Source organism: Arachnia sp., from assembly GCF_057238465.1.
In genome coordinates this window covers 57,672-173,014 of sequence record NZ_DBHHFZ010000006.1, presented here as the reverse complement: position 1 = coordinate 173,014, position 115,343 = coordinate 57,672, and the positions used below count along the sequence as shown (strand labels likewise).

Below are 115,343 nucleotides of genomic sequence, written 5' to 3'. Positions count from 1 at the left end.
TCTGGCGCATCGTTGGGCACGATCCAGCCTAGGTTCGGCCATATGTCCTGTCAATTGCCCGGGGGTACTAATTTTTGTGATGAAAGTGATTCTCAACACAGTTTTGCTGGCTCTAATCCTGTTTTGCTGGGCTTGTTCACGTTTGCCTGCGCTGTGAAGCCAGCAAACGTGAACAAGCCCAGCAAAACATCGGTAAGGCCAGCAAACCACCAGGACAACGGGTCGGCTCGGCCCACACTCTGTGAATCACAGTCTCTTGGAGTGCTCGACGAGCTGTGCATTGGAAAGGGCGACGGAGGGAGGAGGGTTGAGGAAGTCGTCGGCTGTCCGTCAGTACTTCACGACGGCCTTTCGGAATCCTGGGCTGGGTTTGGAGGAATCATGGGAGACAGATGCGGCACCGCCCACGGGAATCGCTACGACCCGACCGGGCCGGTTTTCATCTCGTATCGACAAAGCGACGGTACCGAGCACGCCAAGTTTTTGGACCGTTTCCTGCGTGCCGGCGGTCTCGTGCCCTGGCGTGACCTCGTTGATCTGCCTCCTGGCGAGACCGCCCGCCGCGTCCACGAGGCCTTCGAAGAAGGTATCGCGGCCGCCGTTCTCATCGTCACGCCCGAGATCCGGGACAGCCAGTTCGTCCCTGCTGAGGAGCTCCCGGAACTGCTCAAACTCGAACAGGAACCCCACGACTTCAGTCTTCTCGTCCTCAACACCATCCCCAAACAGGACGAGACGGCTTCCAACGACGGCCGGTCGCAAGGAGACGACGTGGATGCCGGGCAACCCTCACCCGACGATGCTCCTGCCGATCACCCGCTCGGCGGGTGCGGGCGATCGAAGAAGCCCATCGACTTGTCGGCTCCCGACCGGCTGCTGAAAACCACAGGTGAGCCGCTGAAGAATCTGAAGCAGTACGGTCTCGGCGAGTGCCGTCAGCTGTACCGGGACCTCCTCCACCGCAGGCTCGGGCATCTCATGAGACCGGCGGAGCGGTACTTGCCGATCGGCCTGCCCACGGGTGTCGTCGCGGCGATCTCCAGCGCCCTCGGGTGGTTGTTCGGTGACCGGGGGATCGGCGACGGCGAGGTCACCATCCAGACACAGACCCGCCCGATCCCTGATGCCCACACGCGTCGTTCCGGAACCACCCGTCTCGGTCGCGAGCACGACCTCGCCATCCGGCTGCGCCAGGACCCGGACACCGGCATCCCCGCCGTTGAGGACTACCGGCACCTGAAGGAGACACTGCCGATCATGGTCGATGCCCTCTACGCGCACGGCGTGAGTGGTGTGATGCTGACCGGTGGTGGTCACTTCAGCCTCGGCTGGGCGCTCGGCACCGCCCTGCCGATCACCCGGCAGGGCGGCCTGCGCGTCATCGACCTGCAGGGCAACGAGTGGACCGACGCCAGCCGCAGCGACGACCAGAAGACGTTCCACGCGGTCGCGGGGCCGTCCGCCGAGCACACACCCCAGGACCCCTCACTCCAGGAAGCTGACCGCTTGCACCGCGTCGCCGTCCTGATCCGCAACAGCAACGAGCAGAATCAGGCGCCCTTCGACGAACTCAAGGACTCTTGCGACGAAAGCTTCGAGATTGTCATTCAGAGTAAGGACAAGCAGAGTCAGGGTGGCCACTTCTACCCGTCCAATGAGGGCGCCCGCCTGGCCAAGGAGATCGCGGACAAGTTGCGCGAACGCGGCGCTGGCAGGGAATTGCACATCGCATGGTCGACTGCGACTTCACTCGCGCCCCTGGTCGCGCGTCGCACCAACACCCTCAACTGCGTGCTCTACGAGTTGACCCAGAATCCGCTCGTGCCCAGGCAGCGCTACCAGAAGGTGCTGCGTGTGGCTGCGGGCATGCCGCACGGCCCCATCATCGAGGTCTTCGACGACGCCACACCGACCCAATGACCGCCCCGGCAGAGCAACATCTGTGGAAGGAGAAACGCGTGACTGATTTCGTCAACCCCTACACGTTCGTGTCGTTACCCCGGAAGGTGGTACGCGGACAGCCACCCGGGCACGACCCCGGCCCCGACGAGGCGCGGGAACGCTACGTCGGCGCGCTGGAGGTTACGTGGCACATCCAATCGCCGATCGCCATCCCGACGGAGGAGTGGGGTGGCATCGGTGGCGATGTCCGCATCCCCGGCAGCTCCATCAAGGGTGCGGTCCGCAGCACCCACGAGATGTTGTTCGGCGGCTGTCTGCGTCAGGTCGACCTGGGTTACCGACCCACCTACCGGCAGCTGCCCAACATGGACGCGCTCAAAGACTGGCGGATGGCCGTCGTCCTCGATGACGACGAGGTCCTGCTGTGCGAGAAGGAGAAGAAGCGGTCGTCGGTCGACTCGGAGATGCTGCGCCAACGTCTTGGAGGAAAAGCTCGAACCGGTGACGTCATCGCCGTCAACTCCAAGAACGATTGGAGGGAGAAGCCGGAGCGGCGGGTGGCGGAGCGGTTCCAGGTCCGTGACCGTCCCGCCGACGCGAGCAGGTACGAGAACCTGGCCGGCTGCTATGTCGTGCTGATCACCAAGGAAGGTGCGCGTCACGAGACGGCCACGGTCAAGGGAAAGAAGGTGCGCACCAAGTGGTACTGGTCGTTGGGAAAGCTGACCCGGGAGCGCGCGACCATCTCGTCGCAGGCCAAACACGACTTCAGCTGGGCGATGATGGAGGCCCGCCCCGACGGTGAGCGGTGGATCGACGTGTTCCGCGGGAAGACGAAGCTTGGGCAGGCGCGCGGCAACAAGCATGCGCTCGAGCCCGGCAGCGTCATCTGGGTGAAGGTGCTTAACGGCAAGGTCACCGCCATCAAGCTGAGTCAGTTCTGGCGCGAGCGGTCCGAGGAGTGCTTGGGAGGCCGCATCTCGAAGGAGACCCATCCGTGTTCCGGTGAGAATCTTCTGCTGTGCCCGTCGTGTTCGGTGTTCGGGTCGGCCGACACCCTCAACGACAAGGCCATCACCGATGAGCGTCGCCGCGAGGGCGACCAGCGCTCCTACGCCGCGCACGTCCGTTTCGGGGCGGCGGTCGGCGTCGACCTGCAGGGCGACGAGGTGACCTTGGCCCCGCTCGGGCAGCCGCACCTGGGTGCCGGCCTGACCTACCTCGAACCCAAGTCGCCGGCGGCCGCCCCGGCCTCGCGCGATGAGCGCTGGAGCCGCTGGGACAGCGACGGCACGCAGAAGCGTCAGCTGCGGGGTCGCAAGTTCTACTGGCACTCCAACCCGGAACGCCAGCTGGAGCACCTGCGCCGAGATAAGGGCGTCGGGGAGGTCCCCGGCCGGCACCTCAAACGGGGCCATCACGGCGCCGACATGTGCACCAAGGCCCAGCTGGTCATGGGCGGCACGTTCCGGCAGCGCATCACGTTCGACGGTCTGGACAGGTTCGGCGTCGCATCGCTGCTCGCGGCGCTCCAGCCCGGACGCCTCCTCGGCGAAGGCGAGTTCGCCCTGCACCTCGGGCGCGGCAAACCGCTCGGCCTGGGGTCGGTGACCGCCGAGATCACCGCCGCGAGGATCACTACGGTGGCAGCCCGTTACGGCGACAAAGCGGAGACCCCGCTGGAGAAGTTCGCCATCGATCCCGAGGAGGTGAAGGCCCGCTGCGGCGACCTCGACGCCGTACACGAGGGCGCCCGGAAGGTGCTCCGTCTCGACGGGCTGGGTGAGAACTGGTGGAAGGTCACCTACCCGACCTGCGAGGCGTGGCAGCAGTTCGGCTCCAAGGAGTTCGACGAGTCCTTCAAGTTCTTCAAGGACTTCGGCGGCCCTGCTCAATCCGAGAAACGGAAGGTGAGCTGGAAGCCCGGAGCCTGGAGGCCGATGCCGGAGATCACCGACGACGACCAGAGCGATTGGAGCGCGAAGTGACAACCTACGTCGTGATCGGGGCGAAACGAATCCAGCAATGGATCGCCCGTACCCCGCGCCTGGCCCTGACCAAGGGCGCCTCCCACGCCCTCACCACCCGCACCTCCCGCGACCATCTCAGCGGCAGACTCCCCGAGGAACTTCGCCTGAGTGACGAGGTGCCCGACATCGCCGGTGTCGTCGTCCTGGAATCCGACGAACCGGTAGCCGATGACGTCGTCGACGCGGCCCTGATGGTGGTCGCCGAGGGCCTTCCCGGGCTGGAGTGGAACGCCTGGGTGCACGAGGCCGACAGTTACGTCGAGGCCTACCAGGCCACGGGTGGTGGGCAGCGCTGTACGCGGGTGCGGCACCGGGTGCCGTCGGCGCGCCGGCTGCCGATGCTCGCCGAATGCGACGGCTGCCACGAGGAATCCGCCGAGGTCTTGGTGGCCGTTCCCGAAGACAGGGACAGCTACGGCTCCGACTGCGTCGTGCGGCGGGAGGCCTTCAAGCAGTGGAAGGACACGCTGAAACCTCGCGAGGATGGCGTTGCGGAGCCGGAGATGTTCGAACACCTAACGAAGATCGAAGAGCCGGGAGAAAACGACCACCCCGTCCGCGCGATGGGTCGCCGCGACGCCGACAACCACCTTGCGCTGATCCTCGCCGACGGCAACCGCATGGGCGACTTCTTCAAGAAGGTCGCCCAGCTGAAGGATCCGCAGGCACACAAGGCCTTGTCAAAAGCCCTCGACGACGCCACCCGGAAGGCCGCCGAGCGGGCCCGCGAGGCCGTCATCGCCAAGATGGTGAACCCCAAATTCTGTCCCGATGTCCTGCACTACATCGGAGGCGACGACGTCATGGCCAGCGTCGCCGGCCGGTTCGCCTGGCTGTGGGCGGTAACTCTGGCCGAGGCCTTCGAAACCGAGTTCCAAAGCCGCGTCGACGAGGTGTGTGGCACCAACCAGAAGTTCAAGGAAGTCAAGGAGGCTGCGAAGCGGGCCAGCCTCGGCGTGGGCATCGTCTTCACCCACGTCAAGGCGCCGTTCGCGGGGGCCCGGGAGTTGGCCGAGGAGATGGAGAAGATCGCCAAGAAGACGGGCAAGGGCGAGAAATCGTACATCGCCTGGGCCGACACCACCGCCGACCACAAGGCGCTGGAACGCAACGTCATCGACACCGAGCGGGCCTCCCGAGAACTGCGCGAGGGCCACGTCCTGCGAGGCCTCGGCCCCAGCGCCCGCAGTGCCCTGAAGCAGGAACTCGATGCGGGGCGGGACGCCGTCGCCTGGGCCAGGCGCACCAAGCGGGACATCGTCGAATACCTGGAGGCCCGCTGCGGAGACAAGAACAAGATCCACGCCGACCTGGACCGCGCCCGCTGGTGGCCGGTGGTCGAGGAAACCAAGGAGGGCCAGAAATGAGCCTGAAATTCGAAGTGGAGTTCCTAACCCCGTTCGTGATCAGCTCCGGCAAGGCCCTCGACGGCCTGGACCACACGATCGACGAGGAAACCCCGTTCCCCAGCTCCGCGGTCAAGGGGCTGCTGCGCGCCCATGCGCTGCACTGGCTCGGCCTACCGAACCTCCTCGTGGGCGAGGTCTTCGGGACGGCCCAAAAGGGCAGCGACTGGATCTTCTCCGACGTCGCCGTGGAGCGCGTCGGAACCGGGGTGCTGAAGCACGGCGTCGAGCCGTCGCTGTGGAACCGGGTGCGCGTTGACGAGAACGGCCGCTCCGAGGAACGCGCCCTCGTTTCGGGCCAACAGTGCTGGGCCGCCAGGGGCGAGTTCACCATCGCCTGGGACGGCCGGGGCGAGCCCCTGAGGCGGCACGTCCTGGTGCTGCGGGCCGCGGCCCGCGATGTCGTGAGCATCGGGCTGAACCGGCGTCGCGGTTTCGGCTGGGTCACGATCTTCGACGCCGAGCCCTGGACCGACGACGACAGTCGCACTCTGCTGGCCATGAAGGAGGAGTCGTGAGATACCAGCTGACACTGCGCTTCGAGACGCCGTTCAGCGTCGGGATCGGCAATGAGGCGTTGTTCCACACCACCACCCAGCGGGTGATTCCCGGAGCCACGCTGCGGGGTGCCTTGGCTGCGCTGTGGTGGCGCAGGTTCGATTCCGCCGCCGACTTCGCTGCTCTGTTCGACGACGATCTCCTTGTCACCCAGGCCGTCCCCGAAGGAGCGGGACTGCGGACCACCTCCGAGGTCACCTGCAAGTACCGCGCCACGACCGAATGCGGGGAGGTCGTCTACGACCGTGCGCTGTTCGTCGCCTCGGGTGAGACCCCGGACGCCGGGGTGTGCCCGCGCTGCGAGGGCCCGCTGACAGCCAAGCCCGGCTGGGCGGACCTGCCCGATCCGGTGCGGCGCGGCCGCGTGCAGCTCTGCGCCGAAGAAACCGCCGAGGACGGGCGGCTCTACTCCCGCGACTACATCGGAAAGGGCACGTGCTACATCGCCGAGATCGAGACCAGTGCCGACCTCTCCTGGCTCCACGACGCCACCGTCCGGATCGGTCAGGGCCGGTCCCAGGACCGGGGCCGCGCCCTCGCCACCGTCGCGCCGCTGGAGGAGAAACCGTTGACGTGGCACGACCGCCCCGTCGCCATCCACCTGACCAGCCCCGCGATCATCACCGACGAGTGGGGTGCGCCGAGCCTGGACCTCGAAGACGTCGAGCGTGAGCTGCAGCGGGTCAGCGGCGACGAGAACCTGACTCTCAACCGTCGCCCCGAGTGGGTGCGCAGCGAACTGGTGACCGGCTGGCACGGGCGCAGCAACCTGCCGAAGGTGCCGGGCTGGGCATTCGCGCCAGGAACCAGTTTCGTCGTCGACGGCCTGACCGCCGACGGCTGGCTGCGGCTGCGGCGCGGCATCGGCTGGCGCCGCATCGACGGCTACGGCCAGCTTGCGCTCACCGGCTGGGAGCCGACCAACCGGCCCCCCTTTGAAGTCACGGCCGAGTGGTGGGACCAGGAGAGCGCCGAGCTGCGGAAACACAAACGATGGAGCGACGTCAAGGGGGCGCTGTGCGTGGCCTGCATCAACCTCTCGGACACCAGCGAGGTGTCTGAGGAAAAGACCCAGCGTAACCTCGACCTGGTGCTCGCCAAAGCCCCGCCCCAGTTCCACGACAAGCTCCGGGAGCTCCTGGCCCTGGAGCCGCGGCAGCTGGGGCAACTGGCCGAGTTGTTGCGGTCGGGCAGCAAAAAGAAGAGCAGGAACAAGAAAGGGAGGAGGAAGTGATGCCCCGCTACGCGACCTTGATGCGGTTCGACCTCACCATCGACACCCCCTGGGCGATCGGCGCGTTCACGCGCTCCGGGAGCACAGGCGAAGACGCGGTCCAGGCGCCCATCCAACGCCGACCCGACGGGTCGGTGTACCTGCCGGCGACCTCCCTCGTCGGCGGGCTGCGCGACCACCTCGGCGAGGCGGCCTCCCGCTATCTGGGGGCCGAGAAGAGCGGGGAGACGTCGCCGTCGCAGCTTCGGGTCCTGGGCGCGAACGTCGTCGAGGCGAAGGCGCCCGAAGAGGTCACGGGAGTCGCCATCGACGGCCACCGGCGCGCCGCCAAAGGGGGCCACCTGTTCACCCGCGAGGTGATTCCCGGCGGCACGCGGGTGCAGTGGTGGCTGCTGTGGGACCGCGACGACGCCGAGACCGCCACGCTGGGCGTCTTCCTGGACCTGGCGGCCACGTGGCGGCCGGTCGTCGGTCGGCGACGGACATCGAACCAGGGCTGGGGCACCCTCCACGCCATCCATCACCGCACCATCGACCGCCGCGATCCCGCCGGCCTGACCTGGTGGCTCCAGGAGCGACGCGCCTGCCTCGCACCCGATGCCGAACTGACCGGCTGGGAGACGCGGCAGGGCGAATCCCCGTCGCCGAAGCCCTCGATCGAGTACCGCTTCGAGGCGGTCGATCCGCTGCACATCGGCGACGGTCAACCTCTGGAGAACGCGGTTCCGGACAAGAACAACGTGCTGCGCACCAGGACCGAGATGCCCGCCGACTCGTGGCGCGGCATTTTCCGGCACCGCATCGCACACATCCTGAAGGTCACCGGCCGGGAGGTGAAGGGGATCGACGAGCGGCTGTTCGGGTCGGCGCGGACGGAGGGGGAATCCCTCGACGGCGGGACGCGCGGGATCCTGCGGTTCGAGTCGTCGCCGGTGCAGCTGCCCGACGGCACCACCCCCGAACCGAAGGGGCTGCCGTGCCTGACGCAGGTCGCGATCGACCGCATCTCCGGTGGCAGCCTGATGAACTCGCAGATGACGGCGGAGGCATCGCACGGGTCGCTGTACTCGGTGCAGTACCTGCCGCCCGGCTCCACCCTGAGCCTGCGCATCCACGAGCTGCAGCCGCTCACCGACGAGGAACGCGACCTCCTCGAGGCCGTCGCCCGTGACCTCGACGAGCAGATCATCGGAATCGGCGGCGGCACGACCCGCGGTTTCGGCTCCCTCAAGCGGAAGGACACCGACAATGGCTGACTGGTTTGCGCGCCCCCTCACGGCACGCCCGGAAGGGGAGTTCACCGCCTACGCCTGGGCCGATCACACCGGCTGGCATTTCGCGCCCGAACCGCCCGAACACGTCATCCCGACCGGCCACGTCTGGGCCTGGGGCGGGAACGACTGGGCGGCGTGGCGGGAGGAGACCGACCGGTGCGCCGGCCTGTGGCTGCGCCGCGCCGAGGTCACGCCCGGCGACGACTGGAAGCCGGCCACCGTCGATGTGCTCGGCTCGCCCGGGGAGGGAACCCTGCCGTCGCTGCACCGCGACAAGCGGTTCTTCCGCAGCGACGACGGCAACGCGAACTGGCACGGCCTGCCGGCGCGCATCCTGCGGGTGACGGCCCCGGCGCGCGTGGACCTGTTCGACTGCCCTGAGGCGATGAGGCGATGAGGTGACGTCATGGCCTGCCCCTCCTGCACCGCCGAGCGGTTGAGTGCCGCCCGGCAGGAGGGGCCGGTCGACGATCTCGATGACGGCACCCCGTCCGCCGGGTTGGTGCGGCTCAGATGTTCCTCGCCATGTAGCGCTGCATCTGCCTCACGGCCTTGCCCAGGTTTGAGTACTGGGCGGCAAACTCTCCGAAGGCCGGTTCGAGCTGGGAGGACAGTCGCTGGTTTACATCGCTGACGATGCTCACCACGTGGTCCGGCTCCAGGTCGCAGTCGACGGCCAGAGCGTTCCAGTCCTTCAAGGTGATGTTGCCGGTGTGTCGCCGCGACCCGATCGGCATGGTCAGCAGTTGGCTGTACTGAGGGTAGGCCCCCAGCGGAACCAGGTCGTACAAAGGCGACAAGCGGGGTTCGTTTTCAAGCATGATGCTGTAGTTCTTGGCGTGGGCATCAGCGTTTCCGATGGCGGTGTTGATGGCCAGTTGCTCGACGAAACAGTAGGCCAGTTCCGAGTCGTGGCGGCGCAGCAGGGCGATGGCGTCGGCGGGGCTCGTGAGGTACTTACCCTCGGGGGCACGGCCCAGGGCCTGTTGCAGGTCCTCGATGTGGAGGCGGCGGCTGAACCCTGAGGGCATGAGCTCGCGGTCGAAACGCTCGACCACATAGGCGCTCTGGTCTTCGAAGTGCGCAACGCGGGCTCGCGGGACTGCGAACCCGGCCCGTCGGACCAGGTCCATTGCCCGGGCCTCGAGTGCCTCGATGTGTTTGTTCCGGGCGGCACCGGGTTTGACGATGTGGGTGGACGGGGTTTGCGCGTCGGGCCGGTACCAGCTGCCGCCGATGCGGGCCAGGGCGAACTTGGCCTGGACGCCGGCCAGCGAGAACCGCAGGGGCCAGTCGCCGGCGAAGGCCGAGGCCGTGGGCCTGGCCTTGATTCCGGCGATCCGTGCTCCGATATCGGTCGGGGAGGCGATCAACGGTTCGTGGTCCGGATCGCTTCTGGGCTCGCTGCTTGGTGCGGTGAGCTGCACGGCCCCGGCGACGTCACCGCCGACCTGGCGCAACAACTCGAAGGTGTCGGTGCTGGTGGCGCCCGAGGCCCTCATCATGTCGCGCAGCGCCACCGGATCCTCGGGCAGCAGGCCACGCAGGTAGTGTTCGGCCGCGCCGTCCGGGGCCGGAGCGTTGATCGGCAATGACAGCGAGACGACCCGGGTGGCGTCGGCGTCGTAGACCAACCGGGCAGCGCGACCGGTCTGCCTTTCGAAGCGTCCGACGTGATCGCCGTGCAGCCAACACTCCAGGACCTCAGGCATCCCCACCTCCTTGCACCCGGCCCACGTCCATGTGTGCGGCTCTGAGGATGAAGGCCAGCTGTCCCGGCCGCAGGGGCGCCGCGCCCTCCAGTACCCGGTTCACACTGGCGGGTGTGATCCGGTTGCGTGTATCTGGTTGGTCGAACAGGTCATCATGATCCGCCACGCGCAGTCGCTCTGCCTCCTCGGCCAGGGCCGCCGCATCCAGGTCGAGGATCTCCATCATGTCGCGAAGCCGGCGGGCGACCTGAGGGCGGGTCAGGCTGGTGGCGGATCCCAGATGGCGCAGGCGGTCGCGGGCGTGTTCGTCGGCCACCCGGCCCCCGCGGGCGAAGGCACGCAGCAGGGTCGGCTTGTGGTCCCAGTGCTGTCCGAATCGTTCGGGACGGCTGCCGCGGATGAGGTGCTGGGCCACCACGCCCGGCTGGTCGCTGTTCAGCATCCGACGCAGCGCCGCGGTCACGGCCGGCCGGTGTTCGGCCGCCACCTGCTCCAATCCGTGGTCGAGCAGGCTGGTGAGCAGCGCGTCGACCTCGGCCTCGTCCAGGGACCGGGTTCGCGGTGTGATGACTTGGGTACTCAGCCCCAGCGCGCCCAGCAGGGTGAGCACCTTGCCGATCTCCGCCCTGGGGTGACCCTTTTCGATCTCGATGACGAACAACCTGCTCACCCCGGCCGCCTCGGCGAGCTGGGCCTGGGTGAGCCGGCGCCGCGTGCGGGTGGCACGCACGATGCGGGCCAGGGCGTCGGCGTCGTCGATCGTGGAGGTCACGCCATCCATCCTACCGGCGATGTCGGCGTACGCATACATCCACGTGGTGGTCGTTCGTCCTCGCCCGGTCGGCACGGGAACGAACGGGGGCGGGTGGCTTCCTGCTGTGGCCAGGGTTTGGATTTGGCAAGGGATCCGCAACAGGAGACCCTTGATATGTTCGGACATGTGGGTCGCCGTAGGGGCCGGCCCCCGGATGTCGGGAGAACAACATGAGCAAGCGGATCGGTGTGGGGGTCATCAGCCTCGGGTGGATGGGCAGGCTGCACGCGCGCAGCTACCGCGCCCTGGCGGAGCGCTATCAGGGGCTGGGGGCCGAGGTGCGTCTCGTCGCCGCCTGCGACCCCGTGGCGGCGGCCCGCGACGAGGCCGTCGCGGCCCTCGGGTTCGAGCGGGCCTACGCCGACTACCACGAGTTGCTGGCCGATCCCGAGGTCGACGTGGTGAGCATCTGCTCCCCGAACTTCCTCCACCACGAGATCGCCCTGGCCGCCGTCGCCGCCGGGAAACCGTTCTGGATCGAGAAACCCATGGGGGTCTCGGCGGCGCAGTCGCGCCAGATCGCCGAGGCGGCCGAGGCGGCCGGGCTGATCACCGCCGTCGGTTTCAACTACCGCCACACGCCCGCCATCGAACGCGCCCGGCAGCTCATCCGCGACGGCCGGATCGGGCGCGTCACCAACGTGCGCTGCTGGCTGATCGCCGACTACGGCAGCTCGCCCGAGGGGCCGCTGACCTGGCGTCACAGCCGCGACAAGGGCGGCTCCGGGGTCATCGGCGACCTCCTCAGCCACGGCGCCGACCTGGTGCAGTACCTCGCCGGGCGCATCGAGTCCGTGACCGCGACGTCGGCGCAGTTCATCCCCGAACGCCCCATCCCCACCAAGGCCGGTATCGGACACTCCGGCTGGGAGGTCTCCGACGAGCTCGGCCCCGTCGAGAACGAGGACTGGGTCGCGGTGCTTGCACGCCTCGAGGGCGGGGCCGTCGCGACCATGGAGGCCAGCCGGGTGGCGGTGGGGCCGCGAGCCGAGTACGTCGTCGAGGTCTACGGGACCAATGGGTCGCTTCGGTGGAACTTCGAGCACCTCAACGACCTGCTCGTCTGCGCGGGCCGCGACCAGGAGTTCCAGGGCTACACGCGCGTGATGGCCGGCCCCGACTTCCCGGCGTTCAGCATCTTCCAGCCCGGGGCGGGCACCTCCATGGGCTTCGACGACATGAAAACCGTCGAGGCGGCGCAGTTCATCGAGTCGGTGCTGACCGGCAAGCAGCTCGCCCCATCCGTGGCCGACGGCTGGGCGGCCGCCGAGATCGACGAGGCCGCCGTCGCATCGGCCGCCGACGGCCGCTGGCACGACGTCCCGGAGGTGACGGGCCGCACCACCTGGGGGTCATGACGGCCGGCTCGTCGTGTGACGACCACTCGCCCCGCGAGTCGCTGGTCCTGTCGTCGTCCGCCAGCCTTCCCGCCGGAAACGCCAGTCTTGTCGTCGTCCGCCAGCGCTACAGCGCAGGCGTTCGTCCACAAGACTGGCGTTTCGGTTTGGGCGGAGTGGGAGGCGCGAGTGGGCGAGATTTGGGTGGGGTGATTGGGCGAGATCTGGGTGGGATGGGGCTCTTGGTGCGGTTTGGTTGGGCAGGGGTGCATCTCATGCGTTCAGAGCGAACAAAACCCTGATTTGTCTAGACGTTTCTTGTTGGCGGGCGTAGCATCTTTCGAACCCCAGTCGGGAAGTAGCGAAGGAGCTGTGATCCCAATGACCCCAACCATCCCCGAGACGATGAGAGCTGCCGTCCTGCGAGACGTCGCCGACGGCATGAAGGTGGAAACCATCCGCACCCCGCGACCCAGGACCGGCGAGGTGCTGGTCAGGGTCTCCGCCTGCGGAATGTGTCACTCCGACCTGCACGTCATCAGCGGGGCAATCGCCTTCCCCACCCCCTGCGTCCTGGGCCACGAGGTGGCGGGTGAGGTGGTGGAGATCGGGCCCCACAACGAACACTCCGGGCTGACCGTCGGCGACCGGGTGGCCGGGGGCTTCCTGATGCCCTGCGGACAGTGCGAACCCTGCGCCGCCGGTCGCGACGACCTGTGCGAACCGTTCTTCTCCCTCAACCGGCTCAAGGGTCGCCTCTACGACGACACCACCCGCCTGTTCGACCTCGACGGCAACCCCATCTGGATGTACTCGATGGGAGGGCTGGCCGAGTACTGCGTCATCCCCTCGACCTCCGTCGCGAAGCTGCCCAACGGCGTCGAACCCGTCGCGGGGGCGATCCTGGGTTGCGCGGCCATGACCGCCTACGGCGCGGTGCGGCGCGGCGCCGACCTGCGCTACGGCGAGACCGTCGCCGTGGTCGCCACCGGCGGTGTCGGGTCGAACGTGATCCAGATCGCCAAGGCGTTCGGGGCCCGCCGGATCGTCGCGATCGACGTCGCCGACGACAAACTGGCGGCCGCGGTCGAACTGGGCGCCACCGACACGGTGAACTCGGCGAAGGTGAACGCCCGCGAGGCCGTGATGGAGCTGACGGGCGGCCGGGGCGTCGACGTCGCCTTCGAGGTGCTGGGGCGGCCGCAGACGTGGCTCACCGCCCTCGACGTGCTGCGCGACGGCGGCCGGATGGTGCCGATCGGGCTGGGGGCCGGGGTGCAGAAGGCGGAGGTGGAGATCAACCGCACGGTGCGCAGGTCGCAGTCGATCATCGGTTCCTACGGGGCCAGGACCCGCCGCGACCTGCCGGAGGTGGTGCGGATGGCCGCCTCCGGCGTCATCGACTACCGGCACATCGTGAGCCGTCGCTACGGGCTCGATGAGGTCGCCGCCGGCTACCAGCAGCTCCACGACGGCCAGATCACCGGCAGGGCGGTGGTCGACATGTCGCTGTGACGAGTGGTCGCGCGGGTTACGGGTGATCCGCGGCTCGGTGCACTCAGTGCAGCAGGTACAGCGACGAGACGATGGTCAGCGCGATGATGACGCGAGTGAACCACGTCTCGTCGATGCGGCGGATCACCACGCGACCCAGCCAGGTGCCCAGCAGCACGACGGGCGCCAGGACCAGCAGCGGCACCAGCATCTCGCCGCCCAGCAGCCCGAGACCGAGCGAGAACGGCAACTTCGCCACGTTGATGAGGAAGAAGAACCACGCCTGGGTGCCGAGGAAACGGATCATGTCGAAACGGGCCGCCAGGAAGTACAGCGTCATGACGGGGCCGCCGGCGTTCGCGGCCATCGTCGTGAAACCCCCGAGGGTGCCGTAGCCGATCCGCGCCGGCAAACCCTGCGCGGCGTCGTCGAGGCCGCGCCGCATGCTCCACAGGGTCAGGGCCGTCAACGCCAGCAGGATGACGCCGATGGTTCGTCGCATGGTGGTGTTGTCGGCCCAGGCCAGGAACGTAGCCCCCACTACCAGGCCGACGATCACCGGGGGCGCCAGGCGCAGCAGGGTCCTGAAATCGGCGTCCCTGCGGTAGACCCAGATCGCGACGAGGTCGCCGGTCATCAACAGCACCAGCAGCACCGCCGTCGACTCGCGGGCGGGCAGCACGGCGGCGAACATCGCGGCCACGAAGGTCGCGAGCCCGGGGAGTGCGGTCTTCGCGACCCCGACGAGCAACGCCCCGGTGATCAACACCCCCCAGGTCAGTGCCGTCAACTCGATCACCGGGCCAGCCTAGACACCTTCGTGCGGTGAAGGGTGGCGGCTGAACCCGGTTTTGCAGCACTCAAGCCGGTTAGGACCGCTCCAGGTGTGATTTGGGGAGTTGAGTGCTGCAAAACCGGGTGTTTCAGGGGATGACCCGGTCCCCGGTCGCCGGGTTTGGAGCGAATCAGACCCGGACCACCCTGACCCCGTCGGGAAGGGAAGCCAGACGGTCCTCCGGGGTGCCCCGGTCCAGGATGAGCACGTCGTAGTCGGTCAGCGGGGCCACCCGGTGGAGGGCCCGGCGATCGAACTTGCTGTGGTCGACGTAGAGCACCCGCAGCGACGACGAGGCCAACATGGCGCGTTTCACCTCGGCGGCCTCCTCCGTGGGGTGGTAAGCGGCGCCGTCGGTGATGGCCGAGGCCGACATGAACACCGCATCGGCCCGCATCTGCTGGATGGCGCGCACGGTCATGGGGCCGAACAGGGCATCCGCCCAGGCCAGGTACTCGCCGCCGGTCATCAACAGCCGGATGCCGGGGTTGTCCTCCAGTTCGCGGGCGACGGGCTGGTAGTTGGTGATCACCGTCAGCGGGGTGCGGCGCGACAGCAGCCGGGCCAGGGGCAGGCCCGTCGACGAGTCGTCGAGCATGATCGCCGACCCCGTCTCGACGAATTCCAGGGCCGCCTCGCCGAGCCGCTGCTTGACGTCGATGTCCTGGCCCACCCGGTGGCGTGACGAGGCCTCCTGCAGGTTCGAGGCGGCGGCCGTGACCACCCCCTTGACCCGTCGCAGCAACCCCAGGCGCTCCAGCTCCCCGAGGTCGCGGTAGACGGTCATGGTGGACACCGACGCGAAGCGGGCGATCTCCTCGACGGTGCGGCTCCCGGCCGCGCTTACGAACTCCTGGATGGCGCGCTGCCGCTGCCGCTGGCCGGCGGCGCTGCCGCGTCCTCGGCGCGTGGTTGCCATGGCTTCCTCCCTCGCCTCACGGTACCGCAGGAGTCGCGGAAACCATGGTCCGGGTCACATAATTCGTGATAGCATCCACACATATATGGTTGTGAATCACACAAAGGGGTTCTGATGAGCACCATCACGATTCTCGGCGCAGGGGCCATGGGATCGGCCATCGCCACTCCACTGATCGATGCCGGACACCGGGTCAGGCTGTGGGGCACCCACCTGGACGACCACCTCGTCGCCGCCGTCCGGGTCGGGGATCCGCACCCCCGCACCGGGGTGGTGGTGCCGCCCGAGGTCACCTCCTACTTCTCCTCCGACATCGACGTCGCCATGGCCGGCGCCGACGTCGTCGTGCTTGCCGTCTCCTCGCCCGGCGTGGTGGACATCACCCGCCTGGCAGCGCCCTTCCTCACGGACGTGCGTGCCGTCTGGCTCACGTCCAAGGGATTCGCCCCCGACGGGTCGGGACACGTCCAGCTGCTGCCGCAGGTGATGGAGGAGGTGCTCGCGCAGGAGAAGACCCGCGTCCCGCCGATCGTCGCGATAGGCGGCCCCTGCAAGGCCAACGAGGTGGCCTCCCGCCACCCCACCGCCCCGATCTTCGCCGCCGAGGCCCCCGAGCGCTGGGCCCGGATGGCCACCACCCGCCAGTACCGGGTCGCCCACACCACCGACCGCGACGGCGTCGAACTGTGCGCGGCCCTCAAGAACGTCTACGCCATCGCCCTCGGAATCGCGGACGGGATGAGCGAGCTGGGCGATCAGCCCTTCCATGACCTCAAGGCCGCCGCCTTCGCGCGGGCCCTGGCGGAGCTGCGGCTGCTCCTCGACGCCGAGGGGGCCGACCCGTGGACCGCCCTCGGGCTGGCGGGCGCGGGCGACCTGGAGGTCACCGGCCTGTCCGGGCGCAACAAGGTGTACGGGATGCGGATCGGTGGCGGCGAGCGTGCCGACGAGGCCCTCGCCGAGATGACCGCCGCCGAGCAGACCGTGGAGGGCGTGCCCGCCGTCGAGTTCGCCCTGCGATTCGTCCAGCAGCGTCACCCGCGGCTGGTCGACGACCTTCCGCTGCTGGTTGCCGTCCACGCCGTCGTGCACCAGGGGCGGACCGCCGACGAAATCAAGGAAGCCGCACTTTCCCTCTGAGACCTCGACCTCCCTTCGAGACCCCCCGACCCAGGCAGGTGCCACATGTCCGATTCCCCCGTCATACTCGCCCTCGACTCCTCCACCACCGCGACCAAGGCCATCGCCTTCGACCTGGACGGGCACGCCGTCGCCGAGGCCCGCCGCGACTACCTCCGCAACACCCCCAGGCCCGGCTGGCAGGAACAGGACGCCACCGACTGGTGGCGGGCCGCGGCCGAGGCCATCCGGGAGGTCACCGGGAAACTGGAGGGCAGCGGGCGGGAGATCCTGTCGCTGTGCATGACCCACCAGCGGGAGTCCTTCGTGCTGCTCGACGAGCACGACGCCCCGATCCGGCCCGCCGTGCTGTGGCTGGACACTCGCGCCGCCGACCAGATCGCGCGGTTCGGCAACGACCAGGTTCATGCGCTGTCCGGGAAACCCCCGTCCACGACCCCCAGTCTCTACAAGCTGATCTGGCTGGCCGAACACGAACCACAGGCGATGCGCGCGGCCCGGCGGGTGGTGGAGGTGCACGCCTACCTCACCCACGAACTGACCGGGAAGTGGGTGACCAGCTGGGCCACCGCCGACCCGATGGCGGTGCTGGACATGAGCTCCTTCGAGTACTCCGAGGAGCTGCTGGCCCTGGCCGGTCTCGGCCTCGACCAGATGGCCGAGCTGCGGCCGCCCGGCAGCGTCATGGCCACCGTCACCGACGACGTGGCCGACTCGCTGGGCCTGCCGCGCGACCTGCCCGTCGTCGCTGGAGCGGGGGACGGCCAGTCCGCCGGGCTGGGCGCCAACGTCACCACGGCGTCGCGGGCCTATCTCAGCCTCGGCACCTCCATGACCATGGGAATCCACTCGGAGCAGTACCTGTACTCGCGGGCCTTCCGCACCCTGTCGAGTCCCATCGCGGGCAGCTACACTCTGGAGGCGCTGCTCAGTTCCGGCGGGCTGTGCATCGCGTGGTTCCGGGACCGGCTCTCGGGGATGGATCCCGCCGACGGGCCGATCGAGCCGCGCCTGGAGGAACTCGCCGCCGGGGTTCCCGCCGGTGCGCGCGGGGTGCAGTTCCTGCCCTACCTGACCAGCGCGGAAACCCCCTACTGGGACGCTAACGCGCGCGGATCCTTCGTCGGTTTCTCCGACACCCACGGCGTCCCGGAGCTGTACCGGGCGCTGCTGGAGGGCCTGGCCCTGGAGGAACGGGTGTCGCTGAAACGGGTGGAGAAGGCGACGGGAACGCCGGTGGAGCGTCTCGTGGTGATGGGCGGCGGGACGAAATCGCCGCTGTTCAACCAGATCCTCGCCGACGCGCTGCAACGCCCCATCGACGTGTGCGCCGAGACGGAGACCACCTGCCTCGGGGCCGCGATCCTGGGGGCGGCCGCCGTCGGGGCGGGCGGGGTCACGGACGTGAAGGAAACGGCGGCGAGGATGAGCCGGGTATCGCACACCGTCGCCCCGCAACCCCACCTGAAGAAGCTCTACAAGAAGGCCGCGAAGGCCCACGCGGCCCTGTACCCGGCGCTGCGCAAGGTGTTCCCCGTCATCGCGGAACTGCGCGAAAAAGCGAGCTGAACCCCCGGTCGCTCAGGAAACGCCACCCGGGATGTCGGTGTGGGTGAAGTCGTTGCCCTTGAAGAGCAGCGGCTCGCCCGTCACCTTTGCAGCTGCGTAGCTGAAGCAGTCGCCGAAGTTGAGTTTCGCCGGCGAACCCGATCCGCGGCCGAATCGCTTGTGGGCGCGGATGGCCTCGTACAAGTGCTCGGCATTGATGTCGAGCACCTCGATGCCAGTTCTGGTGATGAACTTCTCAGCAAGCCCCGGGCGTTCTCTGAGCACGATCGCGAGTTCCAACACAGAAGCAGCCGACATCCTGATGTTGTCCGTTGTGGCGAGAATTCTCTTGAAGGTCTCCGCTCGGGCTCCTCTTTGAGGATTGCGACACCTACAGATGTGTCGACTATCACTTCGGTAGTCCGTTCTCGTCGTAGATGTCGTCGTCTGTCAGGAAAAGATGCCGGTACGGTGCGGCTTCGGCCTGGAGTTTCTCGATGGCGGCCAGCCGGTCGAGTCGTCGTTGTTCATCCTTGGTGAGCTGCTGCTCGACCGCGTCCCGGACCACCTCCGTGGCCGTGACGCCGCGTTGTTTCGCGAGATGGTCGACCATGGCCCGCACGCGGGGATCGTCGATGATGAGTGGCCTCATGAAACAAGTTTAAAAGGTCGCCAACGTGTGGAGGTTGGTGAACAGCTGGTGGGTCAGGTCGGGTTGAAGGTGGCGACCGGCTGGTTCGTGAAACGGGAGTAGTGGCCCTGGAAGAGGGCATCGATCTTGTCGAGCTGTGAGTCTCGTCGCGAACCAGCGCGTGCAAAAATAAAGGGCATGATTGACCCCGATCTCCTTCTCAACCGCACCGACGCTGTCGCGTCCGCCCTCGAAACGAAGGGCACCGCGCGCGAGTCCGTGATCGCGGCCCGTGATGCGCTCCTCGAACGGCGATCGGTACGGCAGAAGCTCGACGAATTGCGTGCGGAATTGAATCGGCACAGCAAAGTGGTGGGCGAAGCCATGAAAGCTCACGATTCGCAGGCGGAGACGCTTCGGGGACAGTTGTCAGAACTGAAATCCTCGATCCGCGACGCCGAACAGCGGGCACGAGACGCGGATGACGCCTACACCCGGCTCGCGCTCGTGCTGCCGAACCTGCCTGATCCTGCAGCACCGGTGGGACTCGATGAGAGCGACAACGTCATCCTGCGGCACGAGGGAACCCCGCGTGCGGATGAGGTTCCGCCGCACTGGGAGATCGCGGAGGCCCAGGGATGGTGGGAGCCCGAGAGGGCCGCGCGGATGAGCGGGTCCGGGTTCGCCATTCTTCGCGGTGACGGTGCGCGCCTGCTGCGGGCTCTTCCGCAGTACGCGCTCAACCTCCATCGGGACAAATACACCGAGTTCGTCGTGCCGCACATGATGCTTCGCGACACGATGGTGGGCACCGGACACCTTCCCAAGTTCGCGGACGACGCCTACGCCACGACAGATGACCGTTGGCTGATCCCCACGGGCGAGGTGCCGCTGACGGCGATGCACCGCGGTGAGATCCTCGACGCCGACTCCTTGCCGTTCCACTACACGACCTACACGGTCTGTTTCCGCAGGGAGGCCGGTGCAGCCGGAAAGGACACCCGGGGGATGCAACGGCTGCACGAGTTCCACAAGGTCGAATTCATGATCTACTGCCGGGCCGATCAGGTGGCGGCTGAGTTCGCGGGCTTGTTGCACGACGCAGAAACGAGCCTTCGAGGTCTCGGGTTGCCCTATCGCGTCGTCGACCTCGCCACGGGCGACCTGACCTTCTCCTCGGCGCGCATCCACGACCTCGAGGTTCACAGCCCCGGGGTCGGGCGGTGGCTCGAGGCTTCCTCGGTCGGCAATTTCTCCGATTTCCAGGCGCGGCGCAGCAACATCCGGGTGAGGGATGCGACCAGGAAAACGGTGCCGGTGCACACGCTCAACGGGTCCGCGTTGGCGACGCCGCGGGTGTGGGCTGCGCTTCTCGAGAATGGCTACCAGGCGGACGGTACCGTCCGGGTACCCGAGGCGCTGGTCCAGTACCTCGGAACCGACACGCTGGGTGTGCCGCGTGCGCACTGACAGGTGAGCCCAGCGGCCGTCGGCGTCGCGGGGTAGTGCTGACGTTGGTTGGCCCACTCCGCGCGATGACGAGAAGCGGATCTCATGTCCCCTTCGCACGCCCGGTCATCGACCTGACATCCACCGAGACCCGCGACGCTGTCCGGAGTGCTCCGCCACGCGCAGCACTTCAGGGTCAGGTCGGGTTGAAGGTGGCGACCGGCTGGTTCGTGAATCGGGAGTAGTGACCCTGGAAGAGGGCGTCGATCTTGTCGAGCTGGCCGTTGCGGTGCTTGAGGATGTGGAAGGCTGCCTGGCCGCGTTCCTCGTCGGTGGGGTTCTGGGTGTAGAGCTCGGGGCGGTGCAGCATGATCACGATGTCGGCGTCCTGTTCGAGGGACCCGGATTCGCGCAGGTCGGCGAGCTGCGGCACCCCGTCCTTGCGCTGCTCGGCGTTGCGGCTGAGCTGCGACAGCGCGATCACCGGCACCTCCAGCTCCTTGGCGAGAAGCTTGATCTGGCGCGAGAACTCCGAGACCTCCAGCTGCCGGGACTCCACCTTCTTGCCCGAGGTCATCAGCTGGATGTAATCGATGCAGATCAGCTGAAGGTTGTTGCGCTGTTTGAGGCGACGGGCCTTGGCGCGGATCTCCATCATCGTCAGGTTGGGGGAGTCGTCGATGAACAGCGGTTTCCCGGAGAGAGTGACGGAGCGGTCGGTGATGCGCTGCCAGTCGTTCTCGTCCATGCGCCCGCCGCGGATCTTCTGCAGCGGCACCGAGGCCTCCGCGCTCAGGATCTTCATCACGATCTCGGTGCGGCTCATCTCCAGGGAGAAGAACACCGTGGCCAGGTCGTGGTGGATGGCTGCGGCGCGGCAGACGTCGAGGGCGAAGGTGGACTTTCCCACGCCGGGGCGGGCGGCGACGATGACCATCTGGCCGGGGTGGAGGCCGTTGGTCAGGGAATCGAGCTCGTTGAAACCGGTTGGCACCCCGGACAGGGCGTCGCCGGAGTTCGCGATGGCCTCCATCTCGTCGAAGGTCGGTTCCATCAGGTCGTTGAGCGACCGGTAGTCCTCGCTGGCCCTGGCGCCCGTCACCTCGAACAGCGTCTGCTGGGCCTCGTCGACTATCTTGTCCACCTCGCCCTGCCCCTGGTAGCCGAGCTGCGCGATCCGGATCGAGGCGTTGACGAGGCGTCGCAGGATGGCCTTCTCGCGCACGATCTCCGCGTAGTAGGAGGCGTTGGCGGCGATGGAGATGGTGGCGAGGAGGTCGTGGAGGTAGACGGCCCCGCCGACGCGCTGGAGGTCGCCGGTGCGGCCCAGTTCGGCGGCGACGGTGATGGGGTCGGCGGGCTCGCCGCGGCCGTAGAGGCTGATGATCGACTCGAAGATGGTCTCGTGTTTCGGCTGGTAGAAGTCGCTGCCGCGCAGAACCTCGACCACGTCGGAGATGGCGTCCTTGCTCATCAGCATGGCCCCGAGGACGCTCTGCTCGGCCTGGAGATCCTGCGGGGGGGTGCGCCCCACCGTCTCCTCGGCGTATTCCTCCGACATGCTTTCCCTTCCTGGCCCCCGCCGACGCATCCCGGTCGGACTCATCAATGTAACCCCGCCCCGCGACGACCGCCGCCCGGGCTGTGGAAAACTCTGTGGACAGCTGTGGAAGACCGGTGGGGAAGCGACGGCAACGCTGGCCGGGGTCGGGGGAAAACCGCTCAGAATCGTTATGAAACCGTTACTATTGATGGTGGGGTCGTGCCCCGGGTGGGCTTCCGCGCGTTTCGCTTGCCCTGCCGTCGTGTGCTTGCGCTGTAGCGCTGGCGTTTGCCCACAAGGCTGGCGTTCCCGTCGGGAAGGCCAGCGGACGACGGGAAGGCTGGCGTTTGGCGGGTGGGCTGGCGAGTCGGGGCTGGTGCCGTGGGTGTGGTGTCTTTCTCCTGGTTCGCTTGCCTTGCCGTCGTGTGCTTGCGCTGTAGCGCTGGCGTTTGTCCATAAGGCTGGCGTTCCCGTCGGGAAGGCAGGCGAATGGCGGGAAGGCAAGCGGACCGGAGACGGGGAACGCTTGAAGCGGTTACCCCTGGGGGGTATGGTTGGCGGAGTGGAAAACGAACACGAGTGCTGCCACGCACAGCACGGTTACACCGCCGACAAGCAGGCCTACCTGCGGCGGCTCCGGCTGATCGAGGGCCAGGCGCGCGGGATCGCCCGCATGGTGGAGCAGGACGAGTACTGCATCGACATCATGACGCAGATCTCCGCCGTCACCAGCGCCCTCAAGGCGGTGTCCATGGCCCTGTTGAAGGACCACCTCGAACACTGCGTCGCGGCCGCCGTGCGTGAGGGCGGGGACGCCGCCCAGGAGAAGTTCGACGAGGCCATGACCGCCATCTCCCGGTTGGCCCGCTGAACGCGGAAACCCCTCCGGCAAGGGCCGGAGAAAACGTCAGACCCCCGGATCGCACCGGGGGTCGGAAAGGAAACAACCATGAAGACCGACTACGCCGTCGCAGGGATGACCTGCGGACACTGCGCCTCCCACGTCACCGAGGAGATCCAGACCATCAAGGGCGTCAAGAGCGTCAGCGTCGACTGGGAATCGGGCCGGATGGTCATCGAATCCGACGAGAAGATCCCCTTCGACGCGGTCGTCGAGGCCGTCGCCGAGGCCGGCGACTACACCGTCAAAGAGGCCTGAGACGTGGCAACGAACCACACAGGACACGCAGGAGGTGAGCAATAGATGACCAACACCGGTGTGGTGGAGCGGGGTTCCACCGGGGGCGCCAAGAACTCGGTGGCGATCTCCCTCGACCTGACGGGCATGACCTGCGCCTCCTGTGCCAACCGCATAGAGAAGAAACTCAACAAGGTCGACGGGGTGCAGGCCACCGTCAACTACGCCACCGAGAAGGCCAGCGTGCAGGCCCCGAAGGGCACCACCGTCCAGGATCTGATCGCCGTGGTGGAGGCCGCAGGCTACGGGGCCCGCGAGACCACCGTCGAGCCCCGGGAGGAACGCGCCGACGTGCTCCTGCCGCGGGTGCAGCTGGCATTCACGCTGGCGGTCCCCGTGATCGCGGTCTCGATGGTGCCCGCCCTGCAGTTCCCCGGCTGGCAGTGGCTGGCATTGCTGCTGACCACCATCGTCGTGTTCTGGTGCGGGCGCAGCTTCCACAGGGCCGCGCTCACCAACATCCGGCACGGCGCCACCACCATGGACACCCTGGTCAGTCTCGGCACCTCGGTGGCGTGGTTGTGGTCGGTGGTGGCCATGTTCTTCGGGCATGCCGGCGCCATCGGCATGACCCACGAGTTCACGCTGACCCTCGGTCGCGCCGACCCGATGGGCAGCGTCTACTTCGAGGCCGCCGCGGGCGTGGTCGCCTTCCTGCTGCTGGGCCGCTGGATCGAGGCCCGCTCCAAGCGGGAGGCCGGATCCGCGGTGCGGGCGCTGCTGGAGGTCGGCGCGAAGGAGGCGACGATCCTGCGCGACGGCGCGGAGGTCGCGATTCCAGCGGGTGAGCTGTCGCTCAACGACCTCATCGTGGTGCGTCCCGGAGAGAAGGTGGCCGCCGACGGTGTGGTGGTCGAGGGCAGTTCCGCCGTCGACGCCGCCGTCATCACGGGCGAGTCGCTGCCGGTGGAGGTCGGCCCGGGCTCGGCGGTGGTGGGCGGGTCGGTCAACGCCACGGGACGCCTGGTGGTCAAGGCGACGGCGGTCGGGTCGGCCACACAGGTGGCGCAGATCGCGCGGCTCGTCGAGGAAGCCCAGACCGGCAAGGCCCGGGCCCAGCGCCTGGCGGACCGGATCACGGAGTTCTTCGTGCCCGCCGTGCTGGCGCTGGCCATGCTCACCTTCATGGTGCAGCTGCTCGCAGGTGCGGGGTCCACCTTTGCGCTCACCGCGGGCATCGCGGTGCTCATCATCGCCTGCCCGTGCGCGCTCGGGCTCGCCACCCCGTCGGCGCTGCTGGTGGGCACCGGTCGCGGCGCCGAGCTGGGCGTGATCATCCGCGGCGCCCAGGCCCTGGAGAAGGCCCGTTCCGTGCAGGCGGTGGTGCTGGACAAGACCGGCACCCTCACCACGGGGAGGATGTCGGTGCTGGAGGTCGCGCCCGCCGAGGGCGTGGACGAGGCCGAGCTGCTGGCCGTCGCCGCGGCCGTGGAGGCCGGCTCCGAGCATCCCATCGCCCGCGCCGTCGTGGAGCGCGCCGAGGATGTACCCGCGGCGGAGCGGTTCGAGGCCCTGCCCGGTATCGGGGCGCGGGCCCTGCTCGACGGGGTTCCGGTGGCGGTGGGTTCCCGGCGTCTGCTGGCCGAGCAGGGCATCGAGCCCCCCGGCGAGGCCGGTCGGCTCGGCAGCGAGGTGTTCGTCGTCCGTGACGGCGCGCTGCTGGGGCGGATCGTGGTCGGCGACCAGCTCAAACCCGGGGCCGAGCAGGCCGTGGCCGGGTTGAGGGACCTGGGATTGCGACCGGTGCTGCTGACCGGTGACTCGTGGGCCGTGGCCCGGGAGGTGGCCTCGCAGGTGGGCATCGAGGACGTGCACGCCGAGGTCCTGCCGCAGGGCAAGGCCGAGGTGATCACCGGGCTGCAGGCCGATGGGATGCGGGTGGCGATGGTCGGCGACGGGGTGAACGACGCCGCGGCGCTTGCCACCTCCGACCTCGGCATCGCGATGGGCGCGGGCACCGACGCGGCCATGGCCGCCAGCGACCTCACCCTGATGCGCGACGACCTGATGGGCGTGGTGGACGCCATCCGGCTCTCCCGCGCCACGGAACGCACCATCCGTGGCAACCTGTTGTGGGCCTTCTTCTACAACGTCGCGGCCATCCCGGTGGCGGCCCTCGGGTTGCTGACCCCGATGATCGCAGGGGCGGCCATGGCCTGCTCCAGCGTGTTCGTGGTGCTGAACTCTCTCAGGTTGCGTAACTTCCGCTGAGGCCATCCGTCGCGGCTCCCCGGCCCCCACCAATTCCTCCCGGATATCGGGGGTCATTGTGAAACCCGTGGTCACGTGAGGATTCGCACCCCGGGATGCGGGTGCCGACGCGGGACTGTTACCAGTTGGGAGGGCCGAGGGTTGCAATCGAACTGCGCGGTCCTGAGAGATTCTCAGGTTTCGTTTGGAATTAAATCTGCGCTCGGCTAGGCTGACCCAGCCGGTAAGTTCCGGGAAGTCTCAGACCAGGAAGAGATCTATGGCCAAGAAACACGTGGTTATTGCCGCAGTGGCAGGTGGGGTGGCGCTGACGATCGCCGGTGGCGTCGCCGTCGCGATGGCACTGCACAAGAACGATGTGATCCTTTCCGTGGACGGGGAAACCCACAACGTCTCGGTTCGCGAGGACACCGTGCAGCAAGTACTCGAGAAGGACGGGATCACCGTCGGCGAGCACGACGTGGTCGCCCCGTCGCTGGACACCAAGATCACCAACGGCATGGAGATCACCGTCCTCTACGGACGTCAGCTCCAGCTGACCATCGACGGCGAGGCACGCACCGCATGGACCACCGCCCGCACCGTCGAAGATGCGCTGACGCAACTCAACCTCAACGATCCCGACTCCAAGCTGTCCGCTTCCCGGTCGGCCGCCATCGGCCGCGAAGGGCTCTCCTTCAACATCAGCACCCCCAAGAACGTGACCATCGACGCCGCGGGCACCCCGGTCGAACTGCGGGTCGCCGGGACCGTCGGCGACGCCCTGACCGCCGCCAAGGTGACCCCCGACGAGGACGATGTCGTCACCCCCGCCGCGGACACCTCCCTCACCGATGGCCTGGCCATCAGCTACACCAACGTCGAGCAGCGCACCACCAGCAAGGAGGAAGCGGTCCCCTTCGAGAAGAAGGAGGAGAAGTCCGACGAGCTGGAGGAGGGCAAGACCAAGGTCACCACCGAGGGTGTCAACGGCGTCAAGACCCAGAACTTCGTCGAGGTCTACCACAATGGCACGCTGGTTTCCTCCGAACTCCAGAACGAGCAGGTCACCAAGGAACCCGTCACCCAGGTGACCCAGGTCGGTACCAAGAAGAAGGCCAGCAAGTCGTCCGAGGGCGGCTCCGGCTCGGGTAGTGGCGGCGACGGTGACCTCAGCCCCGCCAACGGCAGCTCCTGCAAGGCCTCCTACTACTGGCAGGGACAGATGACGGCCTCCGGGGAGCGGTTCAACCCCAGCGATCTCACCGCCGCCCACAAGACCCTTCCCCTCGGCAGCAAGGTCAAGGTGACCAACCCGAGCAACGGCAAGACCGTCGTGGTTCGCATCAACGACCGCGGCCCCTACATCGCCGGACGCTGCCTGGACCTGTCCAAGGCCGCCATGGAAACCATCGGCGGCACCTCCTCCGGGGTGATCACCGTCAACTACGAGGTCCTCTGACAAATAAGAACGTGGCTTTCGAGCCCTTCCTCAATTCCCGCCGAACCCCTGCGCCCACCTCCGCGCAGGGGTTCGGTGGGTCCTGGGGGTCTGTTCCCCAAACTGGTTGAGCCGACCCTCACGAGCATCAGCGAGTGGGTCGTGTCGAAACCGTGCGGCGGGTGAATGGTGGTCGGGTCTGGCCGCCGGCTGCGGGGTGGTTTCGACACGGGTCGCTCCTTCGTCGCGCCCCGGCTCAACCAGCTTTGGGGTAGGGAGGTTCGTGCCCCGGTTCAACCGGCTTTGGGGTAGGGAGGTTCGCGTCCCGGTTCAATCAGCCTGGGGGAGGGGGCGACGCCGGGCGACCTGCTGGTAGATCCGAAGCATCTCCTGGGCCTGTGACTCAATCGTCCACTGGCCCGCCAGGCGACGCGAGGTCTCGGATGCGCGGGCCCGCCACTGGGCATCGGGCAGTTTCTCGATGATCCGCATGATGGCGGCCGCCAGGGAGGCGGGGGTGGGGCTGGCGAGTTCGGCGTTCACTCCCGGTTCCAGCACCAGTTGCAGCTCCGGATCCACCGAGACGATCGGCAGGCCAGCCAGTGCCGCCTCGTGCAGGACCAGGGCCTGGGTGTCGGTCTGGCTGGGGAAGGCGTACAGGTCCCCCATCTCGTAGAACGCCCCCAGCGACTCGCGTTTCTGCTCACCCGGCAGGATGATGTGGCCGCGTCGCCTGCCCGCGTCGAGGACCTTCGCGATCTTCGGGTAACGCTGCCAGTCGCCGACCACCATGAGCTGCGCATCCGGACGCTGAGCCACGACCAGCTCAAACGCCTCGCACAGCAGCGGCAATCCCTTCTCCGGGGCGATGCGACCCACGTAGATCACCAGCGGACCCGGGCCGCGCGGCACCGGCGGGGGACCCGACGGCAGCGGGTCGACGCCGTTCGGCACCACGATCAGGTTCGCATCCGGCGCCAGGGAAAGGCAGCGGGCGGCGGTCTTCGGCGACGGCGACGTCACCAGATCCGCCGAATCCAGCATCTTCTTGCACAACCCCAGCAGCGTCGCCGTGGAGCGGCCCCGGTCGGCGAACCGGACCGCCGCGTCGCGCAGGTCGGCTGAGTTGAGGATTTCCCCGTGGGTCAGCCTCGCGAATGCCCGCACCACCCCGTGCAGCAGCGGTAGGACCGCGGCGTAGTGGTCGGCGTAGGCGTCGAAGTCGGTGTGCCAGGTCATCAGCATCGGCTTGTTCAACCGTTTCGCGGCCCAGGTGCCGAGCACCCCGACGGTTCCCAGCCCGTGGACGTGGATCACGTCGGGATCGAGTTGGCCGATCCGCTCGATGGTTCGTTCGAAATGCCTGCCGTTGGCGACCCGCGTGGGCATGTTCGGCACCCGCACCGAAGGCAGTCGCAGTTCGACGCGGCCCTCCCGCCCCAGGTGCGGATTCGGCCCCTTGGCCTTCGGCGCGACGACCACGACCTCGTGTCCGGCGTCGAGCAGGTTGCCCTCCAGCTGTTGGACCGCGAACATCAGACCGTTGCTGCCGGGACCGTAGTTGTCGGTGAACTGCGCAACCTTCAGGCGACGTGATGAGTGCTCGGGGTCTTCGGTCACGCCCGACACTCTAGCCGAACCGCCCTCCACACGGTTTTCCGCGCCGAAAATGCCTGTGGATTCCCTGAACGGGATTGGAGACGGTGAAATTGTTTGAGCCGACCTGCGAGTGGCAGTCAGTGGGTAGTGTCGAAACCATGGTGGGGTGGCTTGGAGTGCTGCACGCTTTCGTGGGCGGTGATGAAAAACAGGTTTGAGGGACCGTGATGGCTGGTTCACCTCACGGCTGGTGCCCAACGGGCAACGCCGACTGGGTCATAGAAGCCGTCGCCGAGGAGGTCACGGTGTGGCAGAAACGGTCGAAGGTTTGCCACGAAAACGTTTGACCTTGACGTACCGTCAACGCCTTCACTGGACACAGAGCACGGTGACACCGGCCTGTGACTGGTTTGGAAGGGCGAAGGAGGAGCAGCTGACCACGGCTGCGATACGACGATGGCAAACAATACTTATCTCTTCTCCGGGCAGGGAGCCCAATACCCTGGGATGGGGAAAGAGCTGTGTCTCGACTCCCAGGTCGCGGCCCGCACCTTCGAGGAGGCGAGCGATGCGCTCGGCCTCGACATGCGTGCCCTGTGCTTCGACTCCAGCAACGCCGAGTTGGCGCTGACCGCCAACACTCAACCGGCGATCCTGACGCTCAGCATCGCCCAGTTCCGGACGATCGCGGAACGCGAGGTCATCCTGCCTGACGTTCTCGCTGGCCATTCGCTCGGCGAGATCAGTGCGCTGTGCGCGGCGGGCGCCATCGATTTCGCGGACGCCGTGCGCATCGCTCGGCTTCGGGGAACCCTCATGCAGCAGGCAGTTCCGCAGGGTGAGGGTCTCATGGTGGCCTTGCAAACGCGCGACCACCCCGCCGTCAAGCAGATGTGCGAGGAGATTGCCATGGAGACAGGCGAGGTCATCTCCATCTCGAACTACAACTCCAACACCCAGGTCGTCATCGCCGGCGCGAAGGCGTCCGTGTTGCGCCTCCAGGAGGTAGCCACCCAGCGCGACTGGCGAGCGGTCGTCCTAAATGTCTCGGTGCCCTTCCACTGCGCCCTCATGGAGCCGGTCGTCGAACCGCTCCGTGCGGCTCTCAACGACATCACGTTGCATCCCCTCCAGGTTCCAGTGCTCTCCAATGTCACCGCCGAGCCGTACAAATCCTTTGAGCAGATCACCGACCTGCTTCCCCGCCAAGTGGTCGAACCGGTCCGGTGGGTGGACATCATGACCTGGCTGCGGATGCACAACACCGTCTACGGCGTTGAGGTGGGCCCCGGGGAGGTCCTGACCAAGCTCATGCGGCACACCTACGGAATCGTCAAGATCTTCCCCTACGACCGGCCTGAGGGGGTCGCCGGGCTACGTCGTATGGTGCGTCGCACCACGATCCCCTTTGTCGCGCGCGCTCTCGGGGTCGCCGCCGCGACGCGCAACAACAACAGTGACAACGAAGCCTATGGCCGTGGCGTCGCCCGCCCCTATCAGGAGATGCGGAAGCTCAGCGCCACCATCCTTCGGGAGGAACGCGACGCCACTCCTGACGAGATGCGTCATGGCCTCAAACTGCTCACGGGAATCCTGACGACGAAGAAGGTTCCCGTCGAAGAGCAGGCGGACCGCATTCGACAGCTCTTCCATGACAGTGCCACTCAGGGCGAGTTCGCCGACTTCGACTACGCCTCGCTGCGGTAGGGGCCAGGATGTTAAATGTCAAGGCGCTCGAAGCGCTTCTCGTCGACGATGCTCCTCAGACCCCAGCGGAGACGACGAACCGCGGTGCGACCGAGTCCGACATCGCAGTGGTGGGGATGTCGGCGCGCATCGGCGAGGCGGAGTCCGCCGAGGCCTTCTGGCAGGCCCTCAGAGCCGGACGCGACATGGTACGAGAGTTCCCCGAGGAACGTCGTGACGACGCCAATCAGCTTCGTCTGGAGGCTGGGAGACTCCCCTTGAGTACCTCGCTCCTTGAACTCGGCTACCTCGACAGGGTTGACCAGTTCGATCCAGAGCGCTTCGGCATCGCCCCGCGTGAGGCGGAGCTCATGGACCCCGCCCAGCGCCTCTTCCTCACCGTTGCGATGAATGCACTTGAGGATGCGGGCTACGGCGGAACCTCGCTCGCGGGCACCCGTGCGGGGGTCTACGTCGGGTCGTACGGCATCGACGGCAGCTACCTGCCCGATGTCGACACGCTCAAACCCGCTAGTGCGGGTGTCGCCCTCGCAGGGAAGGTCAACTCCATCATCGCTTCACGGCTGAGCTATTGGCTCAACCTGCGCGGCCCCGCCGTAATGGTGGACACCGCGTGCTCGTCGTCGCTCGCAGCCACCATCCTGGCTTGCCGGGAGCTTCGCTCGCGGACTGTCGATCTCGCCGTGGTCGGCGGGTTGAGGCTTGGCCTGGTGCCTCCTGAGGCGGGTCCCCATCCGCTGGGTGTCGCCGCTGCCGGAGGGCGCACTTTCAGTTTCGACGCTCGTGCGGATGGCACCGGTGGTGGCGAGGGGGTCGTCGCCCTAGTTCTGAAGCGCGCCCGTCAGGCCCTTGACGACGGTGACCACATCCACGGCATCATCCGCGGGGTTGCCATGAACCAGGACGGCGCCTCCAACGGTCTCACGGCTCCCAACGCCGGCTCCCAGGCCGCGCTCATCCGCGAGGCGTGGCGCGACGCTGGCGTGAGCCCCGAGAGCGTGAGCTACGTCGAAGCGCACGGCACTGCAACCCCTCTGGGTGACCCTGCCGAAATCGCTGGCCTGACGGAGGCATTCTCCGCCTACGAGACCCGGCCACAGGCTTGCGGCATCGGCTCCGTCAAGAGCAACGTCGGCCATCTCGACGCGGCGGCCGGAATCGTTGGGCTGCTCAAGGTGCTGCTCATGATGAAACACAGGCAGATCCCGCCATCAATCCATTTCACCTCGCCGAACCCCGAGATCAACTTCAGTCAGTCTCCCGTCTATGTCAATGACCGCCTCACCGCGTGGGAAGGTCCGAGTCCCCTTCGGGCTGGTGTCAGCTCGTTCGGGATCAGTGGCACCAACTGCCATGTGGTCGTCGAGGAACCCCCTGCTGTGAAGGCGACCGACAGCTCGGCCGAAGCTCACCTGCTTGCCCTTGGAACTTGGAGCCGCGACTCGCTGATCGCCGCCGTTGACTCTCTGCGCGCCGTGCTCGTCGAGGACACCGGAGTCAACCTCGCCGACGCTGCCTACACGTGTGCGGTGGGACGTGGTCACGGCGAGCACCGAGTGGCGTTCTGCTTCCGCGACCGGGACGAGTTGCTCGCTGCGATGTCCGCCATGGTCGAGGCACCCCAGGACTTCGCCAATGCCCGATGGCACCGCGTTGTCAATGATCCTGACGGCTCCGGTCACCTTTCCATCCGGGACAAGGAGGACCTGACACGCCAGGCGAGAGACCTCACTCACGACCTATCCGGGGCCAACCGGCGTGCCACCTTGGAACGCTTGGCTGACCTCTACCTGGCCGGCGCGGACTTGCCCTGGGCCCACCTGTACCCAGGTCAGGACCGCCGCAGGATCCCCTTGCCTCCCTTGGATGACACGGCTCGACGGGTGTGGCGGGAGGCTGGCCGGCCTGGCCTGGCTTCGCAGACCGAGCGTCTCCACCCGCTGGTTCATCGGCACGTGATTGATGAGCGGGACTTCGACATCTATGAGTCCGTGCTCGAGGCCGAGGGCTGCTTCGAACTGGGCAATCACATCATCAACGACACCTACGTCCTGGTGGGGACGGCCTTTATCGAGATGGCTCGATTCGTCACCGAGCGTTCCCTTGGCGGTAGCGTCACATTCTCGAACTTCCACTACCGACAGCCGCTCAGCACCCGGGGCGACGAGGCCCGTCTTGTCCGGTGCGTGGCCACGAGGACTCCGAGTGGTGTGAGCTGTGAGTTCCGCAGCCGTCCGCTCGACGGCGAGGGCTGGACGGAACACTGCCGCGTCGACGCCGCTCTGCTCCACGCCGACCCCGCTGAGCCCGTCGACATCCGTCACCTCGTGGCCTCGTGGCCGGTCATGCAGAACCTCACCGCCAAGGACACCTATGAGTCCTTCGTCAGCATCCGCAGTGAGCTTTGGCGTTCCCCCCGGGCCATCTACTTCGGACCCGAGGGCGAGACCCTCATGTACTACCGAGTAAGTGCCGAGACGGCTGCGGTAAAAGCCGAGTACAGCTTGTTTCCGCCACTCGTCGACTCTGGTGTCAACATCGGCATGGTGCGGGAGGATGACAACCTTTACCTCCCCCTGGCGTTCGAACGGGCGCGATTCTTCCGGCCGCTGCCGGACGAGGGCTACTGGGTGTGCCGACCCACTGCCACCGAGGGGGAACAAGTGCGGGAGTTCGATGTCCTGTGCACCGACACCAGTGGCCAGGTCGTCGCGGCTTTCGAGCGATACGCCATCTCTCGCGTCAACGCCCCAGAGGAGTTCCTGCGTGATGTTGAACACGACTGTGTCCATGAGATCGCGTGGATCAGCGTCGATGAGCTGCTGGGTGCTCCCGCACCAGCTGGCAAGAGCCTCGTCGTCGCGAGCCATCCTGCGGACCGTGAACGCGCGGAGGCCGTGGTCTCTGCATCCCGGGGACACCTCGCGATGCTGTGCAGCCCCGATGAGTTTGGTGAGTCCAGTATGCGGCGTCTCGTCTACCAGGTTGGACTCGAGGAGATCGTCCAGGTCATCCACCTCATACCCGCCACCCCGGGTCTTGGCCTCCCGGCGGCCGAACTGGAGTACGAGGCCGAGCGGGCTCTGCGCCCGTTGGGCAGCCTCGTGAAGACTCTCGCGAAGTCCGGCATCCACCATCGGATCGACTACCTGGTGGTCACCCGGAGATCGCAGGCGATTGAGCCGGGGGAGCCGGGCAACGCCTACGGGAGAGCCGCCACCGCGATGGCACTCTCGCTGGCGGAGGAGTACTCCAACATCAACATCCGGATCCTCGACGCTGACGAGCACACCACCGGCGAGCAGATATTTGCCGCGGCTGGCGGAGACTCCCGGTGCCGAGTCAGCGCGCTGCGCGCCGGCCACCGCCTGGAGCCGTCGATGGTGCCCTGTGCTCAGTCCGCCCGGGAACGCTACTCCCCGGAGCCGATTGCGGGCGACGATGTCGTGCTCATCAGCGGTAGCGGCGGGATGGCCCTCGCCTTCGCCGAGGCCCTCACACGAACGCACGATGGGCTGCGGGTGGCGCTCATCAACCGTCACGTGGACGATCATGACGTGACCGCGCCCCTCGATGTGAAGGCTCGCCGCATCCTCAGTCGCGTTGACGCCCTCCGCGCCGCGGGGGCCTCCGTGTCGCTCTGGCGCGCCGATGTCACAGACGCGGTCGCCCTCGACTCGGCGATCTCGTCGATCCGTGAACATTACGGGCGCATCGACGCGGTGATCCACACCGCCGGGCTCCCGGGTGACGGGTTCCTGCTGACCAAGCCCTGGGAGGAGGTTGCGCGTGTCCTCGCCCCCAAAGTCATCGGCACCCAGCTGCTCACCCGGGCCACGATGGCCGACGACCTCAAGGTCTTCGCCATGTGCTCGTCCATGACGGGCGTGTTTGGCTCCGCAGGGCAGAGCGACTATGCCGCCGCCAACGCCTTCCTGGACGGATTCGCCACCGAGCTGCGCTCCGCCGGGATCCGAGCCGTGTCGCTCGACTGGACTGGCTGGTCCGAATCCGGCATGGCGGCTGCGCATGGAGTCGAATCCGCCGACTGCTTCGTGCAGTTCGTCGACGACGCTGAGGGAGCCGAGCTCCTTTCCCAAGGACTCAGGTCGAGCGCACCTCAGATCCTTCTCGGCCGGTTCATCCCCGAAGAGATCAGCACGCGAGTCGATGCCCTCTGCAGCGCGCTCGACATTCGAATGCTGCTCGAGAACGCTCCGACCACATCCGCGAACGAGCGGCGGGCGTTCAGCTTCGACGACCTCATCGTTCATGGCTGCGGCAGTACTCCGCTCAACGAGACAGGGCAGAAGGTCGCACTCGCCTGGGCCGGTGCCCTTGGCTCCCGCGAGTTCGGGGTCCGTGACAAGTTCTTCGAAAGCGGAGGCAACTCCCTGTTGGCCTCCGCGCTCCAGGTGGAGCTGGATCGCGCTTTCCCGGGGATAGTCAACATCGCTGACATCTTCATCTACTCGACCATCGCGGAGCTGACTGAGTACATCACCGCGAGAACCCAGATTCCGCGTCCGAAAGACTCCGCTTTCACCCCCATGGATGCCGATGAGTCCGGTCTGTCCGAACTGCTCGACCGCTTCCTCAAAGGGGATGTCGGCATCGAAGACATCGTAAACGAACAGCAAGAACCACCCGCCACTGTGCCGACTAACGCTGCACCCGAAGGAATGAACTGATGAGCAACATCAAGAGGGTCATCCTGGAACAACTCGCAAAGGGCAACCTCACGAAATCGGAATCCATGGAACTCTTGGGACTATTGACGCGCTCCGAAAGTCGCAAGCGTGAGGACATCGCGATTATCGGGATGGCTTGTGACCTGCCGATGTCGCCAAATGTGGAGGCCTTCTGGGACAATCTGATCAACAACCGCACATGCCTGGTAAACAAGCCGGCCAACCGCCTGCACCACGAGCAGGTGTTCAAGAATCCGTACTTCGCGGAGTTCGTCGGCCGTCCCGTGTTCACCCCCTCGGACGAGGATTTCGAGAGGTTCCTTGGCGGGTATGTCTCTGATATCGACCAGTTCGACTACGAGTTCTTCAACATCACGGAGTCCGAGGCCGCATCGATCGATCCGCAGCAGCGGCTGATGCTGCAGCAGATGTGGCGGGCCCTCGAGGACGCCGGCTACCCGGAGGATCAGATCACCGGGCGACGGATTGCGTCCTTCGTCGGCAGGGACGCCACGAACACCACGGATTACCGGCGTATGGTCGAGCTTCCTGACGAGCATCTGTCCGGTGTGTGGGAGGGCATCCTCGCCAGCCGAATCAGCTACCTGTTCGATCTGCGCGGCCCCGCGTACGTTGTGGACTCCGCCTGCTCCTCGGGCCTGTTGGCCATGCATCTCGCGGCCAATGCGCTCCGGTCTGGTGAGTGCGAGATGGCGCTGGCCGGTGGCGTGGCGATCTCCTGCGGCAATGTGGACGTCGAGGCCCCGGAGGATGACAGCGATCCTCGTTCCGGGCGGCCCGGCGATGTCGTCTCACGCGACTATCGCATCCACGCCTTCGACGGCAAGTCCTCCGGCTCAGTGTTCACCGAAGGCGTTGCGGTGCTCGTCCTCAAGACCCTCAGCGCAGCCGAGCGCGATGGCGACCACATCTACGGAGTCCTCGCCGCTACTGCGCTCAACTCCGATGGCACCTCAAACGGGTTGACCGCCCCGAACCCCCGTGCCCAGGAAGAGCTCCTGGTCGCCGCTTGGAAAGCCGCCGGCGTCAACCCGGAACAGGTGGAGTATGTCGAGTGTCACGGCACTGGAACCCCGCTCGGTGACCCAATCGAGGTGCTCGGCCTCAAGAACGCTTTCGAACGCACGACCGATCGCAAGCAGTTCTGTGGCATTGGTTCCGTAAAGACGAACATCGGACACACGGTGGGGGCCTCCGGTATCGCCGGCGTCATCAAAGTGCTTCACGCCATGGAGAGGGACGTCATCCCGGCCAGCCTGTACTTCGATGAGCCGAACCCGCACATCGACTTCTCGGACTCCCCACTGTACGTCACTGATCGGAACACTCCGTGGCCACGACGCGACACCCCCCGCTACGCGGGCGTCAGCTCCTTCGGGTTCAGCGGGACCAACGCCCACGTCGTCCTGCGCGACCACACCTCGGCCCGGCGCCCGGCACATGAGGTTCCCAAACCCCGGTTGTTCGTCCTGTCCGCGAAGTCACAAGCCGCCCTGGGGCGCTACGTCGATCAATACCGCACCTATCTGGCTGGCGACGTCGGGGCGAGCCTCGAGGACATCTGCTTCACCGCAGCACGAGGTCGCGGCCACTACACCCATCGGCTCGCGATCGTCGCGGATACTGTCGACGAGTTGGCCAACCGCATTGCCGAGCAGAACATCGGCTCGATCACGCCCTCGAACGGTACAGTCCACATTGGCCACCACCGCATCGTGCCGCAGCGAAAAACACACCGGGAACCCGGCGACGTCACCGAGGCCGAACTTGCCCGTCTCAGCAACCAGGCGCGAACGCTCGTCAGCGAACTCGCCCACACCGATCCGAGCCGCGAGCAGCTCAGCTTGTTGGCTGCTCTCTACGTCCGCGGTGCCGGCATCGACTTCGCCCAGCTGTTCGCCACAGGACACCGCGTCTGCTTGCCCACCTACCCATTCGAGCCCAGCCCCTGCTGGGGCCGCCCTCGCGTCTCGCACGTTGCCGACACCGTGCCGGCCGACGACTGGGGCGAGCTGCCGCACCCGCTCGTCGATCGCTGCCTCGTGACCTCGCTCGACCTCGGAATCTACGAGGCCAGGTTGTCGCCGAAGACGCACTGGCCGGTGGCAGACCACGTTCTCATGGACACGTTCGTCGTGGCGGGAACGGTGCAGCTTGAGATGATCACGGAGGCGCTGCGGCACCATTACGGGACGGCGGGGATCACCGTTGCTGACATGAACTACATCACGCCGGTGCTGGCCAGCCCCGACCGGGATGTGATCGTCCACATTCGGATCAGCCGGGACGGCGAGCGGGACCAGGTCGAGGTCGTCAGTCGCCTCGACGACGAGGGCGCCCAGTGGGTGCTCAACGCCCGCGGCCACGTGACCCCTCAGACCGGTCCAGAGCCGGCTCCCGAACCCACCTTGGCGCAACTGGCCGCCGACCCCGACCTCGAGAGGATCCCTGCCGAGGGGATCCCGAACTTCGGGCCGGGCTGGCAGCACACCGCCCTCGGCTATCGCTCCATCAGCGACCCGGACGTCACCTACAGCGTCATGGACTTCGGTGGCGACGCCACTCGTGAGGATCTCGGCCAGTACTGGCTCCATCCGGGCATGCTGGACTGCGCCTTCAGCCACATCCAGATCCTCGTGTTCATGGCCCCGAACTTCTTCCTGCCCCTGGGATATGAGGGCTTGGAGCTGCGCGGGCGCCTGAGCCGGCGCTTCTACGCCCGTTCCCGCCGTGTCCACGCCAATGACGACGTCATGGTCTTCGAGATCACGCTCGTCAACGAGGATGGCACCGTCATCGGTCGGGTCGAGCGCTACTCCATGAAACGGGTGCCAAAGTTCAACGAGTTCACTTCCTCTTCGTTCTATGGGCTGCAGTGGCACGAGACAACCGAGCCCGGTGCCCGGAAGCCCTGGCAGCGCCCAATTCTGCTGGTCTCCAGCGCCGAGGTGGATTCGTCCCCATGGCAGCGAGAGCTGGCCACCTGCGCGCCGGCCGTCCACGAGATCATCCTCGGTGAAGAGAACCACGTGCTCGCCCCGAACAGGGTCATGGCTTCCGTTGACGACTCGTCGATCGAATGGGCAGTCCGGCAACTGCCCACGGATCAGTTCGACGCGGCCGTCGTCGTGACCGGCTGGAATCCCGATCGCGCCGCCTGGGACGATGCCGACCTCGACCGTGGAATCAGTCAGGGTGTCGACGGCCTGGTCCACCTGACCAAGCTGCTCCAGACAAGGGCCAAAGGCGGGCTCGACCTCGTCGTGGTCGCGGACCACGCCCACCAGATCGATGGCGACGAGCCGTTCATCGATGCCTCCCACACTGCGCTGCTCGCCATGACAAAGTCCCTCAAACACGAGTGTGTCACCTTCTGTCACAAGGCCATCGACACCGATGGGCGTACCGAGATCGCCACGCTTGTGAACGAGGCCCTCAGCGCAGGGACTGGCCCGACCCTGGTGGGCTACCGGCGTGGCGTCCGTTATCAACCCGTCCTCGTCGAGTCGACGTCTCAGGACTTCCCGTCCGTGAGCAAGGCCGGTGACGCCAGTGGTATCTACCTGGTCACCGGCGGAGCTGGGGCTCTTGGGTCAGCCACAGGCATGGCCCTGGCCCAGTCCAAAGCGCCTGTGTGCCTAGTCAGCCGCCGTCCTCTGCCCGATCGTTCCCAGTGGGAAGCTCTGGCCTGCGTCGACGACAGGACCGGACGCATCGTCCGCAACCTGCTTGAGATCCAGGCCGCTGGGGCCCCACTTGAATTGGCGTGTGCGGATGTAACGGATGAGGCCCAGATGTCCCAGCTCATTGGCCGCCTGCGCGCCACCTACGGTCGGATCCGCGGGGTTGTCCACTGTGCCGGCACCGCAGGGGACGGGTTCCTGTTCTCCAAAGATCTGGAGACCTTCCACCAGGTGCTGGATCCGAAGGCGGCGGGGCTTCGGAACCTCTATCGCATCCTCGGCGATGAGCCCGACCTTTACCTCAGCTTCTCCTCCATGACGTCGCTGCTGGGCGGCGCCGGCCAGTCTGACTACACGGCGGCCAACAGCTTCCTTGATGGATTCACGACGGAGTTGCGCCGGCGCGGCATCAAAGCCCGGGTCATCAACTGGCCGGGCTGGAGCGAAATCGGCATGGCTGTCGATCACGGCGTCGACGACTCGCGCGCCCCGTTCGAGTCGCTGTCCACCCACTCGGCGCTCAACGTCGTCAACGAGGCCATGATGTTCCGGGACATCACCCACGTGATTCCCTCGAACCTCAACGCGCAGGTCTTCGCGGCCATTGAGCCTGGCTACTTCTGTTTCGCCAACTCTGACGCGATCAACCGCCGACTCGCCCGTGAGTCCGCCCGACTGGAGCGGGAAACCGCCGTCCAGGACCATGGTGCCGCTCCTGTTGCCATCGATCCCAACGACGTGGCAATCCTCGGCAAACCCGACTCTGAACTCGACGATGTCGAGCGGACCGTGGCCTGCGTCTACGCCGTGGTCATCGGGATCTCCGAGATCGACATCTACGACACGTTCACCGCGCTCGGAGGCAACTCGATCATGGCTACGGAGATGATGAAGGTGCTCAACGGTCACTTCGACGACGTGCTCAGCATCTCGGACATCTTCACCTACGCGACTCCCGCCGAGATGGCGGCGCACATCTCCGAGGTCCTAGGGATCGGCTCCGTCGTCGAGGAGGAGATGCCGGCCCAGGGCTCCTACAACGAGTTGATCGGCCAACTTGAGTCCGGAGAGATCGACGCAGATTCCCTACTGGCCTACATCGGTCAGAACTGAGAGGACCGGATCGTGAGGCTAGGCCTTCTCTTCCCCGACGTGGAGTCTTTCAGACCTGGCATGGCTGTCGAGACCTACGAGCACTACGCCGTTGTGCGCCGTGGCTACGAAGAGCTGGATTCGGTGGTCAGCCGCGGCCTGACCCGACGGGTGCTGTACCCCACTCGCAGGGACAGGGGCCTGGCCGCGCACGAGCGTCGGGCCGCGGTGCTGACGGCATCCGTGGGCCTGTACTGCCTGTACCGCCAGACCTTCCCCGTCCCGGGGAACGTGCTCGTGGGCAAGGGCGTCGGCGTCCTCGCTGCCCTCGTGGCGGCGGGTGCTGTCACCCTCCGGGAGGCCTTGAGACTCGCGACCCGGCGTGGTTCCGTCCGCCCCCGGCGTGTGGCACGTCCCGTGGTCTCAGTCGCCGATTACCGCCCCCGCAGGCACCCACGGGAGTTGGCCGAACTCATCCAGGCACTGGAGTTCGAGCAGGACTGGCCCCGTGCGGCGGCCGCTGAGCGGCTCGCCTCGATGCGCCTCGATGCGCTGCTCGAGATCGGCCCCGGGGACACCGGGATCACCGCCCTCGCATCGGCCCGGCCGGAGACGCTGCTGCTGGGCGCACTAGATCGTCACGGGAACCAGGCTCGCGTCACGGACATCCTAAACGAGCGCAAGTTGTTCAACCTTGATCACCTGGCCCATCGGGTTCTCGGCATCCTTGCCGGGACCCCCGACCGGCTTGACCAGCCTGACTCCCGGCAGCGTCTCAGGGAGCTGGTCACGGCCATCCGCAGGACCCGGGCGCACTTTGGCGGCCCGGTGAGCAACTGGCGGACGCCAGAGGTGTGGGCGGTGCTGCGTCGCCTCAGCGCCATGATCACTACATGTTTCGACCTCAAGGGCGTTCCCCAGGAGGAACGCGACCGCCTGCTTCACCACCTGGAGGGCGACACTCTCCTGCCGGTCAGGCGCCTGACAGGGCTGCGTCCCGAGACAGTGGATACGAGCGGCCGGGGTGCGGTGCGAGAGGAGAAGAAACATGCGTTCGCCTGAACTCGTCGCCTCCGTCCTCCAGGGCCTCAAGAGGGGTGATCTCAGCCGCGAGTTCGCCGTTGACCTGCTGCGGAAGATAAACCAGCGCACGGACGTGGCTGTCATCGGTATCGGCGTCGCCCACCCGGGCGGCGATGACTACGAGTCGCTTTGGACGACTTGGGCCAGCGGCGACTCCTACATCCGACGCTGCCCCCTGGACCGACTCGAGGACGTGGCCTGCCTGGTGCCTCCCGCAGTCACCAAAGACCCGTGGCTGGCAGCCAAGGGAGGCTACCTTGAGGACCTTGACCTGTTTGATCGCGGGGTTTTCGGGTTCGACCAGCACTCCGCCGAGCACCTCTCGCCCCGGACCCGCCTCAGCCTGGCGACCGCCTACCGGGCGCTCGAGGACGCGGGTATGGCGGGGGAAGCCATCGCGGACAATGACATGGCCGTCATCGTCGGCTACAACCACACGAAGGAGCAGCTCGGGTCTTTCCTTGAACTCGTCTACAAGAACACGTTCGCTGCCGACCCCCTAAACCAGCAACTCGGAAGCTGGACCAGTGGCATCGCCTCACGGATCTCGATGTTCTTTGACCTCCATGGCCCCTCCTATGTCGTCGATGCCAGCTGCCCCTCGTCACTGGTCCCGGTGGTCAACGCCTACCGCGGCATCGCGAACGGCGATTTCTCGACAGCTCTCGTCGGGGGACTCTACGTCGACTTCACCCCGGTTCACCAGTACACGCGGCTTGGGTTTTCCATGGCCCAGAGCGACGACACCGCCACCAAGCTGTTTGACCGCCATGACGCAGGCAGTTTCGGCGGCGAGTTCTGTGGCTTCGTGGTCCTCAAGAAGCTGGAGCGGGCCGTCGCCGACGGCGACGCCATTCATTGTGTTATCCGGGGTGTCGCCATGAACAACAACGGCGCCGAAGGTGAGTTCATGTCCAGTTCACCCAGGAGCATCGCCAAAGCGGTGCGGGATGCGGTCGAGAGCGCTGAGATCGACCCCGAGGACATTGGCCTGTTCCTGGGGGAGGGGTATTCCGGCGGCCTGGAGACGGCACTGGAGCTAGCCGGCCAGGCGGCGGGCTTCCGGCAGCTCACCAAACGCAACCAGTTTTGCGCCATGAATGCTCTTACCGGCACCCTCGGGTATGTCAATTCGGGCCTCGGCATCGCCAATCTCATTGGCTGCTCCTTGGCGATCGAACATCGCCACATCCCGGGACTGCCGCATTTCGACTCTCCCATGGAAGAGGCAGATCTGCTCGATTCCCCGTTCTACGTGCCGCCCGTGACCCAGCCGTGGGAGCCGCCCAAGAGCGGGTCTCGGGCCGCGATAGCCTACAGCTACGGTTTCGGGGGCTCCAATGTGCTCGCCGTCGTTCAGGAGGCCCCACTGCTGCCCCCAACGCCCGTCGCAGGTAAGGGGGAGGTCCTCTACTGCGTCTCAGCCGCTAGTCGGGCGTCCTTCGAACGGCACCTTGATGCAGAGATCCAGTTTCTCGCAGATTTGGACGAGGCGGACTTCCGGGCTTTCTGCTACACGGCGTGCTGCCGTACCCACCACCACGGCCACGAACGTCTGGCCGTCCTCGCCGTTGGTCGTGACGAGTTGCTCGCCCGACTTCGAGAGTTCCGACGGACGTGGAGCCCTGCAGCGGGCGTCGTCCACGCCACCCTCGGCCGAGGGGCGCTGCGCAAGCGGAGGCGCTCTCTTCAAGGCCGCGCGCTCATCGAGTGTGCCCAGGCTTTCGTTGACGGCGACAGCTTGGCCCTGTCAGAGCTGTTCGCCCCCGAGGACCAGAGGTTTGTCCGGGGACCCGCCTACCCGTTCGACATGGTCCGTTGTTGGCCGAAGCGCAAACAAGTCAACCGACTCAAGTTGGTAATCGCATCCTTGGTGGGCAAGCCCGCCGGGTTCGTGGAAAGGATCAATCGATGACCCGACTGCAGTTGTTCTGCATACCCCACGCAGGTGGCTCGTCTGCGCCCTACTATCGCTGGCGTCGCATCATGCCAGAGGACGTGCTCGTGACCCCGATTGAGCTCGCTGGGCACGGCCGCCGCCTATCCGAGGACCTCTTCGACGACGCCTATGCGGCCGCACGCGACGTGGCCCACCAGATTCAAGCGCACCGCGATCCGTCCGTGCCCTATGCCATCTGGGGACACTCGATGGGGTCCTTGCTCGCCTACGAGGCATATTTCGTGTTCCGCGAGTGGGGTGCCGTGCTGCCCCTGCACATCGTCTTCTCGGGGCGGGGAGCTCCCCAGAACACCGGTACCCGCACCAAGTACTCGGCAATCTTGGATGACGAGCAGTTCATTGCCGCGATCCAGGGTTATGGCGGATCCACTCGAGAAGCGCTCGCCGCCCCGGAGCTTCGGAAACTTTTCCTCCCCGTACTCCGTGCCGACTTCAAGCTCTGCGAGGGCTACACATGGCGGCCGCGCCACCATCGCATGGCCTGTGACATCACCGTGGTCAACGGACGGGATGACCCATCGGTAAATCCTGCTGCTGTGACCGAGTGGGCCCGCCTCTCCTCGGGGAGAACCAGATTCCTGGAAGCACCGGGGGATCACTTTTTCTGCTTCCAGGGCGATGAGGTGGTGCTTCAAACGGTCAGGGGCCTCCTGGCCCGCATCCCAGTTCCAACCCAGCCCTTGTGCTGTTCCGCGTTAGAAGGAGAACATCGATGACTATGTGTGAGAGTAACTACGACAGCATCCCGGTTGCCGAGTTCCGGCCCGAGCCCCATGCTGAACGTCATGGACCCGGGGCTGTCATCGAGACCCGGGGTCTGAGAAAGTCATTCAAGAAGACCGATGCTGTGAAGGGAGTGGATCTCGAGGTCTGCGAGGGTGACTTGTTTGGATTGCTTGGCCCGAACGGTGCCGGTAAGTCGACCACCATCAACCTCATCCTGGGACTCCTGAAGCCCGATGGTGGCTCGGTGCAGGTCTTGGGGTGCGACGCGCATCGCCTCACGGATGACGTCAAGCGTCAGATCGGCTATGTGCCGCAGGACATGGCCTTCTTCGAGGACCTTTCCGGTATCGACAATGTCACGTACTGGGGGAAGCTCAATGGGTTGCGTGGCGCGGCTCTTGCGGAGGCGGTACATGACGCCTTGAACTTCACAGGTTTGTGGGATCGCCGCAAGGACAAGGCCAAGAACTATTCGGGTGGGATGCAGCGTCGACTCAACATTTCGTGCGCGATCGTGCACAACCCGTCGGTGCTCATCATGGATGAGCCGACTGTTGGTGTTGATCCGCAGTCCCGTAACGCGATCCTCGAGTCGGTCAAGGCCTTGGCCGCTGGCGGGACGACGGTCGTGTACACATCGCACTACATGGAGGAGATCGAGGCCCTCTGCGACAAGGTGGCCATCATGGATCATGGCGAGATCATCGCCTCGGGTGGTCTCCAGGAGGTTGTTGACCGGCACACCAACGAGCGGGTAGTCGAGATCACCCTGGCTTCCACCCGGGATGCGGCCGAGGCTGCGGTGCGCCTTGAGGCTCCTGGCCTGACCAGTGACCGCATCGAGGTCGACGGCGTCAAGGTGCGGGCACATCTGGACAAGGGTGCCGACTTCGCCGAGTTTGCGCGATGCGTGCTTGCGACCAGTCCCAATGTCGCTGGTCTCAGCGAGGTACGGCTGTCGCTCGAGGCTGTGTTCCTGAGCCTGACCGGCAAGACCCTGCGCGATTGAGAATCATCGAGAGGATCTGACTGATGTACCTGTTGCTGACACAGTTTCTGTACTCGTTGAAATCGGTGTGGATGGACAAGAAACCTATTCTGTTCCGTCTCGGGGTTTTCGTCCTCATGACGTTCATCCTTGGCAGCGCATTCAATTCTTCTTTCAGCAAGAATGACATCGACCCGGTGAAGATCGGCTACTACTCCCAGGACGTCGGTGATGGAGGTCAGGAGTACTTCACCCAGCTCACGTCTATTCAGGGATTTGAAGGGATAGCCACCTTCACAAAACTCGAAAGCTTCGAGGCCGGACAGCAAAAGGTCGAGGACGGGGAACTCGGCGCGATGCTCTACATCGGCAAGGACTTCTCCGACAATCTCGCCGCCGACAATGGTCGAGGCACCGTAGAGGTGTACATGAAGAAGTACTCGGGGATCAACTATCCCGTGGTGAGCTCCGTCGTCGACAGCTTCAACAGCGGCGCCAACACCGCGTGGGCCGTCAAGTCCATCGGAACCGCTGGGGGCGACACCTCATCAGGGAGTGTTGGAACCAGTCAGGGTGTCGAACTGCACGATGTCACCTCGTCGCGGAACCTCACCGGGTTCAGCTACTACGCCGTGGGCATGCTGTTGTTCCTCTTGCTGTACGGCACGGAATACGGCAGCTTCGGCGGCATGCACGAGGACTTCCTTGGTGTCGTCGGCAAGCGCACCCGCCTGACCCTGGTCAAGCCGTGGCAGCAGTACCTCGGCAAACTTTTGGCCTTCAGCCTCGTCCCGTTCACGCAGGGCGCCATCTACATCGGCGTCACGAGCCAGTTCTTCGGCGTCGACTGGGGCCAGAATCTGCCCCTGACCTTGGCCTTCGTCTACATCTTCGGAGTCCTGGCCATCGCCCTCGGCATGACTGTCATGACGATGACGCGCAGCGAGCGAAAGACCAAAGGATTGTTGCAGGTCGCCATCCTCGGCTCCACGTTCCTGGCCGGTGGTTTCGTCGTGGCGAAGTTTGGTCCGTTGGAACTGATCTCCCCCAGCTACTACGCCCGTGAGGGTCTGTTCGGCCTGATGTTCGGGGAGACCACACGCAACGCCATCAACTACCTCGGCGTCCTCGGGGCGATCACCGTCGTCCTGGCGGCGCTGAGCATGGTCAGCGCGAGAAGGAGACTGGCATGACCATCATCCTGAACAACTTCAAGCGGCTTCTTGGGAAACGATCCAGTTGGGTCTTCCTGCTGCTGATTCCCGTGCTGCTCAACGTCTTCATCGTGAAGGTTACGACTCAACAACCAAAGTGGTCCATCGGCGTCCTCGACCAGGACCAGACTCAGCTGACGCAGCAGTTCATGGACAACTTCGCCGGTGATTCGAAGGTCGTCAAGATCGACGCCGGGAGCGATATTCAGCAGGGCATTGTCGGCTCGAACTATGATGTCGCCGTTGTATTCGACAAGGGCTACACGGAAAAGATCATCGCCGGCGAGCCTGCCCGGGCCCAGCTGTACGTTCAGAGCGGGACCAACCAGACTCAGTCCATCAAGGTCCGCATTGATACCTACCTGAGCAGCGTCCAGAGCATCGGTAACGCTGCTGCGGGCGATCAGAAGGCCTTCTACTCCGGCATGGACGCTTTCGTGAAGAACAAGTTCTCCAGCGACTACCGCAACTTTTCCAGCGCTGCGGCGGAGGATTCCAGCAAGACCATGACGACGCTCGGCTACTTGGCGTTCTCGATGCTTCTCATGATGACCGCAGGTGCGTCATTGCTGCTGCAGGACCGCGTTCGCGGCATCTACGATCGGGTCACGCTGTCTGGAACCTCGCGTCTGTCCTACTTCGGGCAGTACATTGCGTCCCTGTTCGCTATCACGATGATTCAGCTCATGGCGGTCATGGAGATGCTGCCGAAGATGGCGGGGGTCTCCTACGGCGACCACATCCAGGAGACCGCCATCGTCGGGTTGTCGGCAGCGTTCGGTCTGTTCTGCGTAGCCAAAGCCATGCTGGTGTTCCGGTTCGTGAAGAACGAACTCATGGGCAGTGCCATCAACACGCTCATCGACATCCCGATGGTGATGCTGGCTGGTGCCCTATGGCCACGCGAGCTGATGCCTGAGGCGCTTCAGAGGATTGGCGAGTTCCTACCCGTGTACTGGTATCTCGACGGGGCCGAGGCCGTCATGAGCACCGGCGCCATCGGCGCAGCGCTACCTGCGATCGGGTTCCTCGTAGGCATCTCCGCTGTCCTGTTCGGCGTGACGGTGGCCGTCAGGACCGAAAGGCACCGGTGACGGCATGGCCCTTTACGTCTGCCGGGACGGCGACGCGATTACTCAGGAGGATCTCCGCCGCATGGCGCGTCTGATGCCCCCGGATCGTCGCGTCCGTTGGAAGAAGTTCCGATCCGATCAGGATGCCCGGAATCTCGTAGTGGCCTACTGGTTGGCGATGTTCGGACTGCAGCAGGAGAGCCCAGAAGCTGCCGGTCTGCCGTGGCGATACTCCCGTTACGGCAAACCAGCGGTGGAGGGTACGGAGTTCAACATCTCCCATTCTGCTGAGCTCTGTGCCTGCGGGGTGTCCCGGAGCGAGATCGGGGTCGACGTTCAACAGATTGAACGGTCCCTGGACGTGGTGGAACTCGCCGAGGTGGTCATGGGAGCGCGCGAGATGGCTCGCATCACCCAAGCCCTCGACAGCCACAGTGCCTTCATCCGGCTGTGGGCAATGAAGGAGAGCTATGTCAAATGTCTTGGGGGCGGGCTGTACTACCAACTGCCGTCGATTGACCTTTCCGGGCTTTCCGAGGGCGGGGGCGAGTATCGGGGTCTCCAGCTCGAGACGTGGCGGCACGGCGACTATTGGTTCAGCGTGTGCACCCGGGAGGGAGGACAGTGGCCGTCCGATGTGCATCACGTTCCGGCCGAGACCTTGCTGAGCCTGGCGGAGCAGATGGGACCTTCGGTGAACCAGGAAGCGTCTGCGACCCCCAATAGGAGGTGAATCAAGCCCGACGAGACTCCTGCGCCTTGGATCGACGATTTGACATCGGTCCAAGGCGCTTCGTCATGCTCGAATCCAGGGCCTTCCGGGAACCGCCATCGAGTTCCCCTTGCCTGGGCTGGTTGGATGCGAGAATCGCAGGTTGTGCCTTGACTCTGACGTCACGTCAAAGGGTGAACTCATCGACATGACGTTGAGACGGTGCATTGTCATCGTTCGATCCGAGTCGAGGTACTGAGCATGCACAAGCTGAATCCCCAGGAGTCCGTCGGAACGGTTGCTGAGCGCGAGGGCAACGACGGTCCCGCATCCTCGGCTGAAGCGTCTGGTGACAGCTTCCCGCTGGCCCCGCTCCAGCGGGGCATGATCGTCGGATGCCTGGACGAGAACCGCGATGACGCATACACCTTCCAGCAGGTCTTCACGGCAAAAACCTCCTCCGGGCCGATGTCCCCGGCGCTGATAGCCGAGGCCTTGGAGGGACTGGCGATGCTTCACCCCGTGCTCCGCACCGCGATTCTCCTCGACGATCCAGCGGCCCCGCGCCAAGTGGTGATGCCCGACCGGCGCATCGAGTTTACCGAGCATGACCTTCGGGCTTCTGGGATGAACCTCGACGCGTGGCTCGAGGCAGACCTCGCCCGCGGCTTCGATCTCGCAACCGACTCTCTCGTGCGGGTCAGCGCGCTCTGGGTGGGGGAGCGACTCGATTTGGTCTGGACGTACCACCATGTCATTCTCGACGTCTGGTGCCTCGAAACGCTGTTCGGCGACTTTCTGGAACTCCACGATGCCCTCAGCGACGGCGAGACCCTCGGGGCCGCGGTCGCCCGCCTCAGCGCTGGCCGCGCCGAAGCCCCGTTCCGTACCTACGTCGAAGGCCTTCAGAACCGCGATAACGACGGTCTTGTCACCTACTGGCGCGACCTTCTCACCGATTACGAAGGCACCCCGGACCTCGTCGCCACGGGGCGGCCCGACGGCCAGCCCGGGCAGGTGGGGTCAGTTGTGTGCCGGGTCGGCCAACCACTCGCCGACGCAGTGCAGAGTCTCGCCGCCACCCACGATGCCACGGTGGGTGGCGTCCTCCAGGCCGCTTGGGCGCTCGTGCTGATGCGCGCCACCCGCACCGACGACCTCACCCTCGGAACGGTGGTCTCTGACCTTGACGAGCGGACCGGCGCCAAAGCCGTCGGTCTGTACATCAACGTGGTGCCGTCACGGATCACCGTCACATCAACGCTCACCGTCGCCGGTCTGATCCACCAGATCCGCGATCAGCATGCAGCCTCCGCACCTCACCGTCATGCCTCACTGGGGCAGATCCAGGGGATTTCCGGTCATTCCGAGGGTCTCGTCCGCGCGCTGTTCGCCCACGAGACCAAGGACTGGCAGGCCGCACTGACCAGCGAACGCGGCACCAGCCTGAGTCTTTGTCATGACCACCGCCGTACGAGCTTCCCGCTCAACCTCATCGGCCGGACAACCGCCGACGGGATCGTTCTCGAACTGATCCGAGATGGGGGCGTCTACGCCGAGGCGGAGGCGCAGCGTCTGCTCGGTCGCGTCCTGCGTGTCCTTGAGCAGTTCGTTGCGGATCCCAGCCGCCCCGTCACCGAGGTTTCCACCCTCACCCCTGAGGAGGAGCGGCTCGTCCTCGAGGACTTCAACGCCAACGCCCAGACCTTCAGTGGTGGCGGAACCGCTGCCGAACTCTTCCTGGCTGAAGCGGAGGCGCATCCCGAGCGGGCCGCGCTGGTGTGGGAGGACGGTTCGCTCACGTATGGCGACCTGCGGGCCTGGGCGCTGTCAGTGGCCGCTCGGCTGCGCCGCACGGGAATCCCCAGGAGGTCAGCCGTCGGTGTCATGGGGGAGCGCGGTCCCGCCCTGATAGTCGGGATGATGGCGGTCCTGCTCAGCGGCAATCATTTCGTCCCGTTTGACGTGGGGCACCCGCGCGAACGGATCGAAAACATGGCCGCCGACTGCGGGCTGCGGGCGATGCTCACCGCGGGTTGGGAGGCCGCTCAAACCGCCGCGCATCCGGGAACCCTTCCCGCTGGCTGCGTGAGCCTGTCCCTGGACGATGACACCCGTGTCGATGCAGCTCCGGAGCTGTATGAAGCCACGCTCCCGGAGCCCGACGACTTGGCCTATGTCATCTACACCTCCGGCACCACCGGGCAACCCAAAGGGGTTGCACTCCACCACCGCGGGCTGGTGAATCTGCGACACGTGCTGCTCCAGACCTACGGCGTCACCGCCACCGACCGGGTCCTGCAGTTCGCGGCTCCCACCTTCGACGCCTCCGTGTGGGAGCTCACACTGTCACTGCTGTGCGGGGCGGGGCTTGTCGTCGTTGACCAGGACACCATCCATGACGTGGAACGTCTTGAGCAGCTCGCCGAGCGGCTGGGCGTCACCCTGGCGGCGCTGCCTCCCCAGTACTTCCTAACCACCGGCAACCTGCGCCTGAGGGTGCTCACCACGGCCGGTTCCGCGTCGAGCGCCAATGTCGTGAACAAGGCGTTACGAACTTGTGAGCGTTACATCAACGCATACGGGCCGACCGAGAACACGGTCCAGATCAGCGTCTGGGAGGCGCCGGGTACTCCCATGGATCCCACTGAGCGGATCCCCATCGGTTGGCCCACTGCCAACTCACAGGTGTACGTGCTGAACGGCTCTCGCGTCTGCGGCATCGGTGAGCCGGGCGAACTGTGCGTGGCAGGAGTGGGTGTGGCTCGTGGCTATCTCAACCGCCCCGAACTCAACGCCGAAAAGTTCGTGCCCAATCCCTTTGGCGAGGGGATGATGTACCGCACAGGTGATGTCGCCCGTTGGCTCCCGGATGGAAGCCTCGACTTCTGCGGCCGACTCGACAACCAGGTCAAGGTCCGCGGCTTCAGGGTGGAACTCGGCGAGGTCGAGAGTGCGCTGCGCCAACTCGATGGCGTCCGCGATGTCGTCGTCACCACTTGTACGGATCACGTTGGCGAGTTGGAGATGGTTGGCTACGTCGTCGGTGAGTCCCATCTCAACCCGACCGCCATGCGCGACCAACTCGCTGAACTGCTGCCGCGATACATGATCCCGGCGCACGTGGTTCAGATGGACGAGATCCCCCTGACCAGACACGGCAAGCCTGACCTGCGGGCCCTGCCCGCAGTCACGGCCCCCAACCACCCCGCGACGGGGGAGCCGACGGAGTCCTCAGGCGTCGAGCATCAGGTGTGCGTCGCGCTGGCGGAAGTCCTGGGACTCGACGCCGTGTCGCCCGGTGCCAACTTCTTTGAGCTCGGCGGTGACTCGATCAAGGCCATCCGCCTGGTGTCGAAGATGCGCTCCGCCGGCTACGACCTCAACGTCGGCACCGTCCTTGGCGGGGGCACACCCCGGCGCATCGCGCGAGGGACACGGCTGCGCGCCGAGAACCCTCACGAACAGGGTGAAGTCACCGGCGAGGTCCGCGGGGTGCCCATCGCCGAGGAGTTCTTCGCCAAGGCGCTGGCAGAACCATCCCACTTCAACCAAGACATCGTTCTTGAGGTCGGGCAGACGACGGCCGATGTCATCCGCCAGTCCCTTGACGCCGTGTGGTCCCACCACGACGCACTGCGGTCGGTGGTGTGCGGCGACATCCTCGTCATCCGAGACGTTGCGGGGGCCGAGCCTTACGGGTTCGAAACCCACCGGGTGCCCGAGGATGCCGAGCGGCGGCCGGCCCTGCTCGCGATCGCCGAACGACTCCAGCGCTCGATCGACCTGGCCAGCGGCCCCCTCGTCAAGGCGGCCCTGGTGCAGAGCCCAAGCGGTGGCTCCCTGTTCATTTGCATCCACCACCTGGTCGTCGACGGCGTTTCGTGGCGAGTCCTGGCCGAAGACATCCTCACGTGCATCTGGCAAGCCCAACAGGGGCGTGAGATCGCCCTGCCCGAGAAAACCGCATCGCTCGTCGAGTGGGCACACGCCCTAAAACAGGCACGCGCTCGGATCGACGCGCGTGAATCCGGCTACTGGGAAGCCGTCGAGAGCCGCGCCGATAGGGCGCAGTTGCAAGTTGCGGCCGGTGCCGGGTCCGGCGTCGCACGGATCGAGTTCAGCCTCGACCGGACACTCAGCACTTTGCTGCTGCGTGAGGGAGGTCGCACGTACCATGCGGAGCCTCTGGACTTGTTGTTGGGGGCGTTCGGCTCGGCCGTCGCTGCCCGTACGGGGCAGGAGGAAGTGGCGGTCCGGCTCGAGACCCACGGACGCACCGGGCTGGACGGGATGCCCTTGGTCGACAGGACCGTCGGTTGGTTCACCGCCGAGTACCCGTTGGTCCTGCCCTGCTGCAGGAATCCCCGGGAGGCCATCGTGACGTCCAAGGAATCGTTGCGGGGCGTACCCCGAAAGGGCTTCGGGTACGGCCTGAGGCCGAAGGGTTTCTCGGGGATTGAAGCCACCGTCACCTTCAACTACCTTGGCGAAGTGGCCGAGGCCGGCCAGGAAGATGACTTCGGGGCCGTGCGAATGAACGAGACAGGCCTGCGCTGCGCCCCCGAGAACCGATTTGCACCGGGGCTCCGGGTGCTGGTGACCGTGCGGTCGCACCTCGTCCACGTCGAGTTCGATTTCGACACCGAGGTCATCGACGAGGTACAGGCGGCTGCCCTGGCGGAAGCCTACGAGAACGCTTTGACGGAAATCGCCGCCCACTGCCGTGACCGCCTCGAACTCGGACTCACAGTGCGCACCCCATCAGACTTCAGTGCCTCCGAACTGACAGCCGACGAGGTGGAACGCATCGTGGGGCAGTTGGCCCAATCCGGTCAGATCCTGGACATCGACGGCATTGAGGACATCCACGACCTCTCCCCCTTGCAGGAGGCGATCCTCCTCGAAGCCCAGCAGAACCCCTGCTCTGGAGCTTATGTGCTGCAGCAGGTGGTCGACGCGCACATGCTCGCCGGTGACGTCAACGTGTGCCACGTGCGCGACGCCCTCCGGGCTGTCATGGCCCGCCACTCCGCCCTCCGAACCGCAATCGTTTCAGCGGGTTTGCCCCGGCCCCGCCAAGTGGTGCTTGCAGAGCGAACCTGCCACGTCGAGGAGGTCCGCTCCAGCGGGGCACCCGGCGCCCTGGACGCTCTGCTGGAGAGCGACGCGGACCGCGGATTCGACCTCGTGACTGATCCACTCGTGCGCGTCACGGTCCTGCCGCGCGAGACTGGTGCGACGATGCTGTGGACCTTCCATCACATCGTCATCGACGCCTGGTGCATGGGCACCATCTTCGAGGACTTCGCCACGGCCTACGAGAACCTGGCCGCTGGCCAGCCCCCCGCGGAGGTCCTGGACGCGGCACGTCGGGCGGCTCCTGACCTCGCCTCCGTCCTCACCCACCTTCAGCAACGCGACGACGACGGCGTCGAGGACTACTGGTGCGAGCTACTCAGCGGCTACGAGGGCAACAGCGGCATCCTCCCCGTCGAGCCGGCCGATGGTCGGGGCATCGGCCGCCAGCGCTTGGCGCTGGGGCGGGGCCTCACCGACCGGCTCAGTCGCCTGGCCATCAGCCACGCCATGACCCTCAGTGGTCTGGTGGAGGCCGCGTGGGGATTGATCCTCATGCGTGCCACCGGCAGCCAGGACGTGGTTTTCGGCAAGGTTGTCTCCGGTCGCGACATCGCGGCCGATGGCGCCGATACGGTCGTCGGGCTGCTTGCCAACACCGTGCCTGTCCGGGTGCGGTGCACCCCCACCACCACTGTTGGCGAGCTGCTCACCGAGCTGCGCGACCAGGCCCTCGCCTCCAGCCACTTCGACCGCACATCCCTCGCCCGGATTCAGCGGGCGACGAAGCAGCCCCATCTCGTGCAAACCCTGTATGCGCAGCAGGTCCAGGTAGCGCAGGTCTGCTCTGCCAGCGGTGCCCTGACCCTGGACATCGGGCAATCCCGGGAGAAGACTGGCTATCCGCTCAACCTCCTCACCTCGACCAGCGACGACGGGCTGGTTCTGGAGTTGCTCTACGACGCCGATGTTCATGCCGCTGCCGAGATCACCCGCCTTCTGACCCGGATGTCCCTGCTCCTTGAGCAGTTCACGGCTGAACCCCGGGCGCTCGTGACCAGCCTGTCGACGCTGACCGATGGTGAAGGCGAACGCATCCTTGGGAGTTTCAACGCCACCGCCCGCGAGTACCCGCGCGATAGTTCACTGCCGGAGCGGTTCGAGCAGATCCTCGCCGACGATCCGTGCCGGATCGCGCTCGTTTTTGGGGCGGAGCGCGTCAGCTACGCCGAGCTCAATGACCTTGCCGATCGTGTTGCCCGCGCCCTGTGGGTAGCTGACGTCGGCCTCGGCGACCGGGTCGCCATCCTGGCCGATCCGGGCCGGGAGCTGTTCGCCGGCCTGCTTGGCGTCGTCAAGTCCGGTGCCAGCTACGTTCCGCTTGAGATCGATGCCCCCGCGGCACGCACCGGATTCATCCTCGCCGACTGCAAAGCCAGCGTCGTCCTGACCTTCGGGCAACGCGCTGACGAGGTGCTCGCCTCCCCCGGGTGTCGTCCCGAAAACTGCCATGTCATCAACCTTGCGGCGGTTCTCGGCGCCCCACCGATTGAGTGCAAGCCGCCTGAACAGGAGCTTGACGGTGACTCGGAGCTGTATGTCCTCTACACGTCGGGCACCACCGGGCAGCCCAAGGGCACCATCATTCAGCACCGTTCGGTGATGCGTCTCGTCGTCAACAGCCTCGCTCAGCCGATGGAGCCGGGCGACATCATGCTCCAGGCGGGGTCGTTGGCGTTTGACGCCTCCACCCTCGAAATCTGGGGGATGTGGCTCAATGGCGGCACCGTTGTCGTTCCCACGAGCCGCTCCCAGATCCTCACCCCCTCCTCGTTGGCTGCCCTGATCCGCGACGAGCGCGTCAACAAGATGTTCTTGACAACCTCCCTGTTCAACCAGCTCGTCGACATGGCCCCCGAGTGCCTCGAAGGTCTGACCTGGCTCAGCACCGGCGGTGAGCGAATCTCGCCCGAGCACGTGGCGCGCCTGTACCGGGTCAACGACGAGGTGGTCGTCGTCAACGGTTACGGACCGACGGAGAACACCACCTTCTCCACCACATACGTTGTCCCCCGTGACTTCACAACCATCCCGATCGGTGCCCCGATCACGAACAGTCAGATCTACGTCCTGGACGGCGACCGGCTGTGTGGGATCGGGGAGATCGGGGAGCTGTGCATGGGCGGCGACGGGGTGGCGTTGGGGTACCTCAACCGCCCGGACCTCAACGCGGAGCGGTTCGTGCCCAACCCCTTCGGGCCGGGACGTATGTACCGCTCCGGGGATCTCGGCCGCTGGCGGCCGGACGGCACCGTGGAGTTCCTGGGCCGTTGCGACGACCAGGTGAAGGTGCGCGGGTTCCGCGTGGAACTCGGTGAGATCGAGACCGCACTCGAGCGGCTCCCCTACATCCGCAACGCGGTCGTCCTTGCACAGGCGGAGGCCAACCCAACCCTGTCCCTCAGCGCCTACCTGGTGGCCGATGTGCCGCTCGAGATGGCTGTCGTGCGGCAGGAACTCGCAGCAATCGTCCCCCACTACATGGTGCCGTCGCACTTCCTTCAGCTCGAGGCCCTGCCCCTGAACCGCAACGGGAAGGTCGACCGGAAGGCGATGCCGTGCATCGAGGTGACGGCGCGCACCGGCTCAGCCGCCCCCACGACGCCGATCGAGCAGGCGCTGTGTGAGGCCTTCGCCGAGGTCCTCGGACTGGAACAGGTGGGCGTCGACGACGACTTCTTCGAGGTGGGTGGCGACTCGATCCGGGCGATGCGCCTGGTCAACAATCTCCGCAGGCGGCAGGTCCACGTCACCGTCACCGATGTGTTGCGTTCGAATACGCCGGGCTGTTTGGCGATCCTCGCCGAGGCGCACGCTGAGGAGGCAACCCCCGACGTGGCCGACGAGCCTGCCGTCGTCGCCATGACCCCAGCCGCCGCCCGGGTGTACCTGGCCCAGTTCCAGGACCCGGACTCGCTCGCCTACAACGTGCCCTTCGGACTCGAGGTAGCCGGAAGGCTTGACCCGGAGCGACTTGAGACGGCCCTTCGCGGCCTGGTCGCCCGACACTCGGCGCTGCGAACCAGCTTCCGTGCCGAGCCGACTGGCCTGGTTCAGGAAGTCACCCACGCCAGCATCGACCTCGAGATCACCTCCGGTGATGGTTGCGACTTCGAAACGCTCGTCTCCGATTTCACCCGGCCTTTCGACCTCGCCGCCCCGCCCTTGCTGCGCGCCCGTTTGATCCAGGGCACTGCCGCCGACCTGCTGTTGCTCGACGTGCACCACATCGCGTTCGATGGCTGGAGTCTCAAGATTCTGCTGGCCGACCTGGGTTCCGCATACGCGGGGGAGGAATTGCCCCCCGCCCCCGGCTACGAGGTCTACCGAAGATACCTCGACGGGGTCAACCTCGAGGCGCAGCGTCTCTACTGGTCCGAGGTTTACGCGCGGTGTCCGCAGCCACTGGACATCCCCACCGACGCCGCCGCCTCCGCTGATCTCGGCGAGCTGTCCACTATCCGGACCTTGCTCGCGCCCCATATCGCGCAGGGGCTCACCTCCCTTGCCCGGAGCCGGCAGGCAACGCTCTTCCACACCTACCTGACTGCGGTGTCCATCCTCTTGCAGAAGTTCACCATGAGCGACGACATCATCATCGGGGTTCCGAGCGATGGGCGGCGCAGCGCGGAACTCGAGGAGGTCGTCGGGATGTGCGTCAACACCTTGGCCATGCGGACGAACCCCTCCGATGGCGTAGTGGTCGGTGACCTCCTTGAGGACATCCGAGACCGGGCCATTGCCGCCTATGCCCATCAGGACTATCCGTACGACGCGGTGGTCAGCGACCTTGTCGGCCGCGGTCTGCCCCCGGGGCGGCCACTGGTGCAGGTCCTGCTCGCCTTCAATCAGGCGCCGAGCGTGCCTGACTTCGACGGCCAGGATGTGATGCTCCGCGTGCCCCAGGGGCGAGGCGCCAAGTTCGACCTCGAGTTCACCGTGACCACAGGCCCTGCCGGTCACGAGATCGGCATCGAATACCGCTCAGCCGTGCTGGCCGATGAGACCGCCGAGCTACTGCTCACCTACTTAAAGGCCATCCTCACCCATCTACCCGCGCAGGTCGACTCGCTCGTGGCAGACATCGATCTCGCCCCCGACCAGCCGCTTGAAATCGGGACACGCTCCGACGCCCTCTCGACCTCGATCTCCTGATAGGACCGTGATGTACTCCACCTCCGTTGGGACCGTTACCCCGCTGCAGCTCTTCCGGGAGGCCGTTTCCGGGGCCGCCGACTCCCCCGCGATCTCGAACGCGCAACGCACCTGGACCTATGCGGAACTCGACCGCTGGACCGATGCCATCGCCCACCGCCTCACCGCGGCGGGGGTGTCGGTCGGCGACTTCGTCGTCGTCGTGGCGAGCCGTTGCGCCGAGATGTTGGCCGCTGAGCTGGCCCTGGTGAAGATCGGCGCTGTGTTCGTCCCGGTTGAGGCCGGCAACCCCGCCGCTCGAGTGCGGTTCATAGTAAGAGACACCGCGGCGCGCGCCGTCGTGTTGTGCGGCGAACCGACGATCGAGCACTGGGCGCCAACGAGTTCACAGTGGGCCGATGGGGTTCACGTTGAGACGGTGTCCTCGGCCACCCCCTTCAGGGATGCGATCTACCAGCCCATCCATGGCGTCCCGGATGACCCGACGCGCCTCTCCTACTGCATCTACACCTCCGGCACCACGGGCAAACCAAAGGGGGTGCTTATCGAGGGCGGATCGTTGGTGAACTTCGTCCAGCACTGCCTCACCCCCATTTGGGAGGACTCGGGGTCGCAACGGCTCGCTCTTGTCTCCTCCTTTGCATTCGACATGTCCATGAAGACGAGCTTCGGGGCTCTCCTGACTGGGCGCCACGTCCGCGTCATCGCCGAGAATGAACGCGACGACGTCGCCGCCTTCGTCAGACTGCTCTCCGCCGAGCGAATTGATGCCTTCGACTGCACGCCCTCGTATCTGCGTGCCGTGCGCTCCGTCGTGTCTGACCGCGGTGAGGTTCCGCGTCTCAAAGGGGTCCTCGTCGGCGGCGAATCCCTGGACCTCGCGCTGGCGCAGGACGTGTTCGCCCTCACCGGGGCCACCGTCTACAACATGTACGGTCCCACCGAGGCAACCATCGACGCCACCTACACGAGCTACGCGGGTCAGCAGCTTCGACGGCTCACCGTCGGCCACCCCTTCAACGGGGTCGATGTCGCTGTCGTCAAGGGTGGTCGACGTCTTGCCACGGGACTGCTCGGCGAGATCTGGATCGGCGGCCGGGGTGTGGCGCGGGGCTACCTCAACCGACCCGAACTGACGGAGGAGAAGTTCGTCACCGACCCCTTCGGGCCGGGCTCTGGGCGCTATTACCGAACCGGCGACCTGGGCCGTGTGCTCCCGTCGGGGGAGATCGACTGCCACGGCCGGATGGACGCGCAGGTCAAGCTGCACGGTTACCGCATCGAACTGGAGGAGATCGAGAGGGCCATCGACGGTGCCCCTGGGATCCTCGCGGCAGCCGCCGCCGTTCTGAATCCCGCCGCGGGTGAGCAGGTCCTCGTCGGTTACTACACGGCCGACGACCACGTCGACGAGGACGAACTGCGGGCCTGGCTTGGGGAACGGCTCCCGCACTACATGGTCCCCTCGGTGTTCATGCGGCTCGCCGAGTTGCCCCTCACCCGTAACGGCAAGCTCGACCGGAAGGCACTGCCGACCCCCTCTGCCCGGTGCGAGGCTGACACGACCAGCCCACGCTCTGAGGTTGAGGCTGTGGTCGTGGAAGCTCTGGAGGAAGTCCTGGGATGTTCGCCGATCGGGGTCCTTGCGAACTTCTTCGAGGTCGGCGGTGACTCAATCAAGGCCATTCTTGTTGTCTCAGCCCTCGCTCGTCGCGGCCTGAGGATCAGCGTCAGGGACATCATGGCCAGTCAGACGGCGGCGCGGATGGCCGTCGTCGCGCGCCCGGATGTGCAGCGCCCGGCCGCGCTGGCGCCGGCCACCGGGGAAGTGCCTGCCACTGCGATTGTTGCGGACTTCTTCAGCCGGGCGTTGCCACAACCGCAACACCACCATCAGTCGATGGCCTTTCCCGTGTCCGAGGCCGACCTTCCACTGCTTCCAGCAGCCTGGGCGGCGGTGCTCGGCCGTCATCTCATCCTGTCCGGGCACGTTCGTGACGGGCGCCTCGTCGTTCCGGCCAACCCTGCCCCCAATGGCCTGCATCACTGGGCTCTCCAAGGCCTTCAGCCGCACGAGTTCAAGGAGGAGGCCGGGCGCCGGGCGGACGAGCTCTGCCGCGCCACGGATCTCGCCTCCGGCCCTCTGGCCTGGGGAGCGGTGCTGAGGGGCGACAAGGGCGTGGAACTGCTGGTCTGCGCCCATCACCTCGTCATCGACGCCTTGTCCTGGCGGGCCATTCGAAACTCCCTCAAGGAAGCGCTGGATCTTGCCAGACAGGGTGCGCCGGTGGTTCTGTCCCCCGAGCAGGTCACGTTCCGGCAGTGGGCATGTGCCCTCGAGTCGGTCGAACCCAGGGCGCTCGACCGAGCCCACTGGGCCCGAACGGCCGCGAACCTGCCTCCACGGCCAGAGTCCGCGTCCGCCTCTACCGCACCCCGACTGCTGCGTGCTGACATGCTTCTCCCACACGATGTCACCGAACGCCTCGTTGCGACGCGTCGTGGCGTCGGCGATCCGGACCTGGAACAGGTCCTGCTGGCCGCGGTGGCCGGCGCGGCGAGGCGCGTGTGGCACGTTGAGCGCATTGGTGTCCGAATGGAGGGCCACGGCCGTGATCATCTGGACGGTCTACCCGACGCTACTGGCGCCGTCGGATGGTTCACGTCCCGCTACCCGGTGGCGCTCGACACGTGCGAGGACCGCGTCGAGCAACTTCTCCTGTCCCGGCAGGAACTCATGTCCGTCCCCTCCCATGGCATGACCTGGGGGCTTGTCGAGGTCGAGGGTGCCGGGTCGATGTGGTTGGCGTTCAATTACATGGGCGACGTCTCCGGTGACGATCAACGTTCTCTCAACCCCTACGGGCAGCCAAGCGCCCCGGAGAACCTCGACTCGGCCCTGGTCAGCGTCGACGCCATGTTCAACGATGGCCAGCTTGAGATCCAGACGCGGGTGCGGTCCGAGTTCGCCGATCAGGCGACCCTTGTCTCGTTCGTGCGGGCGGTGCGGGCCGAGATGGTCTGGCTCGCCGGGCACGTTGACCAGTGGCGAGGCCGGGTCACCGTTCCGGCCGACCACCCCGAGGCCGACCTCACCTTGCCCGAGTTCCAGGCGATCGCGGCGGCGCTCCACGGCGCCCGCGTCGACACGATCACCGTGTGCACCCCGCTCCAGGAGGGGCTCCTGTTCGAACGGCTCAGCAACGAGACGGCCACCAGCTACAGCGTTCAGGCGAGCTACGACTTCGCTGCCGCACCTGATGCCCGGCGAGTCCGACAGGTACTCGAGCTCATCTCCGAGGGCAACCCTCTGCTGCGCGCCGCGATTGTGTGGGAAAACCTCCGTAGGCCCCATCAGGTCATCCTCACGGATCGGCGCGTCGAAACCCGGGTCATCGACCTGCGTCACCTCCCCGCCGAGGAACAGGCCGAGCGCATGGCCAAGGAGAATGCCGCCCAACTTGACCGACTCTTCGACCTGAGCGCCGATCCCCTCATTCGCTGCGATGTGTTCCATCTGTCCGACTCGGCGCAACGCGTCGTCTTCACCAACCACCACGTCATTCTTGACGGGTGGTCGATGGCGGAGCTGTGCCGGCAGTTTGCCGATCTCCACGAGCGTCTGGGCCGCCAGAGCTTCGCTCTCGTACGGGAGAGCCACCTCGCCGAACGTGGTCGGGCTGCGTCCTGGCAGGACTACGTCCACGAACTGGGCGACCGTGATGCCGTGGAGCTTGACGCCCACTGGGCACGCATCCTCGACGGCTACCGGGGCAGCGACCGGGTGCTCCCGAGCGACGCACCGCACGGCGCCCTCGGTGAAGCCGGCCGAGTTGAGCGCGTCACCCGGGATGCCCTCGGCAAGGCGGTCGCGCATACTGCAGCAGCGCACCAGGTCACCGTGAGCAGCGTGGTCGAGGCGGCGTGGGGCATCGTGGTGGCGCACCTGACCGGCAGCGACGATGTCGTTTTCGGCAAGGTCGTCTCCGGCCGTGACATCGCGCTCCCCGGTGTCGAGCAGACACTCGGTCTGTTCATCAACACGGTCCCCACCCGGGTCCGGGTGAGAGGCGCCGGCACCCTCGCCGAGCTGATGCGTGAGACACAAAAGCAGGCCATCGACGCCGCCGGCCACGACCACTGCCCCTTGGTCGAGGTGCTCCGGGCCGGCGGCGACATCTCGATAAACACGCTCTACGCGTTCGAGAACTATTTCGTGGGGGAGGAGACCGCTCAATTCCCGCGCCTTGAGTTCGTCGCCGCCCAGGAGCAGACGAATTACGACCTCACCCTCACCGTGGAATACCTGGGCGACGAGCTCGGAATCGACATCCTCTTCGACGCTGGACGGTACGCGTACGAAGACGTCTCGCGAATCATCGACCGCCTCGTCAGGGTGTTGGAGCAGATGACCGCCGAGCCCCAACGTCCCGTCGATCGGGTGAGCACCCTGCTTGCCGGGGAACTGGAGTGCGTGACCCAGCAGTTCAACGCCACGTCCACCGACTATCCTCGTGACGCATCGGTCGGCGAACTGTTCGCAGCGCAGGTCCAGCGGACTCCGGATGCCATCGCCCTGGCGGGCCCCGAGGCGCAGCTAAGCTACGCCCAGTTGGCCGAGCAGGCATCACGAGTGGCCGCCACCTTGTGGGGTCTTGGTGTGAGCACCGGCGACTGCGTCGGCCTGCTCGCCCCAGCCAGCGCGGAACTGTTCATCGGGTTGCTGGGTATTGTCATGGCCGGAGCCGTGTACGTACCTCTTGACGTCGAGGCCCCTCCTGCACGCACCCAGTTCGTGCTTGCCGACTCGGCTGCACGAGTGGTTCTCACGGGCGGCTCCGAGGCGCGTGCGCTGGCCGCCACGGCCGGGATGCTCCCGGCGGGGGCCGCCGCGGTGGCCGTCGAGGACGCCATTGACGGGCGCTTGCCGATCGCCTCGGCCCCGGCCCTTGGGCCGTCCGGCGGCGATCCCGTCTATGTGATGTACACCTCCGGGACCACTGGCCGCCCGAAGGGCAGCCTCATCGCCCACCGGGCCGTGGTGCGGCTCGTCGTCGGCAACGAGAGCCTGCGGTTCGGTCCCGACGATGTCATGCTCCAGACCGGGGCCTTGAGCTTCGATGCTTCAACGCTTGAGATCTGGGGGATGTGGCTCAACGGTGGCGCCCTCGTCCATGCGGCTGACCGTGAGGACATCCTCACCCCTGAGCGGCTCCGCCAGCTCGTACGACGTCACGGGGTCACGGCCATGTGGCTCACCGCATCCCTGTTCAATCAGATCGTGTCCTTGGAGCCCAATGCCCTCGACGGGGTGACCAGGATCTGGTCGGGTGGCGAGAAGCTCTCGCCCGAGCATGTCGCGATGCTGTACGCGGCCAACCCGGATGTCCTGGTCATCAATGGTTACGGCCCGACGGAGAACACAACCTTCACCACCACCCATCCAATTCCGCGGGGCTGCCGGGACATTCCGATCGGACGCCCCATCTCGAACACGACGTGTCATGTTCTCGACGGCACCCGTGTGTGCGGCATCGGAGAGGTGGGGGAGCTCGTCACCGGCGGTGACGGAGTGTCCCTCGGTTACCTCAACAACCCTGAGCTGACGGCGGAGCGGTTCATCTCGAACCCATACGGGACGGGACGCCTCTACCGCACCGGTGACCTCGTGCGGTGGCTGCCCGACGGGACACTCGACTTCCTGGGCCGTCGGGACGAGCAGGTGAAGGTCCGAGGCTTCCGGATTGAGCCCAACGAGGTGGCCTCCGCGCTCCAGCAGCTCCCCCACGTTCGCGACGCGATCGTCGTCGCGCGCAAGGAGCCGAACCTCACGACCGCCCTGGCTGGCTACCTCGTTGCCGATGAGCCTCTGGACATCGCGGCGGTGCGGATGATGCTGGCAGATTTCCTGCCCGGATACATGATCCCCACCTACCTGATGCAGATCCCTCAGGTGCCGCTGACCCGTAACGGCAAGGCTGACGTCAGGGCGCTGCCCGAGATGCTCCAGCCCGTCACCGGGACCCGCCAGGGTCCCGAGACCCCGGCCGAGGAGGCGGCGTGCATGGCCGTGGCGGAGGTCCTTGGGCTTGATGAGGTCGGTGTCAACGATGACTTCTTCGCGCTCGGCGGCGACTCCGTCAAGGCGATCAGGGTAGTCGCCAAGATGCGTCAAACCGGTCACGGCCTCACCGTCAGTGCCGTCATGCGGGGCTGTACACCACGTGGCATCGCCGCGCTCACCACGACGCAGGCCACGACCCAACGATTCGAGCGGTCCGTGGGACGGGTCGGATCTGTCCCGATTCTGGACGAGTTCTTCCGGCTCAACCTGCCTGCGCCGGCTCACTTCAACCAAGATGTTGTCGTGCCCGTCGGGGAACACTCTCGCGCCGAGATCGAACAGGCCCTTGACGCCCTGTGGGAGCAGCACGACGCCCTCCGAGCCGTCGTGCGCGATGACGCCCTGTGGCTGCCCGCGCCCGATGCGGCAGCGCGGTTCGGGTTCGAGGCAGTCACGGTTGACTCCGAGGAGCACCGTGCCTTGGCGCTGACAGACTGTGCCAACCGCGCCCATGGAAGCATGAATCTGTCTGAGGGGCCGCTGTTCCACGCAGCGCTGGTGCTGTCTCCGGGCGGCGGTCAGCTCGTCATGTGCGCGCATCATCTCGTCATCGACGGGGTCTCGTGGCGGATCCTCGTCGACGACCTCCTCAGCGTGCTCTCCCAGCTCAAGCGCGGTGAGTCCATCGCGCTACCCGCCCGGACGGCCTCGCTCATTGACTGGGCGACCGCGCTGGAAAGGAATCGAGAAGCGTGGCTCGTGGCCGAAGCGACCCACTGGGACACCGTCGACGCGCGTTCTGGCGCCGCTGCACTCGCGGTGCCTCATCCCGTCGATGGACAAGCCACCGACGTCCTCCACTTCGAGTCCGACCTCGCCCCGGCAGTCACCGAGGAGCTTGCCCGGACCGCCGCGACAGCCCACCACGGTGAAGTGCGCGACGTCCTCGTCGCGGCCCTCGGGCTGGCGGTGGCGCGGCTCACCGGGCAACCCGAGCTCGCCATCCGGTTGGAGGGACACGGCCGCGACGGCTGGCCGGGCATGCCTCCTGTGGATCGCACTGTCGGTTGGTTCACGAGCGTCTATCCGGCGATCCTGCCTTGCCCGACTGATCCGGGCGAGGCAGTCATCGCGGCCAAGGAGATGCTGCGGGCCGTCCCCGCCAACGGCCTGGGGTACGGGCTGCGCCCGGGTGGGCTGTCGCGTCTCACCGCTGACGTGTCTTTCAACTACCTGGGAGACCTCTCCGAGCGAGACACCGACATCGTCTTCAACGCCACCGGTGAGTCCGCGGATACCCGGAATCGGATGTGGCCAGGGACCACACTCAACGTCCACGTGCGCGCGGGGCGCTTCCATCTCGGAATGCTCTTCGAGCCCGCTACCATCGACCCCGAGACGGCCCACCGACTTGCCGACGAGTTCGGGAGGGCCTTGACGGAGATCGTTCGACACGGCTGCGATCTGGTGGCCGCGGGTCGAATCGAACGGACCCCGAGCGACTTCTCGGCGGCCGAACTGAGCCGCGGCGACCTGACCCGTCTGGTCGCCGACCTCCGCGCCTGCCGGGCGATCGAAGTGGAGTCCGAGATCGAGGATGTCTACGACCTCACGCCCCTCCAAGCCGGAATGGTCTTCCACGACGGCGACAACGCCTACGTGGTCCAGCACATCTTCGGCGTCAACAGCTTGCAGGAGCCCCTCGACCCGCAGCGACTCGCCGACGCCCTGACAGCCGTGGGGCGCCGCCACAGCGCCCTTCGTGCGGCGCTGGTCCACGAGGGACTGGAGCGGCCTCGTCAGGTGGTTCTTTCTGGGCGAGGCCTTGAGCTGACCTACATCGACCTGCGAACCGCCGACCGGCCCATGAACGTCGACGAACTCGCCGCAGCCGAGCTGGCTCGCGGAATCGACATCGCCCGGGAGCCACTGCTGCGCACGGTCCTCGTCACGGATGCGAACGGCCGACACCACCTCATGCTCACCTACCACCACGCCATCCTTGATGGCTGGTCCTTGGGGCTCATCCTCGGCGACCTTGACCGCTACCATCAGATGCTCACCGACGGGCAGTCCCCCGAGGATGTGTGGGCGTTCGCGGAGCATGAGGCGGCGGGCGCACCTTCGTTCGGCGAGTTCGCACAGACCATCGCCGGACGTGACCTCACCGCCACCCGAGCCCACTGGAACGATCTGCTGTCGGGCTACGAGGGCTGCGGCGAGTTCTCCCCGGCCGAACCCGCCGACCGGGTGGGCGACACCGGGCGCGTGGAGTTCGACACCACCGGGCAGCTCGCCCAGCGTCTGTCCGGCGTCGCATCCGCATACAGCACCACCCTCAGCACCATCGTCGAGGCTGCTTGGGGGCTCGTGCTCCAGCGCGCCAACGGGTGTGATGACGTCGTCTTCGGCAAGATAGTCTCCGGCCGTGACCATGCGGATGCCGAAACCGTGGTGGGTCTGTTCATCAACACAATTCCGGTGCGCGTTCTCAGCTCCGCCGGGCAGAGCTTTGACGATCTCCTGCGGGACCTCCGTGCCCAGACGACTGCGTCCTTGGCGCACGACTACGCCGCCCTCGCCGACATTCAGCGGTGGGTGGATCGCCCCGACCTGGTTCGCACCCTCTACACGTTCGAGAACTTCTCGTTCGACGACACCGACCCCGACGGCGAACTCCGACTCGAGTTCGAGCGGGTGAGTGAACGAACGAACTATCCGCTCAGCCTCGCCGTCCAGGAACGTGGCAACGAGCTGAACCTGACGGTTCTCCACGACCCGTCGCGGTTCGCCTCCACCGAGGTCGAACGCATCCTGCGGCGTCTCGAGGAGGTCCTGCACCAAGTCGCGGAGAACCCGGCAAGCAGCATTTCGGAATTGACGACCTTGCTGCCCGGGGAACGGGAGAAACTGCTGACGACGTTCAACGACACGGCGGTGGCGTTCCCGAGAGGGAAGTTCGCTCCCGACTTCTTCCTGGATGCGGTGGACCATCACCCCGACGCCCCTGCGTTGCTGTGGGACGGTGGCGAGCTCAGCTTCCGCCAGACCGAGGAAGCCGCTTGGTCGATCGTCGCCGAGCTGCGCGAAGCCGGGGTCGGTCCCGGCACCGCAGTGGCTCTCATGGGGGATCGTGGCCCCGCCCTCATCGTCGCCATGCTGGCGGCTTGGCTGGGCGGTCATCACTTCGTCCCCTGCGACGTCACCCAACCGGTCGGACGCCTGCGGCACATGGTCAGCGATTGTGAAGTCAAAGCGGCCTGCGTCGTCGGCAGCAGCGCTGCCGAGTTGTGCGGCCAGGACGGGATGCTGCCCGTCGGTACCCCTGTCATTGACGTGGGCGACCTCGACATCCGACTCGCTGGCTCAGCCGGGCGGGAGCTGCGCCACCGGAGCACACCTTCCGATCTGGCGTACATCATCTACACGTCCGGAACCACCGGAGTGCCCAAGGGCGTCATGCTGACCCATCGTGGGCTCGCTAACTTCCGCAACTGTCAGCACCACATCTATGAGATCAACGACACCGACCGTGTGCTGCAGTTCGCCAACCTCAGTTTTGACGCCGCCGTTTCGGAGGTCACCCTGTCGCTGTTGTGCGGGGCTGGTCTGGTGTGCACCACGCAGGAGGTCATCTACGATCCTGACGCCCTGGCCGCGCTGATGGCCGCCAAGGACGTGTCTGTCGCAGTTCTGCCGCCTCAGTATTTCCTGCAGTTGGAGTCCCTGCGGCTGAGGGTGTTGTCGACGGCTGGTTCAGCTGCCACCCCGGCGATTGTGCGCAAGGCTCAGAGGTGTGGCCGGTATGTCAACGCCTATGGCCCTACTGAGAACACCGTGCAGGCCACCACCTGGGATGCGTCTGGGGTTGTGTTGCGTGATGGTGCGCGGGTGCCGATTGGGCGGCCGACGCCGAATTCGCAGGTGCATATTGTGTCGGGGATGCGGTTGTGTGGTGTGGGTGAGTTTGGTGAGTTGTGTATTGCTGGTGAGGGGTTGGCTCTGGGGTATGTGAATCGGCCGGAGTTGACGGCGGCGAAGTTTGTGTCGAATCCGTTTGGTCCGGGTCGGTTGTATCGGTCGGGGGATTTGGCGCGTTGGTTGCCGGATGGGAACATTGAGTTTGCGGGTCGGATTGATGATCAGGTGAAGATCAGGGGGTTCCGGATCGAGCTTGGGGAGGTCGAGAACGCCCTCCAGCGGATTTCCGGAGTCATGGACGCGGTGGTGATCGCCGAGGCGACCTCCGCGGAGGCCGTCGAGCTGCGCGGCTTCGTCGTCGGTCCCCGGGAACTGGATCTCTCGTCTGTCCGGGCGCAGCTGGGTGATCTGCTACCCCATTACATGGTGCCAGCACAGCTCACCCAGATCCCACAGATCCCCCTGAACCGCAACGGTAAGGTCGACAAGGGGGCGCTGCCCAAGTCGGCTCCTCGCGAGGAGGCTGCGTCTGCGGAACCCGCCTCGGCGGCGGAACGCGTGGTGTGCGAGGCATTCGCCGAGGTTCTGGGGGTGTCTCACGTCAGCCCCGCAGACAGCTTCCTGGAGTTGGGTGGCGACTCGATCAAGGCGATTCGCGTCGTCTCGCGTCTGCGGAGGACAGGCTATGACCTGACCGCGCCAACCGTGATGCAGCACGTCACCCCTCGTATGGTGGCCCGCCATGTGCGTGCCTGTGAAGCGCGACACCAGCCTCGTGGGGAAGTCCGGGGCCGCGTCGACGGCCTTCCGATCATCGACGCCTTCTTTGGGTGGAACCTCGCAGAACCGGCTCATTTCAACCAGGAACTCACGATTGAGCTGGGTGCCTGCCGGGAGGCGAGCGTCCGTGCGGCCGTCGAGGCCGTATGGGAACATCATGACGCCCTGCGAGCCGTGGTCGAGGGCAACGGACTTCTCATCCGTGGCGTCGCTGAGGGTCCGGCCGTCCACTTTGAGAGCCACCCCGTGACCGACGTGGACGCCCGCGCACGAACCCTGGGTGCCGTGGCCGCCAAGCTGCACAGGTCGATGGATCTCGCCGAAGGACCGCTGTTCAAGGCCGCCTGGGTGGTCGATCCCGTCGGCGGGACGCTGCTGCTGTGCGCCCACCACCTTGTCATCGACGGGGTGTCGTGGCGCATCCTCGCCGACGACCTGACAGCGGCCGTTCGGCGAGCCGAGGCTCACGAGAGTGTCGACCTATCCCCGCCATCGGCCTCGCTCATCGAGTGGGCGGCCGCTCTCGACGCGAATCGGGAAAGGATCGTTGCCGAGGAACACGACCACTGGAACGAGGTGGAGGCTCGCGCCGTCAAGGCGAGGCTCCCCAGGGCCGCCTGCGAGCCGGGTGTGCTCGAGGTGGAACTCGATGCGGGCCTCAGCAAGCAGATTCTCGGGACCGCGGGCGCCGCTCACCGGACCGACGCCCAGGACCTGCTGTTGGCCGGACTGACAATGGCAGTGCGAGATGTCACGGGCAATGCCGAGGTCTCCGTCCGCCTCGAAGGACACGGTCGTGTGGAGACAGCCGGGTTGCCGCCCATCGACCGCACAGTCGGCTGGTTCACCACGGAATACCCGGTCGTGTTGCCTTGTGAAACCGATCCACGCCGCGCTCTCATCCTCGTCAAGGAGCTACTGCGCAAGGTCCCGAACGCCGGTTTCGGATACGGGCTGCGTCCTGGAGGTCTCGGTGGCCTGACGGCCGACATCGCCTTCAATTACCTCGGCGAGATAGAGGACTTCTCCGGCGCAGCTGTCGGTTTCAACACCACAGGTCAGTCCAGTTCCCGGGCGAACCAGATCGGTCACGGCCTCGCCATCAACGTCCTTGTCCACGCCGGTCGGGTGCGGCTGCAGATCGGGCACGATGGCACCGTCCTCGGCGCTGACGGCGTCGTTGGCCTCGTGCGACAGTACGAGCGTCGACTGGGTGATTTGACTGGGCATTGTGCTGCCGTCGTGGCATCAGGGCACATCGAGCCCACCGCCGCGGATCGCAGCGCGGTTGGTCTGCACCAGGCAGAGTACGAGAGGATCCTCGATCTGCTCGGCGTGACCGCTGACGCCGTTGATGACATCTACGGGCTGACGCCACTGCAATCGGGGATGCTTTTCCACGCCCTCGAGAACCCCGACTCGGCCGCCTACATCCTCCAGCAGGTGTTTGCCGTTGATGGGTTGTCAGAGGCAGAGCTGCACCTTGTCCCCGCCGCGCTCGAGGCCTTGGTGCTGGAGCATCCCGTGCTCCGCACCGCCGTGGTCCACGAGGGTCTGGGCCAGCCGTGGCAGGTGGTCCTGACCGACCGACGCATTGATTTCAGCGTGGTGGAGGCCGACGAGGACCTGCCGCGCCTGTTGCGGGCAGACGTCGAACGCGGCTTCGATTTGGTGCGATCCCCCCTGCTGCGGGTCACCGCAATCCGGCCCACCACGGGCAGCGCGGACCGCCTCCGACTGGTGTGGACCTACCACCACATCATTGTGGACGGCTGGTGCCTGTCCACGGTGCTCGGCGCGTTCAAGCGGCACCTGAGGAGTCTTGCCAACGGTCGGACGCCTGCTGAGGTCCGGGGACAGGCCGAGATCGAGAGCCTCCGGGTCCCGTCATACGCCTCCTATGTCGCGTGGCTGGCGCAACGCGATCAAAGCGAGTTGACCGAGTACTGGGGCGACCTGCTGTCCGGCTACGAGGGGCAGGGGCGGATCACGCCCGCGCAGGATCCCGACGGGACCGCCGGCGAGGTCGTGCGCCTCGGGCGGAACTCGACCGGCTCCTTGGCGGACCGCCTGATCAAAGTCTCGGGTCGTCGCGGCTCCACCCTGAGCACCATGGTGGAGGCGGCGTGGGGCCTCGTTCTCATGCGGGCCTCCAACGAGCGCGACGTTGTCTTCGGCAAGGTCGTCTCGGGGCGAGATGTCCCGATCGACGGCATTGACCGAACCGTCGGGATGTTCATCAACACCATTCCGGTGCGGGTTCGCGTCAACGATGAAACCACGGTTGACGGCCTCATCGCGTCACTTCGGGACCAGGCCATCGCTTCGAGCAAGCACGACTACGGCTCGCTCGCTGATGTGCAGCGCCTCGCCGGTCGGGACACCATCATCCACACCCTGTACGCCTTCGAGAACTATCTCGTCGACGATGAGGCCTTCCGCGGCGACGAAGGTCTCAGGCTGAGCATGGAGAGCAGCCGCGAGCAGACCAACTACGAACTTAACCTGACAGTCCAGCAGGTCGGTGAAGAACTCAGGTTCGTCGTCCTGTACGACCCCGGTTGCTACGCCGCCGCCGAGGTCTCGCGCATCCTGGACCGGGTGCTGACAGTGCTCGATCAGCTCGCCAAGGATGAACAACAACGCGTCGATGACCTGCGTAGCCTGTTGCAGGGCGAGGAACAGAAGGTCGTCGAGGCCTTCAACGGGCGCTCGGTCGAGTACCCGCGCGAACTCAGTGCGGTTGACGTGTTCACCGGCATCGTCGACGAGTATCCGGAGCGTCCCGCCCTCATGTGGGGCGACCAGAATCTCACCTATCGGGAGTTCGAAGCCCGCTGCCTCAGCGTCGCCGCATCGCTTCGCGCGGCCGGGGTGTGCGTCGGCAGCGCAGTCGGGATCCTGTGCGAGCGTGGCCCTGAAGCCATTGTCGCCCTCATGGGCACGCTGCTCGCGGGCGCCTGTTACGTGCCGTTCGATGTCGAGCACCCGGCTGAGCGGATCCGGCACATGGCCCACGACATCAATGCCCGGGCGATGCTGATCCAGGGCAGACGGGCGGCCTCCGCCTGCGCGCGTGAGGGGACGCTGCCGCAGGGGTGCGCTGTCATCGACGTTGCCGAAGCGCTCACACCAGGAAGCCCCGCCGTCGGCCGAGAGATCATGGATGGGCACCGGCCGGGTTCCGGTCACCTCGCCTACATCATCTACACTTCCGGAACCACCGGAGTGCCCAAGGGCGTCATGCTCGGGCACCGCGGACTGGTGAACTTCATCTACTACCTCAGGACCTTGTACGAGCAGAACGTCAATGACCGTGTCCTGCAGTTCGCCAACCTGACCTTCGACGCCTCCGTGTGGGAACTGGCCCTCTCGTTGTTCAGCGGTGGCACCCTCGTCCTCATCGACAAGGAGACGGTCTTCGATGTCGGTAAACTCGAGGTGGAATGCCGTGACAAGTGCGTGACTCTCGCATTGCTGCCGCCGCAATACCTCCTCCAGACAAACGGGCTCAGTCTCAGAGTATTGACCACCGGTGGATCTGCCGCCAATGCCCAGGTTCTGCACAAGGCAGCGTCCTCTTCCAGTCGGTATGTCAATGCCTATGGCCCTACTGAGAACACCGTCATGGCCACTGCTTGGGATGCGTCTGGGGTTGTGTTGCGTGATGGTGCGCGGGTGCCGATTGGGCGGCCGACGCCGAATTCGCAGGTGCATATTGTGTCGGGGATGCGGTTGTGTGGTGTGGGTGAGTTTGGTGAGTTGTGTATTGCTGGTGAGGGGTTGGCTCTGGGGTATGTGAATCGGCCGGAGTTGACGGCGGCGAAGTTTGTGTCGAATCCGTTTGGTCCGGGTCGGTTGTATCGGTCGGGGGATTTGGCGCGTTGGTTGCCGGATGGGAACATTGAGTTTGCGGGTCGGATTGATGATCAGGTGAAGATCAGGGGGTTCCGGATCGAGCTTGGGGAGGTCGAGAACGCCCTGCGTAGTGTGCCGGAAGTCCGGGACGCGGTGGTCGCCACCCATGACGGTCCCGATGGGCTCGCACTGGTCGGCTACGTAGTCGCCGACACCCCCGTCGACGCCGCTCGTCTGCGAACCGAGCTCGCTGCACGCGTACCCGGCTACATGGTGCCAGCTCATCTCGTGCAGATCTCCCAGATCCCGCTCAACCGCAGCGGAAAGCCGGACAAGCGGGCCCTGCCCCCCGTTGTCGTGACGGAGGCCGCGCCAATGGAGTCGCCGCGCTCCTCGCTCGAGGACTTCGTCGCTGGTGTGTGGTGCCGGGTCCTCGGTCGAGCGAGTGTGGGCGTCAAGGACAACTTCTTCGAGATAGGCGGTAACTCCTTGTCCTTGATGAAGGTGTTCAACAAGATCAATCAGCGCTACCCCGATGAGATCACGATGGGGGACCTGTTCGCCTGGGCCACGGTCAGCGATATTGCCTCCGGCATTGAACGTCGCAGGAACCGCGCCTTGACCATCAATCGGTACCCGCTCGAATCGCTGGGTGGGTCGGTTGGGGGCGACCATCGGCTGCCGAAGGGCGCGAGCCATACGGGCCGCCGCCTGTTGCGGACTTCGCCAGAGGTATTCGGCGGGTACGCCGGGCTTGCCTACTGGATGGCCATGGCATCACTCAGTTCCATGCCGCCGTGTCAGTTGCTCATTGAGGATGCCGATGGCCTCGTCTCCGTCGAGGTCGGTGATGATGGCGCGGAGGAGGTCATGACCGCTGTACGACGGGCCTGTGGGGCCCGCAGCCGGGTGCCCGAGCATTGCCGGGTGCGTCTGTCTGGTGAGGGCACCTCGTCGGTGCTTCGTCTACCTGGCGGGCTGGACAAGGCATTGCCGGCGTTGGTGGTCGGAGAGATCGATTGGTGCCTGGAGATTGCCGACATCGGGGACTCCTTGACACTCCGGGTCACGGGCTGCTCCCAGTGGGCTCCGCACGGCACCCTCGGAGTGTTGGTCACACGCACGGCCAAGGTTCTGGACCGGTTGCTGAGTGATCACGTGAGCTCGTGACCGGGCGGCGACGGGGTCCCGAGAGCCGGATGATCGCTTGGATGCCTGGTATCGCTTTGCGCCTGGCGGACGAGGATCCGACCCTCGGCCTCAGCGACGGTAGTGGCCTGGTGCACGGGCCACAGGCTGCAGGTGAGCTCATCCAAGCCCGGTGGTTACCTGGCGGCGATTCACGCCCAGTCTGACTTGACGGCGGTGAGCAAGCTGGGGGAGGTTTATTCAGAGACGCCTCGAGGACTGGAGTGCTACACGTTTCGTGGGAAGTGACGAAAAACAGGTTTAATCGAACACGTGAGGCATAGGTCTGTATTGTGCCGGCGTCGAAGGTTCAGTGAGGAGTTCGAGCGATAGGTCGTGTCGGGCGGTCGTTGAGAAACCCCGCGCGATCAGTGAGGTGGCGAAGTCCTACAGTTCTGGTTGCGCAAACCGTGAGGATGCTGGTTGAACAAATGGAGGAAAGAGCATCCCAACCCGGGAATGGGGAGCAACATCTGAACAGGTCACAGAGGAGCGAACACCTGAAAACCGCGTTGCGTGAGGTCCGGACTGGGGGTTGATTCCAGAGTGGCTGCTTGACGTCAACGTTGTTGTTCATCAGGTGCCCAGCTGTTGGATGCCTGATGAACAACAACGTTGTTCTCGTCGTTCGTGTGGTTGGTCTTGTGGACTGTGTTTCTCCGGTGGCGCCCCGATCTGTTGGCAACTCCGACGTGTCACGTGGGCGGCTGGAACTGGGCCAACGATAACGGGGCGCTAAACGCGGTCTCGGTCCTTCGATCCAACTGCGGCGTGCGGTGCCGCTGTCAGGGCTGTGAGTCGTTCCGTGGATGAGTCGCGTGGCATCCCTCGACTGTGAGGAACGGAACGAGTACGGTGCGGTCCTGCTGAACTGGGGCTCAGCCCCAAGTCCACCAATTCCAGGGGAAGGACGTATCGGTGGGGGTGTTGGTCGTGACGATGGTCATGAACATTGTGCATCTTCCTTTCTCGGGTCCTGAGGTTGCCTTCCGGCTGATCTCTTGGAATCGATTCAAGATGCTGACGTAGCGTCAAAGTCAAGCCCCTGGTGTGACATGGCGTCACTTTGCAGCTTGGGAGGGGTCAGGACTCTCGTCGTCTGACGACCGCAGGCGCTTCCGAGCGCCTGTGATCACAGTGAGCTGGGCCTCGTTGTAGGTGAATTCCTCCATGGCGGAGGCGAGGGCAAGCGTCTTCTCGCTCGTGGGGGCGAAGCGAGCACAGATCGGGCCAAGGACCCTGACGTAGTCATCGACTAGCACAGCGATCTCTTCTGGTGAGGCGTCTGGCTCAAGGGATTCCAGCCGTGCATCCAGCTCCCGGAGCTCTCGGAACCCCGGGTCGTCATGTTTCTCGATGAAAGCTCGGGTTAGCGTCTCGTACTTGAGTCGATCATGATCGTCGGCGAACGCCGCGAGTAGTTCGATTTCAAGTTTCAACCGGTCCTCGACGTTGAGTTCGGACTGCGCGTCTGCCCAGGCGCGCTCCAGATCAGCGAACTCGATAGCAACGTCGAGTGGGGCCTGGACGTTCTGGATCTCCTCGATCTTGTTCCGCTTTTCCTGGAGTTCGTCGATCTGCTGGGTGAGGAGCTGCCGTTGCGCATCCAGGGCAGCTACAGCTTCAGGGCTCGTTGGGTCATCCATGATTTGACGCACGTGCCGAAGGTCGAACCCGAGCCCCGTCAACCGCTTGATCCGGATCAGGTCGATGATGTCCATGACATTGAACAGGCGGTAATTCCCGGAGGTCCGCTCCGCCTTGGGCAGGAGGCCGATGCTCTCGTAGTAGCGCAGGGTGCGTGTGGTGAGCCCAACCATGCGAGCCGCGTCCTTGATCGAAAAGTCCATCCGCGAGTTCCCTTTCCCATCGTGCCGGCTAGTCGAGAGTTTACAGTCGGAAGGTGGCCTCACTAGATTGACCTTGACGTAGCGTCACGGTGGATGCTGTCGGCATGTCCATCAACGACCTGAGCAACAAGAAGTCGCCCGGTGGTTTGCCTCCGAACCGGTCTGGGGAGCAGGTCGCCTTGACGGGGCTCACGTGGAGTACGCAGGCGATCAGTGAGCTGGTGGGTATCACGGTCCGTACCTTGAGGTACTACCACCAGATCGGTCTGCTCCCAGAGCCCGAACGGACAACGAGGGGGCTCGTGTACGACGAGACCCACCTGCTCACCCTGCTGCGCATCAAGCGTTTCTCGATGATGTCGCTCACCCTCGACGAGATCGCCGACATCATCCACACGCCGGCCAGCCCTCGCGCCCGTCGCATCCTCTTGGACCTGGATCAGGCCTTGGCGGACCGGGTGGCGGAAATCGAGAGTCAGCGCCGCGTGATCGACGAATGTCTGCGGGACAACACCCCTGTCGACATCCTTCCCAGGTTCGCGCGGCACCTCGCCGCGCTGCGGAGATTGGGGAGCTACGACACCTCAGCTGCCGACAAGGCACTGGAGGAGTTGGCGTCCGGATACGGCAGCGAAGAAGTCGAGCGGGTGGTCGACGAGGTGATCCAGGACCCGGTGATTTCCCGGCTGTCCGTACTTGAGGAACGACTGCGTCGGCTCAACGAAGACTCGGGAGAGCCGGAACTGGATGACTTGGCGAAAGATTATGGGCGGCTACTCGTTGATCTCTACACCGTCAACCCTCAAGCGGGTCTGGAGTCAGTTTCTGGACGTGACCTGGTCGAGGCCATCGGGCTGGCCGAGTCTGCTGCGAACGAGCGAGAACGAGAGGTCCTGAAGCGAGCCCTCACGGTCCTGGCGGCACATGTCGACGGTGCCGGCTACAGCTCCTTTAAAACAAAACCTGACGCCCGGGAGGGCTGTAGAAAATATCCAAAATATTGAGGCTTGTTCGCGGATGCCCCATATTTGCCTCTGAAAAAGCATGTCGCTTCACGGGCGCCGATTCTTGAACAAGCCCCACGTGCTCCAGTCCGTCGGCTAGCTGGTCGAGCGAGGCGAGGTCCCGGCAGATCCGCTGTGGTCGCGCGGGTCCCGGAACGGGAATACCGGCAATCGGTGGATGCGGAGCGGAGAGCGTCAGGATCTGGGTTGAGGAGCCCCAGCCTTCCTAGGTCTGCTGGGCGAGCCAGGCCTCACGGTCGCGTTGCTCCCTGGGGCCGAAGTGGAGCAGCCCGGCCAGGACCGCAACGATGAAGACCGCCAGCATCGCGAAGAACAGCGGCCACACGCCAGTGAGGTAGATGATCGGGATGGCCAGCGCGGTGACGAGACCACCGCCGAAGAAGGGTTCGAAGACGAGCTGTTTGTAGCCGAAGGCCTCGAAGGCGGGGGAGGTTGCGTCGGGGTCGGTGATGCGCATGAGAATGACGCCGGTGGCGGTGACGCCCATGGACTGGCCGAGGTCGCCGATGCCACGTTCGAACCAGAAGCGGCCGATGACGCGCGGCGTCAGCCACAGGAACAGGACCAGGTTGATGAGGATGCCGCCCGCCGAAAGGACGAGGAACGCCCCGAGGTTCTCGCCGACGGCCTTGATCGAGACGGTGGCGATGGCTGAGATGACGAGGAAGTCGAGAGCCCAGCCCTGGATGCGGAGCATCATCTGCGGGTCGATGACGTGGGAGGTGCCAAGCGCCCTCGCGATCAGCTGGAGGATGACACCGCCGATCAGCGCCATGGGGAACAGGGGCACGTACGCGAAAATCTCCAGGGGGGTGTTATCACCGATCATGATGGAGGCGTAGGTCGCGCGTTCGACCCAGCGGAGGCCTTCGAGGATGACCCAACCGATGAGGATCGCCAACGCCATGATTGCGATGTGCAGGGACAGGGGCTCAACGGACGCGGGGCGGCTGGTCATCTTCCCGGCGGAGTAGTACTCGTCCTTGCGGAACAGCCCGCGCTGTTCGTCGATCGAGAGTTGGACATTGTCCTTGAGGATCTCGGTCTTGCCGTTGCGCACGCCCCAGTTGATGAGCGCAATACCGACGATGATGCCGCCGACCAGGCCGACGGTCGCGACGCCAACCGCCAGGTCCGCCCCCTCGCTGAATCCGAGCCTGGTCATCACGTCACGCATGCCGGCGGCGGTGCCGTGGCCGCCCTCGAAGCCGATCTCGATCAACCCTCCGGTCATCGGCGACGACCCGAAGAACGGCACGAGAATCAGAGCCGCCAGCAGCAGACCGACGACGTACTGCGAAGACGCGAACGCAGTCCCCAGCGCCAGCTGCGGGCCTACCAGTTTGGCGGCCTGTTTCGGGCTGGGCAGGTTCTGGCCGAGGAACATCGTCGCGAACACGACGCTGATCAGCAGGCCGGGCAGCGCGGACCAGGTGGTGACCATGGCCTCCGTGAGCAGGCCCGTTTCGCCCCAGGGCCCGGGGATGCGTCCCAGAACTTGCGGGCCGAGCGCCAGCAGGATGAGTCCACCAACGATGGAGCTCGGCAGGAACAGCCGCTGCACCCAGCGGACCTTGACGCGAATCAACTTCCCGACCAGCAGGCCCACGCTGAGTATCAGCAGGGAGAAACCGATTGCCTGGGGGTTCATGTCATCACCTCGCAGTTCGTGGAGTACCGGTCCCCCTAGCCTGCCTTGTCCGAGCAACACTTGGCGAGCGGTCCGCGATGAAAAACCCTTGAAGTGACCAACAGGCCGACTTGGTTCGAACCCGCGCCATCACAGGACCGGGAGCTCCAAACCACCATTGCATTCCAAGGTTTTGCTGACCCGCCGATACCCGTGGGTTTGTTTGGGGTCGTTGGAGAAATATGTCACAACAATGGCGAGTTCTTCATGGTGTTTCCGGGTTTCTGGCATGCCCCTGGTCCGCAAACACCAAAACTGGGTCCAGCCGGGTCAAACGGGTTTCACAGGCCCGCGTCGCGGATGATCATGGCCGCAGAGACCCGGTTGTCGACGCCCAGTTTTACGAACATGCTTGTCAGATGGGATTTGACCGAGGCGAGGCTCAGGTGCAGGCGGGTGCCGATCTGATTGTTCGTCAACCCCTTGGTCATCAGGACCGCGACCTCGCGTTCGCGTTCGGTCAGGGCGGCGACCAGGGACCGGGCCGACGGGTCCCCCGCCACCGGTGCGTCGGTGGCGACGGTGATGAGGGTGCGGGTCACGTCGGGGGCCAGGACGTTCTCGCCCGCCACCACCCGCTGGATGGCCTCGACCAGGCGGGCCGGGTCGGCGTCCTTGAGCAGGAAAGCGTCCGCGCCGAGCTTCAGGGCCCGCACCACGTAGTCGTCGGTGTTGAAGGTGGTCAGCACGATGACCCGCGGCCGCGTCTGCCAGCCGCGCAGCTCCTCCAGGGTCGCGAGCCCGTCGAGGCCCGGCATCCGCACGTCCAGCAGCACGACGTCGACGGGCCGGTCGCGCAGTTTCGTGAGCGCCTCGGCGCCGTCGCCCGCCTGCCAGGCGACATCGATACCTTCCTCCCCCTTGAGGATGAAGTTCAATCCGGTGCGGACCATCGGGTCGTCATCGACCAGGGCGACGGTGATCATGCTGTTCCTTCGGGAGCGTAGGGGAGTGTTGCCTCCAGTATGAATTCTCCCCCCTGGATGCCGTGGGAGAGGTCACCGCCGAGAAGATCGATGCGTTCGGCGATGCCGACGAGCCCGAGCCCCGAGCCCGACCGGTCGGGCTGTGCGAGGTCCGCCAGGCGATTCCTCACGACCACCCGGAGACGGCCGGCGGTGGTTTTCAGCGACAGGGTCACCGGCGCCCCGGGGGCGTGCTTGCGGGCGTTGGTGAGACCCTCCTGGACGATCCGGTAGGCATGGCGGGACACCCGGTCGGGCACCTCCGCCGGGTCCCCGTCCAACTCCACCGCCACCTGCTGCCCGGCCGAGCGGGCATCCGCCAGCAGGGCGTCGAGCCCCGAGAGGGTCGGCTGGGGTGGTTCGGGCGGCGCCGCGTTGCCGCGCAGCCGGGCCAGCATGGTGCGCAACTCGTCAAGGGAGAACTGTGCGTTGGTCTGGATCGCCCGGGCCAGGTCGCCCGCCTCGCCCTGCTCGGAGCGCATGTGGTGAGCCAGCGCGCCCGCGTGCAGGGCAATGAGGGAGATCCGGTGGGCGACGACGTCGTGCATCTCGCGGGCGATCCGTTCGCGCTCGAGGAGCCTGGCCTCGTTGAGCTGCGCCTCCCAAGCATCCTGCCGGGCCGCCTGCGCCGCTGCCCGCTGCTGGTTGGCGTCGGTGGTGCTGCGGCCGAGCAGCCCGACGAGCAGTGCGATGACCACCCCGGTGGCGGAGATGAGCACCTCTACCCGGACCGCGGAGTCGCCCGGGGCCTCGCGCAGCATGAGGACAGACTTGGCCGCGATGAGAGTGCAGGCCACGGCGATCGCGTCGATCCCCCTGCGGTGCCGGGCGATGTGGGCCTGCGCGGCCATCGCAGGGCCGAACACCGCGGGAGACAGCAGCCACAGCCCGGCCAGGGAGACCGCGACCGGTATCGGGGCGCGACGCAACCACACCAGCAGCAGCATCGCGACCAGCCCCGGGCCCAGGAGCATCGCGGCCGGTCCGGGATCCAGGTGGCGCGACGGGTTGATCAGGGGGATCACCAACGGCGGGCAGTAGTACAGGAAACCGAGCGCGGCCACCACCCAGGCCACCGGGCCGATACCGGGGCGTGCCGTGTCGGTGGAATCACTCATGCGATCAGCCTTTCACGCCCGGCCATCCGCCGTCCCCAGCCGATGGGCCAGGGTGTCTCAGCCGATGGGCCAGCGCGACCACCGGCCGGACGGAACCGGATCACCGGCCGGTTGCCCGATGTGGGATCCCGGGTGGCTCCGGTGGAGTTGATGCCATGCTCGAACTGACTCATGTGACCAAACGTTTCGGATCCATCCTCGCCCTCGACGACGTGACCTTCACCGTCCCCTCCGGCCAGATCGTCGGTTTCCTCGGCCCGAACGGGGCCGGCAAGTCCACCTGCCTGGGCATCCTGACCGGGCTGGTGACCCCGGACGAGGGAGGCGCCACCGTGGGCGGCGTGCGCTACGCCGACCTGCCCAACCCGGCCGCGACCGTCGGGTCGCTGCTGAGCACAGAGGGATTCCACCCGGGACGCAGCGGCCTGGAGACCCTGCGGATGGCGGCGCTCACCCTGGGGTTGCCGCGGCAGCGGGTGGGGGAGGTGCTGGCCGAGGTCGGCCTGTCGTCCGCGGAGGCCCGGCGTCGCGTCGGTGCCTACTCGCTGGGTATGAGGCAGCGACTCGGGGTGGCCCAGGCGCTGCTCGGCGACCCGCAGGCGTTGATCCTGGACGAACCGGCCAACGGCCTCGACCCGCAGGGCCAGCGTTGGCTCTCCGACCTGCTCCGGAGCCGCGCCGCCCGCGGCTGCGCGGTGCTGCTGAGCAGCCACCAGCTCCACGAGGTCTCGCGCCTGGCCCATCGCGTCGTGATGATCGGCGGCGGGCGTCTGCTCGCCGACCACACCACCGGTGACGGCACCGACCTCGAGGAGCAGTACTTCACCCTGACCTCCGGCACCGACCGCGCCGCCTGATCCCCTCCCCGCCACCATCCCGATACTCGCCCGAAAGGCATCGCCATGACACTGACCAGTTCCCCCGAACTCACCGCCGCAACCCGCACCCCGTCCCCCCTGACGCTGACCCGCACCATCGCCGTCGAGGCCCGCAAGGTGACCAACACGGTCTCCGGCAAGGTGTTGCTGCCCCTCGGGGCGGTGCTGATGGCGGTTTTCGGCCTCGGCCGTGCATTCATCCAGGACGCTGACACCACCTTCGGATACATCGCCAGCATCGCCTGCATCCCGGGGTCGTGGATCATCATGGCGATGGCGGTTCTGCTCATCAGCGGCGAATTCACCCGGCGGGAGGCCGCCATCACGTTCACCCTCGACCCGCGCCGCGGCCGGGTGCTGGCCGCGAAGGCCGCCGTGGCCGTGGGGTTGGCGCTCGCCGCTGCCTGCTGGGCGCTGATCGTCGCCGGAGTTGCGTACCTGCTCGCTCCCGCCCTCGCCGGTGTCACGCTTCCCCCCGACCTCGAACCGGGTCGCATCGCCGTGGTGTTCGGGGGGCTCGTCTTCACGGCCCTGACGGGGCTGGCCCTCGGGCTGCTCACCCGCAACGCCGTGGCGCCGATCGTCGTGATGCTGGTGTGGCCCACCTTCTCGTTGCTGGTCGCGCGGTCCTCGGAGGTCGCGCAGAAGATCATCGCCTGGGTCGACATCGAGCCGGTGGCCGCGCTGTTCCATTCCTCCGCCCAGGCGTGGGCCCAGCTCGGCACCTCGGTGCTGGCCTGGATCGTCCTGCCCGGCGTGATCGGCGCCTGGCGGCTGTTCCGCGGGGACCTGTGACCCCTCACTCAGCTGATCCCGGTCCCGGACGCCCTGCGTCCGGGACCGCCGTCATGCCAGGTGCAGTTCCCGGTCGCAGGCCGCGACGACGGCCGGGTCGTGGCTGATGACCAGCACCGCCCGCCCCTCGCAGGCACGCCACACGTCATCCATCAGGGCCTCGGCGGTGGCCTGGTCGAGGTGCTCGGTGGGTTCGTCGAGGATCCACAGATCGCGGTCGGCCACCAGCAGCCTCGCCAGGGCCAGGCGGCGGCGTTCCCCGCCGGAGAGGGTGCCGCCGTCCTCACCGACGAGCCGGCCGGGATCCAGCGGCAGGCCGGCGCGGTGCAGGGCGTCGCGGACCTGCTCGTCGGTGGCGTCCTTGTTGCCGATCCGCACGTTCTCGGCGATGGAGGTGGTGAAGATGTGGGCGTCCTGGGCCAGGTATCCGACCCGGCCGCCCCGCCGCACCGTGCCCGCGCGAGGCGGGATCAGCCCCATGGCGGTCACCGCAAGGGTGGTTTTGCCGATGCCGGAGGCGCCGGTGCAGGCCACCTTCTCCCCGGGGTTCACCACCAGGTCGAGGCCGTTTCGGAGCGCCGGGGCGCCGGGCCAGCCGATGGCCACGCCGTCGAGTTCCAGTCCGGGACCGGCCTGCCCGTCCGGGACGACGTCGCCGGTGCCGACCGGGTCGGCGTCGAGAATCTCCCGGACGCGGGCCAGGGAGGAGCGGGTGCGGGTCCACGTCTGGGCGGCCGCCACGAAAGTCGCCAGCACCTCGTGCAGGGCCAGCGGCACCAGCGCCAGGACCGCCAGGAAGGTGGGATGCATGGCCCCGGAAGCGACGGCGGGCCCGCCGATCGCCAGCCCCGCGACCACGGCACCTCCTGCGGCGAGCACCTGCACCGCGGTGGCCACGCCCCGCACCCACGCGCTGCGCGCCTCCTGCCGTTTCAGCCGGTCGTCGACCTCCAGCAGCCTCGCCAGGGAGGCGTGTTCGGCGCCGTAGGCGACCAGGTCGGGGGCGGTGCGGGCCACCTCGCGGACGGCGTCGGCGAGTTCCCCGCGGGTCGGGGCGGCGTCGTGGTCGGCGGCCAGGGTGGCGCGCTGCGCGAACAGCGGCACCACGACCCCGGCCAGCAGGGTGGTGGCGAACAACGCCACCCCCGCCCACGGCGAGACGACCGCGATCCCAACCGAAGCGCCGGTGATCACCAGCAGGCCCGATGCAACGGGAATCAGCACCCTGACCACGACGTCGGTGACGGCCTCGGTGTCGGCGACCACCCGGGTCAGCAGGTCGCCGCGGCGGGCGCCGATCAGGGTGGTGCGGGCCAGCGAGTCGTAGGTGCGCATCCGCAGCACCGACTGCATCCGCAACGCGACGTCGTGCCCGACCAGACGCTCCACGTAACGAAACACCCCACGCGAGATCGCGAAGGTCCGCACCCCCACGGCCGGGGCCTGGAGGTACAGCACGGGGGGCAGCAGGGCCGCGAAACTGATCAGCCACGCGGAGATCCCCATCAGCGCCACCGACGACGCCGACGCCGCGACGGCCAGCAGCACCGCCAGCCCCAGGCGCAGCCGACCCAGCGGGATGGCGCGGATCAGATCCGTGAGCAGCCCCCTCACAGCGTCACCACCTCGTCGGCGGCCGCCAGCACGGCGCTGCGGTGGCTGACCACCAGCGCACCGGCCCCCGAGTCGCGCACGGCGCGGATCACGGCCGCCTCGGCGTCCGCGTCGAGTCCCGCGGTGGGTTCGTCGAGGATCAGCAGCCGTGCCCCGCCGTGTCGGATCCGGATCAACGCCCGGGCCAGCGCCACCCGTCGCCGTTCCCCGGCCGACAGGCCCTCGCCGTCGTCGCCGACGGGTTTGCCGAGGGGAAAATCGGCCCCGGCGTCACGCAGGGCGGCCAAGAGTTCCGCATCCGGGACGCCGGGATGCCCCAGGGCGACGTTGTCGCCGACGGTGCCGGTCACCATGCCGGGATTCTGCCCGACCCAGGCGGTGCGGGCCCGCCACCGCGTGACGTCGAGGCCGGTCAGGTCGGTTCCGTCGATCAGGACCCGGCCGGATTCGGGGCGTTGGAAACCCATCACCAGGCCCAGGGCCGTGGATTTCCCGCCTCCCGAGGCCCCGGTGAGGGCCACCACGCGGCCCTCCGGCACGTCGAGGGACAAGCCGGTGACGGCGGGGGTGGTGGTTCCCGGCCAGGTGAAGGTGACCTTGTCGAGGGTCAGCCGCGACCCCTCGGGAAGGCCACCGCCGCCGGGTTCGTCTCCCAGCTCGATCAGGTCGAGTGCGGCGTTCGCGGCGGCCACGCCGTCGGCGGAGTCGTGGAAGTGAACCCCCACCTGCCGCACCGGCAGGAAGGCCTCGGGTGCGAGGATCAGCACGAACAGGGCGGTCTCGAAGGGCATTTCGCCTCCGGCGAGCCGGAATCCCACGGTCACCGCCACGAGCGCCACCGACAGCGACGCCAGCAGCTCCAGTGCGAACGAGGACAGGAAAGCGGTGTAGAGGACCTTGATGGTCTGGCCGCGGAACCGTTCCTCCGTGATTTCCAGGCCCCTGCGCTGGGCCCGGGCGCGTGCGAAGGCCTGGAGGGTCGGCAGGCCTTGGATGAGGTCGGCGAAGTGGTTGGCCAGTGCGTCGGCGCGCGTGAAGGCGCGGCGGGTCGCGGCCTGCGTGGTCCAGCCGATCAGGGCCATGAAGATGGGCACCAGCGGCAGCGTGAACGCGACGATGAGGGCGCTCGGCCAGTCGGCCAGCAGCAGCACCCCACCGACCAGGAAGGGCACGCTCGCCGCCAGGCCGAGCTGCGGCAGATATTTGGAGAAGTAGCCGTCCAGCGCGTCGAGGCCGGTGGTGGTGACCTTCGTCAGTGTCGTGGATGAGGCCACCGGACGGATCAGGTGCGCGGCGAGCACGTCGCGCCGCAGCCGCGACTTCACGGCCGCCGCGGAGCGGTGCGCCAGCACCGAGTTGACCCAGGCCAGCAGACCGCGCGCCGCGAAGATGGCGAGCAACAGCACCAGGGTGGGCAGCCAGTCGCCGGGCAGCGCCCGGTAGGTGAGGACGATCGCGACGGCGCGCGCCAGCAACCACGCCTGGGCGATCACCAGCCCCGCGGTCAGGATGCCGACGAGAACCGAGGCGATCAGGTAGTTCCTGGTCGCCCCGGCGCGTTTCAGGAGTCTGGGCTCCACGGGTCCGGGCATGCGGACAAGGATAGGGGCGGGCGGGGGATCAGTAGACGATCTTGTCCGGGATGTTCTTGGTGCTGATGCGCTTGCTGAACACCCAGTAGCTCCACGCCTGGTAGGCCAGCACGATGGGAATGAAGATCACGGCCGCCCAGGTCATGATCGTCAGGGTCGTCTCGGAGCTGGCGGCGGTGACGATGTTGAGTCGGGCCGCCACCGGCTGTGAGACGTCCTGAGCGAACCCCAGATTGCCGTACATCCGCAAGAACAGTCCCGCGACCATCGTGAGGATGGACAGGCCACCCAGCACGAAACCCCAGCCCTCCCGTTCCCGGTGGACGGTCATGAACACCGACGCGGCCAGCGTGACCACGGCGACCACGGCCGTGACCCACCCGAGCGCGGCGAAGTTCCCGAACTCGGAAGTTGCGGGCCAGAACGCGTGCTGGCAGACCACGAAGACCGCCAGCAGCCCGACGACCGGCCAACCCCAGGTGCGCACGAACCCGCGGGCGCGGTCGTGGATCTCGCCGCGCGACTTCAACGCCAGGAAGGTGGCGCCGTGCACCAGGAACAGGGCTACGAACAGCACACCGCCCAGCAGCGCGAACGGACCGAACAACCCGAAGAAGCTGCCGTTCCACAGCTTGCCGTCGTTGGCCAGGCCGATCGCGAAGTTCGCGAACCCGACGCCCAGCACCAAGGCCGCCGTCAGCGACCCGTAGGTGGCGAAGACATCGAACATGTTGCGCCATTTGGCGTCGGGATGCTTGGAGCGGTACTCGAACGCCACCCCGCGCAGGATCAGCCCCACCAGCACCAGCAGCAGCGGCAGATAGAGCCCGGAGAACAAGGTGGCGTACCAGCCGGGGAAGGCCGCGAAGGTGGCGCCGCCCGCGGTCAGCAGCCACACCTCGTTGCCGTCCCAGGTGGGGCCGATGGTGTTGACCATCACGCGGCGTTCCTTGTCGTTTCGACCGAGCACGGGAAGGAGCATGGCGACGCCGAAGTCGAAGCCCTCCAGGAAGAAGAAGCCGATCCACAAAACGGCGATCAGCAGGAACCAGACGACGTTCAGCGCCGGGACGGTGGTTTCAAGCAGAGGCATGTCAACTCTCCAGCTCAGTACGCGAAGGACATGGGGGCGTCGGGATCGTCGGAGACCTTCGGTTCGGTCACCTCGGGCAGACCCTTGGCCGTGTAGTGGAGGAACAGGCCGACCTCGATCACCGCCAGCAGGCCGTACAGCAGCGTGTAGACGATCAGGGAGAACAACACGTCGCCCGCGCTCGCGGTGGGGGAGACGCCGGCCTCGGTGGGCATGACGCCCGCCACCAGCCAGGGTTGGCGTCCCATCTCGGTGAAGATCCAGCCGAACGAGATCCCGAACAGCGGCAGCAGCGGCATCGCGGCCATCAGCGTCGTCCACAACTTCGACGGCTTGGGGGCGCGGCCCTTGCGGATCACCCACAGCAGGTAGATCCCGATCAGCAGGCCGAGACCACCGAAGACCATCATCATGCGGAACGACCAGTAGGTGGCGTTCACGTCCGGGATCGGGTTGAGTCCGCCGTATTTCCCGGCGAGCTGCTCGGCGTACTGGGACTGGAGTTTCGTCTGCGACCCGTCCTGCAGCGAGTAGCCGTTCTGGGCGTACTGCTCGCGGATGGTGTCGATGCCCTTGATCTGCGGCACCCCCGCGATGATCGACAGGACCGCCGGGACCTTGACGTCGACGACGGTGCCGGTCTGGTCGGCGTTGGGCAGGGTCAGCAGCGAGAAGTCGCCGGTGTCCTCGAAGGCCCCCTCGGCGGCGGCGATCTTCGACGGTTGGAGCTGCGTGATGGCCTTGGCCTGCGCGTCACCGGTGTAGAAGGTGAGGGCGGAACCGGCGATCAGGACCCAGGCGCCGAACTTCGTCGCCCACCGGTAGGTGGCCGCGTCCTCCTCGGAAACCTCCGGCTTGGCCAGGTGCCAGGCGGAGATGCCCGCGATCAACCCGCCCGCGACCATGTAGGAGGCGAAGATGACGTGCGGCAGCGCGGACAGCAGCAGCGGGTTGGTCAGGACCTCCAGGAACCCGCTCACGCCGTCGAGCTCGGCGCGTCCCAGCTCGGAGTTGAACTTGGTGCCCACCGGGTTCTGCATCCAGGAGTTCGCGGCCAGGATGAACACCGACGACAGCATGGTGCCGATGGCCGCGGCGTAGATGCAGGCCAGGTGGATCTTCTTCGGCAGCTTGTCCCAGCCGAAGATCCACAACCCCAGGAAGGTGGACTCGAGGAAGAAGGCGATCAGGGCCTCCAGGGCCAGGGGCGCACCGAAGACGTCGCCGACGAAGCGGGAGTACTCCGACCAGTTCATCCCGAACTGGAACTCCTGGACGATGCCCGTCACCACCCCCAGGGCGAAGTTGATCAGGAACAGCTTCCCGAAGAACTTCGTCAGCCGTAGGTACCGCTCCTTGCCGGTGCGCACCCAGATCGTCTGAAGCACCGCCACGAGCATCGACATCGCGATCGTGATCGGTACGAAAAGAAAGTGGTAGACGGTGGTGATTCCAAATTGCCACCGTGCTATTGCGACGGGGTCCATGGCCGGAACCTACTACCCCGTAATGACATTTTCAACATGCGGACAAGATGTCCCGACGGCTTTGCCGAGAAAATTGACCGGGGTGGTTGCGGGAGGCGTCGTGAAGAGCCCGGCTGCGGCCCGTAGAATGCCCCCATGATGGCCCGGGGTGAGCTGGAGCGGCAGGTGATGGTGCTGCTGTGGCGGTCCACTGGGCCGCTCACCGTCGCTGATGTCCAGGAGCTGTTGGTCCGCGACCGGGACCTGGCGTACACCACCGTCATGACGGTGCTGGACCGGCTCGCGAAGAAAGGCCTTGCCAGGCGGGAAAGACGCGGCCGGGCCTGGTGCTACGAGCCCGCCGACCCGCAGTCGGTGGTGCTGGCCCGGGAGATGGCCGAGCTGCTCCGCGACGTCCCCGTCGAGGTTCGCGACGAGGCCCTGCGACTCCTGTCCGAGTCGCTGTCCCGGCCGTCCCCCACCCCCTGACCGGGCGCGCATTATGTCATTTGGAAAGATTTTGTAGCGTATACGGTACAAAATCTTTCACGATGTCGCACAAACTTTCATCGGGGCGTTCTTGACGTTCGTTAAGAACTACGAAACGTAGTAATCAAATACGACAATGCGTAGTAGAGATGACGGTGTTTTCCACAGGTGGGAGATGGCGTGGAGAATCGCGGATCCCGCCGCCCAAGATGAAGATGTGACCTCCAGAACCATCCTTCCCGACTCGCTCCGCCTCCGCGCGCGCACCCAGGGCGGGGTTCTCACGGCTGCCCAGCTCACCGCGGCCGGGGTGAGCCGCGCCGTCATCCGCGGCCTGACCGGCAGGGGGTGGGTGCACATCGCCCATGGCATCCTGTGCTTCAGGCGACCCACGTGGGAGTCGCTGCTGTGGTCCGGTCTGCTGCGTGGTGGTGCGGGCGCCGTCGCCGGATCCGAGGCCGCCACTCATCTCAACGGCATCACCCGCCGCGAACCCGGTCGTATCGTGATCTGGCTGCCGAGAACATCCCGGCGCGTTCGGTTCGCCTTCGAGGGATGGAGCATCGAGTACCGCGTGGGAGACCGTCCCGCGGTCGGGAAACCCCCACGGCTGCCGCCGGCCGCCAGCCTGGTCGACTACGCCCGCGACGCCACCGAGGACGAACTGATCCATGCCGTGGCCACCGGGATCTCCAGAGGGCTGCTGTCACCCGACGAGGTCGAACGGGCCTTCATGGAACCTGCACGCGTCAGGCACCGTGCCGCAGTGCTGCTTCTGACCTCCACAGCAGGGGAAGGGATCGAGAGCATCCTGGAATGGCGTTACCTCTGGCACGTCGAACGGGCACACCGGTTGCCCACCATGGTTCGTCAGGACCGGAGGCTGGCAGGGGCCCGGTTCGACGGCACCTACCCCGACCACGGGTTGGTGGTGGAACTAGACGGTCGGGAGTTCCATGACGCAGCGCAGGACCGGCTCCGGGACAACCGGACCGTGCTCAACCTCGGATGGACGACGTTGCGCTACGGCTGGTTCGACGTGCTGAACGAACCCTGCCGAGTGGCGAACGAGGTGGGGTTCGCTCTTCGGCAGCGGGGGTGGAAGGGGAGGGTGGCCACCTGCCCGAGATGTCGGGGGAGGCTGCCGCAACGGGTCAAACAGCCGCCCGGAGGGGTTGTGGAACTGCTCGAAGGACTACGGGGTCGCGCCCGGGTGGATGAGGCGGCTGCCGGTTGAGCCGAACCTCGCGAGCGTGAGCGAGCTGGTCGTTGTGTGTCCGGGGTGTTGTGGTCGGGTCTGGTTGCTGGGCGTGGGGTGGTTTCGACTCGGGGTGCTCGTTCCTCGCGCCCCGGCTCAACCGGCTTCAAAGGGCGGGTTCGACCCGGTCGTCGGCTTTGCTCACGGCAGATGTGTGACAGACAAGTTCTGTCCCCCGTTTGGCGGCTCGGGGGTGTTCCAACTCCATTGGAGAACCTTCCGGCATTAGGCTGAAGAGAAATCTGACGACGGGAGAAGTGATGTCGCTTCCTTTGGGTCCTTGGCGGCTTACATACACGCCCGGCCAGTGGCTGGTGCTGGCGGGGCCACGTCTGGTAGCGGTGATGCAGCCTGCGCCGCCGAAGATGTCGATGCTCGTGAACCAGTTGTGGACCGACATGCAGGGCGCCGGTTCGCTGGCCGCGCTGCTCGACGTGTTGCGCGGCTATTCCTTGGACCAGATGCCGGACTTCGCGGCGTTCGTCTGGGACGGTGGGTCGCTGCACGGCCTGGCCCGCGGCCGGATCTCCGTCGTCGACATGGCGACCGGACAGACCGCGCTCGACGGCTCGGGTGCGCTCACCTGGCACGAGGCGCCGCTGGGCACCATCCGTGGGCTTCGCGTGGACATGGGTGTCCTTGAGTACGAGGCGCTGCTCCACCTGCCGTTGATCGCCGGTGCCGTCGGCGCCTCGGCGCTGCACCTGACCACCGACCCCGACCAGCTCGTGCGGCTGCCCGACACCGAACACCAGCTTCCCGAGCCCGTCGTGCAACAGCCCCAGCCCGTCTCCGAACCCCTGGAACCCGTTGCCATGCCGGAAACCCAGGAAATGTCCGCCGCCCACAGCGAGGACTCCCAGTTCCAGCGCCCCGGCGTGGGCAGGGGATACGCCGACGAGCCGCAGCAGTACGCCCCCGTGGGAATCGGCGTGCAGGTCAACACCGGCGAGTTCTCGAATGTCGTCGGGGGACTGGTGATCGGCCGCGCCCCTGACGCGGCGCGCGGTCCCATGGGCTCGTCGCTGATGCGCGTGCCCAGTCCCGGCAACGACATCTCCCGCAGCCATCTGCTGATCGAACCCGCCGGTCCCGGTGAGGCGCGCATCACGGACCTGCGCTCCACCAACGGCACCACCATCCAAGTGAGCGGTGAGGAACCGTACCTGCTGGAGAACGGCGAATCGGTGACGGTCCCGATCGGAACCGTCCTCAACCTCGGCGACGGCGTGAGCCTTCGGATCGAACAGGCCCGCTGAACCACCCTGGTCAAAGCCGGTTGAGCCGAAACTGTCTCGCCCGTTCCTCGCACCCCGGATCAACCGGCTTGGAGAAGACACCCCCCTTTTTTTCCAGGCACGAATCGCAGGTGAAGAACGGTTCAACGTAGTGTGGTGACGTTGAACCGTCGAACCCCCGCGTTTCGTGGACAGGGGGAAGAAGGGCACTCGAGTCCTTGAATGTCCCGCCCTCAGTTCCGTGCCGCCTGTGACAGGCGTTTTGTGCGCAGGGGCTCTCGGGTGCGGGCCCAGCCGGCTTCACAAGAGGGGTGGCCGGGCCATGGGCCCGGCCACCCCTTTGAGGCGGAACGGATCGGTCACTGGACTGGCGACAACATGCCCTCGTAGAAGAAGACGGGGACGAAGTTGTCGGAGTAGAACGAGTTCATGTAGTAGTCGCTCTTCTCGGGGAACCCCGCCACCTTGTTGGTGACCACGGGGTTGTTTCCGAATCGCTCAACCAGCGGCAGCACCGGCAGCAGCTCGTTGAACGCCTGCGCCAGACGGGTGGTTTTCGCCACCTGCTCCTCCGGCGTGCCGAACGCGCTGTCACGGACCTCCTGCTCCAGGTTCATCGGGCCGAGAACGTCGGTCTCCACCTGGAGGCCGAAGCCGATTCCCTTGCCCTCGCCGAGCATCGGGTAGTTGAAGTTGATCAGCGTCGCGTTGTAGGAGTCCGTCGGGAACGGGTTCGACGCGCCCCAGGCCTGGATGGCCAACTGGAAGTTGCCTTCCTGCACGTCGACCTCCTGCTGGCTGGAGTCCACACCGATCGGGGTGATCTTGATGCCGAAGGCACTGGCCTGCTCCGCGAGGCTTTGACCCGTGGCGGCCCAGTCGACGTAGTCACCGGGGAAGACCAGGTCGTACTGCGCGGGCTTGCCCTCGCTGGTGACCCACTGGTTGCCGTTCTTGGTCCAGCCGGCCTCCTGCAGCAGTTGCGTGGCCCGCGCCTCGTCGAGATCGTAGGCGGTGAGCTTGCTGGCCGCCTCCGGGGTCACCCATTTCTCGATGGCGTTGTCCGACAGGCCCGTCATGTACCGGACGCCCTTGCCGGAGTCGCCGAGGGAGATCGTGCCCATCTCGTTACGGTTGAGGAAGAAAGCGAAGGCCTGACGCACGCGCTTGTCCTTGAACTCCGGCAGTTTGTTGTAGTTGAAGAACAAGGCGGGACCGGTGTACGTCGGGGGACGCAGGATCGTGTAGCCCTGCTGCTCGAACTGTTTCGTGGTGGCGACGGGGAACCCGTCCGTGGCGTAGTGGACGTCACCGGAGAGCACCAGGGGGGTGATGGTCTCCGTGGATCCGCTGTGGACCGTGATGGTGTCGTAGCCCACCTTGTCCGCGCGATACCCGTTGTTGTTGAGGGTCAGCGTCAACTGCGAGTTGGTCATGGTGGAGGTGTTGATCGTGAACGGACCGGACACGATCGGCTGGTTGATCTTGACCTCAGCGATGCGCGCCGACAGGGCCTTCGCCTCGTCCGAGTCGGGGGCCGCCTTCTTCTTGAACAACGCCGCGGCGTCCTCGACCACCGTGCTGTACTGCGCGCTGGAGGCGGGCCGCTCGCGCATGATCCAGTACACGGCGATGGGTGCTGGCGAGTTCAGCGTGAACCTGACGTTGGAGTCGTCGACCAGCTCGATGTCCTTGATGTAGTTGAACACCGGCTGCTGCATGGCGTAGCGCATCACGAACGTGTTGTACACGTCCTTCGCCGTCAGGGCCGAGCCGTCGCTCCACTTCAGTCCCTCACGCACCTTGTAGTTGAAGGTGAGGCCGTCAGGGGAGAGGGCGGAGGACTCATCCGCGAGCAGGTAGTAGTACTGCTGCTTCTCCCAGTTGTAGATGCCGCCGGGCAGCATGATCATGTCGTTGAGGTAGCCGAGGTTCGTGGGAATGGAACCGGTCACGCCCGAAAGGGTGTGGAAGTTGCCCTTGGGGGGCAGATCGAAGGACTGGTCCGCGCCGAAATTGCGGCCGGTGGCGGCGTTGTTCCCGGTGGGGGAGCGGCCGGCGGCGGAACAGCCGGTCAGCAGCATCGCCGTGGCCACTACCGCGCTCACCGCTGCAACGATGCAGCGACCGAGCCCTCGTCGTGGTGTCGTGTGGGTCATGATTCCTCTCTTGGTCGGGGGGTTTTCCTTGTGCGATCCGGGGATCTTCTGGCGAGTAGCAGGAGCAGGGCCCCGCAGCCGGTCAGCAGCGCGCCTGCCGCGAGGGAAAGGACCGACATCACCCAGGCGGCGGAATCGGCTGGGACCCGCAGCATGCTGAGGCCTGCCAGGAGGGTGATCGTGAGTCCCGCGGCAATCGCCTGGCGGGGCATGCCGTCTGTCGTCATGGCGCACCATCGGCAACATCGGTGTCGTCGAACCTGAGCATGGGAAGCGCGTCGATGAGCGCCTTGGTGTAGGCGTGCTTGGGCGCATCCATGACCTCGGGGGTCGGACCGTACTCCACCAGTTCGCCCAGGTAGAGCACCGCGGTGCGACCCCGCCAGGCGAAGTGCCTGGCCAGGGTGAAGTCGTGGGTGATGAACAGGAAACCGACGCCAAGGTCGTCGCGCAGCTCCGACAGCAGGTTGATCATGCTGCCGCGGATCGAGGCGTCGAGCATCGACGTGGTTTCGTCGGCGATGATCAACGCCGGTTCGGTGGCCAGCGCCCGGGCCAGCGCCACGCGTTGACGCTGCCCACCCGAGAGTTGATGGGGGTAGCGTTCCAGGAACAGGTCGGCCGGGGTCAGTTCCACCCGTTCGAGCAGTTCCGTTGCGCGCCACCTGGTCCGGTTCCTCCGGGCGCCCAGGGCGGAGAGCAACGTGCTGAGCGCCGTGCGGGTCGGGTTGAGCGAGGCGTAGGGATCCTGGTGCACGTACTGCACCTCTCGCCGGAAGCGCATGAAATCGGGTCCCCGCAGCTGCGAGATGTCCTGGCCCCGGTAGTGGATGCTGCCGGCGGTGGGTTTGTCCAGGCCCGCGGCGATCCTGGCCAGCGTGGTCTTCCCCGAACCGGACTCACCGACCAGGCAGGTCACCGACCCGGCATCGACCTGGACGCTGACCTTCGAGACCGCCACCACCTCGCGTTCCGCGCTGCGGAACCGTTGCGTGACGTCACGGATCTCCATCAATTTCTCAGTCATCGGCCCGTCCTTCCGAGCGCTTCCTGGGGATGTGGGCCACGCGGTGGGTTTCGCTCAGCCACACCTCGGAGTCCTTTTGCAGCTTGAGCTGTTGGGCCGTGCCCTCGTTGGTGGTGATGTCGTAGTCGGCCAGCGACTCCTTGATCGTCCGCAGCCGGCCGGGTTCGCCGTCCCAGCGGGGGATCGTCTCCAGTAGCGCGCGGGTGTAGGGGTGCCCGGGATCCGTGAAGACCTCCCGGGCCGTGCCGAGTTCGACGATGCGGCCGTCGTACATCACCGCCACCCGGTCCGCGATCTCCGCGGCGAGCGCCAGGTCGTGGGTGATGAAGATCATCGAGAACCCGATGCGTTCCTGCAGCGAACGCAGGATGGTGATGATCGCCTTCTGGGTCAGGACATCCAGCGCGGTGGTCGGCTCGTCCAGCACCACCAGGCGGGGGGACAGCAGCAGCCCCAGAGCGATCAGCACCCGCTGCCGCATCCCGCCGGAGAGCTGGTGGGGATACGAGGCGAGCACCCGTTTGGGTTCCAGCATCACCATCTCGAGAAGCTCGGCCATCCACGCCTCGAGTTTTTCGCCCTTCGGGCTGCCCGCGTGGGCGCGAGCCGTCTCGACGAAGTGCTGTCTGACGGTGAGCAGCGGGTTCAGCGAGTTCATCGCTCCCTGAAAGACGACCGACATCTCCGTCCAGCGCAGGGCACGTTCCGCCTCCCTGGAGAGGCTCGTGAGCTTCACGGTGGTGCCTTTTTTCGTCTCGAACAAGATGCTGCCCGAGGCGATGCCGCCGCCCTTGGGCAGCAACCCCAGGATCGCCAGCGCCAGCGTGGTCTTGCCGCATCCGCTCTCCCCGGCGAGGACGAGCGTCTCCCGCGGGTACAAGGTGAGGTCGATGTCCCTCACTGCGGTCGATGGCTGCCGGTTCGTCGTGTAGGTGATCTCCAGCCCGGAGATCTTCAGCAGCGGCTTAGCACCAGTGGTCGGAGTCATCATTGTTGTTTCCCTGCCAGCCGTGGATTCAGAAGTTGTTCCAAGGTGCGCGCGAACCAGATCGCGGAGAGCTGGAGCACGCTCACCACGAGCAGCGGGGCCATGATCGACCATGCGGCGTTGGTGAAGAACAACGCACCCTTCGCCCAGGCGTTGTTGATCATGATTCCCCAGTTGATTCCCGTCATGGGCGCCAGTCCGAGCAGGTACAGCCCCACCATCGCGTACGTCGCCCCCGTCATCGCGAAGATGAAGTGGATCATGAGGTAGCTGGCCATGTTCGGCAGGATCTCGCGGCCGATGATGACCGGTGTCGACAAACCGACGATGCGCGCCGCCTCCACGTATTCGCGTTCCTTCAGGGAGAGCACCTGGGCCCGGACCGCTCGCAGCAGCCCCGGCCAGCCGAGGACCCCGAGCAGCAGCGCCAGCATCACGGGGCTGTCGAGACGCACGTAGACGGCCAGCACCACCAGCAGCGCGAACTGGGGGATGGTCAGCATGAAATCGGTGAACTGGATCACCAGGGAATCCACCCAGCCCCGCAGGTACGCGGCCAACGCGCCCAGCACGACGGCGATGCCCGTGGACACAGTGGCCGAGATGATGCTGACGATGATGACGTCGCGGCCGCCGAGCAGGATCATCGTGAGGACGTCGCGCCCGTCGGCGTCGGTGCCCAGGAAGTGTTCCGCCGACGGCGGGGCGTAGATCAGCGCGGAGTTGGCGGCCGGCACCTCGACGAACCACGGCAGGATCAGCGAGGCCACGCACATGAGGAGGAACACCACTCCGCCGACGGTGCCCGTCACGCTGGCCCCGAGGGCGCTTCGCCATCGGCCTTTCCCAGGGTGGGGAGTCCGGGCCCCGGTGAGGACGGTGGGATCGGTGGTGGGAAGCGGGGAGTTGCTCATCAGCGGGCACCTTCCACTCGGATCCGCGGATCGATACGGGACAGAAGCAGATCCGCCATCAGGTTGGCTAGCACCACCGAGACCGTGATGATCAGGATGAAGCCCTGGACCACGGGGTAGTCACGGGCCACGATCGCGTCGTAGAAGTAGTACCCGACGCCGTCGTACTTGAAGATCTGCTCCACCAGCGTCGAGCCCCCGACCACGAAACCCAGCTGGACGGCGAACTGGGTGAACAACGGCAGGATCGCGTTGCGCCCGACGTAGCTGATGTGGATGCGGGAGCCGGGAAGGCCGCGGGCCTTCGCGCCGATCACGTAGTCGTCCTCGAGCACCTGCGTGGTGGAGGACTTCATCTGCAGGATCCAGCCCCCCACGGAGGTCAGGACGTAGACGGTGATGGGAAGGGCGGCGTGCGTCAGCGCGTCGAGGATGAACTCGGCGGTGAATCCCGGTTGGACGCCGGGGGTGAGCGTGCCCCGCAACGAACTGACGTTGAACCAGCGCAGCTGGACGCCGAAGACCACGATCACCAGCATCGCCCACATGTAGTTGGGGACGGCGTTCAGCGCGGACGAGATGTTGGTGACCAGGTGGTCTATCCAGCGGCCGCGTTTGTAGGCGATCAGGACCCCCAGAGCGATCCCGATCAGGAACGACAGCAGCAGCCCCAGGCCGACACTGAACAGCGTCCATGGCAGGTAGGCGAGGATGTAGTCGCTCACCGAGGTCCCGGGCGCGACGATGGACTGGCCCAGATTGCCCTGCACCAACCCACCGAGATAGGTGAGGTATTGATCCAGCAGCGGGGCATCCGGGTCGTAGGACAGCAGCGAGGAAGCGCGTGCGAGCGCTTCCTGCCGTCCCAGGCCCTGCTGGGTCATTAGTTTCTGCACGTAGGCCTGCAGCGGGTTGCCGGGCATCCACCGCACCAGAGCGAAGGACAGGGTGGCCACGGCCCAGATCGTGATCAGGCTCTTGAGGATGCGCCCCAGGACGTAGTTGTGCCGGATGCGGTAGCCCAGGCTCGCCTGCGGCGGGCCGCCGGATTCCCGGGTCAACTCGGGACTGAGCTGCGCCGCCTCTTCTGCGTGAACGTCGTCGGACATGATGACCTAGAAGGACGTGGTGAGTTCGACGACCCGGCCGGTTTTCGCGGACTCGATGGCAGCGGTCATGATCTCGAGCGCGTGCCGGGCCTTGTAGGCGTCGGCGATGGGGGGTTCGCCGCTGCGGACGCAGTCGACCAGGTGTTCCATGAGCATGGCGCGGTGCAGTTCCTGTTCCCGGACGTTGTTGGCCTGGGAGAGGTCTTCCGGGTCCATCCAGGCGTCGACGCCGGGTTCCAGGTCCTGGACGAACACCTCGAGCGGGTTCTCGTCACGGTGGTAGATGGCCATCGCACCCCGCCGCCCGAACACCTCCACCTTGGGTGCCTTGGATGCCAGGACGTTGAACGTCGCGTCGATCACGGCGAAGGTCGAATCGCCGAAGTCCAACATGAGCAGGAAATTGTCCGGGGTGGTGACGGGAATCCGCAAACCACCGAAGGGACCCGTGCCACGCACGGTGCGGATGGCTTCCGTGATGCCCCCGAAGGCCGAGACCCGCCGCGCCGGACCCAGCAGGCTGGTGATCTCGTGGATGCCGTAGACGCCCATGTCGAACAGGGGCCCACCGCCCGGCTGGTAGAACCATGTCGGGTCGAACGGCCACCCGTCGGGAGCGCCGCCGGGGCCGCCGTGTGAACTGCGCACCCGGGCGAAGCACACCCGTCCGATGCGGCCTTCGTCGATGAGTCGGCGGGCCTCGCGGTACTGGGCGTAGAGCGTGTCGGGAGGGGCGCACACGAAGACAACACCCTGCCGCTCGGCCTCCTCGATGAGCGCGTCGGCCTCCTCCAGGGTGGTGGCCAGCGGTTTCTCGCTCAGCAGGTGCCGGCCGCTGCGGAGAATCCGTATCGAGGTCTCGGCGTGCACGGAGATGGGGGTGAGGTTCGCCACGGCCTCGACGCGGTCGTCACGCAACATCTCGTCGAGCGATTCGTGAACGGTGCCGATGCCGAATCTCTGGGCGGTGCGCTGCGCGTGCTCGGGCACGACATCCGCGACCGTGGTTATTTCAACTTTGTCTCCGAGCGTGGTTAGGTTGGGCAGAAAACCGTCCTCGTCGCCGGCGATCATGCCGGCCCCGAGGATCCCGAACCGTAGCGGCCTCTGCTGAGTCATGACACTCCTTAGCCCCGTTGCACCAGATTATAAATAGTATTAACTAACAGAGTTGACTTGGCAACACTGTGGAGAGGATCAACATGCCAACGGCCAGCGATCGGCTGATGGGCAAGGGGCCCAAACTCATCCGCGAGATGAACCAGCGTGTCCTGTTCGACTCGCTGCTGAGCCAGGGTCCGTCGACCCGTCCCGGGCTGGCGCGCGCTTCCGGGCTTTCCCAGCCCACCGTAATCGCGGCGCTCAACGAACTCGTGGACGCGCGGCTTGTCGTCCCGCTGGGCAACGACGCCCGCGACATGGGCAGGCCCGCCAAGCTGTACCGGGTGAACCCCGCTGCCGCGTCGGTCATTGCCGTCGACATCGGCCGCGTCTGGGTCCGTGTGGCGGTGGTGGACATCGCGGGCGACGAGCTCTACCGGCACGACGTGCGCAACGTGGCCAGGAGCGCGACTGCGCTGGTGGACCTGATCTCCGCGGAGGTTGCCCAGGCGAAGGCGAAGCTGCGGCTGGAGCCCGAGCGGACCTACGCGGTCATCGGCTCCCCGGGTGTTTTCGCCCCGAAGCGCGGCGTAGTGGACTACGCGGATCAGTTGCCGGGCTGGCATCGCCCCAAGTTGATCAACATGCTCAACGACGAGCTCGGCACGCAGCTACAGATCGAGAACGACGTCAACTTGGCCGCGCTGGCCGAGTCGATCCACGGCCAGGCCAAGCGACACGAATCCTTTGCTTACTTCCACATCGGCACCGGAGCCGGCATGGCGACCATCCTCAATGGGAAACTGCACCGCGGTTTCCGCGGGGCCGCCGGCGAACTCGCGTACCTGCTCACCGCCATGGGGACCGACGGGAAGGCGCGCGTCCTGGAGGACGTCGTCTCGGCGCGCGCGCTCACCGCTTCGGCCCGGGAGCTGGGGCTGGTGAACACCACTCCCGAGGCCGTCCTGCAATTGGCCGCGTCGGGGGATCCTGCGGCCCGGCGGGTCATGGATCGGTTCGTGGAGGGCATTTCGGCGGCTGTGATCGCCATCAATGCCGTCCTGGATCCCGAGTGTGTGGTCCTGGGTGGCGGCATTGGGATCCGTCTTCAGGATTACGTCGCCGAGATCGGAGACGCGGTGACCCGGCGCAGCCCGTTCCGCGTGGACCTCGACGTCGCGACTTTGCGCACCGACGCCACGCTGCGCGGGGCTGTCGACATGGGGTTGGAGACCGCGCGCAACGCGATGTTCCGACTAGGAGTCCAGGGCGGCGCCAGTTGACAAACTCCGGGTATTAATAAATACTCCTCAGAAAATGTGGTCCCCGAGGGGACGAGAAGCGATCTGAGGTGAACTCGTGACTTCCATCAACTTCGCAATCACCGGGCTCGACCACTGGTACTCGGCGGTGCCGCTGGCGCGGGGCCTGAGCAGGCACCCGCAGACCGAGCTGCCGCTCATCGTCGACAGCGACCCCGCAAGAGGCAGGGCACTTGCCAGCGACCTGGGGGCGGAGTTCTCCACGTCCCTCGACGATGCGCTGCAGGATCCCAGGATCAATGCCATCGGATGCTTCTTCAGTGTCGAGCAGAACCCCGCGATCTGCATCAGGGCGGCGGAGGCCGGCAAACACATCGTCTCCATCAAACCGATGGCGCGCACCCTGGAGGAGGCGAGCGCCATCGTGCAGGCGGTGGAGCGGTCCGGTGTGCAGTTCATCCCGGCGGAATCGCGGTCACGAATGACGGAGCAGAACCAGAGGCTCTTCGAGATCGTCCGCTCCGGAGCGCTGGGCAGGATCGTCTCGGCCAACTTCGCGCTGTGCGGGGTGCTGCCGAAGGCGTGGGAGGACTCCGACTCGCACGGCTGGTGGGTGGAGGAGGACAAGGCGCCCGGCGGCGGCTGGATCGATCACGCGATCTACCAGATCGACCGGCTGCGCTGGCTGTTGGGAGCGGAACCGGTCGATGTCATCGGGCACGCCGCTAACCTGCGGTATCCGCAGCTGCCCGTCGAGGACTACGGCCATGCCATCTTCACCTTCTCCGACGGCGTGGTTGCCACCATGGAGAACACCTGGACCGGCGCGGACGGGGCCTGGCGGATCACCACCACCATCAACGGAACCGAGGGGTCGCTGGCGATCGACACCATCGATGCGAACATTTCGGTGCTGCGCTCCGGCGCCGAGGCCCGCCCCGCCTGGGAACGGATCGGGCCGCTGGACGACGAATCCAACCTGATCCAGCCCCTCGTCGACCGGATCCGCGGTGAGAGCAACTCGCTGGGCACCGTCCACGACGCCTGGCGCAACCTCGCAGCCGCCCGCGCCTTCTACGACGCGGTCGCCTCCGGCACGAGACAACCCGTGCCGGTGCCGGCGGGTAGGAACACCTGAAAGAAAAGTGAAGGGCTCCGATGAAGCACGTCCTGCGAATCCTGGTCGCTGCCTCGGGCATGTCCTTGGGCCTGTCCACCCCCGCCGTTGCCGCCTCCGAGGAGGAGACGGTCAGCAACGCCTATCTGCACCTCGACGGTGCGATGGACGAATGGGCCTCGGCGCCGGCTCTTCGCGTGCCGTCGAGTTACCACGGGGGTTTCCTGGACTTCTGGGACAACTCCGTCACCTACGACAACGCGCTGGTGATCATCGCCTACGCCAACCGGAAGAACAACGTTGACTCCCTCAATCGGGCGAGAACCATGGGAGATGCCCTGCTGCAGATGCAAGCGAAGGACCCCATCGGCGATGGGCGCTTGCGAAACGCCTACGGGCCCGAGAACCTCTTCGACTCCAACGGTGTGCCGAACATCCAGACCTGGGGATCGGCGTCCGGCAACCAGGCCTGGGCCGGAATGGCGCTGGCCCATCTCGCGCACGTCACCAAGGACACGAAGTACCGCGACGGTGCGCTGCGCATCGGGGAATGGCTGCTGCGGGAGACCAAGGACACCCGTGGGCGTGGTGGCTTCACCGGTGGTTACAGATCCGACGGAACGAAGACCGAGTGGAAGTCAACCGAGCACAACATCGACATGGTGGGTCTGTTCGGGATGCTCCACCAGCTGACCAAGGACCGGAAATGGCGTCGCGCCCGCAAACACGCCCGCAAGTTCGTCAAGAGCATGTGGGACAAGAAGGAAGGATGCTTCCACATCGGGACGAAACCCGACGGAGTCACCATCAACCGGGACGAGTACATTCCCGAGGACGTGCAGTCCTGGGGTTATCTCGCCCTCCGATCGGACCGCTACCGCCGGGCACTGGACTGGAACATCGCCAACCTCGAGGTGACCGACGACTCCAATCCTTCCCAGCCGGTCGTCGGTGTGCGGTTCGCCTGGCAGATCAAAAAGGAACATCAGAAAAAGAACGACAACACGGTCTGGCTGGAGGGCACCGCCCACATGGCGCTCGCGTTGAGGATGAGCGGCAAGAAGAAACACAAGAAACGGGCCCGCGCATATCTGGACAGCATCCGCACGGCGCAGCTGCACGGCCCGAACGCGGATGGGAAGGGAATCCAGGCCAACTCGAAGGAAGGTCACTCCGGCGGCGATGATGTCAACTACACGAGCCTGCACACCGGCGCCACCGCTTGGTACATCATGGCCAAGCAGGAACTGAATCCGTTCCACCTCGCCAAGAACTGAACCGGGGCGCGATCCTGTCATGACCAACATCACGGAGCCGGGCCGGATTCCGGAGAGCCGTAAGCAGTTCCACGCGCCATCCGCCCTGGCCATCGACATCGGTGGCACAAAAACCGCATTCGCGTGGGTGGGGGCGGACGGGGGCATCATTGATTCGTTCCGGGTGCCCACACCCGCTCCGGAGACGGCGCGCGACGAGGCGCTGCAACAGTTGCGGGGTCACGTGCGGCGGGTCCGGGGTTGGCACACCCGGTTCGGAACCTGCATCGTGGTGCGTCCGGGGCTGATGAGCTACGACGTCGTCGAACTCTCCCCGAACACGCCCGCCTGGGAGGACGCCGCCCTGGCGCAGCTCGTGCGCGACGAACTCGGCGAGGTGCGCATCCGCTTCGAGAATGACGTGCGAGCGGCAACTTACGGCGAGATGGTGGCCGGGAGGCTACGGGATGTCGACCCCGGCCTGTACGTCAACCTCGGCACCGGGGTGGCTGCCGCGCTGGTGGTGAACGGCCGCATCGTCGAGGGGGCGCACGGAGCCGCGGGTGAGATCGGCTACATGAAACCTAGCCCGGTGGCTGACGCGGTCAGGGGCGGCGACATTTCGCCCGCGCCGTTCGAGGAACTGCTCGGGGGGCCGGCGTTGGGCAGGCGGGCCTCGAAGATGCTGGGGCGGGCCGTGACCCCGAGGGAGTTGTTCGCCGCGAGGGACCCGGTCTCCGTCGCGTTCGTTGGTGAGATGGCGGCGCTCATCTCGACGATGCTCGGGAACCTCTGCACGCTGCTGGATCCGCAACGCATCGTCTTTGGCGGTGGGCTGGCCCGTTCCTTCGACCGGTGGGCACCCGTCGTCCGGGCCCACATGGCTGCCAGCTTCCCCTACGCGCCCGAGCTGGTCGTCTCCCAGCACGTTGCCGACGGGTCGCTGTTCGGCGCCGCCATGCTGTGTCTTTTGGAATTACCACAATGGTGACGCCCCGGCGCACCCGACCGACAGGAGCATGTCCATGACAGATGTCCGAGTACTCATGTTCGGCGCTCACCCCGACGACTGCGAGTTCGAATCGTCCGGGCTGGCCGCGCTCGTAACCCGGGCCGGCGGGGTGGTGCGGTTCGTCTCCGCCACCGATGGTTCCAGCGGCCATCACAAGATGACCGGCCCGGAATTGGTGGAACGCCGCCGCGTGGAGGCCCGGGCCGGTGCGGCAGCGGTCGGGGCGACGGTGACCAACCTCGGGTTCACCGACGGCTGGTTGTTCCCCGACCGGGCGCTGCGCGAGGCGGTGATCACAGCCATCCGGTCCTTCGGGCCGCACGTCGTGGTGTCTCCCAGGCCGTCCGATTACCACCCGGACCACCGGGCCATCGCGACGGCGGTGCAGGACGCGGGGTATCTGCTCATGGTTCCGGGCATCGTCCCCGACGTGCCGGTGCCGGGAACCCGGCCGGTGATCCTGCACACCCACGACCCGTTCACCGACCCGAGGCCGTTTCGCCCCGACGTCGTGTTCGACATCGACGCGGTGCTGGAACGGAAACTGGACGCCATCATGGCCCACGAGAGCCAGGTTCGTGAATGGCTGCCGCACATCAACGGATTCGCGGCCGAGGTCCCAGGAACGGAACCCGCACGTACCGAGTTCCTTCGCCTGCGGGAGCGAGAGAAAATCAACCGGATCGCGGTCAAGTTCGCGGACGAACTGAGGCGACGCCACGGACGTGTCCCCGCGGCCGCGGAGGCCTACGAGATCTCCGAGTACGGCGCCCCCACGGACGCCGACCACGTCCACGAACTGCTCGGCATCCTCCCCTAGGTCGTTCCCCGCTTCGGAGCCCCTAAATCTTCGTGCGGTGGAAGTTCAGGTAGGAACGCGACGGGGTGGGGCCCCGCTGACCCTGGTAGCGGGAGCCGTACTCCTTGGAGCCGTACGGGTGCTGGGCCTCCGAGGAGAGCCGGAAGAAACACAGCTGGCCGATCTTCATGCCCGGCCACAGTTTCACGGGCAGCGTGGCCATGTTCGACAGTTCCAGGGTCACGTGTCCGGAGAAACCCGGGTCGATGAAACCAGCCGTGGAGTGGGTCAGCAGCCCCAGCCGACCCAGCGACGACTTGCCCTCCAGGCGTGCCGCCACCGTCGCGGGCAGGCTCACCTGCTCCCACGTCGAACCGAGCACGAACTCACCCGGGTGCAGCACGAAGGCCTCCTCGTCGCCGACCTCGATCATCCGGGTCAGTTCGGGCTGTTCCTCGGCGGGGTCGATGTGCGGGTAGCGGTGGTTCTCGAACACCCGGAAGAACCGGTCGAGACGCACGTCGATGCTCGACGGCTGGAGCATCGCGGGATCCCACGGCTCCAAGGCGATCCGCCCCTCGGTCACCTCGGCCAGGATGTCTCGGTCGCTCAAAAGCATGCACTGAGCCTAATGGTTACGGGGCCGGGGCCGGGGGATGCCGACCAATGGCCAGCCCGGTGTCGTAGCTGGTTCGTTGCTCCTCTCAAGACACGTTCCGGCGCGGTTTTCACCATCCGCCGGGACAACCGGCGCGGCTATCCTGCGACGCCTCATCCGCTGGCACCCCCTCGGGCAGGCCGCGGGATAACCTTGGATTCATGTCCCCGGATACCATGTTTCGGCTGCACCGCCTCCGGCTCAAGAACTATCGCAGCATCAAGATCTGCAACCTGTCTCTGGGGCCTCTGACGTTGCTGGTCGGTCCGAACGGGTCCGGAAAGTCCAATGTGCTCGACGCCCTCAGGTTCACCAGCCAGGCGCTCGGCGAAAACTTGGACAATGCGCTCAGGGAACGCGGCGGCATCGCCGAGGTGCGGCGCCGTTCAACGGGGCATCCGACGCACTTCACCATTGCCATGACCTTCGTGATGGGCGCAGGACGGCAGGCAGGTGAGTACGAGTTCGAGATCGGGGCGGCAAAAGGCGGTGAATATCGCGTTTCCCGGGAGATGTGTCGCATTCGTTCCGGCGAATTCGGTTCGGAGGACCGGTTCTTCGAGACGCGCGCCGGGCAGCTGATGAGCAGTTCCGAGGAACGACTGCCCAGGATCTTCCCGGACCGGCTTCTGCTGGTGGCGCTCTCCGGGCAGGAACCGTTCAGGCAGCTCTTCGACGGGCTCGCGTCCATGGGGGTGTTCAGCCCCGCCCCCGAGGCCATGCGGGTCGTCCAGAAACCCGACCCCGGAGACCTGCTCCGCCGGGACGCGTCGAACATCGCGTCGGTGATCGAACGGCTCAGACGCACCGATCTGCCCGCCAAGGCCAGGATCGAGGAGTACCTGTCCCACATCGTGCCCGGGGTGAAGGCGATTCAGCGCGTTGGTGTGGCCAACTGGGAAACCCTGGAGTTCCAGCAGGAGGTGCAGGGAGCCGCCAACCCTTGGTCCTTCCAGGCGTCCTCGATGAGCGATGGAACGTTGCGGGCCCTGGGGGTGTTGGTGGCGTTGTTCGCGGGAACGGGGGAGGTGATGAGCCCGGTCGGGATCGAGGAACCGGAATCCGCCCTGCACCCGGCGGCATCGGGTCTGCTTCTCGACGCGATCCGCGACGCGAGCCAGCGAAGACAGATCCTTGTCACGAGCCACAGCCCCGACCTGCTCGATTCGCCGTCCATCACTGTCGATGAATTGCTAGCGGTGCGTTCGGTCTCGGGAACCACTGTCGTGGATCGGCCTGACGCGGCGGCGCAGGTAGCGCTGAAGGAATCCCTCTTCACCGCGGGTGAGCTTGTTCGTGCGGATCAGCTCCAGCCGGAAATCGGTGGCGTCGCATGGTGAGAATTGCTTCCGTGGTGGAGGGCCACGGCGAGGTGGAGGCCCTCCCGGTGCTGATCCGCCGCATCTGTGAGGAGCAAGGTGAATACGGACACGAGGTCGGGAAACCTCACAGGATCCATCGACCAGAGATGCACACGCCGAAGGTTCTCGCGGCTGTTCGGATCCAGCGGGCGCGGGTGGGGGAGAGTGGAATCGTCGTTGTGCTGTACGACGCGGACGACGACGAGTGGGAGGCGGCAAGAAAGAGCACTCAGGAGCAGCTGGGGCAGGAACGAGCCGTCATCGCCGTCGCGGTGCGGGAATATGAGGCATGGTTCCTGGCGGCCCTTGAATCTCTCGGTGAAAGTCGGGCGATCAAACAGGGTGCTCGCTTCGATGCCGATCCCGAGCAGCCCCGCAACGCTAAGAAACAGCTCGAACTGCACATGACCGAGTCATACCGGGAGACGCTGCACCAGCCGAAGTTTTCAGCACTCATGGATCTTGATCTGTTGCGTCGCAGGAGCCCCTCTTATGGCCGTTTTGAGGACGACTTGGCCGCGGCATTGAAATTGAGTCGGTGAAGGGGTCTACCCTCTTCGCATGAGACCTCTGGACGGACTTGGCGTGAGCCGTGGTGAGGGGGCCATGTTGAGTCCCCTCGCCCGCGACCACTCGGTGCTGCATCACCATTTCTCCCGCGGTACGGCACGCCGGGTGCTTGCGCAGGCGAGACCGTTCAAGGGGTGGTTCGTCGTCTTCGCGGTCGCTGTGCTGGGAGGCAGCGCCACCACCGTGCTCCCGATGCTGCTGTTCCAACGCATCATCGACGACGGGGTGCTTGCGGGAAACGCGGATCTCGTCGTGCAGTTGGCGTTGGTGGTCGCCGGGTTGGCGCTGGTCGGCATGGGGCTGGGGCTGCTGGAACGCTGGTGCTCGGCGCGGATCGGGGAGGGCCTGACCCACCGGCTGCGATGTCAGCTGTTCGACCGTGTCAACAGCATGCCGCTGGCCTTTTTCACCCGCTCCAGCACGGGCAGGCTCGTCTCCCGCATCGTCGGGGACGTCTCGGGTGCGCAGCAGGCGTTCACGTCGACGTTCTCGCAGGCCCTCAGCAACGCCGCCACCCTGCTGCTCGTCCTGGGTTCGATGCTGTTGCTGTCGTGGCAGCTGACCCTGGCGGCCCTGGTGCTGCTGCCCGTGTTCCTGGTGCCCGCAAAACTGGTGGCGCGGCGCACGGCCCGCCTGGCGCGCCTGAGGATGGACCATCAGGCGCAGCTGACCGAGACCATGACCGAGCGTTTCACCGTCTCCGGTGCGATGCTGGTGAAACTGTTCGGAAACCCGCGCAGTGAGTCCCGGATGTTCGATGCCCAGGCCGGGCAGCTGGCCCGCGACGGGGTGCAGATGGCGATGATGGTGCGCATCTTCCTGTCCGCCCTGACCCTGGCGGGGGCGTTGGCCACCGCCGTGTTCTACGGCGTGGGTGGCAACGCGGTCATCGAGGGGCGGCTCAGCCTCGGTACCCTGACCGCCATGGTGGCGCTCCTGGCGCGTCTCTACGGGCCCTTGACGCAGCTGAGCAACCTGCGGATCGACCTGATGACCGCCATGGTCAGTTTCGAACGGGTCTTCGAGGTGCTGGACCTCAAACCCTCCATCTACGACGCCCACGACTCGATCAACGTACCGGGTCCGCCGAGCATCGAGTTCGACAAGGTGTGGTTCACCTACCCCACGGCCTCGGAGGTGTCGTTGTCATCCCTCACCTCGGAGGCCGAAAGGGAACAGAAACGCGGCGACAAGGTGCTGAGTGAGATCAGTTTCTATGTCGAACCCGGGCAGACGGTGGCGCTGGTCGGGCCGTCCGGGGCGGGCAAGACCACCATCACCCACCTGGTGGCGCGCCTCTACGAGGTCGATCACGGGGCGGTGCGTGTCGGTGGTGCCGACGTGCGGGGGTTGAAGCAGGCGAGCCTGCGCAACACCGTCGGATACGTCACCCAGGACGCGCACCTGTTCCACGACACCATCCGCGTCAACCTCCAGTACGCCCTGCCGGAAGCCGAGGAGCAGCAGCTGTGGGAGGCCCTCGAGGGGGCACAGCTGGCCGACCTGGTGCGCGGCCTCCCCGATGGCCTCGAAACCGTGGTGGGGGAGCGGGGCTACCGGCTCAGCGGCGGGGAGCGGCAGCGACTGGCGATCGCCCGGCTGCTGCTGAAGTCGCCGCCCGTGATCATCCTCGACGAGGCCACCGCGCACCTCGACTCCACCTCTGAACGCCTCGTCCAGCAGGCCTTGGATGTCGCGCGGCAGGGCCGCACCGCGATCGTGGTCGCCCACCGGTTGTCGACGGTGCGTTCCGCGGACCTGATCCTGGTGCTCGAGAACGGCCGGATCACCGAACGCGGCACCCACGACGAACTCCTGGCCGCCGACGGTGCTTACGCCAGGCTGTACCATCACCAGTTCGACGCCTCCGGCTAGGGTTTCAGCGTCATCACACCCGGTGGGTGCTCCCGGTCAGCTCGTGGAGCACCTCCACGTGGCCGTCATCGCCGGTTTCCTCCCCGGCCGGGCGGAACCCCACCTTGGCCAGCACCCGCAGGCTCGCGGCGTTGCCGGCTCGGACCCGCGTCGAGACCACGTCCAGGCCGAGGCCGTCGAACGCCCACCCGCACACGAGCCGGAGTGCGCGGGTCGCGATCCCACGTCCCCGATGGGCCGGGTGCACGAAATAGGAAACGTTCCAGCGGCCATCGTGGAGTTTCAGGTCGATTCCTCCCGCGAACCCGGCCGGGACGCGGATCGCCCAAGTGAAGGAATCGGGTTCCGCGTCGTTCGCGACCCGTTCCAGATGGGCCCGGCAGCGTTCCAGACCCGGCCGGCACGGCCACCCGAACCAGCGGGCGCACTCGTCGTCCTGCGCATCCGACCAGTCGTCGGCGTCACCCACGTCCGGTGCCTCGAGCACGAGGTCGTCCGCGACCAGCCGGGGAGTTCTCATGGCGCCCAGCCTAGAACCCGATGCGTGTCATTGGGGTGCTGCACGTTTCCTGGGCGGTGACGAAAAACAGGTTCAATCGAACACGTGGGACATGAGTTTGTGTCGTGAGACTTGTGAACGGCCATTGCCAGGTGGGTTCTGGCTGGGGTTTTGCTGGTCGATACGCCGCCTGTGAACAAGTCTCACGGTGCTTCCAGACCCAAGCACCTTATACCCCCTATTCTAACTGGATATTGTTTCAATCCGTTTTAAGGTTCGCGGTGCTTCCAGACAGATGGCAATGAAGTAGAATGCCAAGACGGTCAGGAGTTTCAATCCGCTTTAAGGTTCGCGGTGCTTCCAAACACGGACCTAAATTGACGTACGTTCTCGACAAGGACTTGTTTCAATCCGCTTTAAGGTTCGCGGTGCTTCCAGACATCTGGTTATGTACGAAACACGGAGACACGACTCGGGGTTTCAATCCGCTTTAAGGTTCGCGGTGCTTCCAGACTCGCCTACTCCGACTCCAGGGCGAGAAGACGCTGGGGTTTCAATCCGCTTTAAGGTTCGCGGTGCTTCCAGACACGTCTGGAATGGCTCGAGTTGGATACTCCACCGGGTTTCAATCCGCTTTAAGGTTCGCGGTGCTTCCAGACCCGTAGTTTGAAAGGAGGCCCCACATGAAGGGGCTGTTTCAATCCGCTTTAAGGTTCGCGGTGCTTCCAGACATTAACAAAGTTACCCACTAGAAGAAAGCCCCCAGTAGTTTCAATCCGCTTTAAGGTTCGCGGTGCTTCCAGACAAGGAAGGAGGCCATCATGGCCAAGAAGAGCGCTTTTGTTTCAATCCGCTTTAAGGTTCGCGGTGCTTCCAGACTCGGAAGTGGAAAAGAGGCTGAGGCCTCGGTCTCGTTTCAATCCGCTTTAAGGTTCGCGGTGCTTCCAGACCTAATAGGCTTGGTGGCGTCCTTCGTGGACGTTTCAATCCGCTTTAAGGTTCGCGGTGCTTCCAGACTGGATGTTCTGGGACCTATGGAGACTCTGACCTCTGTTTCAATCCGCTTTAAGGTTCGCGGTGCTTCCAGACGAGTACTGCACTTCCCTCAAGCGCAACTTCATTTTGCGGTTTCAATCCGCTTTAAGGTTCGCGGTGCTTCCAGACATGCAGTATTTCCTGGCCTGGGCCAAGAACAACCGGTTTCAATCCGCTTTAAGGTTCGCGGTGCTTCCAGACCTGCCGTGCAACTGGGCCAGGTAGACGAGCTGGGTTTCAATCCGCTTTAAGGTTCGCGGTGCTTCCAGACCACTTGGTAATAAGTTTACCAGGTGTGGCCTCTGTGACGTTTCAATCCGCTTTAAGGTTCGCGGTGCTTCCAGACGACGCCAATAAGGCTGGCACCACCGAGTGCAGGTTTCAATCCGCTTTAAGGTTCGCGGTGCTTCCAGACAGGAATGAACATAAGATTCAATGCAAACGAATCTGTTTCAATCCGCTTTAAGGTTCGCGGTGCTTCCAGACTCGACGTCGCTCGAAAGGTGGCAATACCTTCTCGCGTTTCAATCCGCTTTAAGGTTCGCGGTGCTTCCAGACAGCTCACTGGTTGGCACATTAACAAGTTGTCCACTATGTTTCAATCCGCTTTAAGGTTCGCGGTGCTTCCAGACAAGATTCTCGGCGGCGTACGACCCGGAAGAGGTGTTTCAATCCGCTTTAAGGTTCGCGGTGCTTCCAGACAAAGGAAGTCCACCTCGCCTCCCTGGTTGAGGCACAGGTTTCAATCCGCTTTAAGGTTCGCGGTGCTTCCAGACTTCTGCGTAAGGGCTTTGGCGGAGATCCGCTAGAGTGTTTCAATCCGCTTTAAGGTTCGCGGTGCTTCCAGACCCTACCCCATGACACGCCGTCCTGACAAGCCCCGTTGCAGCGGTTTTACACACCACCCCTCCTCACCCCCTCCAACCAGAGGACAGAACCTGTCCTCAAAGGGGTAAAACCCCTAGTCAAGTGCCATACACACCTGAAGCCATTTTTGGTCGTTCTCCAACACCCCTGTCCGGGGGTGTCTCCAAAACACCCGCAGGCAGCCGGGAGCGCCGGCTGCCTCCAACCCTACCCCCACGCCATCCCATCCCGTGACGGGCCCGTGACTCAGGGATCGGCAAACTCGGTGGCTTGGGTGGTTTGACGGGGGCGCGGGCCCTGCAGGGGGCGATGAGCGGTGCTTGATCAACCCTTCACCCCGGGGAGTCCGCGTCGATGTCAGCTACCCGCCACCACCGCTGCCCTGTCACGCCAGCCTGTGGCCTGTGTCCTCCAGAACGTGACTGATCCTCGTCACCGGCGGGGTGTGCGTCACGCTCTGCCCCGCGGTCTTGTCCCTGGCGGTGGTGGGGGGTGTCGGCCGGCAGTTTGATGGCGTAAGGGGCGCGCCGCCGATCTGATTCCCCGCGATCTGGCCGGTCTGGGTCTGGAGAAGGGGCAGACGTTGCCATCGGCAGTCCGTCGGTCTCATCCGCATCTTCCACGACCCCGGCACATCCATCGCCTCAACCACCAGAGCCTTGGCCAGATGCCCAAAACGAGCCATCAAACTATTCACCCAAACCCCCACCTAACCGACTTTGCCGCCCCATGGCCCGCGACTCCCTTCGCAAGGCGCCAGTCATCCCGTCTGATTTCCCATAGGCATCGGCGGGTTTAGCAGGAACTCTCCTCGGCGCGGGCAACTGGAGGTTTATCCACAGGCGGCACGTCGGTTAGCGAAACCCTTGGCCGAAGCACACTTGAGAACGGATGTGAATAAGTTTCCTCGTCAACCAGAAAATTCTACCGTGCCGGAAGAAAAGCGATCGAGGATGTGGTTTCATGGATTGAAGCCTGCTACAATCAAACCGGTTTTCATTTCGGTGGTTGGGTGTTGCGCCCCAAGTGAAGTCCATCAAGACAAGAGAGGCAAACTGATGCGGCGGTTTAAACCATGATCCAAGATTTTGCCACCATCCGAAAAACTTATAGCAGTCCAACCGAAACCAAGGCCTCCGCGCCGTGCGCACTGGGAAGATCGGAGATGAGTGTTGAATAACTGGATTCGAGTACTGCGGCTCATTTGGTCGACGGGACGCGGCGGCGTCCTCGGCATACTTGTCTCGACCGCGATCGACGCCCTCGTGCCCGCAGTCCAAGTTGTGCTTCTGGGACTTACGGTCAATGCCGTCCTCAATGCTGCGGACGCCGCAGACCTCTTGATCTACCCATTGCTATTTGGGCTCGTTGCGTGTTTTGGCCTGATTCTCACCACCTTGCAGAGCTATTGGCAGGCCTCACTTGAGCAGAAGGTGTCGAATACCTTCAACCTGAAGCTGATGGAGAAGTCAGGGGAACTGAGTCTTCCGGATTTTGAGAATCCCAAAGTGTATAACATGCTTCAGCTCGCTACGCGTGAGGCGACCAGCCGCCCCTACCAGCTGTTCTCGCAATTGGTGGCCACCGTGTCGGGCGGTATCTCGCTCGTGACGGTCACCGGAATTGTTGTCAGTTGGAATCCGTTGGTGGCGTTGCTGGTCCTCCTGTCGCCCGTGCTGCCCGTGCTGGTGAACCAGCTTTTCGTGAAGCGGCTTTGGCAGGTGGAACGCAACCGTTCCGAGGAAAGACGTAGAGGACAGTATCTCCTTGCGCTGGTGACAAACGACAAGACGTATAAAGAGACACGTCTGTTCGGTCTGGTCCCGCATTTCATCAACACCTACCGGCAGCTGCTCGGGCGATTCTATTCGGTCGATATGGAAATTGAGCGCAAGCGTGACGTGGCGGGTGTCCTCTCGGGGCTCCTGGGTGTTGTCGTCACAGCCGTGGCGATCTTCTTCGCGATATCTGACTCACTCGCGGTGGGTGATGTGGGTCGTCTTGCCGCCTATATCAGCGCGATATCGGCAGTCACGGCTGCTGCACAGATGTTCATCGGAGGTTTTGGACAGCTCTTCGAGCACACGCTCTTCCTCGGCAACCTGTTCGACTTCCTGGACCTCTCGCCCACCCAGAAACAAAGCGAAGACTCGCCGAGGCCGGCTTTGAGGGGTGGCGATACGGTGGAACCTCAGGAGATTGTCTTCGACGATGTAACTTTCCAGTACCCCGGCCAAGCAGAGGCAGCATTGTTGAACTTCTCCGCCACCTTCTCCCCGGGGCGAACGGTCGCGCTCGTTGGCGAGAACGGCGCGGGGAAATCCACGATCGTGAAGCTACTCACGCGCCTTTACGAACCGACGTCTGGTCGTATTCTCCTGGGCGGTGTCGACATTCGGGAGATTGACCTGGATGCCTATCGCGAGCAGTTGGCGGTGCTGTTCCAGGACTTCATTCAGTATGAAACCTCTCTGCGTCAAAACATTGGTTTTGGGTGGCTGGAGAGAATGGAGGACGGCGAAGGAATCCTGTCCGCGGCCAGGCGTGCCCGACTCATGGACGTAGTTGAAGATCTACCGCATGGGGTTGATACGCAGCTTGGAAAATGGTTCAGCGAGGGCCGTCAGCTGTCGGGGGGTGAATGGCAGCGCGTGGCGCTGGCACGCGCCCTCTTCCGTGACGCTCCAATCATTGTCCTCGACGAGCCGACGGCCTCGCTTGATGCGCAGGCCGAAGAAGCCGTGTTTGAACAGATGAACACAGAGGAGTCGCGGGCCACGAAAATTCTCATCTCGCATCGCTTCTCGACGGTCCGCATGGCTGATGAGATCCTGGTGATCAGCGGGGGCAGGCTCATCGAATGCGGTACGCACAGTTCGCTGGTCTCGACCGGCGGTGTCTACGCAAAGATGTATGCAGTTCAGGCGAAGGGCTACCTGGATGGGTAGGCCTCCAGCTTCGGCTGGGATGTTGTGGGTTTTGTGGACGGTGACAAAAACTTGGAACATGGAGGCTTATTCACAGGCGGTGTGTCGGCCGGTGAAACCCTTGATCAGAGCACGTTTTATGATGGCTGTGAACAAGCCCCTCCGGGGCTGTCCCGGAGAATCGATTCCAGCAGGGAGGGCAGGGCGGTGGAGGGGTTCCGTCCGATTTCATTCGCACCGACCGGGGTGCGTGAGGCCCGACGTCTCGCCTCGGGATGCTTGGTGTAAGGAAAGGCCGGAGGGATGGATTTGCCCAAGCCGTGGCGTCTGGCGGCGTGCTGGACCTCGCTGCTGGAGCCCTCCTGCGTCCAGTCCTCGAAGTGCCAGAGGAGCCAGACCTCGAAACAGGGGTTGGAAACGGCGGCTGATAAGTTCTCCTGCCGTGTTTCCCGGAGAACGGGGATGAGCTTTGCGTGCTGGTCGACATCCAGGAGCAACCAGACCTCGTCATAGTCATTGGCGCGTGAATGACATCGTGCCTTCGCGGTTTTGAGTACCTTGCTCGGTTCTCCTCTGCCGTCCACCACGTCAATCGCGGTCACCTGCGTCCGGTTGGGGCGAAGGAATTGCATGAAACCTTCGAGGTATTCCTTCTCCGTTTTCCCTCGGTCACCACCAAGAGCCTGCGGTTTTCTCGTCGGGTTCCGGTCCGCCGGTTCAATGACCTCGCCGGTCGGCGTTCTTGTCGTCTGCTCATATCGGCAGTTGCTCCTGGACGCCGACGAGGTGCCGAACCTGGGTCGGGGCGAGGCGCGGGAGTGCTCCGTAGCGTCCCGACAGGTAGCGGCGGGCGTGGTTCTGTTCGGCTCGGGTGGGGAACTCGTCGAGGCTGAAGAGGTCGCTGACCCCCTGCGCGTCCTTCTGGGTGAACCAGACCTGCTCGGGGGTGAGTCGCGCTGGGTTCACGTTGTCGATGAAGTGCGTGTCGTGCGTGGTGAAAACGATCTGGGCGCCGTGAGGATTGATGTCCGGGTCGGTGAACATGGATACCAGCACCTGCGCCAGCTGCGGATGGAGACTTGCGTCGAGTTCGTCGATGCACAGCACCCCGCCGCTGCGAAGCTTTGCCAGGGCCGGGACCGCCAGGCCGAGCCAAGTGAGGGTTCCCGCGCTCTCGGCGTTCAGATCCAGGGGATAGGCCCCGTCGATCCCGAGGTGGTGGAATCTCAGGGCGCGACGAAGCCGGATGATCAACTCCTCGAACTGGTCGGCCTCCAGGACCAGACGGGTGGGATCGTGAGGTGTGTCATCCTCCGGGGCCTCGGGCTGCGTTGCGTCGGTGGCCGGGCCGAGGTTCATCAGGAATTCCTTGAAGTACTCGGGAAGTTCCCGTTCGCTCACCTCCGCATGGCAGATCCCGACATCGGCCACGCGCAGCAACGTGACGAGATCGTCCGACTTGAAACGCCCCCCGGCCAGCTCGGTCGTGAGCTGCCGAAGACGTTCCTCCCGTGCCTGCTCGGAGTAGGACACGAACTCGAACCCCCCGATGATCTCGCTGGCCAGTCGCTGGAGCTGCTCGTGCCTTGCGGTGAAGGCGCGGGACAACACCAGCTCCCGGGGGCCGGTGATCCGGCTCAGGAGTGCGGCGCCGCCGCGTAGTCTGCGTCCCACCTCGATGTCGCCGCCGTGTCGGTTGAAGAGCGTCGTGGGTTTCGACGTCCAATAACCTCGGAGCCACTCCTCGGTGACTTCGTGTTCGGTGAGACTGAAACCGTACTCGTAGCGGACGTCGTCGACGACGAAGTCCAGGACGAAGGTCGAGGGTCGGTTGGCGGACTTGGTGTCCAGCAGGAAGGGCCTTCGGGGCAGCTTCGAGTCTCCCGCCCACGTGGTCGCTGAGTTCCGAACCATCGAGGTGAAGAAGCGCATCCCGTGCAGCAGGGCGCTCTTGCCGGAGGCGTTCGGACCGTAGATCGCGGCCACCCGGCTGACGTGGCGCAACCAGTGCGAGTCGCGCGGCACTTGGGACTTCAGGGTGTGCGAGACGAGGTTGAGGGTGGCTTCATCCCTGAAGCTGGCATGGTTCGACAAGCTGAACTGAAGCAGCAGCATGCAGCAATTATGCATTATTTCTTGCTATATGTGTCGGGTTCCGTCCAAATGGTGGATTTGGATGCCCGTACATGCTTCAAGGTGGATCTTCCCCGTGGGGCTGTGGACGATGTGTGCTGGAGACGAACCCCGACCTGAGAGCTCCGCTAGCGTTGCGGCATGGCCGCTACCCCTTCCGTCGCCGAGCTGAAGCGACGTTTGGGTGTGGACGGCGACCGCGGTGAACCGCCGGGACTGCCGGGTGTTCGATGTCTTCCGGGGCCGGGGTCAGCGGTGGTGCTGCTCGCCGACACCGCGGTCGGGGCGGCGTGGGCGCGCCGGCGGGGCGACGTGCTCTCGCGCGACGAGGCGGAACGGGCGGCGCGGTTCGTGTTCCCCGGGCTCGGGGAGGCGTGGGCCGGGGCGCACGTGCTGCTGCGCGAGGTGCTGGGGCGTGCGACGCTGATACCCGCGGCGGATGTGCGGATCCGCACCGGCGAGTTCGGGAAGCCATCGGTCGACGGGGTCGAGTTCTCGCTGTCCCACACGGGCTCTGTCGTGCTGATCGGTCTCGGCGATCTTCCGCTCGGGGTGGACGTGGAGAAGATCCCGGAGGGGCGGACGGCAGGGCAGGTCGGTTCGGGTTTTCATCCGCAGGAGACCGAGGAGCTGCTCGACCTTCCCGCCGATGCGCGCCCCGAGGCATTCGCGCGCGTCTGGGTGCGCAAGGAGGCCCTGCTCAAGGCCATTGGAACCGGCCTGTCGCGTGGCATCTCCCGCGACTACGTGGGTGCCGGAACGGTCCCGGGAACCCCCGTCGCGGGGCTGCGCATCCACGACCTGGCGCTCCCGGGGATGCCCGGTCACCGCGCGGCGCTGTGCACCACGGTGCCCGAGGCCGCCCCGTAGCGACGGATACTCAACGGACCCGCCAACGAGCGGTCTGCTTGAAATCGGCCAGCAGCGAGGCGAAAACCCCGTTCCCGGCGGCCAGGTCACCCGGGCTGCCCTCTTCCACGACCCGCGTCGGTGTGCCGTTCTCGCGACCCGAGAGCACGTGGATGTGATCGGCCTGCATCACCGTCGACAGGCGGTGGGCGATGACGATGACCGTCCGGCCCCGCGACAATTCGCCCAGGGTCGCGGTGATCGCGGCCTCGTTCTCGGCGTCCAGGGCCGAGGTGATCTCGTCCAGCAACAGGATCGGTGCGTCCTTCAGGAAGGCACGGGCGATCGAGACGCGCTGCCGTTCACCGCCGGACAGTTTCTGGCCGCCCTCCCCGACCTGCGTGCCGGCGCCGTCCGGCAGCCGGGCGATCGTCTGGTCGAGTCC

General features: G+C 65.8%; 73 protein-coding genes and 1 CRISPR repeat array (1 of these 74 only partly in view). Of the genes, 44 read left to right on the top strand and 29 right to left on the bottom strand.

Going from position 1 to position 115,343, the window contains the following annotated elements; translation table 11 throughout:
- Nucleotides 1-381: 381 nt before the first annotated feature.
- Genes ACO6D6_RS08315 through ACO6D6_RS08285 form a run of 7 tightly spaced genes read left to right on the top strand, consistent with a single transcriptional unit; the run spans nt 382 to nt 8,801 of the window.
- Complete coding sequence (locus ACO6D6_RS08315) at nt 382-1,920, top strand: SAVED domain-containing protein (protein ID WP_484784795.1); 1,539 nt, start codon at nt 382-384, stop codon at nt 1,918-1,920.
- A 38-nt stretch (nt 1,921-1,958) separates the two neighbouring features.
- A complete protein-coding gene (locus tag ACO6D6_RS08310; RefSeq protein ID WP_484784794.1) occupies nt 1,959-3,890 on the top strand; it encodes a TIGR03986 family type III CRISPR-associated RAMP protein in 1,932 nt (643 codons plus the stop codon).
- A complete protein-coding gene (locus ACO6D6_RS08305; protein ID WP_484784793.1) occupies nt 3,887-5,299 on the top strand; it encodes a Cas10/Cmr2 second palm domain-containing protein in 1,413 nt (470 codons plus the stop codon). The genes ACO6D6_RS08310 and ACO6D6_RS08305 overlap by 4 nt, the downstream gene beginning before the upstream one ends.
- A complete protein-coding gene (locus ACO6D6_RS08300; protein WP_484784792.1) occupies nt 5,296-5,856 on the top strand; it encodes an RAMP superfamily CRISPR-associated protein in 561 nt (186 codons plus the stop codon). The genes ACO6D6_RS08305 and ACO6D6_RS08300 overlap by 4 nt, the downstream gene beginning before the upstream one ends.
- The gene (locus ACO6D6_RS08295; protein WP_484784791.1) at nt 5,853-7,130 is read left to right on the top strand and encodes a hypothetical protein; all 1,278 of its coding nucleotides are present in this window, start codon (nt 5,853-5,855) and stop codon (nt 7,128-7,130) included. The genes ACO6D6_RS08300 and ACO6D6_RS08295 overlap by 4 nt, the downstream gene beginning before the upstream one ends.
- Nucleotides 7,130-8,386, top strand: a complete 1,257-nt coding sequence (locus tag ACO6D6_RS08290) for an RAMP superfamily CRISPR-associated protein (protein WP_484784790.1) — start codon at nt 7,130-7,132, stop codon at nt 8,384-8,386. The genes ACO6D6_RS08295 and ACO6D6_RS08290 overlap by 1 nt, the downstream gene beginning before the upstream one ends.
- On the top strand, nt 8,379-8,801 hold the full coding sequence (locus ACO6D6_RS08285; protein WP_484784789.1) for a hypothetical protein: 423 nt from the start codon (nt 8,379-8,381) through the stop codon (nt 8,799-8,801). Before ACO6D6_RS08290 ends, ACO6D6_RS08285 begins: the two co-directional genes overlap by 8 nt.
- Nucleotides 8,802-8,913: 112 nt before the next feature.
- On the opposite strand, the gene ACO6D6_RS08280 is transcribed toward ACO6D6_RS08285, so the two are convergent.
- Both ACO6D6_RS08280 and ACO6D6_RS08275 read right to left on the bottom strand, forming a co-directional pair.
- A complete protein-coding gene (locus ACO6D6_RS08280; RefSeq protein WP_484784788.1) occupies nt 8,914-10,116 on the bottom strand; it encodes a HipA domain-containing protein in 1,203 nt (400 codons plus the stop codon).
- On the bottom strand, nt 10,109-10,888 hold the full coding sequence (locus ACO6D6_RS08275; RefSeq protein WP_484784787.1) for a helix-turn-helix domain-containing protein: 780 nt from the start codon (nt 10,886-10,888) through the stop codon (nt 10,109-10,111). The genes ACO6D6_RS08280 and ACO6D6_RS08275 overlap by 8 nt, the downstream gene beginning before the upstream one ends.
- A 212-nt stretch (nt 10,889-11,100) precedes the next feature.
- Between ACO6D6_RS08275 and ACO6D6_RS08270 the strand changes: the two genes are divergently transcribed.
- Both ACO6D6_RS08270 and ACO6D6_RS08265 read left to right on the top strand, forming a co-directional pair.
- Complete coding sequence (locus ACO6D6_RS08270) at nt 11,101-12,288, top strand: Gfo/Idh/MocA family protein (protein WP_484784786.1); 1,188 nt, start codon at nt 11,101-11,103, stop codon at nt 12,286-12,288.
- A gap of 360 nt (nt 12,289-12,648) precedes the next feature.
- The gene (locus ACO6D6_RS08265) at nt 12,649-13,782 is read left to right on the top strand and encodes a zinc-binding dehydrogenase (protein ID WP_484784785.1); all 1,134 of its coding nucleotides are present in this window, start codon (nt 12,649-12,651) and stop codon (nt 13,780-13,782) included.
- Nucleotides 13,783-13,825: 43 nt separating this feature from the next.
- Here the strand turns inward: ACO6D6_RS08265 and ACO6D6_RS08260 are convergent, their stop codons facing one another.
- Both ACO6D6_RS08260 and ACO6D6_RS08255 read right to left on the bottom strand, forming a co-directional pair.
- Complete coding sequence (locus ACO6D6_RS08260; protein WP_484784784.1) at nt 13,826-14,560, bottom strand: sulfite exporter TauE/SafE family protein; 735 nt, start codon at nt 14,558-14,560, stop codon at nt 13,826-13,828.
- Nucleotides 14,561-14,726: 166 nt separating this feature from the next.
- Nucleotides 14,727-15,515, bottom strand: a complete 789-nt coding sequence (locus ACO6D6_RS08255; protein WP_484784783.1) for a DeoR/GlpR family DNA-binding transcription regulator — start codon at nt 15,513-15,515, stop codon at nt 14,727-14,729.
- 114 nt (nt 15,516-15,629) lie between these two features.
- Here ACO6D6_RS08255 and ACO6D6_RS08250 point away from each other — a divergent pair, with 114 nt between their 5' ends.
- Nucleotides 15,630-16,655, top strand: coding sequence for an NAD(P)H-dependent glycerol-3-phosphate dehydrogenase (locus ACO6D6_RS08250; RefSeq protein ID WP_484784782.1), 1,026 nt, complete (start codon nt 15,630-15,632; stop codon nt 16,653-16,655).
- Between the two features lie 45 nt (nt 16,656-16,700).
- Entirely contained in the window at nt 16,701-18,224 is a 1,524-nt protein-coding gene (locus ACO6D6_RS08245; protein WP_484784781.1) for a xylulokinase, read from the top strand.
- A gap of 12 nt (nt 18,225-18,236) precedes the next feature.
- Here ACO6D6_RS08245 and ACO6D6_RS08240 read toward each other — a convergent pair whose 3' ends face one another.
- From ACO6D6_RS08240 to ACO6D6_RS08230, 3 genes are all read right to left on the bottom strand, one after another.
- Complete coding sequence (locus ACO6D6_RS08240; RefSeq protein ID WP_484784780.1) at nt 18,237-18,521, bottom strand: type II toxin-antitoxin system VapC family toxin; 285 nt, start codon at nt 18,519-18,521, stop codon at nt 18,237-18,239.
- A 91-nt stretch (nt 18,522-18,612) separates the two neighbouring features.
- The gene (locus ACO6D6_RS08235; RefSeq protein ID WP_484784779.1) at nt 18,613-18,855 is read right to left on the bottom strand and encodes a type II toxin-antitoxin system VapB family antitoxin; all 243 of its coding nucleotides are present in this window, start codon (nt 18,853-18,855) and stop codon (nt 18,613-18,615) included.
- 53 nt (nt 18,856-18,908) lie between these two features.
- Nucleotides 18,909-19,034 carry a hypothetical protein gene (locus ACO6D6_RS08230; RefSeq protein WP_484784778.1) on the bottom strand — a complete coding sequence of 42 codons (126 nt, stop codon included), beginning with the start codon at nt 19,032-19,034 and terminating at the stop codon, nt 18,909-18,911.
- Between ACO6D6_RS08230 and serS the strand changes: the two genes are divergently transcribed.
- Entirely contained in the window at nt 19,033-20,304 is a 1,272-nt protein-coding gene (gene serS, locus ACO6D6_RS08225; RefSeq protein WP_484784777.1) for a serine--tRNA ligase, read from the top strand. The two genes, ACO6D6_RS08230 and serS, sit on opposite strands and share 2 nt — an antisense overlap.
- A gap of 175 nt (nt 20,305-20,479) precedes the next feature.
- Here serS and dnaB read toward each other — a convergent pair whose 3' ends face one another.
- Nucleotides 20,480-21,844, bottom strand: a complete 1,365-nt coding sequence (dnaB, locus tag ACO6D6_RS08220; RefSeq protein ID WP_484784776.1) for a replicative DNA helicase — start codon at nt 21,842-21,844, stop codon at nt 20,480-20,482.
- A gap of 544 nt (nt 21,845-22,388) precedes the next feature.
- On the opposite strand from dnaB, the gene ACO6D6_RS08215 reads away from it, so the two are divergent.
- The 4 genes from ACO6D6_RS08215 (at nt 22,389) to ACO6D6_RS08200 (ending at nt 26,676) form a co-directional block, all read left to right on the top strand.
- The gene (locus ACO6D6_RS08215) at nt 22,389-22,697 is read left to right on the top strand and encodes a metal-sensitive transcriptional regulator (protein WP_484784775.1); all 309 of its coding nucleotides are present in this window, start codon (nt 22,389-22,391) and stop codon (nt 22,695-22,697) included.
- 78 nt (nt 22,698-22,775) lie between these two features.
- Nucleotides 22,776-22,985, top strand: a complete 210-nt coding sequence (locus tag ACO6D6_RS08210) for a heavy-metal-associated domain-containing protein (RefSeq protein WP_014845400.1) — start codon at nt 22,776-22,778, stop codon at nt 22,983-22,985.
- A gap of 45 nt (nt 22,986-23,030) precedes the next feature.
- Complete coding sequence (locus tag ACO6D6_RS08205) at nt 23,031-25,235, top strand: heavy metal translocating P-type ATPase (RefSeq protein ID WP_484784774.1); 2,205 nt, start codon at nt 23,031-23,033, stop codon at nt 25,233-25,235.
- Nucleotides 25,236-25,494: 259 nt separating this feature from the next.
- Entirely contained in the window at nt 25,495-26,676 is a 1,182-nt protein-coding gene (locus tag ACO6D6_RS08200; protein ID WP_484784773.1) for a septal ring lytic transglycosylase RlpA family protein, read from the top strand.
- Nucleotides 26,677-26,985: 309 nt separating this feature from the next.
- Here ACO6D6_RS08200 and ACO6D6_RS08195 read toward each other — a convergent pair whose 3' ends face one another.
- Nucleotides 26,986-28,275, bottom strand: coding sequence for a glycosyltransferase (locus ACO6D6_RS08195; protein WP_484784772.1), 1,290 nt, complete (start codon nt 28,273-28,275; stop codon nt 26,986-26,988).
- Between the two features lie 435 nt (nt 28,276-28,710).
- Between ACO6D6_RS08195 and fabD the strand changes: the two genes are divergently transcribed.
- The 12 genes from fabD to ACO6D6_RS08135 all read left to right on the top strand — a co-directional run bounded on the left by fabD (nt 28,711) and on the right by ACO6D6_RS08135 (nt 72,291).
- Complete coding sequence (fabD, locus tag ACO6D6_RS08190; RefSeq protein WP_484784771.1) at nt 28,711-29,961, top strand: ACP S-malonyltransferase; 1,251 nt, start codon at nt 28,711-28,713, stop codon at nt 29,959-29,961.
- An 8-nt stretch (nt 29,962-29,969) separates the two neighbouring features.
- The gene (locus ACO6D6_RS08185; protein ID WP_484784770.1) at nt 29,970-34,652 is read left to right on the top strand and encodes an SDR family NAD(P)-dependent oxidoreductase; all 4,683 of its coding nucleotides are present in this window, start codon (nt 29,970-29,972) and stop codon (nt 34,650-34,652) included.
- On the top strand, nt 34,652-39,469 hold the full coding sequence (locus tag ACO6D6_RS08180) for an SDR family NAD(P)-dependent oxidoreductase (RefSeq protein WP_484784769.1): 4,818 nt from the start codon (nt 34,652-34,654) through the stop codon (nt 39,467-39,469). Before ACO6D6_RS08185 ends, ACO6D6_RS08180 begins: the two co-directional genes overlap by 1 nt.
- Nucleotides 39,470-39,529: 60 nt before the next feature.
- Nucleotides 39,530-40,510 (top strand): hypothetical protein, encoded by a 981-nt coding sequence (locus ACO6D6_RS08175; RefSeq protein ID WP_484784768.1) that lies wholly within the window; start codon nt 39,530-39,532, stop codon nt 40,508-40,510.
- The gene (locus ACO6D6_RS08170) at nt 40,497-42,446 is read left to right on the top strand and encodes a beta-ketoacyl synthase N-terminal-like domain-containing protein (protein ID WP_484784767.1); all 1,950 of its coding nucleotides are present in this window, start codon (nt 40,497-40,499) and stop codon (nt 42,444-42,446) included. The genes ACO6D6_RS08175 and ACO6D6_RS08170 overlap by 14 nt, the downstream gene beginning before the upstream one ends.
- A complete protein-coding gene (locus tag ACO6D6_RS08165) occupies nt 42,443-43,207 on the top strand; it encodes a thioesterase II family protein (RefSeq protein ID WP_484784766.1) in 765 nt (254 codons plus the stop codon). Before ACO6D6_RS08170 ends, ACO6D6_RS08165 begins: the two co-directional genes overlap by 4 nt.
- Nucleotides 43,204-44,226: an ABC transporter ATP-binding protein gene (locus tag ACO6D6_RS08160; RefSeq protein WP_484784765.1), complete on the top strand. Its 1,023-nt coding sequence runs from the start codon at nt 43,204-43,206 to the stop codon at nt 44,224-44,226. Before ACO6D6_RS08165 ends, ACO6D6_RS08160 begins: the two co-directional genes overlap by 4 nt.
- A gap of 23 nt (nt 44,227-44,249) precedes the next feature.
- Entirely contained in the window at nt 44,250-45,398 is a 1,149-nt protein-coding gene (locus ACO6D6_RS08155; RefSeq protein WP_484784764.1) for an ABC transporter permease, read from the top strand.
- Nucleotides 45,395-46,513, top strand: a complete 1,119-nt coding sequence (locus ACO6D6_RS08150; protein WP_484784763.1) for an ABC transporter permease — start codon at nt 45,395-45,397, stop codon at nt 46,511-46,513. The genes ACO6D6_RS08155 and ACO6D6_RS08150 overlap by 4 nt, the downstream gene beginning before the upstream one ends.
- A 4-nt stretch (nt 46,514-46,517) precedes the next feature.
- A complete protein-coding gene (locus ACO6D6_RS08145; RefSeq protein WP_484784762.1) occupies nt 46,518-47,225 on the top strand; it encodes a 4'-phosphopantetheinyl transferase family protein in 708 nt (235 codons plus the stop codon).
- A 240-nt stretch (nt 47,226-47,465) separates the two neighbouring features.
- Nucleotides 47,466-56,498: an amino acid adenylation domain-containing protein gene (locus ACO6D6_RS08140; RefSeq protein ID WP_484784761.1), complete on the top strand. Its 9,033-nt coding sequence runs from the start codon at nt 47,466-47,468 to the stop codon at nt 56,496-56,498.
- A 10-nt stretch (nt 56,499-56,508) separates the two neighbouring features.
- Nucleotides 56,509-72,291, top strand: a complete 15,783-nt coding sequence (locus ACO6D6_RS08135) for an amino acid adenylation domain-containing protein (RefSeq protein ID WP_484784760.1) — start codon at nt 56,509-56,511, stop codon at nt 72,289-72,291.
- Between the two features lie 1,079 nt (nt 72,292-73,370).
- Here ACO6D6_RS08135 and ACO6D6_RS08130 read toward each other — a convergent pair.
- Nucleotides 73,371-74,159 (bottom strand): helix-turn-helix domain-containing protein, encoded by a 789-nt coding sequence (locus ACO6D6_RS08130; protein WP_484784759.1) that lies wholly within the window; start codon nt 74,157-74,159, stop codon nt 73,371-73,373.
- 104 nt (nt 74,160-74,263) lie between these two features.
- On the opposite strand from ACO6D6_RS08130, the gene ACO6D6_RS08125 reads away from it, so the two are divergent.
- Nucleotides 74,264-75,163, top strand: coding sequence for a MerR family transcriptional regulator (locus tag ACO6D6_RS08125; RefSeq protein WP_484784758.1), 900 nt, complete (start codon nt 74,264-74,266; stop codon nt 75,161-75,163).
- A 226-nt stretch (nt 75,164-75,389) separates the two neighbouring features.
- Here the strand turns inward: ACO6D6_RS08125 and ACO6D6_RS08120 are convergent, their stop codons facing one another.
- From ACO6D6_RS08120 to ACO6D6_RS08110, 3 genes are all read right to left on the bottom strand, one after another.
- On the bottom strand, nt 75,390-76,835 hold the full coding sequence (locus ACO6D6_RS08120) for a sodium/glutamate symporter (protein WP_484784757.1): 1,446 nt from the start codon (nt 76,833-76,835) through the stop codon (nt 75,390-75,392).
- Nucleotides 76,836-77,155: 320 nt separating this feature from the next.
- Complete coding sequence (locus tag ACO6D6_RS08115; RefSeq protein ID WP_484784756.1) at nt 77,156-77,800, bottom strand: response regulator; 645 nt, start codon at nt 77,798-77,800, stop codon at nt 77,156-77,158.
- Nucleotides 77,797-78,957, bottom strand: a complete 1,161-nt coding sequence (locus ACO6D6_RS08110) for a sensor histidine kinase (protein ID WP_484784755.1) — start codon at nt 78,955-78,957, stop codon at nt 77,797-77,799. The genes ACO6D6_RS08115 and ACO6D6_RS08110 overlap by 4 nt, the downstream gene beginning before the upstream one ends.
- 155 nt (nt 78,958-79,112) lie before the next feature.
- On the opposite strand from ACO6D6_RS08110, the gene ACO6D6_RS08105 reads away from it, so the two are divergent.
- Nucleotides 79,113-79,814 (top strand): ABC transporter ATP-binding protein, encoded by a 702-nt coding sequence (locus ACO6D6_RS08105; RefSeq protein ID WP_484784754.1) that lies wholly within the window; start codon nt 79,113-79,115, stop codon nt 79,812-79,814.
- A 45-nt stretch (nt 79,815-79,859) separates the two neighbouring features.
- Nucleotides 79,860-80,630 carry a hypothetical protein gene (locus tag ACO6D6_RS08100; RefSeq protein WP_484784753.1) on the top strand — a complete coding sequence of 257 codons (771 nt, stop codon included), beginning with the start codon at nt 79,860-79,862 and terminating at the stop codon, nt 80,628-80,630.
- A 51-nt stretch (nt 80,631-80,681) separates the two neighbouring features.
- Here ACO6D6_RS08100 and cydC read toward each other — a convergent pair whose 3' ends face one another.
- From cydC to ACO6D6_RS08080, 4 genes are read right to left on the bottom strand one after another with little or no spacing between them, the layout of a single operon-like run.
- Nucleotides 80,682-82,244, bottom strand: coding sequence for a thiol reductant ABC exporter subunit CydC (cydC, locus tag ACO6D6_RS08095; protein ID WP_484784752.1), 1,563 nt, complete (start codon nt 82,242-82,244; stop codon nt 80,682-80,684).
- The gene (gene cydD, locus ACO6D6_RS08090) at nt 82,241-83,836 is read right to left on the bottom strand and encodes a thiol reductant ABC exporter subunit CydD (RefSeq protein WP_484784751.1); all 1,596 of its coding nucleotides are present in this window, start codon (nt 83,834-83,836) and stop codon (nt 82,241-82,243) included. Before cydD ends, cydC begins: the two co-directional genes overlap by 4 nt.
- Nucleotides 83,837-83,864: 28 nt before the next feature.
- Nucleotides 83,865-84,929 carry a cytochrome d ubiquinol oxidase subunit II gene (gene cydB, locus ACO6D6_RS08085; protein ID WP_484784750.1) on the bottom strand — a complete coding sequence of 355 codons (1,065 nt, stop codon included), beginning with the start codon at nt 84,927-84,929 and terminating at the stop codon, nt 83,865-83,867.
- A gap of 14 nt (nt 84,930-84,943) precedes the next feature.
- Entirely contained in the window at nt 84,944-86,416 is a 1,473-nt protein-coding gene (locus tag ACO6D6_RS08080) for a cytochrome ubiquinol oxidase subunit I (protein WP_484784749.1), read from the bottom strand.
- Nucleotides 86,417-86,551: 135 nt separating this feature from the next.
- On the opposite strand from ACO6D6_RS08080, the gene ACO6D6_RS08075 reads away from it, so the two are divergent.
- The 3 genes from ACO6D6_RS08075 to ACO6D6_RS08065 all read left to right on the top strand — a co-directional run bounded on the left by ACO6D6_RS08075 (nt 86,552) and on the right by ACO6D6_RS08065 (nt 89,401).
- A complete protein-coding gene (locus tag ACO6D6_RS08075) occupies nt 86,552-86,884 on the top strand; it encodes a BlaI/MecI/CopY family transcriptional regulator (protein WP_484784748.1) in 333 nt (110 codons plus the stop codon).
- A gap of 217 nt (nt 86,885-87,101) precedes the next feature.
- Nucleotides 87,102-88,121, top strand: a complete 1,020-nt coding sequence (locus ACO6D6_RS08070; protein ID WP_484784747.1) for a hypothetical protein — start codon at nt 87,102-87,104, stop codon at nt 88,119-88,121.
- A 281-nt stretch (nt 88,122-88,402) separates the two neighbouring features.
- Nucleotides 88,403-89,401, top strand: coding sequence for an FHA domain-containing protein (locus tag ACO6D6_RS08065; RefSeq protein WP_484784746.1), 999 nt, complete (start codon nt 88,403-88,405; stop codon nt 89,399-89,401).
- Between the two features lie 338 nt (nt 89,402-89,739).
- Here the strand turns inward: ACO6D6_RS08065 and ACO6D6_RS08060 are convergent, their stop codons facing one another.
- From ACO6D6_RS08060 to ACO6D6_RS08030, 7 genes are read right to left on the bottom strand one after another with little or no spacing between them, the layout of a single operon-like run.
- Complete coding sequence (locus ACO6D6_RS08060; protein ID WP_484784744.1) at nt 89,740-91,488, bottom strand: ABC transporter substrate-binding protein; 1,749 nt, start codon at nt 91,486-91,488, stop codon at nt 89,740-89,742.
- A 47-nt stretch (nt 91,489-91,535) separates the two neighbouring features.
- The gene (locus ACO6D6_RS08055; RefSeq protein ID WP_484784743.1) at nt 91,536-91,766 is read right to left on the bottom strand and encodes a hypothetical protein; all 231 of its coding nucleotides are present in this window, start codon (nt 91,764-91,766) and stop codon (nt 91,536-91,538) included.
- Complete coding sequence (locus ACO6D6_RS08050) at nt 91,763-92,566, bottom strand: ABC transporter ATP-binding protein (protein WP_484784742.1); 804 nt, start codon at nt 92,564-92,566, stop codon at nt 91,763-91,765. The genes ACO6D6_RS08055 and ACO6D6_RS08050 overlap by 4 nt, the downstream gene beginning before the upstream one ends.
- Nucleotides 92,559-93,557 (bottom strand): ABC transporter ATP-binding protein, encoded by a 999-nt coding sequence (locus tag ACO6D6_RS08045; protein WP_484784740.1) that lies wholly within the window; start codon nt 93,555-93,557, stop codon nt 92,559-92,561. Before ACO6D6_RS08045 ends, ACO6D6_RS08050 begins: the two co-directional genes overlap by 8 nt.
- Complete coding sequence (locus ACO6D6_RS08040) at nt 93,554-94,468, bottom strand: ABC transporter permease (protein ID WP_484784739.1); 915 nt, start codon at nt 94,466-94,468, stop codon at nt 93,554-93,556. The genes ACO6D6_RS08045 and ACO6D6_RS08040 overlap by 4 nt, the downstream gene beginning before the upstream one ends.
- On the bottom strand, nt 94,468-95,577 hold the full coding sequence (locus ACO6D6_RS08035; RefSeq protein ID WP_484784738.1) for an ABC transporter permease: 1,110 nt from the start codon (nt 95,575-95,577) through the stop codon (nt 94,468-94,470). The genes ACO6D6_RS08040 and ACO6D6_RS08035 overlap by 1 nt, the downstream gene beginning before the upstream one ends.
- A 6-nt stretch (nt 95,578-95,583) precedes the next feature.
- Nucleotides 95,584-96,696 (bottom strand): Gfo/Idh/MocA family protein, encoded by a 1,113-nt coding sequence (locus ACO6D6_RS08030; protein WP_484784737.1) that lies wholly within the window; start codon nt 96,694-96,696, stop codon nt 95,584-95,586.
- 83 nt (nt 96,697-96,779) lie between these two features.
- Between ACO6D6_RS08030 and ACO6D6_RS08025 the strand changes: the two genes are divergently transcribed.
- From ACO6D6_RS08025 to ACO6D6_RS08005, 5 genes are all read left to right on the top strand, one after another.
- Nucleotides 96,780-97,961, top strand: a complete 1,182-nt coding sequence (locus ACO6D6_RS08025; protein ID WP_484784735.1) for an ROK family protein — start codon at nt 96,780-96,782, stop codon at nt 97,959-97,961.
- Between the two features lie 76 nt (nt 97,962-98,037).
- On the top strand, nt 98,038-99,078 hold the full coding sequence (locus ACO6D6_RS08020; protein ID WP_484784733.1) for a Gfo/Idh/MocA family protein: 1,041 nt from the start codon (nt 98,038-98,040) through the stop codon (nt 99,076-99,078).
- 20 nt (nt 99,079-99,098) lie between these two features.
- Nucleotides 99,099-100,334, top strand: a complete 1,236-nt coding sequence (locus ACO6D6_RS08015; RefSeq protein WP_484784731.1) for a hypothetical protein — start codon at nt 99,099-99,101, stop codon at nt 100,332-100,334.
- 19 nt (nt 100,335-100,353) lie between these two features.
- On the top strand, nt 100,354-101,304 hold the full coding sequence (locus tag ACO6D6_RS08010; RefSeq protein WP_484784730.1) for an ROK family protein: 951 nt from the start codon (nt 100,354-100,356) through the stop codon (nt 101,302-101,304).
- Between the two features lie 34 nt (nt 101,305-101,338).
- Entirely contained in the window at nt 101,339-102,145 is an 807-nt protein-coding gene (locus ACO6D6_RS08005; protein WP_484784728.1) for a PIG-L deacetylase family protein, read from the top strand.
- 22 nt (nt 102,146-102,167) lie between these two features.
- On the opposite strand, the gene dcd is transcribed toward ACO6D6_RS08005, so the two are convergent.
- Nucleotides 102,168-102,743 carry a dCTP deaminase gene (gene dcd, locus ACO6D6_RS08000; protein ID WP_484784726.1) on the bottom strand — a complete coding sequence of 192 codons (576 nt, stop codon included), beginning with the start codon at nt 102,741-102,743 and terminating at the stop codon, nt 102,168-102,170.
- A 200-nt stretch (nt 102,744-102,943) separates the two neighbouring features.
- Here dcd and ACO6D6_RS07995 point away from each other — a divergent pair, with 200 nt between their 5' ends.
- From ACO6D6_RS07995 to ACO6D6_RS07985, 3 genes are read left to right on the top strand one after another with little or no spacing between them, the layout of a single operon-like run.
- A complete protein-coding gene (locus ACO6D6_RS07995) occupies nt 102,944-104,122 on the top strand; it encodes an AAA family ATPase (protein ID WP_014847773.1) in 1,179 nt (392 codons plus the stop codon).
- On the top strand, nt 104,116-104,685 hold the full coding sequence (locus ACO6D6_RS07990; RefSeq protein WP_484784724.1) for a DUF4276 family protein: 570 nt from the start codon (nt 104,116-104,118) through the stop codon (nt 104,683-104,685). Before ACO6D6_RS07995 ends, ACO6D6_RS07990 begins: the two co-directional genes overlap by 7 nt.
- A gap of 19 nt (nt 104,686-104,704) precedes the next feature.
- Nucleotides 104,705-106,588: an ABC transporter ATP-binding protein gene (locus ACO6D6_RS07985; protein ID WP_484784723.1), complete on the top strand. Its 1,884-nt coding sequence runs from the start codon at nt 104,705-104,707 to the stop codon at nt 106,586-106,588.
- Between the two features lie 13 nt (nt 106,589-106,601).
- Here the strand turns inward: ACO6D6_RS07985 and ACO6D6_RS07980 are convergent, their stop codons facing one another.
- On the bottom strand, nt 106,602-107,108 hold the full coding sequence (locus ACO6D6_RS07980) for a GNAT family N-acetyltransferase (protein ID WP_484784722.1): 507 nt from the start codon (nt 107,106-107,108) through the stop codon (nt 106,602-106,604).
- Between the two features lie 235 nt (nt 107,109-107,343).
- A CRISPR array of direct repeats spans nt 107,344-108,971; the repeat unit is 37 nt; unit sequence GTTTCAATCCGCTTTAAGGTTCGCGGTGCTTCCAGAC.
- A 1,190-nt stretch (nt 108,972-110,161) separates the two neighbouring features.
- On the opposite strand from ACO6D6_RS07980, the gene ACO6D6_RS07975 reads away from it, so the two are divergent.
- Nucleotides 110,162-111,937: an ABC transporter ATP-binding protein gene (locus tag ACO6D6_RS07975; RefSeq protein ID WP_484784720.1), complete on the top strand. Its 1,776-nt coding sequence runs from the start codon at nt 110,162-110,164 to the stop codon at nt 111,935-111,937.
- Between the two features lie 116 nt (nt 111,938-112,053).
- Here ACO6D6_RS07975 and ACO6D6_RS07970 read toward each other — a convergent pair whose 3' ends face one another.
- Both ACO6D6_RS07970 and ACO6D6_RS07965 read right to left on the bottom strand, forming a co-directional pair.
- Nucleotides 112,054-112,638 carry an RloB family protein gene (locus tag ACO6D6_RS07970; protein ID WP_484784820.1) on the bottom strand — a complete coding sequence of 195 codons (585 nt, stop codon included), beginning with the start codon at nt 112,636-112,638 and terminating at the stop codon, nt 112,054-112,056.
- Nucleotides 112,639-112,669: 31 nt separating this feature from the next.
- Nucleotides 112,670-114,031: an AAA family ATPase gene (locus ACO6D6_RS07965; protein WP_484784718.1), complete on the bottom strand. Its 1,362-nt coding sequence runs from the start codon at nt 114,029-114,031 to the stop codon at nt 112,670-112,672.
- A gap of 159 nt (nt 114,032-114,190) precedes the next feature.
- Here ACO6D6_RS07965 and ACO6D6_RS07960 point away from each other — a divergent pair, with 159 nt between their 5' ends.
- Nucleotides 114,191-114,919 carry a 4'-phosphopantetheinyl transferase family protein gene (locus ACO6D6_RS07960; protein WP_484784716.1) on the top strand — a complete coding sequence of 243 codons (729 nt, stop codon included), beginning with the start codon at nt 114,191-114,193 and terminating at the stop codon, nt 114,917-114,919.
- Nucleotides 114,920-114,929: 10 nt separating this feature from the next.
- On the opposite strand, the gene ACO6D6_RS07955 is transcribed toward ACO6D6_RS07960, so the two are convergent.
- Nucleotides 114,930-115,343, bottom strand: partial view of an ABC transporter ATP-binding protein gene (locus ACO6D6_RS07955; protein ID WP_484784714.1) — the end only. The gene runs 1,326 nt beyond the window's last position; only the last 414 of its 1,740 coding nucleotides appear in the window; the start codon falls outside the window, past its right edge — the gene reads right to left on this strand; the stop codon is at nt 114,930-114,932.

Bases quoted from the DNA above. Each gene is read 5' to 3' on its own strand.
- fabD (WP_484784771.1), top strand. From the start codon at position 28,711: ATGGCAAACAATACTTATCTCTTCTCCGGGCAGGGAGCCCAATACCCT.
- dnaB (WP_484784776.1), bottom strand. From the start codon at position 21,844: ATGTCGGAGGAATACGCCGAGGAGACGGTGGGGCGCACCCCCCCGCAG.
- ACO6D6_RS08155 (WP_484784764.1), top strand. From the start codon at position 44,250: ATGTACCTGTTGCTGACACAGTTTCTGTACTCGTTGAAATCGGTGTGG.
- ACO6D6_RS08180 (WP_484784769.1), top strand. From the start codon at position 34,652: ATGAGCAACATCAAGAGGGTCATCCTGGAACAACTCGCAAAGGGCAAC.
- ACO6D6_RS08050 (WP_484784742.1), bottom strand. From the start codon at position 92,566: ATGACTGAGAAATTGATGGAGATCCGTGACGTCACGCAACGGTTCCGC.
- ACO6D6_RS08025 (WP_484784735.1), top strand. From the start codon at position 96,780: ATGCCAACGGCCAGCGATCGGCTGATGGGCAAGGGGCCCAAACTCATC.
- ACO6D6_RS08240 (WP_484784780.1), bottom strand. From the start codon at position 18,521: ATGTCGGCTGCTTCTGTGTTGGAACTCGCGATCGTGCTCAGAGAACGC.
- ACO6D6_RS08300 (WP_484784792.1), top strand. From the start codon at position 5,296: ATGAGCCTGAAATTCGAAGTGGAGTTCCTAACCCCGTTCGTGATCAGC.
- ACO6D6_RS08245 (WP_484784781.1), top strand. From the start codon at position 16,701: ATGTCCGATTCCCCCGTCATACTCGCCCTCGACTCCTCCACCACCGCG.
- ACO6D6_RS08140 (WP_484784761.1), top strand. From the start codon at position 47,466: ATGCACAAGCTGAATCCCCAGGAGTCCGTCGGAACGGTTGCTGAGCGC.
- ACO6D6_RS08290 (WP_484784790.1), top strand. From the start codon at position 7,130: ATGCCCCGCTACGCGACCTTGATGCGGTTCGACCTCACCATCGACACC.
- ACO6D6_RS08115 (WP_484784756.1), bottom strand. From the start codon at position 77,800: ATGATCACCGTCGCCCTGGTCGATGACGACCCGATGGTCCGCACCGGA.
- ACO6D6_RS08080 (WP_484784749.1), bottom strand. From the start codon at position 86,416: ATGGACCCCGTCGCAATAGCACGGTGGCAATTTGGAATCACCACCGTC.
- ACO6D6_RS08065 (WP_484784746.1), top strand. From the start codon at position 88,403: ATGTCGCTTCCTTTGGGTCCTTGGCGGCTTACATACACGCCCGGCCAG.
- ACO6D6_RS08120 (WP_484784757.1), bottom strand. From the start codon at position 76,835: ATGAACCCCCAGGCAATCGGTTTCTCCCTGCTGATACTCAGCGTGGGC.
- ACO6D6_RS08230 (WP_484784778.1), bottom strand. From the start codon at position 19,034: ATGCCCTTTATTTTTGCACGCGCTGGTTCGCGACGAGACTCACAGCTC.
- cydB (WP_484784750.1), bottom strand. From the start codon at position 84,929: ATGCCTCTGCTTGAAACCACCGTCCCGGCGCTGAACGTCGTCTGGTTC.
- ACO6D6_RS08205 (WP_484784774.1), top strand. From the start codon at position 23,031: ATGACCAACACCGGTGTGGTGGAGCGGGGTTCCACCGGGGGCGCCAAG.
- ACO6D6_RS08105 (WP_484784754.1), top strand. From the start codon at position 79,113: ATGCTCGAACTGACTCATGTGACCAAACGTTTCGGATCCATCCTCGCC.
- ACO6D6_RS08145 (WP_484784762.1), top strand. From the start codon at position 46,518: ATGGCCCTTTACGTCTGCCGGGACGGCGACGCGATTACTCAGGAGGAT.
- ACO6D6_RS07980 (WP_484784722.1), bottom strand. From the start codon at position 107,108: ATGAGAACTCCCCGGCTGGTCGCGGACGACCTCGTGCTCGAGGCACCG.
- ACO6D6_RS08110 (WP_484784755.1), bottom strand. From the start codon at position 78,957: ATGAGTGATTCCACCGACACGGCACGCCCCGGTATCGGCCCGGTGGCC.
- ACO6D6_RS08015 (WP_484784731.1), top strand. From the start codon at position 99,099: ATGAAGCACGTCCTGCGAATCCTGGTCGCTGCCTCGGGCATGTCCTTG.
- ACO6D6_RS08170 (WP_484784767.1), top strand. From the start codon at position 40,497: ATGCGTTCGCCTGAACTCGTCGCCTCCGTCCTCCAGGGCCTCAAGAGG.
- ACO6D6_RS08160 (WP_484784765.1), top strand. From the start codon at position 43,204: ATGACTATGTGTGAGAGTAACTACGACAGCATCCCGGTTGCCGAGTTC.
- ACO6D6_RS08040 (WP_484784739.1), bottom strand. From the start codon at position 94,468: ATGAGCAACTCCCCGCTTCCCACCACCGATCCCACCGTCCTCACCGGG.
- ACO6D6_RS07990 (WP_484784724.1), top strand. From the start codon at position 104,116: ATGGTGAGAATTGCTTCCGTGGTGGAGGGCCACGGCGAGGTGGAGGCC.
- ACO6D6_RS08280 (WP_484784788.1), bottom strand. From the start codon at position 10,116: ATGCCTGAGGTCCTGGAGTGTTGGCTGCACGGCGATCACGTCGGACGC.
- ACO6D6_RS08250 (WP_484784782.1), top strand. From the start codon at position 15,630: ATGAGCACCATCACGATTCTCGGCGCAGGGGCCATGGGATCGGCCATC.
- ACO6D6_RS07965 (WP_484784718.1), bottom strand. From the start codon at position 114,031: ATGCTGCTGCTTCAGTTCAGCTTGTCGAACCATGCCAGCTTCAGGGAT.
- ACO6D6_RS08135 (WP_484784760.1), top strand. From the start codon at position 56,509: ATGTACTCCACCTCCGTTGGGACCGTTACCCCGCTGCAGCTCTTCCGG.
- ACO6D6_RS08270 (WP_484784786.1), top strand. From the start codon at position 11,101: ATGAGCAAGCGGATCGGTGTGGGGGTCATCAGCCTCGGGTGGATGGGC.
- ACO6D6_RS08185 (WP_484784770.1), top strand. From the start codon at position 29,970: ATGTTAAATGTCAAGGCGCTCGAAGCGCTTCTCGTCGACGATGCTCCT.
- ACO6D6_RS08150 (WP_484784763.1), top strand. From the start codon at position 45,395: ATGACCATCATCCTGAACAACTTCAAGCGGCTTCTTGGGAAACGATCC.
- ACO6D6_RS08075 (WP_484784748.1), top strand. From the start codon at position 86,552: ATGATGGCCCGGGGTGAGCTGGAGCGGCAGGTGATGGTGCTGCTGTGG.
- ACO6D6_RS08175 (WP_484784768.1), top strand. From the start codon at position 39,530: ATGGCTGTCGAGACCTACGAGCACTACGCCGTTGTGCGCCGTGGCTAC.
- ACO6D6_RS07995 (WP_014847773.1), top strand. From the start codon at position 102,944: ATGTCCCCGGATACCATGTTTCGGCTGCACCGCCTCCGGCTCAAGAAC.
- cydD (WP_484784751.1), bottom strand. From the start codon at position 83,836: ATGCCCGGACCCGTGGAGCCCAGACTCCTGAAACGCGCCGGGGCGACC.
- ACO6D6_RS08035 (WP_484784738.1), bottom strand. From the start codon at position 95,577: ATGTCCGACGACGTTCACGCAGAAGAGGCGGCGCAGCTCAGTCCCGAG.
- ACO6D6_RS08030 (WP_484784737.1), bottom strand. From the start codon at position 96,696: ATGACTCAGCAGAGGCCGCTACGGTTCGGGATCCTCGGGGCCGGCATG.
- ACO6D6_RS08125 (WP_484784758.1), top strand. From the start codon at position 74,264: ATGTCCATCAACGACCTGAGCAACAAGAAGTCGCCCGGTGGTTTGCCT.
- ACO6D6_RS07960 (WP_484784716.1), top strand. From the start codon at position 114,191: ATGGCCGCTACCCCTTCCGTCGCCGAGCTGAAGCGACGTTTGGGTGTG.
- ACO6D6_RS08130 (WP_484784759.1), bottom strand. From the start codon at position 74,159: ATGGACTTTTCGATCAAGGACGCGGCTCGCATGGTTGGGCTCACCACA.
- ACO6D6_RS08285 (WP_484784789.1), top strand. From the start codon at position 8,379: ATGGCTGACTGGTTTGCGCGCCCCCTCACGGCACGCCCGGAAGGGGAG.
- ACO6D6_RS08045 (WP_484784740.1), bottom strand. From the start codon at position 93,557: ATGATGACTCCGACCACTGGTGCTAAGCCGCTGCTGAAGATCTCCGGG.
- ACO6D6_RS08005 (WP_484784728.1), top strand. From the start codon at position 101,339: ATGACAGATGTCCGAGTACTCATGTTCGGCGCTCACCCCGACGACTGC.
- dcd (WP_484784726.1), bottom strand. From the start codon at position 102,743: ATGCTTTTGAGCGACCGAGACATCCTGGCCGAGGTGACCGAGGGGCGG.
- ACO6D6_RS08100 (WP_484784753.1), top strand. From the start codon at position 79,860: ATGACACTGACCAGTTCCCCCGAACTCACCGCCGCAACCCGCACCCCG.
- serS (WP_484784777.1), top strand. From the start codon at position 19,033: ATGATTGACCCCGATCTCCTTCTCAACCGCACCGACGCTGTCGCGTCC.
- ACO6D6_RS08055 (WP_484784743.1), bottom strand. From the start codon at position 91,766: ATGACGACAGACGGCATGCCCCGCCAGGCGATTGCCGCGGGACTCACG.
- ACO6D6_RS08265 (WP_484784785.1), top strand. From the start codon at position 12,649: ATGACCCCAACCATCCCCGAGACGATGAGAGCTGCCGTCCTGCGAGAC.
- ACO6D6_RS08200 (WP_484784773.1), top strand. From the start codon at position 25,495: ATGGCCAAGAAACACGTGGTTATTGCCGCAGTGGCAGGTGGGGTGGCG.
- ACO6D6_RS08315 (WP_484784795.1), top strand. From the start codon at position 382: ATGGGAGACAGATGCGGCACCGCCCACGGGAATCGCTACGACCCGACC.
- ACO6D6_RS07985 (WP_484784723.1), top strand. From the start codon at position 104,705: ATGAGACCTCTGGACGGACTTGGCGTGAGCCGTGGTGAGGGGGCCATG.
- ACO6D6_RS08235 (WP_484784779.1), bottom strand. From the start codon at position 18,855: ATGAGGCCACTCATCATCGACGATCCCCGCGTGCGGGCCATGGTCGAC.
- ACO6D6_RS08165 (WP_484784766.1), top strand. From the start codon at position 42,443: ATGACCCGACTGCAGTTGTTCTGCATACCCCACGCAGGTGGCTCGTCT.
- ACO6D6_RS08010 (WP_484784730.1), top strand. From the start codon at position 100,354: ATGACCAACATCACGGAGCCGGGCCGGATTCCGGAGAGCCGTAAGCAG.
- ACO6D6_RS08210 (WP_014845400.1), top strand. From the start codon at position 22,776: ATGAAGACCGACTACGCCGTCGCAGGGATGACCTGCGGACACTGCGCC.
- ACO6D6_RS08255 (WP_484784783.1), bottom strand. From the start codon at position 15,515: ATGGCAACCACGCGCCGAGGACGCGGCAGCGCCGCCGGCCAGCGGCAG.